This is a genomic window from Streptomyces sp. DT2A-34 (assembly GCF_030499515.1).
In the GTDB taxonomy this organism is placed as follows: domain Bacteria; phylum Actinomycetota; class Actinomycetes; order Streptomycetales; family Streptomycetaceae; genus Streptomyces.
The window spans coordinates 6,983,637-7,098,979 of the sequence record NZ_JASTWJ010000001.1 but is presented as its reverse complement, the minus strand read 5'-3'; the positions used below and the strand labels follow the sequence as shown (position 1 = coordinate 7,098,979).

Below are 115,343 nucleotides of genomic sequence, written 5' to 3'. Positions count from 1 at the left end.
GCTGAAGATCGCCGCGTCCCGCTACACCCCCGTCGACCCGGGCCTCATCCCCACCGGTGAGCCGGCCCCCGTCGCGGACACCCCCTTCGACTTCCGCCGCACCAAGCGCATCGGCGAGAACCTCCGCGAGGCGCACGAGCAGTTGCTGTACGCCAAGGGCATCGACCACAACTGGGTGCTCGACAAGGGCATCTCGCCGAAGCCCGAGTGGTGCGCGACCCTGAAGGACCCCTTCTCCGGCCGCACCCTGCGGATGGCGACCACCGAGCCCGGCCTGCAGTTCTACTCGGGCAACTTCCTCGACGGCACCCTGGTCGGCCCCTCCGGCCGCACATACCGGCAGGGCGACGCGCTGTGCCTGGAGACGCAGCACTTCCCGGACTCGCCGAACAAGCCGTCGTTCCCGTCGACGGTGCTGCGGCCGGGACAGACGTACCGGTCGACGACGATCCACTCGTTCAGCCGCTGACGTCTCATCGAGGGGTGTTCCGACGCCTGATCCGACGTCCGCTCTGACGGACCTTCACAGGTGGCACACAAGTTCTTACCGGTTTCTCAGTGGTTGAACAGCGTCACCCCAGCCTCCGTATGTAAGGGCGGCCCGTGCTCCCCCGCGCGGGCCACCCAAGACGACGGGCCCGGTCTTCCCCGCCGGGCCCGCCCTCATACGGAGGTTCCATGGCCGACAACGTCACCTCGCTGTTCCGCAGCACCGCGGCACACAGCCCGTCGATGGCGGCGTTGACGCGGGAGGGCGGCGACGGGGCCGGTCCGGTCGACTTCTGCATTCCCTGCAACCCGTACTTCCCGACGCCGGAGATGTTCCAGGACATGGGGGCGCGGCTGCGGGACATCATCACCTACTACCCGAGCAGCGCCGACACCATCACGGCCGAGCTGTGCAGCCTGCTTCAGCTCCCGCCGCAGTGCGTGGCGATGGGCAACGGCTCCACGGAGCTGATCACCTGGATCGACCACCTCCTGGTCCGTGAGTCCCTCGCCATCCCCGTCCCCACCTTCGGCCGCTGGACCGACCAGCCGATGGAGACCGGCAAGCGGGTCGACATGTTCCCGCTCCAGGAGTCCAGCGGATTCGCCCTGGACCTCGCGCAGTACGGCGAGTTCATCCGGGCCAGGGGGACGCGGGTGGCGGTGATCTGCAACCCGAACAACCCCGACGGCGGCTACCTCCACAAGCACGCGCTCGTGCAGTTCATGGACGCGATGGCCGACCTCGACCTGGTCATCATCGACAAGTCGTTCCTGGAGTTCGCCGACGCCGAGCAGGAGCCGTCGGCGGTCCAGGAGGCGATGCTGCGCCCGAACGTCATCGTGCTGCGCAGCCTCGGCAAGAACTTCGGTCTGCACGGCATCCGCTTCGGCTACCTGGTCGCCAACCCGGCGCTCGCGGGCATGGTCCGCTCGATGCTGCCGAAGTGGAACCTCAACGCCTTCGCCGAGCACGTGGTGTTCATGCTCAAGAACCACGGCGCCGAGTACGCGCAGAGCCTCCACCAGGTGCGCCGGGACCGTCTCGACATGGCGAGCCAGCTCTCCGCGCTGCCCGGTCTGACGGTGTACCCGTCCCAGGGCAACTTCCTCTTCGTGCGCCTCCCCGTCGGCGCGGAAGGCACCGTGGTCCGCGACCGGCTGCTCACCGAGCACCGGATCCTGGTCCGCGAGTGCGGCAACAAGATCGGTTCGTCAAGCCGCTTCCTGCGACTCGTGGTGCGCCCCCAGACGGACGTGCGTCGCCTGGTGTCCGGCCTGGAGCAGGTGCTCTACGGGTCCAGGAGGGGAGCCGCCGTACCCGAGCTGGGTACAGGGACCAACTACAGCTCGGGTACGGCGGCCGTGGACCGGTTGGTCGGCTCCACCAACGGTTCGGGTATGCAGGGGCTGGCCGCGCAGGCCATGAGTGCCGGGATGCCTGCGGCGGCTCAACCCGCCGGTATGCCGATGCCGATGCCGGCGCCGGCTCCGGTGGCTCCGGCCCCGGTGGCTCCGGCCCCCGCCCCGGCCCCCGCTCCCATGCCCGCCCCCTCGCCGATGCCGTTCCCGTCGCCTGTGGCGCCCGCTGCGGCTGCGGCTGCGATGCCTGGGCCCACCCCGCCGGGGGTGCCGGCTCGGGGTGGGCTTACGGCGGCGCAGGTGCGGGGGACGACCGGGCCGGGACTTACTCCGGCCGCGACGACCGGGTGGCCCAACAGTCAGAGTTGGCCCAATGCGGCGGGGATGGGGCAGGTCGGGTAGCGCCTTCTCGCCGTAGGGGTGCGGGTACTTGTGCGGCTGCCGGTCCGTTGTGGCTTGTCGCGCAGTTCCCCGCGCCCCTGAAGGTTGGCTGCACTACGCCGGAGTCAACCTCCACTGTTGGCAGTTGTTGCCCAGCCACGTCCACTGGCGTACATCCGTTCCGTCGGCCGTCCCGCAGTCCGCCACATCCGCCACCTTGCCCGTGGCCTGGTTGGCGATCTGGACGTAGCCGCTGTCCGTGGCGATGAAGCGGAAGCGCTGGCAGGTGTTGCTCAGCCAGGACCACTGGCGCAGGTCCGCGCCATCCGCGCTGGAGCAGTTCTCGGTGTCGAGGACCTTGCCGGTGGCGACGTTGACCAGGCGGTGGGTGTCGTCCCCGAGGTCCTCCAGGCGCCACTTCTGGTTGTTGCCGCCGCTGCACGCCCACTGCTGCACATTGGCGCCGTCGGCGGTCGAACTCCCCGCCACGTCAAGACACTTGCCACTGTTGCGGTTGCTGATGGTGTACGTCGTGGAGGCGCTGGACGGCTCCCCGGAGGGGCCGGTGAGGGACGCGCCGAGCCGCACCGGGGTTCCGAAGTTCGGGGTGCCGTCGGAGTTCCAGGTGAACTTCTGCGCCCGTGCCGTACGGCCGTTGTCGCAGCCGTCGCTCGCGCTGTCGTTGGCGTGGTAGACGATCCAGCTCTCGGTGCCGTCGGGGGAGGTGAAGAAGCCGTTGTGGCCGGGCCCGTACACGCCATTGGCGTCACTGCGCTGGAAGACGGGCGTGGACTTCTTGGTCCAGGAGGATGCCGAGAGCGGGTCGGAGCCCGTCAGGGTCAGCTGACCGAGCTTGTAGTCGGGCGTCCAGCAGCCGCTGGCCGAGTAGATGAGGAAGGTCCTCCCGCCGCGCTGGAGGATCTCCGGTCCCTCGTTGACCGTGCCGTTGCGCTCCCAGTCGTAGGTCGGCGTGGAGACGGTCGAGAAGCCGGTGGCGAGGGTGTACGGGTTCGACATGCGGGCCGCGACGATGTTCTGCGTGCCGCCGCCGTTCGCGCTGCCGAAGAGGTACAGCTGACCGTTGATGGTGGCCACGTTCGGGTCCAGCATCCAGGCCGAGTTGAGCTGGTTCCTGTAGGTGTACGGACCCATGGGGTCGGACCCGGCGCTCTCCAGCACATGGGTGCGCTGCGTCGGGATGTAGTCGGAGACGTTCTGCCCGGCGACGTAGTACATGTACCAGCGGCCGTTGATGAAGTGCATCTCGGGCGCCCAGATGTTGCAGCAGCGGTTCGCCGCGTCGCCCTTCCACACCTGCACGCTGGGCGCGGTGGCGAGGCCGGCGAGGGTGGCGGACTTGCGCATGGTGATGACGTCGGTCCAACTCGTCGTCACCATGTAGTAGTTGCCGTTGTGGTACGAGATCCAGGGGTCGGCGCCCTTCTGCGTCTTGACCGGGTTGGCGAAGGACGCCGCGCTCGCGGACGGCTGCCCGATCGAGAGTGCCAGCAGCAGCGCTGCCAGCAGGGTCAGTATGCGACGGGCCATCCGGTGCTCCAGTTCAGAAGGTTGATGCCCAGTTTGGGCGTGCCGTTGTCGTTGCCGTCGTAGTAGTGGTAGACGATCAGGTCGCCGTCGACGTCGTTCATGATCGACTGGCCGCCGGGGCCGATGACGCTGCCCTGCGACTCGAGGACGGGCGTCCCGCCGTTGTTCATCATCGAGACGCCGTTCTTGTCGACGTACGGCCCGGTGACGCTGGTGGACCGCCCGACCTTGACCTTGTAGGTGCTGCTGGTGCCGGCGCAGCAGGTGTCGTAGGAGGCGAAGAGGTAGTAGTAGCTGCCCCGCTTGACGATGTAGGGCGCTTCGACGGCCTTGGTGCCGGTGGGGCGGGAGGCGAGCGAGTAGCGGGTGGTGTTGCTCGACAGCTGCTTTCCGGTGGACGGGTTGATCTGGATCATCTTGATGCCGGTCCACCAACTGCCGAAGGACAGCCACCACTTGCCGTCGCTGTCGACGAAGAGGTTGGGGTCGATGGCGTTGTAGTCGCTGGAGGAGCCGGACGTGTAGACGATGCCCTGGTCCGTCCAGCTGCCCGGCCGGCCGGTGCTGGAGGTGGCGAGGCCGATGGCGGACGTGTTCGAGCCGAACTTCGAGACGGAGTAGTACATCAGGTACTTGCCGCCCTGGTACGAGATGTCCGGCGCCCAGGCCTCCGGCACGGAGGAGTACGTCGACCACCAGCCGGGACGGCTGCCGAAGGCGTCGCCGCCCGCGCTGAAGGCGGTGCGGTCGGACGACGCCTTGCTGGCGATGCCGCCGCCGGTGGCGTACAGCAGGTACTGGCCGGACGAGGTGCGGATCATCGTCGGGTCGTGCGTGACGACGGAGCCGGTGACCCGGCCGGGGTTGGGGTACGCCGACGCCGAGGACGGGACGAGGGCGAGCAGGGCGGCGGCGGGGAGGGCGAAGAGGGCGGCTCGGCGGGAGGTACCGGACGTACGGGACCTGCGGGAAGTGCGGGAAGTGCGGGAAGTGCGGGAGGTACGGGAGGTGCGGCTCACGTGGATCCTCCTTGCGGTGGGGGGAGTTCATATGGCGTTCGACATTTCGATCATCGATCGTCACTTCGGACGGGACCGTAGAATCGAATCACTTGCGCGTCAACGGTCCGCGCAGACACAGAAAGTCGCCAGCACCGCAGGGGTTGTTCAGAGATCAAGTATTGGGCATAGTCCGTTCACCATCGCGGAGATCTTGTGAACACCGCGCCACCTGGGATCCACAGGGAGAAACAGGCATGCCCAAGCTCAGACGCATAGTCGTGACCGCCCTCGCCGCGTCCGCCCTCACCGTCGCGACGGCCACCTCGGCCCAGGCGGCCACCATCGACGACTACACGAACACGGCCGACGTCTGCGGTTCCGTCGGCTTCAGCAGGTACGGCGACGTCTTCCGGTTCCTCGACGTCTGCACGGACGGCAGGGGCGTGCGGGTACAGGCCACAAACCCGACGACGGGAGTCCCGTCCACCAGCGACGCCAAGTGGCACCACGACTACACCGGCGGCTACACCGGCTACGACTGGAACAACGCCGGTGTCTACAACACGGACATCGACGAGGACGCCTGCTTCTACTTCCGGGCGGGCCTTGTCGACAACGGCGACTTCGTCGACGACTCGTACGGCAGCTGGCGCCAGGCCTGCGCCTCGAACTAGCCCGGCGAGCAGTGACCGACAAGTGACAGCCACCCCGGCAGGTCCACCTCCGCACGGACGGTCTTGCCGGGTGGCTCGCGGTCCAGCACCTCCCACCGGTCGGCCAGCGCCTCGACGAGGACGAGACCGCGGCCGTGTTCGTCGAGCGGGTGCGGAGGTTGTACGTCGCCGGGTTTCGGGGGGCGGGGTTCGGTACGGGTGTCACTGACCTCGACGCGGATGCTGCCCGTGGGGAGCGACAGACGCAGCTCGAAGTCGCGGCCGGGGACGCGGCCGTGGGTGACGGCATTGGCGGCCAGCTCGGCGACGATCACGGCGACGGCCTCGGAGGCCCTGCTGCCGTCCGGGACGCCCCAGGCGTGGAGTTGGGCCAGGGCGAGGTGCCGGGCCAGGCGGGCGCCGCGCGGGGTCGCGCTGAGGCGCTGGGTGAACACACGTACGGTAACCGGCGGTTGGGGGGTGTGGGGTGCGGGCATGGGCCCAATCTGGCGGGTGGGGCCGGTAGTTCACCAGGTGAGTGGCGCGTACGGTGCGGGAGCGTACGCGGTTACCGGCTGGACAGTACTCGTGACCACCCGTGACCATGGGCGCGGGAGGTGACCGACAGTGGTCGATGGTGCGGTGGGGACGGGTGCGGCTACGGGCGGCGAGCCGGAGTCTTCGGACAGTCTGCGGACGTTCGGGGCCGTGGTTCAGGCGTTGCGGGAGCATGCCGGGTTGAGCCGGGAGGAGTTCGGGGACCAGGTGGGGCTCTCCAAACACACGGTGGCTTCCATCGAGTTGGGGCGGCGGATGCCGGACCCGACGTTCGCGGAGCGGGCGGAGGCGGTGCTGGGGAATACGGGGGCCTTGCGGAAGGCGGCGCTGCATCTGGCTCGGCAGCCGGGGTTGGCGGCTTGGTTTCGGCGGTGGGCACAGCTGGAGGCCACGGCGATCACTCTGTACACGTACGAATGCCGCATGGCGCCTGGGCTGTTGCAGACCGAGCCGTACTCGCGGGCGATGGCCGTCGACCACGTGCCGCCGTTGGACGACACGCAGATCGAGGAGAGGTGGGCTGCCCGGGCAGATCGGCAGCGGCTACTGCGGGAGCGGCCGAACACCGCGTTCAGCTTCATCATCGAAGAGCACGTGTTCCTGCGGCGAACAGGCGGTGTGGAAGTGACTCGTGAGCTCATTGATCACGTGCTGGAACTCGCCGCGTTGCGCAACGTCGAGATCCAGGTCATGCCGCTGGTGCAGCAATCGCACTCAGGGCTGCAAGGCCCCCTCCAGCTGCTGGAGACGCCGGAGAACAAGTGGTACGCCTACATCGAAGGACAGGAGAGTGGCCAGCTAATCATCGACCCGAAAGTGGTCAGCGTGCTCCAGAGGCGGTATGCCAGGATGCGTTCACAGGCTCTCAGCATGGAGGACACCGTGAGCCTGTTACAGCGGATGCGAGGAGACCTATGAGCACGTCCGAACTGACCTGGTTCAAGAGCAATTACAGCAGCGCATCCGGGGATGACTGTGTCGAAGTTGCCCTCTCCTGGCGCAAGTCCAGCTACAGCAGCAGCGCTTCCGGCGACTGCGTCGAGGTCGCCACCTGCCCCCACACCATCCACGTCCGCGACTCCAAGGCCCCGGACGAACGCCAGTTGGCGCTTACGACGGAAGCCTGGGCGGCGTTTGTCCGCCACTGCGGGAAAGGCTAGAAAGAAATCGGGCCCCGGAATCAAATGATCCAGGGCCCGTCGCACACGTTTCGTCAGTGACCGGCAGCGTGCGCGTGCACGCCCAGCGCGACGCCCTCGGGCGAAACCGCCGCGAAGACATCGGCGCAGGCGACGGCGGACACGGTCTCGGAGAGACCGGCGACACCGCCGGAGAGGGTGCCCGCGAGACCGGCGGAGGCGGCGGCGCCCGCCTGACCACCAGCGATGTTGTCCAGGACGGCGTCGGCGATCTCGGCCGTTTCAACCTGAGAGGTGAAGCTCATAACCTGCGGTTCCCTTCGCGTGAACATGCTGCAAAATACGGCGGTGGCTACCCGATTCCCGGGCCGGAATCCATTCCCGACGCCTCCATCCGTGCGCAGGATCAAAGCACGCTGACGAGGAGACGGCCAGCCGCACCAGGGCGGTGCACGACGCATTCCGGCGGCGGGCTTCACCGCTATGACCGCAGGGTCACCGAATACGCCAACTTCTTCACGGGACCTGCCGCCTTACTGCGTACCTGACTGTTGCGACCCGGTTTCCAAGGCGGACACTTCGGCGACAAGACGGCACGGGCGACCGGGATGTGGTGGATGGCCAGGCCCGGCATGAACTTCTGGCGCGCTGGTGTGGACGTTTGTCGCAGGTTCGGGCCCAACGCCAGGGACGCTAGGCGTCGGCCGGCTCCCACAGCAGGATCGCGCGGTCGCGGCCGCCGGTGGCGAGCATGGTGCGCCCGTCGACATCCGGTACGACGCACACCGCGTTCAGCCAACTGTCGCTGTGGCCACTGAGAGGCTCGCCGATCGGCTGGAGGGTGCGCGGATTCCACAGACGTAGCAGTCCGTCATGGCCGATGGTGACCAGTCGGGCTCCGTCGGCACCGGGCAGCACACACATGCCCGTCACCCAGTTGTGGGCGTGAAGTGGCTCGGCAACGGGCTCGCAGGTGGTGGGGTCCCACAGCCACACGAGCCCGTCACGGCCGCCGCTGGCGAGGAGAGTGCGGCCGTCGGCGCCGGGCAGGGCACACAACGCCTGGACCCAGTTGAAGTCGAAATCGCTGGCGGGCTCCATGTTCGTCCCGACCTGCCGGCGCGTCAGCGGGTCGTACAGTTGCACGGTCGCTTTGCCGGAGACCACGGCGACGAGCGTGCGGCCGTCGACAGCGGGCACCGGGCATACGGTGGCGCGCTCGGTCGTTCCGACGCTCTCGAACGGCTCGTCCACGGGTTGCCCGGTGGCCGGGTCCCACAGTTGCAGCAACGTGCGGTAGCTGGATGTGGCGAGCAACGTGCGGCCGCCGGCATCGGGCACCACGCACATCACGGACGCGTCGTGCCAGCGGTTCCGGGCGGGGGTGCCGATCTGGTCGCCGGTGGCCGGGTCCCACCGCCGCAGACGACCGTCCTCGTGCACGCTGAACAACACGGTACGGTCGCCGACGTCCTCGACCGCACACACGGCCATGGTCCAGTTGCTCGCGCGACGGTAGCCGTCGTCGCGACGTCCGTCGGCACGAGGAATGTCGAGCCAGGCGTGCACGAGGTCGCCGGATGCCGGATCCCACAACCGGATCGAGGCGTCATGGGCGCCGCTGGCGATCAAGGTCCGACCGCCGACGGCGGGCACCGCGCACAGGGTCCTGACCCAGTCGCCGTGCCCGTCCGACCCCGTGCCGGGCGCGTCCTCGTCCGTCAGGTCCCACAGCCGTACCGACCCGTGGTCGCTGCGCCCGCTGTGCTCGACGCTCGCGAGCCGGGCACCGCCGTCGCCGGAAGGGATGACGCACAAGGACTCCACGTCCCCGATATGTCCCGTCAGTGGCGGCCCGACGGGTGCGCCGGTCGCCGGATCCCACACCCGGATCGTCCCGTTGCGGCCGCCCGCAGCGATCAGTGCGCGACCGTCGGCGCCGGGCACCTCGCACATCACGGTCACCTCGTCGTCCTGCCCGCTCAACGGCGTGCCGACCGGTTGCCCGGAAACCGGGTCACACAACACGATCTGCCCGTCACGGCCACCACTCGTGGCGAGCAGCGTGCGGCCGTCCACATCGGACACCACGCACATCGTCGCGACGTAGTCGGTTCGCAAGGTACCGACCGATTGTCCGGTGGCAGGATCCAGCAGCCGGACCTGTCCGAACTGGACAACGGCCAGAAGGGTGCTCTCACCGGCCCCGGGCACCGCGCACATGCGTCTGGGCAGCACGTCGTCCTGCGGCCATTCGCGGATCTGCCTCCAAGTGTCCGGGTCCCACAATCGCACCCCCTCCTTGTCCCCGGTGGCCAGCACCGTGCGACCGTCCACGTCAAGGAGCGCGCACACGGAGGTGACGGCCTCACCGTTGCCCGCCAGGTCCGCGACCTCTTCGCCCGTGATCGGGTCCCATACCGGCACCGAGCCGTCCTTGCGGCCTGCGACGAGCAGCGTGCGGCCGTCGGCGACGGGCAGGGCGCACAGGGCGTTGACCCAGCGTGAGGTGCGCTCGAACGGCGGGCGGTGGGCGTCCGCCGCGTCGTTCCTGCCGGTGAGGACGGCGAGCAGGTCACCGGAGTCCGGGTCCCACAGCGAAACCGACCCGAGGATGTGACCGGTCGCGAGCAGGGTCCGGCCGCCGACCGGCACGGCGCACGCGTAGTGCGGGGAGTCCGTGGTGACGACCCGGTGCGGGACACCGGATCACCACGCGGCGCGTAGCCGCCACGGCCATGACTGTCCGGCGGCGCAGGCCTCGGCCAACTCGGCGCTGCGGTTGCGGCGGGCGTGGACGTGCAGCCACCACCGCCGGCGCTCCTCGCTCGGTTCCCGTCGCCAGTCGTACAGCGCCAGCTCGTACGCGCCGAGCGCCCGGCGGCCGGTCACGGTGGTGAGATCCCGGCGGTGCCGCAGCAGCGCCGGTGGCTCGACCGTCAGCAAAAACCCTGGTTTCCCGACGAGTTCGTCCAGCCGCCCGCACGCGGACGCGTGCCGCGGAAGCCAGAACCGGCCGTAGCCGCCGACGTCCGACCAGTCGTCGTCGGAGGCCATCTGCGTGTCGACAAGGCGGCAGTGCGCCCTCTCCAGCGCCTCGTTCAACTCCTGGCGCAGGCCCGCGTCCAGTTCGTCGTCGGACCCGGTCTCGAAAAGATCCCGCAGGCTCTGGTGGCGGATCGAGTACCGGCCGCTTTCCCGGCTCAGGAAGGGCCGGAACGCCCGGTCCAGCCACCGGCGCGCGGGCCGCTGGTCGACTCCGGCGATGTGGGCGAGGACGTCCGGATCGGCGGGTGCCTGCGCGGCGGCCAGCGCCGCGAGCACCGGTTCGCCCACGCCGTCCCAGTCGGCGGTTTCCCGCCATCGGCCGATCTGTTCCTCGTAGTACCCGGCGAGCCCGTCGGGCAGCCGGCCGACCTCGTCCGGCGACCGGGTTCCCTGGGCGATCTCGTCGAGCACGTATCGCGCGTAGATCCACACCCCGCCGCAGCGTTCGGCCAGGGAGTCCACGAACCGGTCGGCCGGCACCCGGTGGGCGCGGAGGGCGTCGTACAGGCTGGTGCCGGTCTCACCGACCCGGATCCTCAGGTACGCCAGCAGGTCGCTGCGGTTCTCCGGACCGTCCACGTGGATCTCCAGGACGTCGGTCTGCGCCCGGAGGTTCGACAGGTTCACTCCGAACCTGCTGGTCGCCACGATGTGCACCCCGCGCGGCAGATGCTGGGGTCTCGGCAGCCCGAGCGGGATGCCCGTGTCGCTGCCGCGCGCCGGCGGTTCGGCCTCGTCGAGGCCGTCGACCAGCAGCACCAGCGGCGTCGTCGGCGCCACGCGGTCCCGCTCGGCCGCGGCCGCGTGCAGCACCTTCACCAACCAGTCCGGGCGCTCCGCGCCTTCGGGCAGCAGCCCGCCGGGGCACAGCCTGTCCTCCAGCTGCCACCGGTGCACGAGCTGGGCGGCGAGATTCTTGCGGGCGGTCTCCGGGTGGCCTCCGGCGGCGAAGGCGCTGAAGTGCTGCGGCCAGCTCCTGGTCCGCGCCAGATGGGCACTGAGACTGGTCTTGCCGATCCCCGCCTCGGACAGGACGAGCACATATCCCTTGTCCCGCTGCGAGATCGCGTCGTCGATCCGCTCGATGAGCCAGCCGCGACCGGTGAAGTGGCCCAGGTCGAGGTCGTTCAGCAACGGCGTCGGATCGACGATCGCGTCCGTCACCCGCGCGAACGCGCCCACCCCGATCGACACCGTCACCGGCGCGTTGATGTCCCGCCCGGCGGTCACCGCTCCCGCGCCCGCCACCGCGTCCGGGGGCAGCCCGACGACCTCCGTCGACACCCTGCCCTTGATGTCCCGGCCCGCGCCGACCGCGCCGGGGCCGAGCTCGCCCTTCACCGATCCTGGTCCCCGGCCGGCGGCGCGAAGTCCACCCTGGTGGTGACCTCGCCGTCGATGTCCCGGCCCGCCTCGACCGCGCCCGCTCCCCCGGCGGTGTCGGCGTCCGCCGGCAGGCCGGTGACCCTCGTGGACACCGAGTTCTTGATGTCCCGCTGGGCCCGCACGCCGCCCACACCGAGCAGTACCGGCTGCTGACGCAACGCCAGCCACCCGGCCAGCGCCGCCGACAGGATCACGGCCGCCCCGAACGCGACCCACCAGCCCCAACCGGCGTCCAGCTGCTCCATCAGCAGCGCGACCACCGCGCCGAGCACCACCGTTGCCGCGGCGCTCGCGGCGGCGATCATCCGTCTCATCGTCATTCGGCCTCCCCCGTACCGCGGCACACCCTGCACGACGAGGATATCGACAGCCTGGTGTGCTGCCCGTACGAGCGGCCCGCCGCTGTGATCAGTTCCTTCACGCCTCGTACGGGGATCAGCCCGGCGCCGGTACCTCGGACAAGCGATCTGACCGGCACGGAACTTGACGAGCCGACACTTTGCTTAACTGACAGCCATCAACAGGATCCCTTCCTACGGTGCCGTGCTCATGACAGACACTTCGAAGGCAACCCCCACCACGATCGGACGCCGCACCGTACTGATCGCCACCGGCGCCACGGCCGCCTCCCTGGCCGTCGCCGTCGCCGCGCCCGAAGCCCTCACAGCCGAGGCGGCCGACACGGCTCCCGTCGCCGCCGCGGCCGTCTGCACCCTCACCAAGGAGATGACCGAAGGCCCCTACTACCTCGACGGACAGCTCGTCCGCGCCGACATCAGCGAGGACAAGACAGGCTTCCCGCTGCAGCTGACCCTCACCGTCGTCGACGACGACACCTGTGCTCCCCTCGGCAACGCCCTCGTCGAGCTCTGGCACGCCGACGCCCTCGGCGAGTACTCCGGCTTCGTCGGCAACAACGGCCACGACGAGCCCGACAACGGCACCTTCCTGCGCGGCGGCACCCTCACCGACTCCAGCGGGGTCGCCAGGATCACCACCGTCTACCCGGGTTGGTACAGAGGCCGCTGCGTCCACATCCACGTCAAGGTGCACACGGACGTCACCCTCACCTCCGACGGCTCCTTCACGGGCGGCCAGGAGCTGCACACCGGGCAGCTCTTCTTCGACGAGGCGATCACGACGAGAGTCGCCGCGCTCTCGCCGTACTCGGCCAACACGGTCACCCGCACCACCCTCGCCCAGGACTCCATCTACGACGAGGGAGGCGCCGCGTCCGGCCTCCTGACCCTGACGGCCCTGGGCGGTTCGCCGTCGGCGGGATACACGGGGACGCTGACGCTGGGGGTCGAGAGCAGCTGACGTACCCCCAGCGTCAGTTCCCCGGGAGTGTCCGGGGTCCGCTCTAGGACTCCGGGCACTCCTTCCATGCCAGGTGGTACACCGTGCTGATGTCCCCGTCCGTCGAGTCCATCGTCATGAAGCTGACCTTGTCCGGCGAGGACGTGCCGGCGTTGACCCTCAGCTCGGTGTTGATGTTGAAGTTGCGCTGGACTCCACAGGGTGCCCAGACCAGTTGGGCCCAGTCGGTGCTGTCGGTGGCCTGCCAGTTGTCGTTGAGGGGGCCGCTGTAGGAGTGGTTGCGGAACTGGGTGTTCGGGGAGCCCTGGAAGTAGTACGAGGCTCTCTGGATGGCGCTCGCGCCGGGCTGGAGAGCGGCGAAGCCGCGGTAGTCGGCGCTGGCGATGGCGTAGGTGAAGCCCTGTGGGACGTGCACGACCAGGTTGAGCTGGCAGTTCTTGCGGAACGCCGTGGGGTCGGAGTTGCCGCCGGCCTGGGCGAGGTAGTCGCTGTAGGTGACGGTGAAGGCGGTGTTGTCCTCGGAGACGGCGACGGCGGTGGTGCCCTGGGGGCAGCCGGAGCCGTTCACCGTGGCGACCTTGATGACGATCTTGTCCGGCGGCGGGTCTTCGAACGCGGGGGCCGCCTGCGCGGGCAACGCCATGGTGAGCAGGGCGGTCAGCGCGCCTCCGCTCAGCAGGGATCTCAGGAGTCCACGTGCCATGGAGCTCTCCTCGGGGTTGGGGGGTGGCTACGCCCCCGACCCGTGCAGCCCTGTTGAAGCTTTGAAGAAACGGTGACGTTTCCGTGAAGGCCGGAGGCGTACGAATCGTAGGAGTCACACGTGCGGTCGACAGGGGCCAACTCCAGCCATTTACAGCGCAGTTGAGTCACGTGTCCCCAGGTCATTCACAGCCGCACATTAACCTTTTCCTCACCTCCGCCACCGCCGGCGTCCGCGTCCTCAACGCCGAGGCCGCCGAGGGCCCGTACTCCCTCGATGGCGCCCTCGTGCTCTGGCACTGCGACCACGTCCATATGCGGGTGCACACGGATGTGGCGCTCACCGACGACTCGTACACAGGCGGCGAGATCATTCACACCGGGCAGCTGTTCTTCACACCGGGCAGCTGTTCTTCGACCCGGACATCAACACGGAGATCCAGGCGACCTCGCCGTATTCCGGAAACACCACGCGGGAGACGCGGTTGGCGGACGACGGCAGCTACGACGAGGGCGGCGCGTGCTCCGGTCCGCTGACCCTGACCCGCGCTCGGCGACAGCGTCTCGGACGGCTGCAAGGCGACTTGACAGTAGGCGTCAGCACCGCCTGACAGCCGATCGGTCAGGTGCTGACGGGCTGCCGCTCCTCGGCGGACTCGATCCCGGGCGCCTTCCCCTCTTTCAGGTGGGCGCGGATCGAGTACGCCAGGGCGGCGGCCCACACCGCGTACAGGGCGACGTACACCGCCACGGCCGTCACCCCGGACACCGCGAGCCAGTCGCTGTTCAGCAGCGTGCGGACGTTGGTGACGAGGATGACGCCGCCCACCGCCGAGCCCAGCACCCGCGGCGGCAGGATGCGCACCAGCCAGGCGGCGATCGGTGCGGCGACCAGGCCGCCGAGGAGGAAGGCGGCGACCCAGACGAAGTCGATGCCCTGCGAGCCCAGCGAGAGCAGGAAGCCGAGGCTCGCGGCGACCGCGACCAGGAACTCGCTGGTGTCGATCGAGCCGATGACCTTGCGCGGCTCCATCCGCCCGGAGGCGAGCAGGGCGGGAGTCCCGACCGGCCCCCAGCCCCCGCCGCCCGTCGCGTCCAGGAACCCGGCGACCAGGCCGAGGGGGGTCAGGAAGCGGCGCCGCAAGGGCAGGCCCACCCTGCCCTTGGGCAGGCCGCGGAAGGTGAAGCGGGACATGACGTACACGCCGAGGCCCAGCAGGATGAGCGACATCAGCGGTGCCGCCACCTCGGTCGACAGCTTCGACAGGACGGTCGCACCGAGGAAGGAACCGATCGCGCCGGGCACGCCGATCTTCCCGACGACCTTCCAGTCGACGTTCCCGAAGCGCCAGTGCGAGGCGCCGGACATCAGCGTCGTACCGATCTCGGCGAGGTGGACCGTGGCCGAGGCGGCGGCCGGGTTGGTGCCCATGGCCAGCAGCAGAGTGGTCGACGTCACGCCGTAGGCCATGCCGAGGCTGCCGTCCACGAGTTGGGCCCCCAGGCCCGCGAGGGCGAGCACTATCAGCGTGCGCATGCGGCCGGTCCCGTCTTCCCTAGGTTTCCTACCGACTTGGTAGGGATGGACGGGACCAGACCATAGGGCATCAAACCGAGGACGAGCTGAGAGTGTCCAAGGAGTGGACGGGTGTCCGGGATGTGGACATCAGCTCAGGTCCGGACATCAGCTCAGCCGGATCACGTTCCAGGAGAGCGGTTCCAGTACGGCGGTGAGGCGGCCGTCCGTCAGCGCCGTGCCCTCGACCGCGTGCGGGGCGACCCGCTCGGGGTCGTCGAGGGTGTTGCGGGCGTCCGGGTCGGCGTCCGCGAGGGCGCTGTGCTCGACGACCTGCGTCAGGTCGAGGCCGTTCAGGGCGACTTCGAGCGGGAGGGCGTCGGTGCGGCTGCGGTTGACCGCGAAGACGGTGACGGTGCCGTCCTCGGCGCGCACGGCGGTGGCGTGCAGCAGGTCGGTCTCGCCGTACTTCTTCGTCTCGTACGTCGGTGAGTCCACGCGGACGTCCAGGACCTGGCCGCGGCCGTACCGGGAGGCCTGCGCGAAGGGGAAGAACGTCGTCTGCCGCCAGGCCGGGCCGCCCGGCTCGGTCATGATCGGGGCGATGACGTTGACCAGCTGGGCGAGGCAGGCGACGGTGACGCGGTCGGCGTGCCGCAGCAGCGCGATGAGGAGCGAGCCGAAGACGACGGCGTCGGTGACGCTGTAGTTGTCCTCCAGCAGGCGGGGCGCCTCCGGCCAGTCGTCCTGCTCGAACTCCTTGGCGCGCGCCTCCCACTCGGGCAGGTACCAGACGTTCCACTCGTCGAAGGAGAGGTTGATCTTCTTTTTCGACTTCAGCCTGGCGCCCACGTGGTCGGCGGTCGCGACGACGTTGTCGATGAAGGACTCCATGTCGACGGCGGAGGCGAGGAAGGAGTCGATGTCGCCGTTCTCGGGCCAGTAGTAGGCGTGCAGCGAGATGTAGTCGACGAGGTCGTACGTCTCCTTCAGGACCGTCGCCTCCCACTCGGCGAAGGTCGGCATGGACTGGCTGGAGGAACCGCAGGCGACGAGTTCGACGCGGGGGTCCATCTGGCGCATGGCCCGGGCCGTCTCGGCGGCGACGCGGCCGTATTCCTCGGCGGTCTTGTGGCCGGTCTGCCAGGGGCCGTCCATCTCGTTGCCGAGGCACCACAGCTTGATGCCGAAGGGGTCCTTGTCGCCGTGGGAGGCGCGGAGGTCGGAGAGGGCGGTGCCCTCGGCGTGGTTGGCGTACTCCTGGAGCTCCAGGGCTTCGGCGACGCCTCGGGTGCCGAGGTTGACGGCCATCATCGGCTCGGCCTGGGGGCCGACCTTGCGGAGGAAGTCGATGTACTCGGAGAGGCCGAAGCGGTTGGTCTCGGTGGAGTGCCAGGCCAGGTCGAGGCGGCGCGGGCGGTCCTCGGCGGGGCCGACCGAGTCCTCCCACTTGTAGCCGGAGACGAAGTTGCCGCCGGGGTAGCGGAGGGCGGTGACGCCGAGTTCGCGGACGAGGGCGAGGACGTCCTGGCGCAGGCCCTTGTCGTCGGCCGTGGGGTGGTCCGGTTCGAAGATGCCGGTGTAGACGCAGCGGCCGAGGTGTTCGACGAAGGAGCCGAAGAGGCGGGGGTTCACTTCGCCTACGGTGAAGGCGGGGTCGAGGGTGAAGCGGGCCGTGTTGTGCATGGTCGCCTTTCCAGAGGGGTGGTTCTTGTTTCGTTGGCGGCTGCGGGTGTGTGGGGGCTGGTCGCGCCCGCGCGGCGGAGCCGCATATTGGACACAGCCCCGCGCCTCTATAGGGCGATTGGCCAGCCGTTTCTTGTCCAGTGCAGTCTGTTCAAGCCCAGCTTGGGCGTGCCCTCGTCCTCTGCGTCGTAGTAGTGGTACGCCAGCCAGTCTCCGCCGCGAGCGCGGAACACCGACTGGCCTCCCGTGCCGATGTACTGGCCGTGGCCCTCCAATAGCAGGTCTCCCCCGCCCTCCAGCAGCGGCTTGCCCGTGCTGTCGGCGTACGGGCCGGTGACCGACGTCGAGCGGCCCACCCTGATCTTGTACGTCGAGTTCACGCCCGAGCAGCACTGGTCGTAGGAAGCGAACAGGTAGTAGTGGCGGCCGTGCTTGACGATGTAGGGGCCCTCCACCGCGTACGGCGCGTCCGGCCGCGTCGCCAGATGATGGACCGGCGCTCCCGCGACCGCCTTGCCGGTCCTCGGGTTCAGCTCGACCATCCGGATGCCGGTCCAGTACGAGCCGAACGACATCCACAGCTTTCCGTCCGCCTTGATCAGCGCGGGGTCGATGGCGTTCCACTCGTCCGTCCGCTCGGACGTGAAGACCTTGCCGTGGTCGGTCCAGGTGCCGGGGAGGCCGGACCGGGAGGTCGCCACGCCTATCGCGGAGTGGTTGGTGCCCCAACTCGACACCGCGTAGTACAGCCAGTACCTGCCCGCGCGGTACGAGATGTCCGGCGCCCAGGGGTCGCCCGTGTCGTTGTACTCGTACCACCAACTCGGCGGCTCGGCGAAGGCGTTGCCCGCGTCGTCCCAGTGCTTGAGGTCCTTCGAGAGGCGGGCTCCGATGATGCCGCCGGTCGAATAGGCCACGTAGCCGCCGGACTTGAGGTGAATGAGCGTGGGGTCGTGGATGATCTCCTGCCCGGTGATGGGCTGCGGATCTGGATAACTCTGCTCAGCCTGCGCGGTGTTGGGGAGGAAGGCCAAGAGGACCGCCGCCACCACGGCCGTCACCGCTCTGTGCACTCTCACTGTCCCGCCAATCCCGTGTGGGCGACGCCCGCCACGATCTGCCGCTGGAAGAAGACGAAGACAACGATCAGCGGCAGGCCCGCCATGAGGCCGCCGGCCATGAGCTGGGCCCACTGGATGCCGTAGGAGTTCATGACGGTCGCGATGCCGTTCGGCATGGTCATCAGGTCGGGGTTGTTGGTCACCATGTAGGGCCACAGGAAGTTGTTCCAGGAGGCGATGAAGGTAAAGATGCCGACCGCGGCGAGGGAGGGGCGGGCGAGCGGGACGACGATGGTGAAGAAGACCCGCCAGCGGCCGGCGCCGTCGATGAACGCGGCCTCCTCCAGTTCGCGCGGGATGCCCTGGAAGAACTTGTAGAGGATGTAGACCATCGCGGCGGGCGCGCACTGCGGCAGGATCATGCCCCAGTAGGTGTCGACCATCCCCATCTGCTGGACCGTGGTGAACAGGGGGACGCCGAGGACGGCCGGGGAGATCATCAGGCCCGACATGACGATGCCCATGAGCACGCCCTTGCCGCGGAACTCGGTGCGGGCGAAGCCGTATCCGGCGAGGGCGCTGACCGCCAGCACGACGGAGGTGACGCAGACCGACACCACCAGGGAGTTGACGAACCAGTTGGTGACGTTGCCGGTCTCCCACAGCGACTTCCACGCCTGGGTCGTCCAGACCTTCGGCATCCAGTGCGGCGGGATCGCGGCCGCCTCGGCCTCGGACTTGAACGAGGTGAGCAGGGCCGCGGCGATCGGCGTCACGAAGACGGCGGAGACGGCGACGCCGAGGATCGTGAGGATGATCTGGCTGGGCGTCCACGGCTTGCGGGACTTGGTGCGTACGGTGCGTACGGTGCGTACGGCCGTCTCGGCGGTGGTCATCGTCTCGGCGGTGGTCATCGGCCGCCCTCCTCACGGTTGCGCAGCAGCCACATCCGCGTCAGGGCGACGACTGCGATGATCACGAAGAAGATGATGGACATCGCTGAGGCGTAGCCCACGCGGTAGCTGGTGAAGCCCTGTTCGAGGGTGTACTGGACGAAGGAGCGGGTGCTGAGCTCCGGGCCCGGCGCGAAGTCCATCATCACGACGGCCTGGTCGAAGAGCTGGAGCGAGGCGAGGATCTGGAGCGCGATCATCAGGCCGGTGATGTTGCGCAGCATCGGCAGCGTGATGTGGACCATGCGGTGCCAGGCGTTCGCGCCGTCCAGTTTCGCGGCCTCGTAGAGGTGGTCGGGGATGCCCTGGAGTGCGGCGAGGTAGAGCAGGAAGCTGAAGCCGACCGTCCACCACAGGGTCATGATGACGATGGCGAGCATGGCGTACGACTTGTCGGTCAGCCAGGGCGTGTCGATCCCGAGGGTGTCGTTGAACAGGCCGATGCCCTGTTTGAACAGCCACTCCCACATGTTGCCCGCGACCGTCGACGGCAGCAGGAACGGCACGAAGAAGCACAGCCGCCACAGCCATTTGCCGCGTTCGATGTTGTGGGCGAGCATCGCGAGCAGGAAGGCCAGGACCGTGATGCACGGGACGACCAGCAGCGTGAAGTAGGCGCTGTGGCCGAGCGCGTCCCACATCGCCGAGTCGTTCAGGGCCTCGCGGTAGTTGTCGAGGCCGACGAAGCTCGCACCCTCGCCGGAGATGTTGGCGTCCGTGAAGCTGAGGTAGACGCCGCGCAGCAGCGGCCAGATGACGAACAGTACGAAGAGCAGCAGGAAGGGGGCGACGAACCAGCCTCCGTGCTGGAAGCCCTGCTTGCGGCGGAGGGTCGCGGTGGCGGTCGCGGTCCTGGCGCGTGCCGGTGCGACGACGGTCTGAGCGCTGGTCGTCATGCGACCGCACCTCCCTGCGCGGCGGTCCTGCCGTCCATGGGGTTCTTCGAGGCGAGGAGCTTGGTGAGCCGGCTCTTCATGCGGTTCGCCACGGCGGCCGGTTTGGCGGAGCCCATGGTCGAGGAGACGACGACCGGGCCGAGGTCCTGGGCGAGGACGCCGGTGGAACCCGCGAACCACACCTTCGGCTCGGTGGCCTGGTGGTCCATGGCGCTGACGTACTCGTTCTGCGGGGTGAGCTTCTTGTACGCGGCCGTGGAGAGCGTCGGCGTGTACGCGGGGATGTGGCCGCCGGCCGCCCACTGCAGGGCGTGCTTGACGACGTAGGCGGCGAGTTGGTGCGCGTCCTCGTTGGTGGCGCCGCCGCGGCCCGCCTGGTGGGGCAGGACGAAGGCATGCGACTCGGCGTGGGTGGCCTGCTTGCCGAAGACGGGCGGCAGCGGGGTCGCGCCGTAGTCCAGCTCGGCGCCGGAGAAGACCGGCACGGACCAGTTGCCCTCCCAGGTGAAGGGGGCGCCGTTGACGAACTGTTCGCCGGTGGGGGCGCCGGGGATGACGTACCCGTCGGTGACGTGCCTGCGGAGGAACTCCAGGACCTGGGTGGCCTTGTCGGTGTCGAAGAGGACCTCGGTGTTGGCGTCGTTGAACCACTGGCCGCCGAGCTGGGTGTAGAAGGCGACGAAGAACCACCACTGGAAGTTCTGGTCGTTGGTCCACAGACCGATCGTCTGGAGCCCTTTCTTCTGAGCGGCCTTGGCCTTCTTCAGGACGTCGAACCACTCATCGGTCGACGTGACCGGGATCATCCGGCCGTCGTCGCCGAGCAGGTCCGCTTTCTTCAGCACGTCCTTGCGGTAGAAGCAGAGCTGGACGTGGATGTCGAGAGGGAGGGCGTAGAGCTTGCCGTCGATGACGCCGCGCTGCCACAGCGCGGGGTTGTAGTCCTGCTCCCGTACGCCGTACTTGGCGAGCAGGTCGACGTCCCAGGGGTCCAGGAGGCGGCCCGGCGAGAAGCCGGTGACGCGGCCCATGTGCATGACGCCGAGGTCGGGGGCCCGGTTGCCGGCGGCCGCCATGGCGAGCTTGGTGTAGAAGGGGTTGCCCCACTGGAGGGTGGAGTCCTTCACGTCGATGCCGGGGTTCGCCTTACGGAAGGAGTCCAGCATCGCGATCATGTTGGCGCCGTCGCCGCCGCTGAAGAGGTTCCAGTAGCGCACCCGGGTGTCCGCGCTGGAGGCGAGAGCGTCGGCGCCTGTCCCGAGCGCCGCGAAGCCGAAGCTGCCCGCCACGGCCAAACCACCTGCCGCGGCCAGGAGTTGCCTGCGATTCAGGTCAGGTCGTCCCATTCCCCGCCCTAACTGTTCGAGATATCGGATCACGCCCGTAACTTCGAACGGGACCGTAGGCTGCAAGCGCTTTCCAGTCAATGGGTCGTGCACGAATTCGGAGCGGCGTCCGAGCGCGGAGCGGCCCCTCACGAAGCCGCCTACGGTCCGGCAACGCCTCTAAGGGGCGCGGGCCGTATCGATATGCGGCTCCGCCGCATGGGCGCGACCAGCCACAACGAACCCGCAGACGACAGACCACCGATCCCGGCACCCCCTGCGGAGCGGAGCGCTTCGTTCCCGGTTGAACAACGGTCGCCGGATCACATGACGCGGCCACTTCGGGTCGCATAGGCTCGAACGGCCCGCCGAGCGGCGGGGGAACAGGGGATGCGATGGACATCGCGGGCGCGCGCAAGAGGGCGGCCCGGGTCGCCTCGGCGCTACGGCTGCCGCTGCGGCGCTCTCCCGCCGCCTCCCGCATGCGCGACCTGGCCTCCGATCTGAGCGCCGCCGTGCGGGCCAGACCCCATCCCCCGGCCGACGTCCGCGAGTTGTGCCACGCGCTGTGCGCGGAGATGAGCACGCGGCGCGGCGGGCGGCCCGTCGAGCTGCGCTTCGAGCGGTTCCCGGACGAGATCGAAGTGACCGGACTGTGGGTGGAGTTCCAGGACTTCGACCTGGTCATCGTCGAGGAGCGGGCCGAGGCGATACAGCAACTGGTCATCCTCGGCCATGAGCTGTGGCACCTGCACGCCGGTCACGGCCACGACCACACGGCCGGTACGGCGGCCGCGCACGCCCTCGCCGAGCGGCCCGGGTGGCAGGACATCGCCCTCGCGGTGGCCGCCCGCGACGGCTCCCGGCAGCGGGACGAGGCCGAGGCCGACGAGTTCGGGCACCGACTGGCCGCCGTCTTCCGGCCGTTGCTGTCGGGGCGGGAGTCGGACGCGCCGCTCGGACCCGTGCAGCGTTCGCTGGGCTATCGCGGGAGCGAGGGGACGGCGGGTTACCGCGGGAGCGAAGGGACGGCGGGTTACCGCGGGAGCTCGGGGACGGCGCGGTGACCGGGCTCGCGGCGGACCCGTCCGATCTGCTCAGCGACATGTCCATCTCGTTCTGGATCCCGACCGTCGTCCTGACGGCCGCCCTGGCGATCAAGCTGCCCACCATCATTCGGCTCTGGCGGGACCCGCTGCTGCGCGCGGTCGGCGGCCTGCTGCTGTTCGCGTGCGCCGTGTTCGTCTTCGCCGCCCCGCGCACCATCGCCTGGACCAACCGCGTCACCGGCGTACCGAACATCTCGGCGCCCTGGGTGTACTCGCTGATCACCGCACTGTGCGCGTCCTGGCTGCTGCTGATCATCGCCTGGCGCAACGGCCTGGCCAACCGCTCGGCCGCGACGCGCCGCGCGACCCGTTGGGTCGTCTCCGTCTACGCCGGTGTGGTCATCGCCCTGTGGGTGCTCTTCGCCCTCGCGGACGCCCCCGTGGAACGGCTGCGGGACCTGGACACGTACTACGCCACGACGCCCTTCATGCGCGAGCAGATCCTGCTCTACCTGCTCGCGCACACCGTGGCCTGCGCGATCACGGCCCGGCTGATCTGGGACTGGATCCGCACCGACGGGCTCGACGCCTGGCTGCGCTGGGGCCTGAGGTTCCTGGGCGTCGGCTACGCGACGAACCTGCTCTTCGACGCGTCCAAGCTCACCGCCGTCGTCGCCCGGTGGACGGGCCACGACCTGGACTGGCTGAGCACCTATCTGGCGCCGTCGGCCGCCTGCGTCTCCGCCTCGCTGGTCGCGGTGGGCTTCATCATCCCGCACGCGGGCCAGTACCTGCACGAGCGCTGGCGCCTCTGGCAGCGCCACCGGCAGCTGCGTCCCCTCTCCGCGCTGATGCGGTCCGTCACCGGCGCACGCGAACCGGTCACCCTGCGCGGCACCGCGGAGCTGCGGCTGATCCGCCGCGAGACGTTCATCCGCGACGGGCTCCTGCAGGTGTCCCGGTACCTCGACGAGGACCTGCGCGGGAGGTCGTACGACGCGGCCCTCGCCCTCGGTTCGGAGCCCGCCCGCGCGGCGGCACTCGCCGCGGCCGTGACGATCCTGGACGCCGTCGACACCAGGCAGCGCTCACCGGAGGCCGACGCCGACGCCTCCCCGTCCGGCCCGGACACCGCGTATCTGCTGCGGGAGATCCAGGCCGTGTCCCGAGCCCTGCGTCATCCCGACGACATCGAGGCGGTACGCGCCCGAGCGGCCGCCCCGGCAGAGAGTGCCCCCGCATGAACGAACGCCCCGCCCCAGACGTCAGAACCGCCGTCGTCCTGGGGGGATCCCACACCGGCATGCTCGCGGCCGGCGCGCTCGCCGGGTTCGTCGACCGTGTGGTCGTCGTCGACCGGGACGCCCTGCCCGGTGGCCCGGAGCCTCGCAAGGGGCTGCCGCAGGCGCGCCACGCGCACATGCTGTGGTCGGGCGGGGTGCGGGCCGTGGAGGAGCTGCTGCCGGGAATCACCGAGACGCTCCGCGGGGCCGGCGCGCAGCGGCTGCCGGTCACCACGGACGTGGTCGCCCTGTCGGCGCGGGGCTGGTTCCGGCGCTGGCCCGAATCGCACCACGTGATCCTGGCCGGCCGGGACCTGCTGGACGCGACGATCCGCGCGCGGGTCCTCGCCGACGAGCGGATCGAGCTGGTCGAGCGGGCGGAGGCGGTCGGACTGACCGGCACGGACGCCGCCGTGACGGGCGTACGCATCCGGACCCACGACGGCGCCGAACGCACCCTCGACGCCTGCCTGGTCGTCGACGCGACGGGCCGTGGCTCCGGGGCGTCCCGGTGGCTCACGGCCCTCGGCCTCCCCGCCCCTGGGCGGCGTGAGGTCGACTCCGGCCTGGTGTACGCCAGTCGGCTCTATCTCGCCCCCGAGCACGCCCGGGACGGCTTCCCGGTCGTCAACGTGCAGCCCGACCCCCGCGACGGCGGGCCGGGCCGGGCGGGGTTCCTGCTGCCGATCGAGAACGGCCGGTGGATCGTCACCCTGTCCGGCACCCAGGGCGGCGAACCCACCGCCGCGGCCGAGGACTTCGTCCGGTTCGCCCGCGACGAGCTGCGGCACCCGCTGATCGGCGAGCTGCTCGGGAACGCCGAGCCGCTGTCCGACGTGTCGGTCACCCGTACCACCGTCAACCGCCGCTTCTTCTACGAGCGGATGCCGGTGTGGCCGGAGAACTTCGTCGTCCTCGGCGACGCGCTCGCCGCGTTCAACCCGGTCTACGGCCATGGTCTGGCGGTCGCCGCCCAATGCGCCCTGATCCTTCGGGAGGTGACACGGCGTCATGGATTGGCGGCGCCGGGCCTGTCACGCCGTGTCCAGAAGGCGGTGGCCCGGCCCGTCGGCGCCGCCTGGGATCTGGCCATCGGGCAGGACGTGTTCTACCCGGGCGCGACCGAGAACGGGCCCACGCTCAGGGAACGGCTCGTGGCCGCGTACGTCGACCGGCTGATGCACACCGCCACCGGGAGCGGACGGATCGCCCGGCGCGTGACGGATGTGACGTCGCTGGAGCGCGGCGCCCAGGTGCTGCTGACCCCGTCCGTGCTGCTGGCCGCCGCGGCCGGCCCGCTCAAGCCGGCGTTGAGCGGGCCGCCGCTCACGACGGAGGAGCGGAAGGCGGCCGGGCTGCGGTAGGCAGGCGCGGCGGGCTGGAGCTCGGCTCTTGAACGCCGGCTGGGCTCAGCCCTGGAATCCGCCGGGCCACCGGCTGGGGCTCAGCCCTGGAACGCCGGTTGCGCCAGCCCCTTCCCCGCCCCCGGCACGACGAACACCGACCCCGCCAGCGGAGGCGGTGACGCCAGTCCGACGCGGGCCGTCGTGATGTACAGGTCGGTCAGTTCGGGCCCGGCGAACGCGCACGCCGTCACCCGGGGCACCGGAAGCGGGATCACCCGGTCCAACTCGCCGTCCGGCGTGTAGCGGCGTACGGCCGAGCCCTCCCACAGGGCCACCCACACACACCCCTCGGCGTCGACGGTGAGCCCGTCGGGGAACCCGGCGCCGTCCTCGATCTCGACGAGGGGCCGCCGGTTGACGACGCTCCCGTCCACGTGGTCGAAGACGTCGACGCGCCGGGTCGGCGAGTCGATGTAGTACATGAGGCTGCCGTCCGGGCTCCAGCCGGTGCCGTTGCTCACGGCCACGTCGTCGAGGACCACCTCGACCGAACCGTCACCGGTGACCCGGGACAGGGTGCCGCCGTCCGGTGCCTCGTCGTAGCGCATGGTGCCCGCCCACAGGGAGCCGTCGGGGGCGACGGCGGCGTCGTTGGCACGGCGGCCGGGGACGGGCTCGTGGTGCAGCCAGCGGAAGGTGTCGTCCGGGTCCAGCAGTCCCACGCCGTCCCGGAGATTGAGGACGAGGCCGCCGCCGACGCGCGGCTTGACGGCGCCGATGTGCTGCGGGGTCGTACGGACCGAGCGCCGCCCGGAGACGGGGTCGTAGGTGTGGATCCGGGACCCCAGGATGTCGATCCAGATGAGCCGCCCGCTGCCCGGATCCCAGGTCGGCCCCTCACCGAGCTCGGCCTCCGCCTGAATGGCGACCTCGTACGCGCCGACACCACGCTCCGTCATGCCACGCTCCGGTGTCCGAGACGCTCCGACAGTTCGGCGGCCCCCTTGGCGGCGAGCTGCTCCAGCTCGACGCGCCGGTCGTCGCTCCAGCGGATCATGGGCACGGAGATGGAGAGGGCGGCGACGGCCTGCCCCGTACGGTCCCGCACGGGAGCGGCCACGCACGATACGTCCGGGTTGGACTCCCGCCGCTCGACGGCGATCCCCCGCTCCCGAATCTCCGTAAGGGCCTCGCGCAGGGCGACCGGGTCGGTGATGCTGTTCGGTGTCATGCCGACGAGCTCGGCCCCGTCCGGGACCCGGGCGGTGAGCTCGGGCTCGGGAAGGGAGGCCAGCAGCATCTTGCCGACCGACGTGCAGTGCGCGGGCAGCCGACGCCCGGCGGCGGACACCATCCGCACCGCGTGCGTGGAGTCCACCTTGGCGATGTAGATGACGTCGGTACCCTCGAGGATCGCCACGTGCACGGTCTCGTCACAGGTCTCGGCGACGGACCGGGCGACCTGCTGCCCCTCGGCCGCGAGGTCGAGCTGCTCGGCGTAGCGGCTGCCGAGCTGGTAGGGCCGTACCCCGAGGCGGTACCGTCCGGGCTGACCCGGAACCTGGACGATGTACGACCGGGCGGCGAGCGTGGTGACCAACTCGTGCACGGTGGTGCGCGGCAGCTGGAGCTTGCGCACGATGTCGGGGGCGGAGAGCGTGCCGTCCCCGTCGAGGAAGAGCTCGAGAATGTCGAGAGCTCGGGTCACGGCTGGTACGAGGCGTCCCACGTGCGGCCCCCTCCCTTGAGTGTCGGTGACTGTGTTCGAGATTTCAACAGTCGATCGGAATAACGAACACAGGCTACTCAAAGTCGCCTTGCCCGGGCAATGGGCAGGCGGGGACCAGCTCGAAAGCTCCGCAGGCGCGATCCACGGCCAGTACCGTTACCCGTGTGCGGCAGATCACAATCTGCCGCGAGGGGGAGGCACCTGGGGCCGTCGCATGCGCATGCCCTCAGGTGAGTGACATGGGGGGTTCCGTGCACGAAATGATCAAGGGCTCGAACGTGGCGCTGGCAGCCCTGAGCGAAGACGTCGGCTCGGCGATCGTCAGCCTGGGCTGGGGCAGCCCGACCGGTGAGGGCGACGCCGACGTGTCCGTCCTACTGCTGGACCCGAACGGAAAGGTCCGCAGCGACGCCGACTTCTACTTCTACAACAACCCGGTGGCCGCCGACGGCAGCGTGCAACTCCTGGGGAAGACGCCGACGCAGAACGGCAACGAGGACCGGATCAGCTTCGATCTGACAGCGGTGCCGCCGGATGTCGAGCGAATCGTCGTGGCCGCGAGCCGGTACGGCGAAGCCCGCTTCGGAGACCTGGAGGACCTGCAGGTGAGGCTGGCCGACGCGGCCGGTGAGAGCCTCCTGCGGTTCGCCATCGACGACGCCGCCGAGGTGAGCGCGATCATCTTCGGCGAGCTGTACCGGCGCGGGGAGGAGTGGAAGTTCCGTGCCGTCGGGCAGGGGTACGCATCCGGGCTGGCGGGGCTGGCGACGGACTTCGGCGTGGACATCGACGACGATGCGGCCGAGGTGGAAGCGCAGGCCGGGACTGAAGCGCTGGCCGAGGAGACCCGGGCTCCCGACGAGGCAGAAGCACGGTCCACGACTCGGGCGCCGGACGCGGCGGACAGCAGCGCTCAGCCGGAGCCGGCGGCACCGGCCACCGTGCCGGCGACGCTGGAGGCGGTCCCGGCTCCCCGCCGGCCCGTCGACGAAGCCGGGCCGCGCAAACCGGCTGCCCGGCCCCGCACCGCGAAGAAAAAGGTCCCGCTGCACAGCACGCCGCAGAAGTCCCTGGCGGAGAACGATTCCTGGAAGCCGGCCCGGCTCTTTCCCGTCTCGGCGCTCAAGAGCGACCGGGACCGGGAGATGCGCGCCACCTCGGTCCTGCTGTCGGTCATGGCCCAGGTGCCACGGTTCGGCAGGCGGCTCACCGCCGCGTTCGGGGCGCCGTCCGGCCGTATGGAGGCGTTCACCGAGGTGTCCCTGCCGCACGGCGACACACCCCGACGCCCCGACGGCGTGATCCGCGTCGAGCGGGCCGGCAAGTTGTGGACGGCACTCGTCGAGACCAAGACCAACGGCAACGCTCTCAAGGCCGACCAGGTGCAGGCCTACATGGACATCGCCGCCCGGCGCGGCTACGAGGCCGTGATCACGGTGTCGAACGACGTCGCGCTGGAAGGCAGTCCACTGGTCGACGTCAAGATCGACCGGCGGCGCAAGCACAAGGTGGCGCTCTGGCATCTGTCATGGGCCGAAGTGGCCCATCAGGCACAGCTGCTGATCCGGCACGAGGGAGTCGGCAACGCGGCACGCACCTGGCTGCTCCAGGAACTGCTGCACTATCTCCAGCACGAGAACTCCGGTTGCCACGGTTTCCAGAACATGGGCGCGGCGTGGGTGCCGGTACGCAACGGCATCAGCGACGAGACCCTGTGTCAGGGCGACCCGCGCGCCCTTGAGGTGGTCGAGAACTGGGAGCGTCTCATCCGCCAGGTGTGTCTCAGGCTCGGCGGCGAACTCGGGCAGAAGGTGCTGCCTGCTCAGCGCGCCAGACGTGGCACCGACCCCAGTGCCCGCCGGGTTCAGCTGGCCGACCGCCTGTGCCTGGAAGGAAGGCTCCAGGCGGAGCTTCGTGTCGAGAACGCCCCGGGCCTGCTCACGATCGGCGCCGATCTGCGCACCGGCAAGCTGCGCACCTCCGTCGAGATCCCCGCACCCGAGCAGGGCTACCCCCTGTCCTGGGCCAAGCGTCTGGTCCGCCGCCTCGCCGAAGCACCGGCCGACCTGCACGTCGAGACCCTGGTGGAGGGAGGGGCGGGCGGCCCCCGGGGCACGCTGGAGCGGCTGCGCCCCGAACCGGCGGACATGCTGCCCAAGGGCGGCGCCACCCGGATCACCGGCTTCCGCCTGTCCCTCTTCAAGGGCATGGGAAGCACGCGGGGCAACACCGAGTCCGGCTTCATCCGCAGCGTGGACGAAGCGGTCTACCGCTTCTACACGACCGTGGTGGTCCACCTCGACCCGCCCGCACCGCGACGGACCGCGCCGAAGGAGGCAGCCGTCACGTAGGAGCTGAGGGGGCTCTCAGGCCCCCTCACTCTGAGGCTTTCCCGTGCGGACGAACGTCACGTCGAAGTCCATCGTCCACTGTTCGCCGTCCCGTGCCTGCTCCCAGCGGCCCGCGATCGTGTTGCCGTCGGGGCTGACCGTGGCGGTGAGGCGCTGGTGGAAGGCGGGGGCAGTGCGCCACTGGCGCCAGGTGCGGTCGGTCATGCTGCCTCGGTAGACGCGGGCGACGCCGCGGCCGTCGGCGTAGAGGACGGTGAATTCCCCGGTGGTGTCGTCGTAGCCGGTCAGGGCGACGGTGGGGAAGGGGGCGTGCTGGGCCCACTCGCCGGGGAGGGACGTCTCCGGGGCGACGTCCGCGCGCTGGGCGAGGAAGGCGCCGCCCTCCAGCCAGGCGAACTCCGTCCGGACGGGGCCGACGCCGTGGCCGGCGGCCCACATGTCCCACTCGCCGACGAACACGTCCAGCTGCCGCAGGGCGGGGTGGGGGGTCGGTTGCCGCATCGGGGTCTCCTCTGTTTTGAAGCTCAGTGTCTTTGGGTCTCCGGCTCGGACGGAGCAGCCGGAGTGTCTCCGGGTACGCCGACGCACGTACATGGGGTTACTCCCCCTGTCAGACGTCCTCGCCGCTCGCGCCCGGCACGGTGATTTCCATGCCTTCCATGCCTTCCACGTCTCCCGCGTCCGCCATGTCCTCCACGTCCTCCGTCAAACTGAGCCGGGCCGCCCGCCGGGCCGCCCTCGTCGTCCATGTCGTCGCCGCCTCGAGCTGGCTCGGGCTCACGCTCGGGCTGCTCGCGCTCGCGGTCACCGCGGCCGCCACCGGGTCCGCGGTGACCGTGGAGGCGTCGGTGCGGGCCATGAAGCTGTTCGCCGACTGGCTCCTGCTGCCCGTCGCGTTCCTCACGCTGGTCAGCGGGCTGGTGCTGTCCCTGGGCATGCAGTGGGGGCTGGCCCGGCACCGGTGGGTCTACACCAAGTTCTGGCTGACCCTCGCCACGACCACCGCCACCGCCTTCGCCCTGCGTCCCGGCCTGAGCTCCACGGTCGACGCGGTCGCCGCGGGCGGCGCGCTGCCCGACGCCGGGGACCTCATGATGGGGCCGATCGTGTCGTTGTCCGCGTACGTCTTCATGACGGTGATCTCGGTCCTGAAGCCGTGGGGGCTGACGCGACGCGGCCGGCGTCTGCGCACCGCGTCCGCCCGCCTGCCGAGGGGCACCACCGAGCCCGCCCGCCGGACGACCTGACCGACACACACAAGTGCCGCACAGCGGGCAACCTCCACCACCCCGGCGGCGACCTGCAGGTGAAGTCCCGAAGTCCGTCCCCCACCAAGGGAGTTCACCATGCGCACCCGCCTCGCCCGGCTCGGCGCCGTACTCGCCGCGATCATCGCGCTGGTCGCCGCGCCCGCCGTCACCGCCTCCCCCGCCCAGGCCGCCGACCAGTGGAACCCGCCGGCCAACCTCGTCCAGCCCCTGGGCGAGGTCTGGAACCACGTCGAGTCGACCTACCCCGACCTCTACGGCTTCCGCAACTACGGCTGGGACCAGGTCATGGCCAACCGCGGCAGCGTCAACTACTGCGTCCGCTGGGAGTCCGACGCCCCCGTCAGCGCCGCCCTGCGCGACCAGATCCACGCCGCGCTGAAGAAGCAGTTCGGGAAGTGGATGGCCGCCATGGTCGAGAGCGACGGCACCGGGCACAACGCCTGGCCGTACACGAACGTGCCGGTCAATATCGTCGGTTGGGCCGTCAAGAACCGCTCCACCCTCCAGTGGAGCGACAACTCCGTCGACATCTACGCCGGGAATCTGGACGGCGGGGGCGCCCCGCAGTGTTCCCCCGACTGCGGCCGCTTCTTCCACCAGGACGGCAACTACTCCAAGTGCCCGGGCGGCGCCGCCCGCCACTACGACCAGTCGCTCTGGCTGACCAAGGGTTTCCAGGGCGGTGCCGGCGGCGACTGGGGGCAGCGGGTCGGCCAGGAGTACTTCACCTCCGCGCTCGGCCAGGAGAACATCCACATCTACCTGCACGAAGTCGGCCACACCTTCGGGCTCGACGACTTCTACGACTGGACGCCGACCGGCCAGTGCTGCTTCCTCATGAACGCCGGATCCGCCACACAGATCACCGAGTTCGACAAGTGGATGCTCCGGGACTTCTGGCGCCATCTGAAGAGCCGCTACGGCTACTGAGCAGAGCAGACTGAGCACAACAGGCCGAGCGCAACAACCCGAGCAGCGTCTATCGGCGCGTCTCCCCCAGCACCCCCTTCAACCGCTGCGCCCGCAACACCAGCTCCAACTCGAACCGCCGGTCCGGGTCGTCCATCTCGTCGCCCCACAACTCCCGGATCTGACGGAGGCGGTACCGGACCGTCTGGGGGTGGACGCCCAGGCGGGCCGCCACCTCCGGCGCCCCGCCCCTGGTCTCCAGCCACGCCAGTAACGTCTCCGCCAGCCGCCGGCCGTGCGTGGGCCCGCAGTGCTCCAACGGGGCCAGACACCGCAGGGCCAGGTCGTCGATCAGTTCCTCCGGCTGAAGGAGGACCAGGGCTTCCGTGTGCTCGGTGCAGTAGAGGACCTCGCCGGCCGGCAGCAGCCGCCGTTCCATGAGGCGTACGGCGGCCTCGGCCCAGCGCAGCGACTTCGCCGCGTCGGCCGGCGGGACCGGGGGGCCGATCGCGCCCGCCCAGCCGGTCAGGGCCCGGTGCAGCAGTTCGGGGCGGCCGGCGGCGTCCGGTTCGGGGACTACCATGCGCGGCTGCTCGTACTCCATGTCGAGCAGGACGCCCTGCCCCACCGCCGGGGCCACGGCCTCCCGCGCCGGGCGCAGCAGCACGCCCACGGCGACCTTCTCCGGCAGCGGCCAGCCGATCCTGGCCGCCCGCTCGGACAGGGCGTCCGCCGGATCGCCGCGGTGGTGTTCGGCCAACAGCAGCTCCATCAGGCGGCGTTGGAGGCGTAACCGCTCGCCGGCCTGGCGTGCCGCCGCCTCCGCGTAACCGCGCACCGACTGGTCGACGAGGCCGTCCAGGTACTCGTAGCCCGCGTCCACCAGCTCGTACATCGCGGGCGGCGGAATGTCGACGCGCTGGCCGATCTCGGCGAAACGACGCCAGGCCAGTCGTACGCCCATCCGGTAGATCGCCTGGAGCGAGTCCAGGGAGCGGCCGTGCAGGCCTTCGCCGCGGCCGAACTCCTGGAAGACGCCCGGCGGGACGGTCGGGCGGCCCTCCGAGGCCTCCAGGTGCTGGACGAAGACCTCGATCGCACGCCGGATGCCGACCATGGCCATCGGCTCGCCCGACTCGTCCAGGACGACCGGCAGATGCGGGTACTCGCGGCGGATCTCGCGCAGGATCTCCTCGGCGAGGGCCGGGGCCTCGGCCAAGGCCAGCTCCGCGAAACGGCGCACCTGTAAGCGGGGCACGTCGCGCCAGGCCGAGCGCGTGGTGCCGGCCGGGGAGGGCGTAGAGGCCGTAGAGCGGGTGGCTGCCACGGTCAACTCCCCTGGCCCGCCTGCTCGTATGTGATCAAGGGCGTGTTCGGCTGGTCGGGTGCCGCTTCCAGCAGCGCGACGACGCCGAGCGCGGCACCCACCGCGAGTACGGCGGCGAGCGCGACGGTCAGCGTGGCGGCGAGCAGTCTGGACATCGCAGGGTCAGCCTCTCTGCATCCGGAGGTCGTCCCCACCCCGGTGGTGCCAGCCTGATCCCGACCCCTGTCTGTCGGTTCAGTCTCGACAAGCCGGGTCGGCACGTCAAGACATTGACACTCCGTCAAGGGACGCCTACGGTTCCCGGCCCAAGAACGGCCAGGCAACGACCGTGCACCGACTGTGCACTGAGCGTGCATCGACCATGCGCCAATCCCCCAGGAGTGCCGGATGCGCCGTACAGCCTCACCTCTCTCGTTGATCCTGCTGGGCATCGGCACGTTTCTGCTGGTACTGGCGCCCATGCTGGCCTGGTACGTGGCCCCGCGTGCCGCCGTGAACCCCATCGACATCGACACCACCGCCGTCTACACCGGCACCGGCAGCGTCTTCGACACCGACAAGATCAAGACCGTGCCGGACCAGAAGATCACCGTCACCCAGCGGGTGCGCGGCAATGTGGCCGAAAGTGAGCGCAGCGGCAACGCAGTATGGGACGTGATCACCACCGTCGACACCGACAAGTCGCTGCCGGCCGCCGATCCGCACGACGCGCTGGACTTCACCCCGCACCGCTGGGTGATGGACCGGAGGACGACGAAACCGGTGCACTGCTGCAAGGAGACGCCGTACATCGAGGGCGAGGCCTATCTGAAGTTCCCGTTCGACGTGGAGAAGCGCTCCTACCAGTGGTGGGACAACACCGGCGGCACCGCGATCACCATGCGGTACGACGGCACCGAGAAGATCCAGGGGTACACGGGATACCGGTTCACCGGCACGGTCGCGCCCCGCAAGGTCGGCAGCCGGCTCGTCCCCGGCAGCCTCGTCGACGAGCCGAAGCGCCCGCAGGTGCTGGCCGAGGAGTGGTACTCCAACCACGGGTTCAAACTGGTCGTCGACCAGCGCACCGGCCGGGTGATCTACGCCCAGACCGGCCCGCGCCGCACCCTGCGGGCACCGGGCGGCGACAAGGACGCCGCGGTGCTGCTGGACAGCGAGAAGATCTCGTTCACCACGGCCACGCAGAAGGAGGCCGTGCGGCAGGCGAAGCGGGACAGCGGTCTGCTGCGCGTGGTGGGCGAGACGTTGCCGGTCGGGGCCGCTGGGGCGGGTTTCGTGATTGCGGTGGTGGGTGGCGTTTTGGTGGTATGGGGGCGTAGGCGTCCGGAATCACCGGCTACGGTCGAGATGCCCCAGCCCTCGCTCACAATGTGACGTGACGTCAGCTCTAATAAAGCCCGAAATTGTCACGCCGGTGAGTAGCCGTGGCGAACGGCTGGGCGAAAACTGTCCAACCCCACCCGGACACAGCCTGTCCACACCCCACGCACAACGACCCACAGCGACCTAGAACCCCCGAAATCCCCCCACGGGAACCCAAACCCTCCGGGAACCCGAACCCTCCCCCACCCCCACGCTGAGTTCCGCACCCTGAGACGAGTTGGAGCACCCATGCCCCAGCACGTGCCTTCCCCCCTGCGCGCCACCCTCCCCTGGGCGTCGCAGCAGCACCTTCCGGCGCTCCCCCCACATCCGCGCCGAATCGTTTTCCTCGCCCATCGTGACCTGGGCAACGAGGCCGCCGGCGGCTCCGAGCTGCTGGTCGACCGCCTCGCTGACGGGCTCACCCGGCTCGGCCACCAGGTCACCCTGCTGTGCGGGGGCCCGGCGGCGTACCGGGACTACCGGGTCGTGTCGGCCGGTGGTTCCTACGGCCACTACCTGCGCGCCAGATCCGCCTTCGCCCGTCAGGTCGGCGACTGCGATCTGCTGGTCGAGGTGTGCAACGGGATGCCGTACTTCGCCCCGCTCTGGCATCGCGGGCCGACGTTGTGCCTGGTCAACCATGTGCATACCGATCTGTGGAAGATGCGGTTCGGCGGGGCGTTGGCGCCTGCGGCTCGGCTCGGCCGAAGACTTGAGCACTGGGCGCTTACTGGTGCGCAGCATCGGAGCCTGATGGTCGCCGTTTCCCCGTCCACGGCGCAGGCGCTCCGCGGGATCGGCGTCGAGCGGGAGCGCATCCGTGTGGTGCACAACGGGGTCGAGGAACCGGGCCCGCTGGGTGACCGCTCGCCGGAGCCGCTGTTCGTGGCCGTAGGACGGCTCGTCGAGTACAAGCGGATCGACCTCTTGCTGCGATTGTGGGAGCGGGTGCGGCCCGTCACCGGCGGGCGCCTCGTCATCGTCGGGGACGGGCCCGAGCGGTCGCCCCTGGAACAACTCGCCGGACCCGGCGTCGAATTCGTCGGTCATGTGTCGGAGGCGGAGAAGCATCGGCTGCTGTGTGCGGCATGGCTGTTGCTTCATCCCTCGGCCGTGGAGGGGTGGGGCCTCGTCGTCACCGAGGCCGCGACTCGCGAGACGCCGACCATCGCCTTCGACGTGCCCGGGCTGCGGGATTCCGTCGTGGACGGGGAGACGGGTGTGCTTGCCGCCGGGGAGTCGTCGTTCGCGGCTGCCTGGTGCACGCTTGCGTTGTCCGGGCATCGGCGGGAGTTGATGGGGAAGGCTGCGCGGGATCGGGCGGCGCGCTATCGCTGGGATCGGACGGTTACGCAGTTCCGTGCCGTGGCCGCGGAGGCGGTGCGGCGCCGTGACGCCTAAACGCCGTGTTGGTGAGGCCGTCTCGCGAGTGGCGGTCCGTCGTGGCTGGTCGCGCCCACGCGGCGGTAGCCGCAAATCGATCACAGCCCCGCGCCCCTTAACGGCATCACCGCACCGGGGTTTCAAGGATCCGTCTCTTCGGCGTTCTCTCGCTCTCTTCCGGGCCTTCGTCCATGAGCAGGCCGATCCCGAACCTTGCTACTCCTTGCTTGCCCGCGACTCCGTCAATCAGGTCGAGGCCTACTACGGTCCCCTTGCCGGGCAGACGGTCGTGGACGTCGGCGGTGGCGGCGGGTACTTCACCGAGGAGTTCCGGCGGCGAGGTGCGCATGCCTACCTCTTCGAGCCGGACGTGGCGGAGCTCGGGGAGAAGCCTCCCGACGGGGCCGTCGTCGCCGACGGGTATCTCTTGCCCCTGCGGGACGGCGTCGCCGACGTCACCTTCTCCTCCAATGTGCTGGAGCATGTGGCCGATCCGCAGACGTTCCTCAGTGAGCTGGCGCGCGTGACCCGGCCCGGTGGGCTGATCTACGTGTCGTTCACCAACTGGCTGTCCCCTTGGGGCGGCCATGAGTGGGCGCCCTGGCACTACCTCGGCGCCGAGCGGGCCCGCGCCCGTTACCAGCGCCGTACCGGGCGGCCCGCCAAGCACACCCTCGGCGAGAACCTCTTCGCCGTGCACATCGGCGCCACCCTGCGGCAGGTCCGCGCCCGCGACGACGTGGAGATCGTCACGGCGCGCTCCCGCTACTGGCCGTTCCTCGCGGAGGGCGTCGTGAAGGTGCCCGGCCTGCGCGAGTTCGCCACCTGGAACCTCCTCCTCATCCTCAGGCGGTGTCCACCATGACGACGACCACGGTCCAGGCTCCTCCCCCGGCAGCCGTGCCCACCTCCGCGCCCGCCTCCGGTCCGCCGGAGGGGCCGCGGTCGCGGCGCTGGCTGCTGGGGTTCTGGGCCGTGGTGTTCGTGCTGTTGCTGGCGGTGCGGCCGGGGCGGCAGACGTTCGACACCAAGCTGGGTGTGACCGTCGATCCGGGCCGGTTCCTGTCCGACCTCGGGCAGTTGTGGTCCGACCAGGGCAGCTTCGGCGGGATCCAGAACCAGTACTCGGGCTATCTGTGGCCGATGCTGCCGTTCTACTGGCTGGCCGACGCCGTACGGCTGCCGGTGTGGCTGGCGGAGCGGTTGTGGCTGTCGCTGATCGTGTCGGTGGCCTTCTGGGGTGCGCTGCGGCTGGCCGAGCGGCTGGGGGTGGGCAGCGGGGCGTCGCGGCTCCTCGGTGCCGTGGTGTATGCGCTCTGGCCCGTCTTCACCATCGTGGTCGGGTCCACGTCCGCCGCCGCGCTGCCGGGTGCCGTTCTGCCGTGGGTGCTGCTTCCGCTGACCAATGAGCGGTATGCCGCGCGCGTCGCCGCCCTGCGGTCGGCGTTGATCATCCCCTTCATGGGCGGCGTCAATGCCGCCTCCACGCTGGCCTCGCTGCTGCCCGTCGGGCTGTATCTGCTCTCCCGCCCGCCCGGGCCACGGCAGCGGAAGCTGATCGCGTGGTGGGTGCCGGGTGTCGTCCTGGCGACCGCCTGGTGGGTGATCCCGCTTCTGCTGCTCGGCACGTACGGCGAGAACTTTCTTCCGTATGTGGAGAGTTCGCAGACCACCACCGAGACCATGTCGGCGGCGGAGGCGCTGCGCGGCGCCGGGAACTGGGTCGCCTATCTGCACTTCGGGGAGGCCTGGCTGCCGGCCGGGTGGACCGTCGCCGCGTCCGTCGTCGTGATCGTAGGCTCGGCGCTCGCGGCCGGGCTGGGGCTCGCCGGGCTGGCCCGGCGGGACATGCCGGAGCGGCGGTGGCTGGTGCTGACCGTGGTGACGGTCGCGCTGATCCTGCTCGCCGGGTACGGCGGGGCGTTCGGGGCCCCCTTCCACGGGGTCGTACAGGACTGGCTGGACGGCGGTCTTGTCCCCTTCCGGAACATCTACAAGTTCCAGACGGGGCTGGCCCTGGCGCTGGTGCTGGGGCTCGCCCATCTGGTGGGCGTGGCCGCCGAGGCGCGCGGGGCGCGGCCGGTGCGGGGGCGTCGGTCGGCGCCGCTGATCGCCGCCGTGCTGGTGCTGCCGGGGCTGATGTGGCCGTATCTCAACGGCTCGATCCTCAACCCCGGTTCCTTCAAGGAGATCCCCAAGTACTGGCAGGCCACGGCCGACTGGATGGAGAAGTACTCCCCCGACGCCCGCGCCCTCGTCGTCCCGGCCACCGCGCACGGCATCTACAGCTGGGGCTCCACCATCGACCAGCCCCTGGACGTCGTCGCCAACTCCCGCTGGGCACAGCGGGATTACGTCCCCTTCGGCACCCCCGGCAACCGGCGCGCCATGGACGCCGTCGAGCAGGCACTGACGACCGGCGGCGAAGTGCCGGGGCTGGCCGACTACTTGAGTCGGGCGGGGGTCTATTACGTCGTCGTCCGCAACGACCTCGACCCCGACCAGATCGGTCAGGTGCCGACGACGACGGTGAAGCGGACCCTGGAGCAGTCCGGGTACGAGCGCGTGACCGGCCTCGGGCCGGTCACGACCGGCGGGACGATCGCCCCGGGCACCCCGCTCCAGGTGGAGGGGCTGTATCCACGGCAGCGGGCGGTGGAGATCTACAAGCCGGTGAGCGAGGACGTGCCGCGCCCGCACCAGGCCGGGCTGCAGCCGGTCGCGGACACGGCCGTGGTGTCCGGCGGTCCGGAGGCACTGCTGCCGCTGGCGTCCCAACTGCGCGGCCGAGCGAGTGTGTTGACCGGCGACAACCATCCCGGGCTCGGCTCACCGCAGGTACAGGTGGTCGGCGACGGGCTGCGGCGCGCGGACACGCGGTTCGGGCTGATCAACGCCAACACGTCGTACACGTACACGCGCGAGGAGCGCAACGCGCCGGACGCCGCCCAGGACGCGGGCGAGAAACCGCACCAGATCCTGCCGACGAGCGGCCTCGACCACCAGACGGTGGCCGAGCTGCGCGGCGCACGCGCGGTGACCGCGTCCTCGTACGGCAGCTGGCTCTTCCATCTCCCGCAGTTCGATCCGGTGAACGCCTTCGACGGCAACCCGGACACGGCCTGGACCGAGGGCTCGGAGGGCTCGCCGGACGGGGAGTGGCTGCGGATCGCCTTCGCGGGCGGGTCGTACGACATGCCGACGTCGTTCAAGGTGACGCCGCTGCCGCAGGAGGGCGTGCGGGAGGCGCCGACGCGGGTGCGGGTGGAGACGGAGAAGGGGTCGGTGAGCTCCTTCCTCCGGCCGGACGGCTCGACGCAGTCGGTCAAGGCGCCTGCGGGCGCGACGAGTTGGATGAAGCTGACGATCACGGACTCGGTGTCGCGGCGGGGCGGGCTGACCGGGGCCGGCTTCTCCGAGATCGCCCTGCCGGACGTGCAGGTGACCCGGCTGCTGCGGCTGCCCACCGACGCCGAGGACTCCTCGGCCGCCGCCGAGATCGTCTCCCTGTCCCGTACGGCCGACCCGACCGGGCTGTCGCCGACGGGCACGGAGGCCGGCCTGCACCGGAGCTTCACCACGTCCACCGCGGGGACGTACGAGATGCGGGCGAGCGCGGTGCCGGTGCCGGGCGAGGAGTTGGACCGGCTGCTGTACGAGGTGGCGCCGGACCAGCAGAACCGGATCGTCGCGACCGCCGACTCCACGGCGCGACTGGGGACGGGCCTGTCCCCGCGCAACCTCACCGACGGCGACCTGACCACGGCGTGGATCGCGGGCGACCGGCCCACGATCCACTTGCGCTGGCCCGGAAAGCAGGCGGTGGGAGAGATCGTGCTCGCACCGGCAGGCGGCCTCACCACGCGTCCGACCGAGGTGCACATCAGCTCCCCGGACGGTGCGGTGATCGCCGGGGTCGACGAGAACGGCTGGGTCCGCTTCCCCCCATCACCACCGACCGCCTGGACATCACGATCACGCAGACCGCGCCGCTGACCCTCTACAACCCGATGGTGGACGAGGACCTGCAGCTGCCCGCGGGCCTGACGGAGGCCTACATCCCGGCCCTCGACCAGTACCGCACCCCACAGCCGCGAGAATCCCGGCCGTTCTCGCTGCCGTGCGGGAAGGGACCGGTGGTGTCGGTGGACGGGGACCTGTACGAGACGAGCGCGCGGGGGACCGTACGGGATCTGACGGAGCGGCGGCAGATCGACGTGACGCTCTGCCAGCGAGGGCGTGAGGAAGCCGAGTTGTCGCTGTCGGCCGGTGACCATCGGGTCGAGGCCGGGGACGGCGGACCCCTCACGCTCACCGACGTGACCCTGACCCGCGGCACGGTCTCCGAGGCCGCGACGGCAGGGCGTGAGCTGCGGATACGGGACTGGCTCGGCGACCGGCGCGCGGTGACGGTCGGCACGGGGGCGGCGAGCTACCTGACGATGTACGAGAACTTCAACGACGGCTGGCGCGCCACGCTGGACGGCAAGGAACTGTCGCCGGTACGGCTGGACGGCTGGCAGCAGGGCTGGCGGATTCCGGCGGGCGCCGGTGGCACGGTCGAGCTGTCGTACGAGCCGGCGGTGCTGTACGAGGGCGGGCTGATCGGCAGTGCGGTGGCGCTCGCGCTGCTGGCCGGGCTGGCGCTGTGGCGCCGGCGGGCGCCGAATCCCGACGAGCCGCAGGTCGCCCCGCCGCTGCCCGGGCTGTGGCTGGGCACGGTGGCCGTGACGGTGGTGGGCGTGTTCATCGCCGGGTGGTTCGCGCTGCTGGTGCCCGCGCTGGCGGTGGTGGCGTGGCGCCGGCATGCGCTGCTGGTGCCGATCGCGGTGGTGGCGCTCGCCGGGGCGGGGATCGCCGCGGCGGTGGGGGCCGGGGAGCCGGTGGGCGCGGAAGAGGGCGCCTTCGGTCCGGCGGCTCAACTGCTGGCGTTGGTCGGGTTGTTCGCGGGTGTGGTGAGTGTGCGGGAGTGGGAGCGGGAGGGGGCGGTCGGGGTGCCGGCTGTCGCCGGAGGCGGAGCTCCGACGGGTGCTGGAGGCGGTGTTCCGGCGGGTGCTGGAGGCGGTGCTACGGCGGGCGCCCCCGAAGCGCCGACGCGGCCGTTGCCGCAGCGTGAGCGGGGGCGCAGTCCGCTGGGGGCCGAGCCGCCCGGGCCGACGGGTCCCCGCACCGAGTCGGGGCCGACCGTCTCCGCACGCGGCCCCGGCGGGCCGGACCCGGATCCGCCGACCGCGCGCATCGGGTTCGGCAAGCCGAGGTTCCGGCCGAGCCGCCCCGACGACACTCCGGAGCCCGACGACACCCGGAAGGGCGAGGCCACATGACCGCACTGCAGCAGCCCGCACGTGCCGAGGGTCCACTGCGTCCGCCGGTACGCGTCCCGTTCCCGGTCGTGGACGAGGTCGCCCGGCACTGCCTCCAGGAGGAGGAGCCGGAGACGGTGCACATCGAGGTGCACCTTCCGGGGCGGCTGGACGCGGGGCGCCTGCGCGCGGCCTTCGCTCAGGCGCTGCGCCGGCATCCTCGCATCCTCGTGCGGGAGGCGCCGGGGCGGTGGTATCGGCGCCGGTACGAGTGGGAGCTGACGGCGGAGCCGGACGTGGAGGTGGTGAGCTTTCCGGCGCCGGGCCGGGACACGTTGCGGGATGCGCGGACGCGGGCGCTGACGGAGGCACCGCCGCTGTCCCTGTCGCCGCCGATACGGCTGGAGGTGGTGGAGGGGAGCGGGCCGGTCGAGGGGAGCGAGGCGACCGATGCCGTAGGTGTCCAGCCGCGCGGAGCCGACGGTCCGCCGCCACGCACGGCACAAGGGACCGTGCTCTTCCTCACGATCAACCACACCGCCCTCGACGGCCCGGCCTGTCTCCGCGTCCTCGCCACCGCCGCGGAGCTGTACGGCGGCCAGGACAACTCCCCCGCGGCCCCGCCCACCCGCACGACCGAACCCCAACCCCCCACCGAGGAACTCCCCTCCAACTGGTCCCACGCCGCGCGGGTAGCGCAAGGCACCCCCGAGCCCTCCCCCGGCAACGGCATGCTCGTCACCGAACTCCCCCTCCCCCACCGCCCCAAGGGCTCCCCCTACACGGTCAACGACCAGCTCATGGTCACCACCGCCCTGACCATCGCCCACTGGAACAGAGAACACGGCGCCCACCCCCGCCCCCTGCGCATCACCATGCCCGTGGACGACCGCCCCCGCGACACCACCATGCCCATCGGAAACGGCACCCGCCTGGTCGAAGTCCCCTTCACGCCTGAGGAGTTGGCGGCGCACGACCCCGACCACATGCCCGCCCTCCTGCACCGCACAGCCACCCGCACCCGCGCCCTCAAGTCCCTCCCCCGCCCCCAACTCGGCCACGGCGCCTCCCTCCTCACCGCCCCGTGGGCCCCCGTCGCCGTCCGCGCCGCCCTCACCCGCGGACTGCGCAGAGCCGCCGCGCCCTGGACCTCGACCACCCTCCTCAGCAACATCGGCCGTATCCCGTACCCCCTGGACTTCGGCGAGGAGGCCGGCCGCGCGCACGCCGTGTGGTTCTCGGCGCCGGCCCGGATGCCCCGCGGCCTCACCGTCACCACGGCCTCCACCGCGGGCCGCCTCCACCTCGCCCTGCGCTGGTCGCGCGCCCTGCTCAGCCACGGCGACGGCGCCCACCTCCGCGACCTCTTCGAGCACTACCTGCACACCACGGAGGTGACCCCGTGACGACCACCCCGGTGAAACCCCCCGACCTGCGCGACTTCTACGAGAACCCGGCCGTCCCCGTCGCCTCCGGCACCCCCCGCAGCCGCCGCCAGGCCCGCATGCTCGCCGAAGCCCTGGGACCGGCCACCGCCGACGGCCGTACCCGCACGATCCTCGACATCGGCTGCGGCGACGGCACCGCCGCGGCCACCGCCGCCCCCTTCCTCCCCGGCCACCGCATCGTCGGCATCGACTGGTCCCAGGACGCCCTGCGCCGGGCCCGCACCCGGGTCCCGTACGCCGTCCGCGGTGAACTCACCGGCGGCGGCCTGCCGTTCGGGTCCGGTTCCGCCGACGCCGTGCTGTTCAGCGAGGTGATCGAGCACCTCGTCGACCCGGACGCCGCCCTGGACGAGATCCGCCGCGTGCTGCGCCCCGGCGGCCACCTCATGCTCTCCACGCCGAACCTGGCCGCCTGGTACAACCGCGCCCTGCTGCTGGCCGGGGTGCAGCCGGTGTTCTCGGAGGTCAGCCTGCGGGCCATCCACGGCCGGCCGGGGCGGGAGGTCGTGGGGCATCTGCGGCTCTACACCGCCCGTGCGCTGCGGGAGTTCGTGGCCGCGTCCGGTTTCGAGGTCGTACGCCTCGCGGGCGCGCCCTTCCACGGCGTACCGCGTCCCCTCCGGCCCCTCGACCGGCTGGCCTGCGCGAGACCGTCGCTGGCGTCGATCCTGCTGCTGCACGCGCGAAGGACGTAAGGGGGGCTGGACCATGTGGTGGGGAGTGGCCGCGGCCCTGATGGCGAACACCCTGTACAGCCTCGGTTTCGTCCTGGAGAAACGGGCGCTCACCGCACTTCCGCAGGTGAGCATCCGGCAACCCGCCCGGCTGCTGCGGCTGGTGCTCGGCAGCCCGCTGTGGATCGGCGGCTCGCTCGCCCTCGCCGCCGGATTCGGGGCGCAGCTCGTCGTCTACCGCACCCTGCCGATCGCCGCCGCGCAGGGCATCTTCGTCTCCGGACTGGTGCTGCTCGTGCTGCTCTCGGCGCGGCTGCTGGGCGAGGAGACCAGCGGGCGGGAGCGGTACGCGATCGGCGCGATCCTCGCCGCGCTGCTGATGGTGGTGCTGTCCCTGCGCGAGGGCTCGGAGACCGTCAGCCAGGAGGCGCCGTATCCGCTGATCCTGCTGGTGTGCGTGCCGTCGCTGGCGGCGGGTGTGTGGCTGTACAACTCCGCCGAGCGCAGGGCCCGGCACCGGCACCGGCTGCCGACGACCGGCGTCGAGTACGGCGTGGCGGTGGGGCTGCTGTACGGGGTCAGTTCGCTCGCCATCAAGGGCGTGTCGAGCTACCTGACGGCGACCGGGATCGGCGGCGCGCTCCTTGACCTGCTGCGCTCCCCGTACCCGTATCTGCTCCTCTTCACCGGCACCTTCGGGCTGGTCATGTCGCAGGCCGCGCTGCAACGCTGCCGGGCCTCGCTGATCGTGCCGGTGTGCACGACGGTGACATGCCTGTACACGGCCGTGCTCGGCACCCTGTCGTTCGGCGAGGCGCTGCCCGAGGACCCGCTGCGGCTGGCGCTGCGGGTCGCGGGTACGGCGCTCGCGCTCGCCGTACTGCTGTCGATGCCGAGGCACGACCCGCCCGCACCACCACCGTCCCCTCAACCCCCCATCGGCGCGAAGGAGTTGACTCCACCATGAAACCCGACGACCCCCTGCTCCAGATCCTGGCGTGTCCCCTCGACAAGGGGCAGCTGCACCTCGTCGTACCGGACGGCCCCGCCGATACGGAAGAGGCGGAAGAGGCGGAAGAAGCGGCCGAGGCGCTGTACAACCCCCGTCTGCGCCGCCGCTACCCGATCGTCGACGGCATCCCGCAGCTGCTGCCGGCCTCCGGGGAGCAGGTCTCCGACGACGAGCACGAGGAACTCCTCAAACGGATGGCCCCATGACCCTGGCCGCGCACCTCGCCCCTCTGTTGCCCACCCGCCTGGTCGCCGCCGTCGCCCGGGCCGTGTACCCGCGCTTCGAGCCGGAGCTGGCCCGGCTGGCGGAGCTGTGTCCCGCCGAGTGCGGCACAGCCGTGGACGTCGGCGGGTGGTACGGCCCGTGGACGCGGCGGCTGTCGCGGCGGGCACGCCGGGTGGTGACCGTGGAACCGGTCCCGCATCTGGCGCGGCTCCTGGCGGCGACCGCTCCGCCCAACGTCCGGGTCGTGCAGGCCGCGGCGGCCGACCGCCCCGGCGCGGCCCGGCTCTGGCTGCCGCCGCACGACGCGGGCGACCGGGGGGTGTCCTCCCTGGTCCGCCGGAACATCCACGCCAAGGCACTGCCGGTCAGCTGTGTCACCCTCGACGAACTCGGTCTCAAGGACGTCGGGTTCGTCAAGGTCGACGTGGACGGCAGCGAGCTCGCGGTGCTGCGCGGCGCGACCGCCATCCTGGCGCGCGACCGGCCCGCCCTGTTCGTCGAGCTGGAGTCCCGCATCCAGCCGATCGCCCCGGTGGTGACGTATCTGTCGCTGCTCGGCTACGACGGCTGGGTCCTGCCCGGCCGCGACTGGGTGCCCCTGAGCCGCTTCCCGCTGGAGACCCACCAGGCGGAGACCTCGTACGTCGTCACCCAGGGCCTGCTGCGCCGGGTCCTGCCCTTCCGCGGCCCGCGGTACGTCAACTCGGTCCTCTTTCTCCCCGACGGCCGCCGCCCGATCGGCGACGATGGAGCGCATGCCCTCCGGAAAGCACGCCGCTAGCGGCGGAACGAACCCCGCCGGACCCTTCACCCCGCTCCACTTCCAGCTGGTGCTGCTGCGCCGCATGGCCGACCACAACCCGGACCTGGTGGAGGACGCCCGCCGGGAACTGGGCGTCTCCCTCGCCGACATGCGCGAGGCGAACAAGCGCTGGCAGGCGATGGTCCGCTCGCCCCGTTCCCGCGCCGCCGCCTCCCGCTACCGCTCGGTGTTCGGCAAGCCCGAGGCGGTGATCTCCCGCAAGGTCGGCGACCTGGAGTGCGAGGCCTGGCTGTGGCCGGTCCCGCTCTGGCCCGACCTGCGCTTCGAGGTGCTGCTCGCCCCGAACGGCGCGGTGTGGAACGAGTGGCTGGTCCGCGCCCCGGACGCCGAGAGCCCGCCCCTGCCCACCCTCGCCGACCTCACCCCCTGGTCCTGCACGGTCGACGAGGCCGCCCGCGCCTTCGCCCCCGCCCGCCCGCTGGAGGGCACGGCCCCGACGCGCTGGGGGCTGGCGTTCACCGCGCCGGACGGGGAGGGGGTGCGGCGGGAGGTGGTGGCCGAGTTCACGTGGGGGCTGTTGCAGCGGGTGGCGGTGGCCGTCGGTGGCTGAATCACGTGGCGCGACGGGCGTGTGCAATCGTTCGGCACATGAGTAGCGACTACGACCGCATCCGTACCGGCATCGAGTTGATGACCGCCTACGTGTCCGGGAACGACCTTCTGTCGGCGTACGTGGCGGAGCGGCGCCGCGAGGACCCGATGGCGGCCGAGGCACTGATGGACGGCAGCGCGGCCCTGTGCGCCCTGCTGCTGCGCAAGATCGCCCGGGAGACCGGGAAGACGGAGCACGAGATCCTGCAGGAGCTGGCCCGCGGCACCCACCGGCACGAGCAGCAGTCCGGCGACTGACCGGAGAAGCTACTACTGCTGCTGCTCCGCCGCCGCCAGGATCGCCTCCACCACCCGCGGCACCGACCCGGGGTGCAGCGACAGGAACAGGTTCGGTTCGACCAGCTCCAGTTCCATGACCCGCGGCTGGCCGTCCTCCCCGTCGACGAGGTCCACGCGCGCGTACAGCAGCTCGGGGGCCTCCGGTACGGCGGCCAGGGCGCGTTCGGCGACGGCGAGTTCGGCCGGGGTGGGGGTCCAGGGTTCGAGGCCGGGATGGGCGACCTTGCGCTCGTCGTAGGGCGTCCCGGGGGTGAGGACGGCGCCCTTGCGGCTGGCGTGCAGCAGGCGGCCGCCGTAGAACTGCAGGGCCCGCTCCCCGCTGACGTCGATGTTCTTGAGGTAGGGCTGCACCATCGCGGTGAACCCCTCCGCGTGCATGCGCGCGAGCTGGCGTACGGCGGTGTCGTGGTCGTCGGGTGCGTAACGGGCGGCGAACCGCGCACCCGCGCCGGAGGTGGGCTTGACGACGTATTCGTGATCGACGGGGAGCCCGTCGATGGCGTTGATGCCGTCGGTGCCGTCGGTGCCGTCCCCGGGCGCGATGTACCGGGTGGGCACGACCGGCACGCCCGCCTCGGCAAGCCGGCCGAGGTACCGCTTGTCGGCGTTCCACCGCACCACCTCGGCCGGGTTCGCGAGCCGGGTGGCCTTGCCGCACCGCTCCGCCCACGCCAGGAACTCCGCCGCCCGCCAGCTGTAGTCCCAGGTGGAACGGATCACGGCGAGGTCGTACCCGCCCCAGTCGGCCCGCTCGTCGTCCCACACCACGGACTCCGCCTCGGCCCCGGCCTCCCGCAGCGCCCGCACCAGCACGGGGAGGTCGCGGTCGACGGCGACCTCGGGGCCGGGACGGCAGGTGACGAGGGCTATGCGGGGCACGGCGGGCTCCTTCGGGCGGATCGGTCGGGCGGATCGGTCGGGGCGGGCGGATCGCAGGCTAACAACCTCCGCCGCAACCGAAACAGCCCGCTTGACCTTCACCTTCGGTGAAGCCACAGCATCGGTGACGGAACCGGACAGGTACGGGGGTGCGCATGCGGCCGGAAATGCTCACGATCGGCGTCTTCGCGAAGGCGTGCCGGCTGTCGCCGAAGGCACTGCGTCTCTACGACGAGCTGAACCTGCTGCGTCCGGCGCGCGTCGACCCCGACACGGGTTACCGCTACTACGCGCCCGCCCAGCTGGAGCAGGCACGTCTGGTCGCGTGGCTGCGCCGCTTGGGCATGCCGCTGGCGCGGATCCGTGAGGTGTGTGGGCTCGCGCCCGAGGAGGCGGCCGCGGAGATCCGCGCGTACTGGGCGCGGGTGGAGGCGGACACGGCGGTACGGCGGGACCTGGCCGAGTTCCTGATCGACCAGCTGACCACAGCGTCGAGGAACGACAGGAAGGACACCACCATGCTGGAACTCCACTACTCCGCCCACTCGGACCGAGGCCGGGTCCGCCCCGCCAACCAGGACACCGCCTACGCGGGCACCCGGCTGCTCGCGGTGGCCGACGGCTGCGGCCCCGAGGGCGCGGCGGCGAGCAGCGCGGCCGTGGAGGCGCTGCGCTTCCTGGACACGGCCGAGCTTCCGGCGGGCAACGTCCTCAACCTGCTGGAGGAGGCGGTGCAGGGCGCCACGGAGGCGGTCCGGGACGCGGCGGACGGTGCCGGCGAGGACACCGGCACGACACTGACGGCGCTGCTGTGGACGGGCTCGCGGCTGGCCCTGGTGCACATCGGCGACTCCCGTGCCTATCTGCTCCGCGACGGCGCCCTCTTCCGCATCACCGACGACCACACGGTGGTCCAGTCGCTGATCGACGAGGGCCGCCTGACCCCGGAGGAGGCCAAGACCCACCCCCAGCGCGCCCTGCTCCTCAAAGCCCTCTCCCCCACCACCCCCGCGACCCCGGACCTCCGCCTCCACGACGCCGCCCCCGGCGACCGCTACCTCCTCTGCTCCGACGGCCTCTCCGGCGTCGTCCCCGACACCCACATCCGCCACCTCCTCACCTCCGCCCCGGCCCCCGACACCGCCGTACACGCCCTGATCGCCGCGGCGAACGACGCCGGCGGCCCGGACAACGTCAGCTGCGTGGTGGCGGACGTGGTGGAACGGGGGGCCTGAGGAGCGACAGAGGCCGTGGGCCGTAGTACGCCTGAGCTTGCCGGAGGCTTCTAGGTGTCGGCGGGCGTCCTGGCCGCGAGAAGCAGTGCCAGCGGGCCACCCTGCAAAAGGAAGCGGCCCTCATCGACAGCCTTGAGGGCCGCTTCCATCGACCACCACATGAGCTTGAAGTCCGCTTCCCACGGCATGAGCTGCTGAGGGCCGCAGGTGAGCTGTGTGGCCTCGAAGAGGTGCACCCTGGCGGTGGAGTTGAGCGTCATGGCGTACGAGCCCAGGTGCCGCCAGGACTCGGCGGTGATGCCTGCCTCTTCGAGGAGTTCGCGGTGAGCGCATTGTTCCGGCGTCTCGCCGGGCTCCGCCTTGCCTCCGGGGAGGAACAGGTACTCGCCCCCATGGTGGGGGAAGTCTGCGCTCAGGATGGCGACCTGTCCGTGATCGTCACGGGCGACGATCACGGAAGCGTCAGGCTTCGAATCGCTGCCGTGGGCTTGAGTCATGCTCCGTGAGCGTAGCGGCGGGTTCCCTCAGCATGGCGGCGAACGGCACGTTCAGGACGGTCGGATGAGCGATCCTCCGGCCGTGGTAGCCGTCCTCACCGAAGGCGTCGCCGTGATCTGCGCACATGATGATCAGCCATCTCCTCTTGCGGGTGAGGCTGTCGATCAGGCGGCCCAGACGTTCGTCCGCGTAGGCGAGCGCGGCGGCCTGGGAGAGCCAGGAGTCGGTGCAATCGCCGGTGTAGTGGCCATGGGGGACGTGGGTGGCGGAGACGTTGACGAACAGGAACAGCGGCCGGTTGACGTAGTTGTCGGCGACAGCCAGCGCCTGGTCGACCTGGTGGCGTGTGGAGTCGGGCTCCGGGGAGCAGAACTCGGGGCGCCAGTGGTCCTCGTGAAACATGTCGGGCAGCACCGAGCCGAGTGGGGTCTCCCGCGAGAAGTACGTGACGCCGCCGACGCACACGGTGCGATAGCCGTGCTGCGCGAGGCCAGTGAGGAGATTCGATGCGTCGAAGACGAACGTGCCCGCATCGACGGTCTTGAAGGCGGGCGGGCGGCACTCCCACAGCCGCGGCGGCTGTACGGGCTGCGGGAGCTTGGGCAGGAAGCCCGAGAAGAAGGCGATGTGCCTCCTCGGGCCCGGCTTCTTTCCTCGTGGTTCCCCGCTGTTCCCCACTCGATCCGGTGTGCCTATGGTGCGGGCGGCTGTGGTGCGCGCACGACGCCCGGAAGCTTCTGATCCGTAGCACTGTAGAGATCGGTCATTGGAGGTCATACAGGCTGCCGTGAGGGCTATGAGGGCTGCTGTGGGGCGCTGCCGGCTGCTGAGGTTGCTGTACTTCTCTGCACTTCTCTGCTGTACCGCATCACAGATCCAATCGGGACTCCGTCTCACGGCTCCCCCGTCGCAACACGAAGTACGCCGGCCTGAACGGCAGGCTGCGCAGCATCGGCTCCATAATCCTGAAAAGCGCTTCGGCGTCCGGTCCGTAGGCGTACAGCACGGCCTCCCCTCCGCCGAACTCGTTCCCGTCGACCTCGCCGACTCTCGCGTTCTCGACGGCGACCTCCATGGCCCGCTCTGCATCGAAGATCGCTTCGCGCTCGGCAGGTGAGCCGTACTCGACGTCACTCGGGACTGTAAATCGTTCGGTGTAACTCCCGATCATGGAAGATGCACCGATGACCAGTGAGAACGTGGCCGAGCACGAGGTCGGCGAGTCGGCGGCGGCTGTGTCGGCGAAGGCCGTCGACGACCAGCTGATCGACGAGTTGGTGAGCCGGGCGCAGGCAGAGGGTCTGCAGCTGACCGGTGAGGGCGGGCTGCTCCAGCAGCTGACCAAGCGGCTGCTGGAGTCCGCCCTGGAGGGCGAGATCACCGACCACCTCGGCTATGACAAGCACGATCCGGCGGGCAAGGACGGCGGCAACTCCCGCAACGGCAAACGCTCCAAGACCGTGCTGACCGAGGTTGGGCCGGTGGAGATAGCCGTGCCCCGAGACCGGGACGGCTCGTTCGAGCCGAAGATCGTCAAGAAGCGGCAGAAGCGCCTGACCGGCGTCGACGAGATGGTGATCTCGCTTGCCGCGAAGGGCCTGACCACCGGCGAGGTCCAGGCCCACCTGGCCGAGGTCTACGGCGCCGAGGTCTCGCGGCAGACCATCTCCACCATCACCGACAAGGTCCTCGAGGGCATGGCCGAATGGCAAAGCCGCCCACTCGACGCCGTCTACCCGGTGGTCTTCATCGACGCCATCCACGTGAAGATCCGCGACGGCGCAGTCGCCAACCGGCCCATCTACGTGGCCCTGGCCGTGACCGTCGAGGGCCGGCGCGAGATTCTGGGCCTGTGGGCCGGCGACGGCGGGGAGGGTGCCAAGCACTGGCTGCACATCCTCACCGAGATCAAGAACCGCGGCGTCGCTGACGTGCTGATGCTCGTCTGCGACGGGCTCAAGGGACTGCCCGAGGCGGTGGAGACGGTCTGGCCCCGCACCATCGTGCAGACCTGCGTGGTCCACCTGCTGCGGAACTCCTTCCGCTATGCCGCCCGCCAGGACTGGGACAAGATCGCCAGGCTCCTCAAGCCCGTCTACACCGCGCCGACCGAGGAGGCCGCCCTGGACCGGTTCGCGGAGTTCGCCGACGCCTGGGGCAGGAAGTATCCGGCGATCGTCAAACTCTGGGAGAACGCGTGGGAGGAGTTCACTCCGTTCCTGCGCTTCGACACCGAGATCCGCCGCATCGTCTGCACCACGAACGCGATCGAGTCGGTCAACGCCCGCATCCGGCGGGCAGTCAAGGCCCGCGGACACTTCCCGAACGAGCAGGCCGCCTTGAAGTGCGTCTACATGGCCATCATGTCCCTCGATCCCACCGGCAAGGGCCAAGCCCGATGGACCATGCGCTGGAAGACCGCGTTGAACGCCTTCGACATCACCTTCGACGGCCGGCTCTCAGCGGCCCGCCACTAACCCAACCACCCCAGTTACACCGTTCGTTTGACAGACCCCTTCCCGGCCACCCTGTCGTGCTCCGCCTCCATCGGCGACACCGACAGGTGGCGAGGAAGCGTGCAGACCCCGAGCCGGCGAGCCGACCTGGGCGCCGTGAGGTCCATGTACTACCGGCGCCCCTCCGGGTTCGCCTTTCCTCACCTCGACAGGCAGGCAGAGCGGTTCGCCATCGCGCACGCCCGCTACGGGCTGGGCGGCATCCTCACCTCGCTGCCCGGCTGCCTGTACGTCAATCACCCCAACCGCATCGGTGACGCCGAGTACAAACCGGCCGGGCTCGCGGCCGCGGCGGCGGCCGGCTTCACCCTGCCGCCCACGCTGATCACCAATGTGCCTGACGACGCGCGGACGTTCATCGAGGATTACGGCCCGGCCATCTTCAAACCCATCTCGGTCCCGCTCTACCTGGTCGACGGCAAGGCCCAGACGGTTCCCGTAACTGAGGTGACCGCCGACGAGATCGACGACACCGTGGCCGGCACCATGCACCTGTTCCAGAAACGTGTGGAGAAGGTCGCGGACGTCCGGGTCACGGTCATCGGCGAGCAGGTCTTCGCGGTGCGGATCGACTCCGGTCTCCTCGACTGGCGTACCGACTACGGAACCCACACCTACACGCCCGTCACGACGCCGCCTGAGGTGGAGCGCGCCATGCGTGCCTACCTGAAGCACTTCGGGCTTGTCTTCGGGGCATTCGACTTCGCCTTGACCGACTCCGGCGAGTGGGTCTTCATCGAGTGCAATCCTTCGGGGCAGTGGGCATGGATGGAGCCACCGACCGGGCTGCCCATGACCGCGGCACTCGCCGATCTCCTGGAAGGAGGACTCCGTGGCCAGTGAGCCTGATGCCGAGACAATGGCAGCCGACCTCCGACGGCAGCTGGCCGCCGGACTGGAGAAGGACGGCTGGCTGCGGTCACCTCAGTGGCGGGCTGCCGTTGAGGCAGTGCCCCGCCACGTGTTCATTCCGCGCTTCTACCGCGAGAGCGACGGCCCCGGTGTCACCACCTGGGAGCCGGTCACCGAGGCGAACGTCGGCCAGGAAGAGTGGCTCCGGCTCGTCTACTCCGACGAGACATGGATGACCCAGTTCGACGGCCGGGACATCGACTGGGCCGATCCGAAGCCGATCAGCAACGCGGCCCCGACCTCATCGTCCACGCTGCCGAGCCTCGTGGTCCGGATGCTCGAAGACCTGGACGTGCGCGCAGGCATGAACGTGCTGGAGATCGGCACAGGAACCGGCTACTCGACGGCACTGATGTGCCACCGGCTCGGCAGCGAGGCCGTGACCTCGATCGAGACGGACGAAGGTGTGGCACGGCGAGCCCGCGAGGCTCTCGCGAGGTCCGGCTATACCCCTGACCTGGTGGTGGGGGACGGCCGCGTCGGCCACCTCGACGGAGCCCTCTACGACCGGCTGATCGCCACGTGCGGCTTCCGCAACATCCCCCCTGCCTGGCTGGAGCAAGTGCTGCCCGGCGGCGTCATCCTCGCCACCCTGCGCGGCTGGATGCGCCCCCTCGGCCTGGTCAAGCTCATCGTCACCGGCGACAGCGCGAGCGGCTGGTTCAGCGAGGACGAACCGAGCTTCATGATCGCCCGCCAGCAGGACGCGCCGGAGAGCCTCGGCATGGTGCCGGGCCCCGACGATGGCACGAAGCGGACAGCCACGTACGGGCCGGAAATCCTCACCACCTCGGGGCCCGGCTTCATGGCACAGCTCGCGGCGCCAGATGCCCGCTTCTTCTCCATGTCGGTCGACGCCGGGCCGGTGAGCACGTTCGTGCTGGACAGCGGCACTGATTCGTTCGCCGTCCTCACTCCCACGGACAACGGCTGGGAGGTCCGCCAGGGCGGCCCGCGCCGCCTCTGGGACGCGGTCGAGTCGGCGGTGGCCACCTGGGAGGAGTACGGCTCACCGAGCACTGCCGCGTTCGGGGTGACGGCATCCCATGAAGCGCAGGTGGTCTGGCTCGGGAACCCGGACGGCCCCCAATGGCCGCTTCCCACCTCGTGATCAACGCCGCCGACCGCGATGCTCCTGCGAAGGCCGTACGGCTGGGGGCATGACTGATCACCGCACCGCAGCCTCCGGCTCCTGCCGCGGCACCAGTTCCGGTTGGGCGGTCAGTTTTCCCCGTCCGGCTCCCAGTCCAGCAACCGCACCTTCGCGACCGTACGGACATGGCGGCGCATGGCCGCGGCCGCGCGGGACGGGTGGCCGGCGGCGATCGCGTCGAGGATGGCCTGGTGCTGGGCGAGGGAGCGGCCCGGGCGGTGGGGCTGGCGGAGGGACTCGGTGCGGCTCTCGGCGATCTGGCCGGCGATGGAGCGCATGAACTCGGCGAGGATGCTGCTGTGCGCGGCGGCGGTGACCGCGGCGTGGAAGAGGCGGTCGCCCTCCACTCCGTGGCCGTTGCCCTCGATCTCCTCGGCCATGTGCGCGAGGGCCGACCTCATCGCCGCGAGGTCCTCCTCCGTACGGCGCTCGGCGGCCAGTTCGGCGAGTTTCGTCTCCAGCGCCTCGCGGGCCTCCAGGACGTCGGGGAGGCGTCGGCGGCGCTCGACCATCCGCTCCACCGGCTCCACGTCGAGGCTGTCGCGCACGAGGTAGGTGCCGCCGCCGTGCCGCACCTCCACCAGGCCCTGCACCTCCAGGACCACGATCGCCTGCTTCACGGACGCCCGGCTGACCCCCAGCCGCTGGGCCAGGTCGCGCTCGGTCGGCAGCCGGTCCCCGGCGCCGAGGCCGCCCTCGGCGACGTACGCGCGCAGCCGGTCGAGCACCTGCTCGTAGAGGCGCTGCTTGGTCATGGGGCGCAGGGCGTCGGTCACGGGGTCCCCCTCTCGCCGGGAGCGTAACACCGGGCCGTTCGGTGGCCGAGTGGCCGAGTGGCTGAGCCAATTCTGCGCGACCCCTTGACGTCCCGTCCTCGCGAGCCCACGCTTTCCAGCCAGCGCCACCGGAATTGGCTCAGCCACTCGGCCACTCAGGGGCGTGTACCCGCAACCGCTCCGGGACCCAGAGACGGGAGCCCGTATGTCCCCCGAACTCATCTCGATCCTCGTCCTCGCCGTGGTGTTCGTCATCGCCACCACCCGCTCGATCAACATGGGCGCGCTCGCCTTCGCCGCCGCCTTCGCAGTCGGCACCCTGGTCGCCGACCTCGACGCGGACGGCATCTTCGCCGGCTTCCCCGGCGACCTGTTCGTCGTCCTCGTCGGCGTCACGTACCTCTTCGCCATCGCGCGGGCCAACGGCACCACCGACTGGCTGGTGCACGCCTCCATCCGGCTTGTCCGGGGGCGCGTGGCGCTGATCCCCTGGGTGATGTTCGCGCTCGCCGGCGCACTCACGGCGATCGGCGCGGTCAGTCCGGCCGCGGTCGCGATCGTCGCGCCGATCGCGCTGAGCTTCGCCGCCCGCTACGGGATCAGCCCGCTGCTGATGGGCGCGATGGTCGTGCACGGCGCGCAGGGCGGCGGCTTCTCGCCGATCAGCATCTACGGCTCGATCGTCAACGGCATCGTCGAGCGGGAGAAGCTGCCGGGCAACGAGGTCGCGCTCTTCCTGGCCTCCCTGATCGTCAACATCCTCATCGCGGCGGTCGTGTTCGTCCTCTTCGGCGGGCTGAAGCTGTGGGCGCAGGGGGCGGTGGACACCGCGGCGGACACGGCACCGGACGGACACAGCAAGGGCGCCACCGACGCCGACACGGACGCTCCGGGCGAGCCCCCCTCCGGCGGCGGGGGCACGGGCGAGGCCGCCACCACCGTCACCCGCCCCGCCCCCACCGCCACCCCGGTCGCCACCACCCCCCTCACCCCCGCCCGCACCGCCACCCTCCTCTCCCTGGTCGCCCTCGTCGTCGCCGTCCTCGCCTTCGACCTGGACGCCGGTCTGACCGCGATCACCCTCGCCGTCCTCCTGAGCACCGCGTGGCCGGAGGACAACCGGAAGGCGGTCGGCGAGATCGCCTGGCCGACGGTGCTGCTGATCTGCGGTGTGCTGACGTACGTCGGCGTCCTGGACGAGATGGGCACCATCACCTGGGCCGGCGAGGGCGTCGGCGGCATCGGCGTCCCGCTGCTGGCCGCCGTACTGCTCTGCTACATCGGCGCCATCGTCTCGGCGTTCGCCTCGTCCGTCGGGATCATGGGCGCGCTCATTCCGCTGGCCGTGCCGTTCCTGGCGCAGGGCGAGATCGGGGCCGTCGGGATGGTGGCGGCGCTGGCGGTGTCGGCGACGGTCGTGGACGTGAGCCCCTTCTCGACGAATGGTGCGCTGGTGCTGGCCGCGGCACCGGACGTGGACCGTGAGCGTTTCTTCCGGCAGCTGATGGTGTACGGAGCGATCGTGGTGGCGGTGGTGCCCGCGGTGGTGTGGCTGGTGATGGTCGTGCCGGGCTGGGGGTAGGCCGACAGACGACAGCAGCCGGTGTCCCTTGAACAGTTAAGGAGTACGAGCGTGTCCTCTCTCTTCCCCGCCCTGACAGGCAGCCAGCCCGACCGGCCCGCCCTGCGGTTCGGCGACCGCTCCCTGACGTACGGCGAGCTCGGCGCCGCCTCCGGTGCCCTCGCGGCGCGGATCGGCGGGGCGGGCAGAGTGGCCGTCTGGGCGACCCCGGCACTGGAGACGGCCGTGGCGGTGGTGGCGGCGCTGGAGGCCGGGGTCGCCGCCGTGCCGCTCAACCCCAAGTCCGGGGAGAAGGAGCTCGGGCACATCCTGTCCGACTGTGCGCCGTCGCTGGTGCTGGCCGCAGCGGGGGACGAACTCCCCGCCCCGTTGGGCGACTTGGTGCGCATCGACGTCGACGCGCACGCCACCGGCCCGCTCCCCGCCCCTTCGGTGTCCGCCCCTTCGGTGTCCGCCCCGTCGATGTCCGCCCCGTCGGTGTCCGGCGAGGACCCCGCCCTGATCGTCTACACCTCCGGCACCACCGGCCCGCCCAAGGGCGCCGTGATCCCGCGCCGGGCCGTCGCCCACACCCTGGACGCGCTCGCCGACGCCTGGCAGTGGACCGGCGAGGACGTCCTCGTCCACGGGCTGCCCCTGTTCCACGTCCACGGCCTGGTCCTCGGCATCCTCGGCCCGCTGCGCCGCGGCGGGTCCGTACGCCACCTGGGCAGGTTCAGCACGGAGGGAGTCACGCGCGAGCTGAACGACGGCGCGACCATGATGTTCGGTGTGCCGACGATGTACCACCGCATCGCCCAGGCGCTCCCCGAGGACCCGGCGCTGGCGCAGGCGCTGGGCAAGGCCCGCCTCCTGGTGTCCGGCTCGGCCGCGCTCCCCGTGCACGACCACGAGCGGATCACGGCCGCGACCGGGCAGCGGGTCGTCGAGCGGTACGGCATGACGGAGACGCTGATGAACACGAGTGTGCGGGCGGACGGCGAACCTCGCGCCGGCACCGTCGGCATCCCGCTGCCGGGCGTGGAGCTGCGGCTGGTGGAGGAGGACGGGACGCCGATCACGTCGTACGACGGCGAGACCGTGGGCGAGATCCAGGTGCGCGGCCCGAACCTGTTCACCGAGTACCTGAACCGTCCCGACGCGACGGCCGCGGCTTTCACGGAGGACGGCTGGTTCCGCACCGGCGACATGGCGGTGCGCGACGGCGACGGGTACGTCCGGATCGTCGGCCGCAAGGCCACCGACCTGATCAAGAGCGGGGGGTACAAGATCGGGGCGGGTGAGATCGAGAACGCGCTCCTCGAACACGCCGGGGTGCGGGAGGCCGCGGTCACCGGCGAACCGGACGCCGATCTCGGCGAGCGGATCGTGGCGTGGATCGTCCCGGCGGATCCCCAATCACCGCCGTCCGCCGAGGAGTTGGCGGACCACGTCGCCGCCCGCCTCGCCCCGCACAAGCGCCCGCGCAAGGTCCACTACCTCGACGGCCTCCCCCGCAACGACATGGGGAAGATCATGAAGCGGGCCCTGACCCATGACTGAGCGGCGCCTGTCGGCACGCGAGGTCGTCGCCCGGCTCGCCGACGACTCCACGTTCACCGAACTCCCCCACCCGGAACGGCAGTCCGGGCCGGACGGCCCGCTCGCCTGGCAGGGCTACGGCGCCTCACGCGCGCGTGCCGCCGAGCGCACCGGCGAGGAGGAGTCGGTCGTCTGCGGCACCGCGAGCGTGGCGGGCACGCGGGCCGTGCTGCTGGCGTTCGAGTTCGGCTTCCTGGGCGGCTCGCTCGGCGAACACACCGGGGATCGGCTGGAGGCGGCGTACGCGTACGCCCGCGCCCACCGCCTCCCGGTCGTCCCGCTGGTCGCCACGGGCGGCAGCCGGATGCAGGAGGGCATGGTGGCGCTGACCCAACTGCAGCGCGTGGCACGGCAGTCGGCGCTCACGCGGGAGGCGGGCCTGCCCCAGATCGCGGTCCTGCGCGACCCGACGACGGGCGGCGGCTGGGCCACCCTCGGCGCGGGCGCCGACGTCGTCCTCGCCCTGCCCGGGGCCCAGGTCGGCTTCGCGGGCTCGCGGGTCCGCCCGCCGGACGCGGATCCGGCGGCGTACACGGCCGAGGCGCAGGTCGCGGCGGGGGCGGCGGACGCGGTGGTCCGGCCGGAGGAGCTGCGGGAGGTGCTGGGGCGCTGGCTGCGGTTGCTGGCGGGACCGCCCGCCCAGGAGGCCGCGGTGCCCCGCGCCCTGGGTGCGCGCGAGCTGCCGGCCACGGGCTGGGACGCGGTCCGGCGCGCCCGCGCCCCGCGACGCCCGCGCGCCGAGGCCTACTTGGACGCCTGTTTCACCGACCGCGTCGCGATCGGCGGCGACCGCTGCGGTGGCGTCGACACCGAGGGCATGCTCTGCGGCTTCGGCGCGCACGAGGGCCGTACGGTCGCCTACGCCGCCCAGACCGGCACCGCGACCCGCCCGGCCGGCTACCGCACCGCCGCCCGTCTGATCCGCTTCGCGGACCGGCTCGGCGTCCCGGTGCTGACACTGGTGGACACGCCGGGCGCCGCCAATGACGCGGAGGCGGAACGGCAGGGGGTGGGCGCCGCGATCGCCGACGTGTTCGGGGCGGTGGCCGCGGCCCGCGTCCCGATCACCACGCTGCTGATCGGCGAGGGCGGCTCGGGCGGCGCGCTGGCCCTGTCGGCGCCGGGCAACACCTGGGCCACGCCGGACAGTTACTTCTCCGTCATCGCGCCCGAGTGGGCGGCGGCGATCCTGAAGCGGGGGCCGGAGGAGGTGGAGGCGACGGCGGACCAACTCCGCGTGCGGCCGCAGGACTTGGTGGAGTTGGGGGTGATCCGGGGAGTCGTCGAGGGGTAGGGAAGGGGCGGAGACCGGGACGCCCTCGACGCCCTCGGCGCCCAGCCGCCCCTGGGCCTCCCGTCATCGGCGACGCCGACTCCCCCAGGCCACCGAACGACGCCTCCGCACGGCCTCCAGCGACGTGACCGCCGGCCCCCTCCGGCCCTACCCCGAAGCCACCCGCCCCGGTGATCCGACACGCCGCCTGACTCCCCATCAGTAACAAAACCCCCCATTCAGCGGCACCCCACCCGGCCCCCTCCAAAAGGCGCCCCCCTCCCGGCCGCCCGCACGATGCGAGGGAGGCCGCCACACCCGCCGGCCCCGCGAACACGACCCACACACCTACGCGAGGCCCGCCACCCACCCGGCGGACCCATGGTCTGCGCTCTCGGGAGGACCCCCCATGACCGCCACTCCGGAGCAGCTGCGTCGCTGCCACTTCGCCGTCGACCTGGGGGCGGCCAGGACCCGCGTCTACGTCAAGGGCGCCGGACTCGTCGTCGACCAGCCCTCCGCCGCCGCCGTCAACACCCGTACCGGCGCCCTCATCGCGGTCGGTGAGTTCGCGGAGAAGATGACCGGCCGTACCCCGGACTACATCCGCGTCGTACGGCCCGTCTCCGGCGGCACCGTCGTCGACATCGAGATGGCGCAGCGCATGCTGCGGCAGCTCCTCGGTGACAAGATGCGCCGCACCCTGCGCCGCAAGCCGTTCCTGCGCGCCGCGGTCTGCACTCCGCACAACGCCGACCCGCTCGCCCAGCGCGCCGCCATCGAGACGCTCGTCGGGCTCGGCACGCGGCGCGTGGAGCTCGTGGACACGCTCATCGCCGCCGCCGTGGGCTGCGGGCTGCCCGTGGAGCAGCCCGAGGCCAGCATGATCATGGTGTGCGGGGCGGCCGCGACCGAGGTCGCCGTGCTCTCCCTCGGCAACATCGTCACCGCCGAACGCGTCCGGGTCGGCGGCGAGGCCGTCGACCACGCCATCGTGCAGCACCTGCGGCACGAGCACGAGCTCATGCTGCCCAGCCAGAGCGTGCGGCCCCTGCAGCTCGCCCTGTCCGGGAACGGGCTCACGCCCCACGGCCCGGCCTCCACCGAGATCCACGGCCGCGACGTCTGCACCGGCCTCGCCCGCAGCGTCAAGGTCGACACCGCCGCCGTACGGCACGCCATCCAGACCCCGCTCACCGTCGTCCTCGACAGCATCGGCAAGGTGCTGCGCGACTGCCCGCCCGATCTGGTCGCCGACCTCGCCGACCGCGGGATCATGATGGTCGGCGGCAGTGCGCTGCTGCCCGGGTTCGACCAGATGCTGCGCCAGGCCACGCACATGCCCGTGCACATCGCCGAGCGGCCCGACATCTGCGCCGTACAGGGCCTGGGCACCATGCTGGAGGGCAGGGTCGAGCCACTGGAACTGGACCCGGCCACCTGAGCCCGGTGTCAGTGTCAGTGTCAGTGTCAGTACGGCAGGATCCGCCCCGAGGGGGTGCGTCGGTCGATCTCGCCCCTGGTGTCGCGGGGAGCGGCGGGCCGGCGGGTGACACGCACACGGACGTGGGCCTGGGGGTTCATGGCGCCCTCCTCGTTCGATGGCTCGGGTCCGTTGCGTCCAGCCTTCTCTCCGCAACCTTGTGGCACATCGTGCCCACGGAGACTCTTGTCATGCCTCCGCGGCAGGAGCGGTTGGCAGGTGCCGCTCGCGCTGGACCCGGCCGGGGAACAGGCGCACGCTCATCAGTGGGGGGTTCTTTCCGACCCCGTACGGGAGTGATCTCGATGGAAGACAAGAACTGGACCGTCCGGATCCACATCACCGAGGACGGCGACGACACCCGCGCCGAGGCCGTGCTGACCACGCAGGACGCGTCCCAGGACACGCCCGAGGGGGGCACGTCGGCCGTCACCGGCCGCGGTGTCGCCCACCGCAATCCGATCGACCGGCCCATCGCCGAGATCGGCGACGAACTCGCCGCCAGCCGCGCCCTGGAGGACCTGGCCATCAGGCTGCACGACATCGCGTCCGACGACATCGTGGAGCTGGCCGGCCCGGCCGACCAGGGAGGCGGCGGCCGGGCGTGGGAGACGCCCTAGCCGCCCGGCCGGACGCCCTGACCGTCCAGCCAGCTGTACCGCCGCTCCGGCCGCCCCGCGTGTCCGTAGCGCAGCGACACCTCCGCCTGCCCGGTGACGCTGAAGTGCTCCAGGTACCGGCGGGCGCTGACCCGTGACACGCCGAGCCGGGCGGCGCACTCGGCGGCGGAGAGGCTGCCGTCGGCCGCCCGCAGCTCCCGTTCGATCAGCTCGGCGGTCTCCACGCTCATGCCCTTGGGCAGGGTGGCCGCCGTGGCGGCCGGCGCCGCGCCCCGCGCCAGCGCCCGGTCCACGTCGGACTGCCCGCTGACGACCGCCGCGTAGAGGTTGCTGCGCCGGGCCGCGTACTGCTCCAGCCGCGCCCTGAGATCCCCGGCGTCGAACGGCTTGAGCAGATAGTCGACGACGCCCTGCCGTACGGCGCCCCGCACCGCGTCCGACTCGCGCGCCGCGCTGATCACCATGACGTCGCAGTCGTGCCCGGCGGTCCGCAGCCGGGGGATGATCTCCAGGCCGAACATGTCGGGCAGGTAGAGGTCGAGCAGCACCAGGTCGGGTTGCAGTTCGGCGACGGCGGTGAGCGCCTGCTCCCCGCAGTTCGCCGTGCCGATCACCCGGAACCCGTCGACGTCATTGACGAACCCGCGGTGGATCCGCGCCACCATGAAGTCGTCCTCCACGATCAGGACGTCGATCATCGGACTCCCTCCGTCGCTAGGTCGGCCGGACGGCCGACGGACATCCGGGCGGTGAACATGGCGCCCGCCTGAGTGTTGGTCACCGACACCTCACCGCCCCGGCGTTTGCACACCAGCCGCGTGAGGGCCAGGCCGATCCCCCGGTCGCCGCCCTGGGCGGCCTTGGTGGTGAAGCCGTGCGAGAAGACCTCCTGCGCGAGCTCGGGCGCCACCCCCGGCCCCGAGTCGCGTACGACGATCTCCACGCTGGAGGCGTCCTGGCGCAGTTCGACCTCGACCCACGCCTCGTGGTCGCCGTCCCCCGCGGACGGTGACACCGATCGGGACCCGCTCGCGGCGGCGTCGACCGCGTTGTCCACGAGATTGCCGAGCACGGTCGCCACGTCCGCGGAGTCGGTCGGCTCCAGCCGGTCCAGGGCGGTCCGCTCGGAGATCTTCAGCCGCACCTTGCGCTCGGCGGCGAGCGCCGACTTCGCCATGAGCAGCGCGGCGACGGCCCGGTCGCGGACCCGGCTGGTGAGGTTCAGGTCGAGCGACTCACGGTGTTTGCGCAGGGCGCGGACGTACCGTACGACCTCGTCGTGCTCGCCGATCTGGATGAGCCCGGAGATCGTGTGCAGCTGGTTGGAGAACTCGTGGGCCTGGGCGCGCAGCAGCTCGGTGGTGCTGCGGAAGGACCCCAACTCCCGTTCCAGCTGGGCGAGTTCGGTGCGGTCGCGCAGGGTCGTCACCGAGCCGAGGCGGCGGCCGTCCTTGGTGACGTCCATCCGGTTCATCACCAGGACCCGGCCCCGGCGTACGACGACCTCGTCCCGCCGCGCCAGATCGCCGGGCTCCTCCTCGGGCCCACTCCCGGCCAGGACGTCGTACAGCCGCCCCTCGATCCCCAGGTCGGCCAGGCTCATTCCGACGCAGTTCTCCGGCAGGTCGAGCAGCCCCCGGCCGACCGCGTTCACGAGGGTGAGGCGCTGCTGCGGGTCGAGGGCCACCACGCCCTCGGCGATCCCGAACAGCATCGCCTCGCGGTGTTCGGCGAGCCCGGCGATCTCGCGCGGCTCCATGCCGAAGGTCTGCCGCTTGATCCGCCGGGCCAGCAGCCAGGAACCGGCCACCCCGAGGACGCTGGCGACGCCGAGGTAGACGAGCAGATAGGACGAGGCGCCGACCAGCCGCTGCCCGACCGACGGCGAGGCCCGCCCGATCATCACGGTGCCGAGGTGGTCCCCGGCCTTCAGGCGGCGGTCCTTGTCGTCCTCGGCCTGGAGCACCGGCGCCTGCGCCACCAGCTCGGTGACGCCGTCCACCGGCAGCTCGCCGGACCAGCCGCGGCCGTCGGCGACCTGCGGGCCGTCGGACGGCATCCGGGTGCCGACCAGCGTGGGGTTGGTCGAGGCGACGATCTCGCCGCCGGCGTCGGCGACCGTGGCGGAGGTGACGCCGGACCTGGTCAGCGTGGACTGGAGCAGCGGCGCGAGCATCTCGGCCGGGGCGGGCCGCACCAGCTGGGTGCGGACGAGGGGGTTGCCCGCCATCTCCTCGGCGAGCGCGGTCACCCGGCGCCCCTCGACCCGGTCGAAGGTCGCCTTCGACTGCGACAGCGAGACCGCGGCGACGGCGGCCAGCACGATCACGACAATGGCGAGCTGCCATACGAGCAGCTCACCGGCGAGCGTCTGGCTCCGTTTTTGCCGTGCCGTTATGACCACTATGAACTCAACCTTCAATGGTCACAGAACCGAGACGGGGTGTCTCAGGAATCGCACAATCATGGCGCCGGATCCGGCCGAGCGAAAGAGATGAGCCATGAGAACTCGACGAGCCGCACTTGTCGGCGCTCTTGCCGCGGTGTCGATGGTCGCGGTCAGCGCCTGTGGCGCCACCGCCGACAAGGAGGAGTCCGGGAGCGGAGGCGACGGCAAGCCCGTGACGGGCCTGCGCCTGATGGTCCCCAACACCCCGGGCAGCGGCTACGACCTCACCGCCCGCACCGTCTCCCAGGTCATGCAGGACACCAAGGTCGCCTCCGGCATCCAGGTGTTCAACCTGCCCGGCGCCAGCGGCACGGTGGGCCTGCAGCGCCTGGTGAACGAGAAGGGCAACGGCAAGATGGCCATGCAGATGGGCCTGGGCGTCGTCGGAGCCTCGTACACCTCCAAGTCCGAGGCGACCCTGACCGACACCACGCCGATCGCCAAGCTGATCGAGGAGGCCGGCGCGATCGTCGTGCCGAAGAACTCCCCGTACAAGTCGATGGACGACCTCGTCACCGCCTGGAAGAAGAACCCCAAGAAGTTCGCCGTGGGCGGCGGCTCGTCACCGGGCGGCCCGGACCACCTCCTCCCGATGCAGCTGGCGAAGGCCGTCGGCATCAAGCCGAAGGACGTCAACTACGTCTCGTACGACGGCGGCGGCGAGCTGCTCCCGGCCATCCTCGGCAACAAGCTCGCCTTCGGGGCGAGCGGCTTCGGTGAGTTCCTCGACCAGATCGAGGCCGGTCAGGTGCGCGTCCTCGCGGTGACCAGCGAGAAGCCGATCGACGCGCTCAAGGACGCCCCCACGCTCAAGGACCAGGACATCGATCTGGTCTTCACCAACTGGCGCGGCATCGTGGCCCCTCCCGGCATCACCGACGAGCAGAAGAAGACCTGGATCGACGCGCTGACCACGATGCACGACTCGGACGAGTGGAAGGCGCAGCTGGAGAAGAACGGCTGGGTCGACGCCTTCGCCACCGGTGACGAGTTCGGCACCTACCTGACCGAGCAGGACAAGGCGGTCGCCGACCTGCTGGCCGAGCTCGGGCTGGCATGAGCTCCCCGGTGAATCCCGTGACGGAAGAGACCGTGGCGGACTCCCGTCCGCCCCGGGAGGGCGGGGACCGCGCGCAGTACGGCATGTGCGTGTTCCTCGCCCTGCTGGGCACCGCGGTGATCGTGGACGCCCTCGGTATCCCGCACATCACCAGCGGCACCGACCCGGTCGGCCCGCGCGCGGTCCCGCTGATCCTGGGCGGCCTGCTCCTCCTGCTCGCCGTGCTGTACGCCGTCGACGTGGCCCGGGGCGGCCGCGGTGAGCCGGAGGCGGGCGAGGACGTCGACCTGTCGAGCGGCAGCGACTGGCGCACGGTGGCGCTGCTGATCGCGGTGTTCGTGGCGAACGCCCTGCTCATCGAGCGGCTCGGCTGGGTGATCAGCGGGGCCCTGCTCTTCTGGGGCACGGCGTTCGCCCTCGGCAACCGCCACTACATCCGCAACCTCCTGATCGCGGTGACGCTCTCCCTGACGACGTTCTACGCGTTCGCGATCGGCCTCGGGGTGAACCTCCCCGCCGGTGTCCTGCAAGGAATCCTGTGAGGCCTGGCCCGTGACGGACAACCTGAACAACCTGATGCAGGGCTTCGCGGACGTCATGGATCCGCTGAACCTGCTGCTCGCCCTGGTCGGCGTCGTCATCGGCACCGCGGTGGGCGTCCTGCCGGGCATCGGCCCGGCGATGACGGTGGCCCTGCTGCTGCCGGTGACGTACGGCATGGAGCCGGTGCAGGCGTTCATCATGTTCGCCGGCATCTTCTACGGCGGCATGTACGGCGGCTCGACCACCTCGATCCTCCTCAACACCCCCGGCGAGTCCTCGTCCGTGGTCACCGCCATCGAGGGCAACAAGATGGCGAAGGCGGGCCGGGCGGCCCAGGCCCTGGCCACGGCGGCGATCGGGTCCTTCGTGGCGGGCACGATCGGCACGCTGCTGCTGGTCCTGATCACGCCGTTCGTGGTCGACTTCGCGGTCAGCCTGGGCGCCCCCGACTACTTCGCGCTGATGCTGCTGGCGTTCATAGCCGTGACGTCGGTGCTGGGCTCGTCCCGCATCCGGGGCTTCATCTCGCTCCTGCTGGGCCTGACGATCGGCCTGGTCGGCATCGACTCGGTCTCCGGCCAGCAGCGACTCACCCTGGGCGTACCGCAGTTGGCCGACGGCATCGACGTCGTCGTGGTCGCGGTCGGCATCTTCGCGGTCGGCGAGGCGCTGTGGGTGGCCGCGCATCTGCGGCGCAAACCGGCCGAGGTGATCCCGGTGGGCCGCCCGTGGATGGGCAAGAAGGACTGGAAGCGGTCCTGGAAGCCCTGGCTGCGCGGCACGGCGTACGGCTTCCCGTTCGGCGCGCTGCCGGCCGGCGGCGCGGAGATCCCGACGTTCCTGTCGTACGCCACGGAGAAGCGGCTGACCAAGCACCCCGAGGAGTTCGGGAAGGGCGCGATCGAGGGCGTGGCGGGCCCGGAGGCCGCGAACAACGCGTCGGCGGCGGGCACGCTGGTCCCGATGCTGGCGATCGGCCTCCCCACGAACGCCACGGCGGCCGTGATGCTGGCGGCCTTCCAGTCGTACGGCATCCAGCCGGGGCCGTTGTTGTTCGAGCGCGAGGCGAGCCTGGTCTGGGTCCTGATCGCCAGCCTCTTCGTCGGCAACCTGCTGCTGTTGCTCCTGAACCTCCCGCTGGCCCCGGCGTGGGCGAAGCTGCTCCAGATACCGCGCCCGTACCTCTACGCGGGGATCCTGTTCTTCGCGTCGATGGGCGCCTACGCCGTCAACGCCCAGCCCCTGGACCTGTTCCTCCTGCTCACCCTGGGCCTCCTGGGCTTCGCCATGCGCCGCTTCGGACTGCCGGTGCTGCCGCTGATCGTCGGCGTGATCCTGGGTCCGCGCGCGGAGCTGCAGGGCCGGCGCTCCCTGCAGCTGTCCGGCGGCGAGCTGTCGGGGCTGGTGGGCGGGCCGGTGTCGTACCTGGTCTACGCGGCGATCGCGCTGGTCCTGGTGTGGCCGCTGATCGGCCGGTTCGTCGTACGTCCCCTGCGCGCGCGAAGCGCAGCATGAGAGATGCAGCCCGAGAGATCTGGAGATCGAGATGACCATCCTGGTCGGCTACGTCCCCTCCCCCGAGGGGGAGGCGGCCCTGCGCGCGGGGATCGACGAGGCCCGTCGGCGCGGCGAGAAACTGCTGGTGGTGAACACCACCCGGGGCGACGCCTATGTCGACCCCCACTTCGCCCAGGCGCCCGACCTCAGCCACGTACGCGAGGACCTCGCGGCGCTGGGCGTCGACTTCGACCTCCGTCAGGTCCTCGGCGCCCGTGACGCCGCCGAGGAGATCATCGACCTGGCGGAGAAGACGGGCGCGTCCCTGGTGGTGATCGGCCTGCGCCGGCGCAGCGCGGTCGGCAAGCTGATCATGGGCTCGGCGGCGCAGCAGATCCTGCTGGGGGTGGGCTGCCCGGTGCTGGCGGTGAAGGCGGGGTCCTGAGCGGGATGCGTGGGCCTGAGCGGGATGCGTCGGCCTGAGCGGGATGCGTCGGCCTGAGCGGGATGCGTCGGCCTGAGCTGCGGCAGGCGCGTGACGTGAAACATACGTGGTCTGCGACATAGGCGTTTCCGCCCGATTATGGCTAGCTGGATGTGCTTGCCTCGCGCACAGCGGCGCGTCATCGGACGCGCCGTCCCAGCCGTCCCAGCCGACCATCCGCCCGGGAGACCCATGCGCCTGCGCGTACCCTCCGTTCCGCGACGTCCCTCAGCTCCCCGTATCGCCTCCCTTCCGCCCCTCGCCCTGGCCGGGGGCGCGCTGACCGTCGGCATCGGCGGCCTGTACGTCGCCGGACTGCTGCTCGCGGGCGGGGACATAGACGCCGGCACGACGGTGCGCGGTGTCGACATCGGGGGCCTGAGCCGTGCGGAGGCCATCCGGAAGCTGGAGGACCGGCTGGACCCGGCCGGGTCACGCGAGCTGACCGTGACCGTCGGCGACCGCAAGGGCACGGTCGATCCGCGCCAGGTCGGAATCACCTTCGACTACGAGAAGACGGTCGACCACGCTGCGCGCACCCACGCCGCCGACCCGTTCACCGTGATCGGCGGCCTCTTCCGCTCGGGCGGCGCCGTCGAGCCGGTCGTACGCGTCGACGAGGACAAGGCCGACGCCGGGCTCGGAAAGCTGGCGAAGTCACTGGACCAGAAGGTCCGTGACGGCGCCGTCACGTTCGCCGCCGGCGAGGTCCGCCAGGTCGCCCCGCACAACGGCTACGCGCTGGACACGGACGCCGCCGTCGACCCCCTGCGCACCGCCTTCCTCAGCGGCAAGGCCGACTCCGTCACCGCCCTGCCCGCCCGCGAGACGAAACCGAAGGTCACGGCGGCGGAGGTGCGGCGGGCGGTGCGTGAGTTCGCGCAGCCTGCCATGGCGGCGCCGGTCAGACTCGCGGCGGCGGGCGAGCGGTTCACGATCGACCCGGACGTCCTCGGCGAGTACCTGACGATGCGGCCGGACAGCGCCGGCAGGCTGACCCCGAAGCTGGACGCCAAGGGCCTGCGCGCCGCCCCCGCGGTGGCCGAGCCCCTGTCCGACCTGCCTGCCGAGCCCCGGAACGCCACGCTGGACCTCGACGGCGACGAGGTCGTGGCGGCCGACGACGCCAGGTCCGGCGTCCAGGTCACCGACGAGGCGCTGGGCAAGGCCGTGCTGCCGCTGCTCACCAAGTCGGGCATCACCGCCCGCACCGGCGAGGTGGCCGCGCGGGTGACCGAGCCGCAGGTGACCGCGGAGAACGCCGCGCGGCTGGGCCTGACGGAGAAGATGTCCTCCTTCACGGTCAACTTCGAACCGGCCCCGTACCGCACGAAGAACATCGGCCGGGCCGCGGAACTGATCAACGGCTCCGTCGTCATGCCGAGCCAGACCTGGAGCTTCAACAAGCGGGTCGGTGAGCGCACCGAGGCCAACGGCTTCACCGAGGGCATCATGATCCTCAACGACGAGTTCACCAAGGCCCCCGGCGGCGGCGTCTCGGCCGTCGCCACGACCATGTTCAACGCGATGTTCTTCGCCGGGGTCAAGCCCCTGGAGTACGGCGCCCACTCCTTCTACATCGAGCGCTACCCGGAGGGCCGCGAGGCGACGGTCGCCTGGGGCAGCCTGGACCTGCGGTTCAGGAACGACTCCGGCAACGCCATCTACATCCAGGCCGAGGCCACCGACACCTCGGTGACCATCACTTTCCTCGGCACCCGGAAGTACGACGAGATCAAGTCGGTCACGGGGCCGCGCGAGAACGTGAAACAGCCGGAGAAGAAGGTGAGCACCGACGAGAAGTGCGTGCCGCAGACCCCGCTCGAAGGCTTCGACGTCAAGGTGGAGCGGGTCTTCTACGCCGACGGCCGGGAAGTGAAGCGGGAGCCGTTCCGCACCCACTACACGCCGCGTGACGAGATCGTCTGCGAGTGACGCGCTTCCCGCCCGTCAGACGGCCGGGCGCGCTTCCCTTGCCCGCGGCCGGTGGGCGAGCCGGCCCAGCAGCACGGCGTTGAACAGCCCGGCCAGGGCCGCACCGGCACAGAACAGCAACGGGCTCAGCCAGGCGAGCGAGGAGGCCCACTCCATGGGCGTCGTCACCAGCAGGGCGAGGATGCTGAACGGCGCCGTGGCCATGAGCGGCCAGATCCCGGCGAACCCCGGGTCCGGCGACAGGTATGCGGCCCACAGGAAGAACCCCGGCGACGCCGCGACCACGGCGAGGTACCCGCGCGCGAGCCAGTTGTCCACCGCGGGCGCCGGCAGATCCCGGGCCCTGCCCGTGCGGGGCCGCACGGAACCGGCCCCGTCCGGCACGGCGCCCGCGGACCTCGTGACGAGGGCACCGAGCACGGCGGCGTTCACGACAGCGCACACGAGCCATACGGCCCAGAAGCCGACGGCGAGCACCTCGACCGCCCCACCGCCCCTCGGTACCGGCACCGAAGGGAAGGATCACGGGCGCGAAGGAATGGGGCGCGGTGAGCATCATCGGGCTCTGGGCGAAGCCGCTGTCCGGGAAGAGGACCATGACCAGGACGCCGACGGCGACGACAGCCAGATAGCCCCGGGCGAGCCAGTTGCCCGTGGCGAGCGCGAGGAGCCGGCGCAGCCGCGGGAGGCGGCTCGGACGGGACGTGTTCGGCATCGGGTTTCCCTCGCGTCGGTCCGGATCGGTGACAGCTGTTCGGCCTCACGGGTCCAGGTGAGCATGCCCTCGGGGGTCATCTGGGGGCCGAAGTTGGGCAGGTTGATGCCGCATTTCACGTGGTCACCGGCCCGGGGAGGGTGAGCCCGAAGGGGGCGTGGCGGGCCGTGGCGACCGGGTTCGGTGCGGCGTGGAGTCGAGGCGCTGCGGACGGTCGCGGGGACGGCGTGGGAGTCGGTCCGTGTCCTGCTGGGCGGGACGTGAGGTGACGCCGGGTCTCACCGGGCCGGCCCCCTACCAAGACCTAGGCTGGCCCGCGTCTCCCGAACCGCGGAGACGGCACCCGCGGGAGGTGACCATGCGCGATCACCAGGACCGGCACGACCACGAGCTGGGCGAAGCGCAGCGCACGCACTGGCAGGAGACGTACACCGAGCACCCCGGAATGTACGGCGAGGAACCGTCCGCTGCGGCCCGGCACGCCAGGGACGTCTTCCGCGCGGCGGACGCCACCGACGTCCTGGAGCTGGGGGCCGGACACGGGCGGGATGCCCTGTACTTCGCTCGGAGCGGCTTCACCGTCCAGGCCGTCGACTTCAGCGCCACCGGACTGCGGCAGCTGCGCGAAGCCGCTCACTCAAGGGGGGTCGCCGAGCGGGTGACCACCACGGTTCACGACGTACGCGACCCGCTGCCGTTGCCCGCTGCCTCCGTCGACGCGGTCTTCGCGCACATGCTGCTGTGCATGGCGTTGTCCACCCAGGAGATCCACGCCGCAGTCGGCGAAGTCCGCCGCGTCCTGCGCCCCGGCGGCCGCTTCGTCTACACCGTCCGGCACACCGGCGACGCCCACTACGGCACGGGCATCGCCCACGGCGACGACATCTTCGAGCACGGCGGCTTCGCGGTGCGCTTCTTCGACCGCGCCCTCGTCGACGCCCTTGCCACAGGCTGGACCCTCGACGAGGTACACGCCTTCGAGGAGGGCGAACTGCCTCGCCGCCTGTGGCGCATCACCCAGAGCCTGCCCCGCCCCACCGCCCACTGATCAACAGCCGGGCAGCGCGGCATCCTTGCAGCCGCCCGATCAGCAGCCAGATCACCGAAGATCTCGCGCCGCCACACCACAGCGGCCGAGAACTCCGCGCGGCTGGGCCTGACGGCTACTCGATCCTGCTCGATCCAGGGTGGTGCAGCGTTCGCTGCACCACCCGACCGCACCCAGGTGGACACAAGCAGCCCTTCGAGGCCTGCCGTACGTGGCCATGAAGACAGCGACTCTCCCGACGCTGATCCCAAACCTTGCAGCACGCAGGCGAGGCGTGTCGCCATCCCCACACCGTGACACTACGTGACGACCGCGACACGCGCGCCACCGCGCAGCGCGAGCGTCCGCAGCGGGACTACTCCGTGCCGTCCGCCGGCAGGCGCTCCGGCAGCCCGAGCCGCGGGACCTGGTCGTCGTGGAACGTGACGATCTCGGTGATCGCCCCGCCGGTGATGCGCAGGACGTCGATCGTCAGCGGCAGGCACGCGCCCTCCTCGTAGGTGGTTCGGGCAGCGGTCGTGTGCCGAGCCGGGAAGTGCCGCTGACGCCCAGACGAGGCGTCCGGCCGCGCACCCTGGGGGAAGGTGGTCTTCAGCCCTCTCCGTGTTCGGCTCCGCCGCCGCAACGGCCGGATGTGATGTCGTCGATGACGTGGCGGAGGAATCCGGCCGCGGTGCCGCCGTCGCAGACGCGGTGGTCGAAGGTCAGTGACAGGTGGACGACCTTGCGGACCTCCACACGGCCGTCCACCGCCCAGGGGCGGTCGAGGAGGCGGCCGACGCCGAGCATCGCCGTCTGGGGGTGGTTGAGGATCGGGGTGGCGCCGTCGGCTCCGAGGACGCCGTAGTTGTTGAGGGTGAAGGTGCCGCCGGTGCGGTGTTCGGCGGGGAGCGCGCCACGCCGGGCGAGGCCGGTGAGCCGTCGCAGTTCGGCCGCGAGGGCGTCGAACGGCAGCCGGTCGGCATCCCGCAGCACGGGGACGACCAGCCCGTGATCCGTCTGTGCGGCGAAGCCGAGGTGTACCTGCGGCATGCGTACGATCTCCGCGCGGTCGGCGTCCACCCGGGCGTTCAGTGCGGGGAACGCGGCCAGGCCGCCGAGGCAGGCCCGGGCCAGCAGCGGCAGCACGCCCGTGTCCTGGACCGCCCGGGCGGCGAGCAGACCGGTGGCGTCGGCGTCCGCCCATATGGTGACGGCGGGTGTGTCGCGGTGAGCGCGGACGAACTTCTCGGCGGCGGCGTCCATGGGTATGCGGGTCCCCGGTTGGCGCGGTTCCGGCCGCCGGGGGGCCGTGCTCTCGCCCGTCCGCGGATGCGAACGGCGGGTCGCGGTGCGTACGAGGCCGGCCCCTGCCCCGGTCCCGTATCCCGTGAGGACCGCGCCCGAGCCCCCGGTGAGTTCCCCGGCCGAGCCGTTCTCCGACGGTGCCTGGGACACCGACAGCAGCGGTGCGCCGACCTTGACGATCTCGCCGGAGCCACAGTGCAGGGCCGTCACCGTCCCGGCGAAGGGACTCGGCAGGGTCACGACGGACTTGGCCGTCTCGACTTCGACGACGGTCTGGTCGTGCGTGACCACGTCACCTACCGCGACCTGCCAGTCCAGCACCTCCGCCTCCGTCAACCCCTCGCCCAGGTCCGGCAGATGGAAGGTCCCGACCTGGTCGGCCGCCACTCGCGCCTTCTCGTCGGTCACCGCGCGCGCGTCGGTGGCAGCCACCTCCCGTCGTACGCCCCGGCCCGGTCCGCCGGCGGGCAGCAGTCGGCGTAGTCCGTCGAGGACCCGGCCGACGCCCGGCAGATGGGCGCTCTCCAGCAGGGGCGGCGGATAGGGGATGTCGAGGCCCGTGACGCGCAGCACCGGTGCGTGCAACGCGTCGAAGCAGCGTTCCTGCACTCGTGCCGCGATCTCGGCGCCCACCCCGGCGAAGCCCTGCGCCTCGTGCACCACCAGGCAGCGGCCGGTGCGCCGTACCGACGCGGTGAGGGCGTGGTCGTCGAGCGGGACGAGGGTACGCAGGTCCAGCACCTCCACGTCCAAGCCCTCGTCCGCCGCCTCTCGCGCCGCCGCCAGGGCGACGGCGACGGACGGTCCGTAGGCGACCAGCGTGGCGTCGGCACCGGTGCGGCGCACCGCCGCCGTGCCGAACGGCTCGGCCCGGACGGGGAGTTCGACCTCCTCCCGCGTCCAGTAGTGCCGCTTGGGTTCCAGGAACACCACCGGGTCGGGGTCCTCGATCGCCTCCCGCAGCAGTGCGTACGCGTCCCCCACCGTCGCGGGTGTCACCACCTTCAGACCGGCCGTGTGCGCGTAGTACGCCTCGCTGGAGTCGCTGTGGTGCTCGACGCCGCCGATCCCGCCGCCGTAGGGGACGCGGATGACCATGGGCAGGGCGAGGGCGCCGCGGGTGCGGTTGCGCAACTTGGCCACGTGGGAGGCGATCTGCTCGAACGCCGGGTAGGCGAACGCGTCGAACTGCATCTCCACCACGGGCCGGAACCCGGCCATGGCCATGCCGACGGCCAGCCCGGCGATACCGGCCTCGCAGGCCGGCGTGTCGAAGCAGCGCCGGTCCCCGAACATGTCCGCGAGCCCGTCGGTGACCCGGAAAACGCCTCCGAGCCGACCGACGTCCTCGCCGAAGAGCACGACGCGTTCGTCCGCGTCGAGCGCGTCCCGCAGGGCGGAGTTCAGCGCCTGCGCCATCGTCGTCATCGCGGCCGGCATCTCAGTGTTCCTCCAACTCGGTCCGCAGGGCGGCACGTTGCGCGGTCAGCTGCGCGGGCGGAGCGCTGAACACGTGGTCGAACAGGGCGAGCGGGTCGAGAGCGGGGTCCTCGGCGAGCCGGGTGCGCAGGTCCGCCGCGTAGCCTTCCGCCTCGGCGGCCGCGGCCGCGATGCCGTCCTCGGTCAGCAGGTCACGGGCGCGCAGTGCGGACTCCAGCCGGGTGATCGGGTCCCGGCCGCGCCAGTGCTCGGCCTCCTCGGCCGGACGGTAGCGGGACGGGTCGTCGGCGCTGGTGTGCGGGGCCAGACGGTAGGTGTGTGCCTCGACCAGCCAGGGGCCACCGCCCTCGCGTGCGTCCTCGACAGCCGTGGTCAGGACGGCGAGTACGGCCGCGGCGTCGTTGCCGTCGACCTGTTCCGAGCGGACGCCGTAACCGATTCCCTTGTACGCCAGGCTCGGTGCCGCGCACTGCGCGGACAGCGGGACGGAGATGGCGTATCGGTTGTTCTGCACCAGGAACACCACCGGAGCCCGTAGCACGCCCGCCAGGTTGAGGGCTTCGTGGAAGTCGCCCTCGCTGGTCGCGCCGTCGCCCACGAGTGCGAGGGCGACCGTGTCGGCGCCCTTGAGCCGCTCGCCGTGGGCCAGTCCCGTGGCGTGGGCGGCGTGGGTCGCCAACGGGGTGCACTGCGGTGCCGTGCGGTGCCGTACCGGGTCGTAGCCGCAGTGCGCGTCACCGCGCAGCAGTGTCAGGGCCTCGACGGGGTCGATCCCGCGGCTGACCAGCGCGACGCAGTCGCGGTAGGTGGGGAACAGCCAGTCCGTGGCGCGCAGGGCGAGCGCCGCACCCACCTGACAGGCCTCCTGGCCGAGGCTGGAGGGATGGACGGCGAGCCTGCCCTGCCGGGCGAGCGCCGTCGCCTGCTCGTCGAAGCGGCGGCCGAGGACCATCTTCCGGTACGCCTCAAGCAGCGACTCGGGCGACGGCTCCGGGTATGTCCGCTCCTGCGGCCCATGAGTGGTGTCGAATTGCCGCGCATTTCCATTCGTAGACAGAAGGGAAACAGGAACCTGGGACGGGAGCCAAGGAGCGGGCTCTGTCCAATTCCCCGCAGTCGTATGCATCGGCGTATCGCCCATGTTTCCGCCAGCCTTTCATCATGGCCCGTGCACCTTGGATGCTCTCCGTGGCGAGCGCTTTCTCAACTGCTGGCCGAGGAAGGGGAGATGAACCGGAACTGAACAGTCCGCAGGTGGACTTCTTACGCAACGGCGTCACGGTAAGATATTGGTAAGCACACAGTAAGCGCTTCCCGCATATCAACTGCGCGCCATCAAGACGTAATTCATACGTCGCCTTCCCTTCTCGAAGATCCGGTTCCAATTGATCAGCGAATCGCGGCACTGCGGAAGGCAAGCGAAAATGTCCGGAGTACGTCCGGGAACACGTCACTACACCGTTGTCTGTTCCTCCTGCGGAACCCGATACGAGGACGACGGCCTCCTCCTGGACTGCTCCCGTCGGCACGAACCAGCGTTCCTGCACACCGAGTACGACAGCACCGGAACCCAAGCCGGGGAAAGCACCGGCCTGTTCCGGTACGCCCCGCTGCTGCCGGTGGTACGCACCTTCCCCGACGTCCCCGGTCCCGTCGTCCACCCCGCCGGGCGGCTCGGCCGCCGGATCGGGCTCGACAGGCTGTGGGTCGCCTTCAACGGCTACTGGCCGGAGCGCGGGGCGTACCTGCCGACCTGTACGTTCAAGGATCTTGAGGCCTACACCGTGCTCGGCAGGCTGCCCGCCGACCCGCCCGTCCTGGTGATTCCCTCGGCGGGCAACACCGCCGCGGCCTTCGCCTGGGCCGCCACCTGCCACCAGGTGCCCTGTCTGCTGGTCGTGCCCGCCCCGGCCCTGGAGCGGATGCGCTTCCCCGCCCCGCTCGACCCCTGCGTCCGCATCGTCGTCCTCGACGGCACCGCCACGTACAGCGACGCCATCGCCTGCGCCGACCTGATCTCCGCGCTGCCCGGCCACCACGCCGAGGGCGGTTCACGCAACGTCGGCCGCCGGGACGGCCTGGGCACCGTCATGCTGGCCGCCGCCGATGCCCTCGGACGGCTGCCGGAAACCTATGTGCAGGCCGTCGGCAGCGGCACCGGAGCGATCGGCTGCCATGAAGCGGCACGCCGGCTGGGCGCCGAGGGCGAGGCGCTGCCCCGTCTGCTGATGTGCCAGAACACGCCGTTCGCGCCGCTGTACGAGGCCTGGCGATGTAGCGGCGCGGCCCCCGCAGACCGCGAACACGAACCGCTGGCCCGTGAACTGACCAACCGGCGCCCGCCGTTCACCGTCCGCGGCGGGGTCCGCGACGTGCTCACCGAGAGCGGCGGCGACGTCCTGTGCACAGACAACGTTACCGCTCTGGACGCCATGGCCCTCTTCGAGGAGACCGAGGGCATCGACATCGAACCCGGCGCCGGCGTGGCCCTGGCCGCCCTGGCCGAGGCGGTACGGGACGGCCGTGTCCGCCGCGACGAACTCGTCCTCCTCAACATCACCGGCGGCGGCCGCGCCCGCCAGGCTCACGACCTGCCGCTGATACCCGCCGAACCCTGGCTGCGCGTGCCCTGGCCCGGCCGCGAGGAGGGACCGCGGGCCGTCGCCGAGCTCGTGGAACGGCAGTCGACCGGCCTCGCGACCGCCACGGAGGCCGCCCGATGACCGGCCACCACGCCCCGGAGCCGATGACCCGCCACCACGGCCCTGAGCCGATGACGAGCCCCCGGAGTCCGGACCCGATGACCGTCCCGCACGCCCTGGACGTATCCGCCGCCCAGCGCTCGATGTGGTTCGGACAGCGGCTCGATCCCGTCGGCCCCGCCTACAACGTGGGCGAATACGCCGAGATCCACGGCCCCGTCGATCCGGTCCTCTTCCGGGCGGCCGTCGAGCAGGTGGTGGCGGCCACCGAGACCCTCCGGGTCCGGTTCACGGCTGCCATGGACGAAGCCGCCACCGTCCGCCAGCTCGTCGAAACCGACCCCTCCTGGGACCTGCCCGTCGTCGACCTCACGGACGAACCCGAGCCCCGGCCGGCCGCCGAGGCCTGGATGGCCGCCGACTTCGCAACGCCCTTCGACCTCGAACGGTCCCCGCTCTTCCGGTACGCGCTGCTGAAGCTCGCGGACGACCACTGGATCTGGTACCAGCCGTACCACCACATCGCCGTCGACGGCTACAGCTGCTCCCTCATCGCGAGCCGGGTCGCCGACGCCTACACCGCCCTCGTCGCGGGCACGCCCCACACCCCGCCGCCGGCGCCCCTCGCCCCGCCGGTCGAGGAGGACGAGGCCTACCGCAGCGGTGAACGGCACGCGTCGGACCGGGAGTTCTGGACGACCGCGTTCGCCGACCGCCCCGAACCGGTGAGCCTGTCCGCCCGGCCGCCGCACGTCGCGGGGCACTTCCTCCGCCGCACCGGTCATCTCCCGCAGGCCGCAGGGGACTTGGTGCACGCCGCCGCCGCACAGGCCGGCACACGCTGGTCGCGCGTCGTGCTCGCGGCGACCGCCGCCTATCTGCACCGGCTCACCGGAGCCCGGGACATCGTCCTGGGTCTGGCCGTCACCGCCCGCGAGAGCGAGACCGAACTCACCACGCCCGGAATGGCGTCCAACGTGCTTCCGCTTCGGCTGTCCGTACGGCCCGACACGGCCGCCCACGACCTCGTACGCCGGGCGGCGTCCGCCACCCGCGACCTGCTGGCGCACCAACGGCACCGGGGCGAGGACCTGCGCCGCGAGCTGGACTGGCCGCACGGTGCGCGGCGGTTCTTCGGCCCCGTCGTCAACATCATGGCGTTCGGGCCGGAGCTGCGGTTCGCCGGGCACGCGACCACGCGCCACAACCTGTCCACGGGGCCCGTCGAGGACCTCGCCTTCAACGTGTACGACCGGGCGGACAGCCACGGCATCCGCATCGACCTGGACGCCGGCCCCGCCCACTACACGGATGCCGAACTCACCGCCCACCAGAGGCGTTTCGCCCGCTTCGTGGAGCGGTTCGCCGCGGCGGTCGTCGCGGGCACCCCGGTCGGAGGGATCGAGGTGACGCTGCCCGAGGAGCGGGGGAAGGCGCGGCTCGCCGGCGCGACCGCGCCCGGGGGAGGAACGACCGTACCCGAGCTGTTCGCGGCCCGCGTGGCGGCCACCCCGGACGCCACCGCGATCGTCCAGGGCGACCGCACCCTCACCTACGGTGAGTTGAACACCCGTGCCAACCGGCTCGCGCACCGGCTGATCGCCCTCGGCGTCCGGCCGGAGAACCGCGTCGCGGTCCTGATGGGCCGCTCCGACAGCCTTCTCTGCGCGCTGCTGGCCGTACTCAGGGCCGGCGGCGCCTACGTCGGCCTCGACCCGCGCGCACCGGCCGCCCGCACCCGGCACATCCTGGCCGGGACCGGCGCGCACGTCCTGCTCACCGACACCGCACCCACCGAGTCGTACGACGGCATGGTCGTGGTCCGTGTCGACGACCCGACGCTCGCCGCCGAACCGGGCGGGGACCCCGCCGTGCCACTGCACCCGGCCCAGCTCGCCTACGTCAGCCACACCTCCGGCTCCACCGGCGTCCCCAAGGGCGTCGCCGTCACCCACCTCGACGTCACCGCCCTGGCCGCCGACTCCGCGTTCGGCGACGGCGCGCACACGCGTGTGCTCGTGCACTCGCCGACCGCGTTCGACGCCTCCACCTACGAGATGTGGGTACCGCTGCTGAACGGCGGCACCGCCGTTCTCGCCGGGCCGGACGAGGACATGGACGCCGCCGCCGTCGCTCGCCTGACGGAGCGGCACGGGCTGACGGCGCTGTGGCTCACCGCGGGGCTGTTCCGCCTGGCCGCGGAGGAGGACCCGGGGTGCTTCGCGGGGCTTCGCCAGGTGTGGACCGGCGGTGAGGCCGTCCCCGCCGACGCCGTGCGCCGGGTCCTGGCAGCCTGCCCGGGACTGACGGTCACCGACGGCTACGGCCCGACCGAGACCACCACGTTCGCCGCCTGCCGCCCCTGCGCGGCGGATGCGCCGGTGCCCGACCCGCTGCCGATCGGCCGCCCGCTGGACGGCATGCGGGCGTACGTGCTCGACTCGGCCCTGCAGCCGCTTCCCCCGGGCACGATCGGGGAGTTGTACGTGGCCGGTCCCGGCGTGGCCCGCGGCTATCTGGGCCGACCGGGCGCGAGCGCCGAACGCTTCGTCGCCGACCCCTACGGCCCGCCCGGCGCCCGTATGTACCGCACCGGCGACCACGCGCGCGTGACGGCCGGCGGCGAGCTGGAGTTCCACGGCCGCGCCGACGGCCAGCTCAAGCTCCGCGGCTTCCGCATCGAACCCGGCGAGATCGAAACGGTGCTCGCCGCCCACCCGGAGGTCACCCAGGCGGTGGCCGCCCTCCGGGAGGACCGGCCCGGCGATCGGCGGCTGATCGCGTACGCGGTGTGCGCTGAGGGCACCACTCCGGCCCCGGACGTCCTGCGCGGCCATCTCGCCGCCCGGCTGCCCGACTTCATGGTCCCCTCCGCCGTCGTGGTCCTCGACCGGCTGCCGCTGACCCGCAACGGCAAGCTGGACCGGGCCGCGCTGCCCGCCGCGCCCGCCCCTGCCGCCCCGCAGCCGCACTCGGCCGCGCGCACCCCGCACGAACAGCTCCTGTGCACCCTCTTCGCCGACATGCTCGGGCTGGCGGACGTAGGCCCCAGCGACGGCTTCTTCGCGCTCGGCGGTCACTCGCTGCTCGCCCTGCGTCTGCTCGGCCGTATCCGCACCACCCTCGGCGTCGAACTGGCCCTGCGGGATGTCTTCCAGGCGCCCACCCCGGCCGCGCTGGCCCGGCTGCTGACAGGTCCCGGAAAAACAGGTGCCGGAAGAACCGTAAGGTCCGCCCCGCGGCCGACTCCGCGCACGGCACCTGACGAGGCGGCCCCGTTGTCGTCCGCCCAGCGGCGGCTGTGGTTCCTGCACCGTCTGGAGGGCCCGAGCGCGGCCTACAACATCCCCCTCGCCCTGCGGCTGACCGGCGCTCGTCTCGACCTGGACGCCCTGCGCGCGGCCCTCGCCGACCTCGTCACCCGGCACGAGATCCTGCGCACCGTCTACCCGGACGCCGACGGTCTCCCCTGCCAGCGGCCGCTGGAGCCCTTCACGCCGGACCTGCGTGTCGTCGACCAGGTGGCTGAGGCAGAACTCCCGGATCTGCTCGGGCAGTTGGCGGCGGAAGGGTTTCGGATCGAAGAGGAAGCCCCGTTCCGGGCGCACCTCCTCGTGCTCGGCCCCGAGGACCATGTGCTCCTCCTCGTACTGCACCACATCGCCGGCGACGGCTGGTCCCTGGACCCTCTTCTGCTCGACCTGGCGACCGCCTTCGGCGCACGCCTGGAGGGGCGGGAGCCGGGCTGGGCGCCGCTGCCCGTCCAGTACGCCGACTACTGCGTCTGGCAGCACGAGGTGCCCGGCGACGAGCAGGACCGCCGGCTCGGGCACTGGCGCGCGGTGCTCGCCGGGCTCCCCGACGAACTCCCGCTCCCCGCCGACCGTCCGCGCCCCGCACGCGCCACTCACCGGGGCGGCGACATCCCCGTCCGGCTGGACGCGGATCTGCACCGGCGGCTGCGCGCGCTGGCCGCCGAGACCGGCACGACGGTGTTCATGGTCGTGCAGGCAGGCCTCGCCGCCCTGCTCACCCGGCTGGGCGCGGGCACCGACATCCCGCTCGGCACGCCCGTCGCCGGTCGCGCGGACGAGGTCTTGGACGACCTGGTCGGCTGCTTCGTCAACACCCTCGTCCTGCGCACCGACACCTCGGGCGACCCCGGCTTCCGGGAACTGCTCGGCCGGGTCCGGGAGACGGATCTGGCGGCCTACGCCCACCAGGAGCTGCCGTTCGAGCACCTGGTGGAGGCGCTCAACCCGCCCCGCTCGCTCGCCCGGCACCCGCTCTTCCAGGTGATGCTCGCCTTCCGCCCCACGGCCGGACCCCGCCCCGGCCTGCCCGGACTGCACGCCCGCACGCTGCCCGTGGAGACCGGGGCCACCAAGGTCGACCTGACCTTCAACCTGGGCGAGCACCGCACCGCCGACGGCTCCCCCGACGGCATCGAGGGCATCCTCCAGTACAGCGCCGACCTCTTCGACCGGGGCACCGCCGAGGAACTCGCCGCCCGGCTGGAACGCCTGCTGCGGGCCGCCGTCCTCGAACCCGACCGCGCCATCGGCACTCTCGGCATCCTTTCGGACGCCGAACGCCGCCGTCTGCTGACCGAGTTCAACGACACGGCACGCGACGTGCCGGACACCACCTTTCCCCGGCTCTTCGCAGCGCGCGCCGCACAGGCACCGGACGCCGTCGCGGTCGAGGACGGCGCAACCACCCTGACGTATCGTCAACTCGACGCTCGGGCCGATCGGTTGGCCCGCGTGCTGGTCTCGCACGGTGCCGGACCGGGGCGGGTCGTCGCGTTCTCGCTGTCCCGGTCGGTCGACCTCGCGATCGCCGTGCTCGCCGTCCTCAAGGCAGGCGCCGCGTATCTGCCACTGGACCCCGAGCATCCGGCCGAACGCACCGCGTATCTGCTCGCCGACGCGGATCCCGTGTGCCTGATCGCCAGGGACCGGCTCGCACTCGGTGTCGACTGTCCCGTGGTGGATCCGGATGCGGCCCCGGACGACCCGGACACCCCCCTGCCCGAGGCCCGTCCCGCCGACCCCGCCTACCTGATCTACACCTCCGGCACCACCGGCCGCCCCAAGGGCGTCGTCGTCGAGCACCGCAACCTGACCACCTATGTGGCGCGTTGCGTCGAGGCCTACCCCAGCCTGCGCGGCACCTCGCTGCTGCACGCCACGATGTCCTTCGACGCGACCGTGACCACTTTGCACGGGGCGCTCGCCGCCGGCGGCCGGGTGCACATCGCCGGCTTCCACGACGCCGGCGCGGCGCCGGCGAACGGCGGCTACACCTTCCTCAAGGCGACGCCCAGTCACCTGCCGTTGCTGCCCGCCCTGCCCCACGACCTGTCGCCGGCCGAGGAGTTCATGCTCGGCGGCGAGGCCCTGGTCGGCGAGGCCCTGCGCGGCTGGCGCGCGGACCACCCAGGCGTACGCCTGATCAACCACTACGGTCCGACCGAGCTCACCGTCGGCTGCACCGACCACCGCATCGAACCCGGCGACGACCTGCCGGCCGGTCCGGTGCCCGTCGGACGCCCCATGTGGAACACCCGGGCGTATGTTCTCGACACCCGGCTCACGCCCGTACCGGTCGGTGTCGAAGGCGAGTTGTACGTCGCCGGCGACCACGTCGCGCGCGGCTACTGGAGGCGGCCGGGCCTGACCGCCGAGCGGTTCGTCGCCGACCCCTTCGATCCGTGCGGCGGGCGCATGTACCGGACTGGCGACCTGGCCGTGTGGCGGGCCGACGGCACTCTGGAACTGCGCGGGCGGGCCGACGGCCAGCTCAAGATCCGCGGCCTGCGGATCGAGCCCGGCGAGGTCGAGGGCGCGCTCACCTCCCATCCCGCTGTCGCCCAGGCCGCGGTGGTGGTGAGCGAGGACCGGGCCGGCGTACGGCGTCTGGTCGGATACGTCGTCTCAGCCCCCGACACCGACTGCCCCGCCCTGCTCGCGCACGCCGCCCGGCAGCTGCCCGCCCACATGGTCCCCGAGGCACTCGTGGCGCTCGACGCCCTGCCGATGACACCCAACGGCAAGCTGGACCGCGCCGCCCTGCCCGCACCGGCCACCGCCCACGAGACGACGGGCCGGGCTCCGCGCACCTCCCGGGAGCAGACCCTCAGGGACCTGTTCGCCGAGGTCCTCGGCGTCCCCGCCGGGGACGTCGGTGTCGACGACGGCTTCTTCGACCTGGGCGGCGACAGCATCACCTCCATCCACCTGGTGAGCCGCGCGCTCGCCGCGGGTCTGCGCCTGACCCCGCGTGACGTGTTCGAGCAGCGTACCGTCGCCGGTCTCGCCGCCACGGCGGCCGCTCGGCCGGCCACCGGTTCCGACCGGGAACAGGACGCGCCGACCGGCACCCTGCCCCTCACACCGGCCATGCGTCGGCTGCTCGAACGAGGCGGCCCGATCGGGGCGTTCAGCCAGTCCGTCCTGCTCCTCGCTCCGGCGGGCGCGGACGCGGAGCGACTGACGGCCGCGCTCCAGACCGTCCTCGACCATCACGACACGCTACGACTGCGCCTGGCGCCCGACGGACGGACGGCCGAGGTCCCGCCTCCCGGGACCGTCGACGCGGCCACGGTGCTGGAGCGCAGCACCGAAGCGGTGGACTTCGGTGAGGTGTCGCACAGGTCCGCGTCACGACTCAGCCCGGAGAAGGGCGAGTTGGTGCGCGCGGTGTGGCTCGACGCGGGCCCCCGCGGCCCCGGGCGACTTCTGTTGACGGTCCATCACCTCGCGGTGGACAGCGTGTCCTGGCGCATCCTGTGCTCCGACCTGGCCGCGGCCTGGCGCCAGGAGGAGCTGCCCGGGCGGGGCACCTCCTTCCGGCGCTGGGCCCGGCTGCTGGAGCGGGAGGCCCGCAGCCCGGCACGGGCGGCGGAACCGGAGCTATGGCGTGCGATGTTGGAGGCTCCGGCCCCTGGGCTGGGTGCGCGTCGCCCTGATCCGGGGCGAGACACCGTGGGCGAGATGCGGCACCTCACCCGGCAGCTCCCGGCCGAGACCACCACCGAGCTGCTGACCACCGTGCCCGCCGCCTTCCACGCCGGGCCCGAGGACGTCCTGATCGCCGCGCTGGCCGCCGCGTTCGTCCGGTGGCGGCGCTCCCGGGACGGTCATCCGGCCCTGCTCCTGGACATCGAGCGGCACGGGCGGGAGGAGATCGCCGAGGGCATCGACCTGACGCGGACGGTCGGCTGGTTCACCAGCGTCGTACCCGCACGGCTCGACCTCGCCGGCGTCGACCCCGCGGACCCGGCGCAGGTCCTCAAGACCGTCAAGGAACAGCTGCGGTCTGTCCCGGACCACGGCATCGGACACGGTCTGTTCCGACACCTCGACCCGGACAACGGGCCGCTCCTCGCGGCCCTCCCGGCGCCGGAGGTCGGCTTCAACTACCTGGGCCGGACGGTCCGTCCGGCCGACGGCGACTGGTCGCCCGCGCCGGAGGCGCTGCGCAACCTGGGAGCCGTCCACGATCCCGCCATGCCGGTGGCCCACGGTCTGGAGATCACCGCCGTGACCACCGAGGACGGCCGGCTGGACACCACCTGGTCCTGGGTCCCCGGCATCTGGTCCGAGCCCGATGTGCGCGCCCTCGCGGACCGCTGGCTGGAGGAGTTGGCCGCGCAGGCCGACGGCGGCACCGGCGGGGCGGGCGGGCACACCCCGTCCGATCTGCCCCTGGTGTCGCTGTCCCAAGCAGAGATCGACGAACTCGAAGCAGAGTTCGACAATGAGTGGAGGTAACCCACGGTGACTCGGTCCGGTTCCCCAATCGCCGACATCCTGCCCTTGTCGCCGTTGCAGGAAGGCCTGCTCTTCCACGCCCTGTACGACGACGAGCAGACCCCCGACCTCTACGCCACCCAGCAGATCCTGGAGCTCGCGGGCCCCGTGGACCCCGCCGCCGTCCGCGCCGCGGGACAGGCCCTGCTCGACCGGCACCCCAACCTGCGCGCCTGCTTCCGTCGCCGGGACACCGGGCGGCCGCTGCAGATCGTGCCCACGGACATCGAACTCCCCTGGTCCGAGGCCGACCTGTCCGCCCTCGGCGAGGACGAGCGCGACAAGGAGTGGGAGCGGCTGCTGGACGAGGAACGCGCCCGCCGCTTCGACCTCGCCAAGCCGCCGCTCCTGCGCTACCTGCTGGTCAGATGGTCCCCGGACCGCTACCGCCTGCTGGTCACCAACCACCACATCCTGCTGGACGGCTGGTCGAAGCAGCTGCTGGTGCGCGAGTTCACCGCCCTGTATGAGGGCGCGCACCCCACCGCGCTGCCGCCGGCGCCCGCCTACCGCGACTACCTCGCCTGGCTGGGCGGGCAGGACCGGGCCGCCGCCGAGAACGCCTGGCGCGACGCCCTCGCGGAGGCGGGCGAACCCACCCTGCTCGCCCCCGGCCGGTCCGGGACGGGCACCGTTGTGCCCCAAGAGCTGGTCGTCGAGCTCCCCGAGCGGTTGACCAGTGCCGCCGAGGCCACCGCCCGGTCCCTCGGGATCACTCTCAACACGCTCGTCCAGGGCGCCTGGGGTGTGCTGCTGGGCCGCCTGACCGGCCGCACCGACACCGTCTTCGGCCAGGCGGTGACCGTGCGCCCGCCCGAGCTGCCGAACATCGCGTCCCTGGTCGGCTTCTGCATCAACACCGTTCCCACCCGCGTCCGCTGGGACGAGGACGGCACTCTCGTCGACCTCCTCACCACGCTCCACCAGCGGCAGGCGGCCCTGCTGCCGCACCAGCACCTCGGGCTCGCCGACATCCGGCGCGCCGCGGGCAGCGGTGGCGAACTCTTCGACACCCTGCTGGCCTTCGAGAACCACCCGGCCGCGACCGGCCCCGGAGCGTCCCGGGTCACTGAGCTCACCGGCCGCGACGCCACCCACTACGCCCTCACCCTCGCCGTCCTGCCCGGCCGGCGGCTCGCCCTGCGCCTGTCCTACCGGCCCGACCTGTACGACGGGACGGGCGCCCGGCAGTTCCTGGACCGGTTCGCCGCCGTCCTGGAGGCCTTCGCGGCGAATCCGGCACGTCGCGTGCGTGAGGTCGAGATCCTGCTGCCGGGAGAGCGGGATCGGCTGCTGGGCGGGGCCGCCGGCACGGCCGCAGCGTCCTCGGCCACGCTGTCCGGACTGTTCGCGGACCAGGCTGCCCGCACCCCCGGCGCCACGGCCGTGGTGCACGAGGGCACCCGCCTCACGTACGCCGAACTGGACGCGCGGGCCAACCGCCTGGCGCACCTGCTGGCGGCACGCGGCGCGGGCCCGGAGCGGCTGGTGGCCCTCGCGCTGCCGCGTTCGCCGGAACTCGTGGTGGCCGTGCTGGCGGTCCTGAAGACCGGCGCCGCGTACCTGCCGATGGACCCGGAGTACCCGGCGGACCGGCTGGCGTTCATGCTGGCCGACGCAGATCCGGTGCTGCTGGTCACGACGGCGGACGTGGCGCCGGGCCTGCCCGCGTGCGAGGTCCCCGTGGTCACGCCGGACGAGTCGCGGGCGTATCCCGGGGCGGCACCCGCGGCGCCGTCCCTGACCGGCGACCACCTCGCCTACGTCATCTACACCTCGGGTTCCACCGGACGGCCGAAGGGCGTCGCGGTCCCGCACCGGAACGTCGTACGGCTCTTCTCGGCCACCCGGCGCTGGTTCGACTTCGGCCCGGACGACGTGTGGACGCTGTTCCACTCCTACGCGTTCGACTTCTCGGTGTGGGAGCTGTGGGGCGCGCTGCTGCACGGTGGCACGCTGGTCGTCGTCCCGTACGCGGTGAGCCGGGAACCGGAGGAGTTCCTGCGGCTGCTGGCGCGCGAGCGGGTCACCGTGCTGAACCAGACGCCCTCGGCGTTCGGCGAACTCCTGCGCGCGGACGCCGCCCTGCCGGACGTCGGGCGTGAACTGGCCCTGCGGTACGTGGTCTTCGGCGGTGAGGCGCTCGACTTCACGCGGGTCGCCGAGTGGTACACCCGGCACCCGCAGGACGCGCCCGTACTGGTCAACATGTACGGCATCACCGAGACGACGGTCCATGTCACGGGCCTGCCGCTGACCGAGGCCGCGGTACACGACCGTCCGCAGGCCAGTGGCATCGGACACGCCATCCCCGACCTGCGCGCCTACGTCCTGGACGCGGGCCTGCGGCTGGTGCCGCCGGGAGCGGCCGGCGAGTTGTACGTGGCGGGAGCGGGCCTGGCGCGCGGGTACCTGGGGCGTCCGGGGCTGACAGCCGGGCGCTTCGTCGCCGACCCGTTCGCCACCGGCCCCGGTGAACTCATGTACCGCACGGGCGACTTGGTAAGGCGGTCCACCGACGGGGAGCTGGAGTACCTGGGCCGGGCCGACGACCAGGTCAAGATCCGGGGCTTCCGCGTCGAACTCGGCGAGGTGGAGGCGGCGCTCGCCGGCCACCCCGACGTGGCGCAGGCGGTCGTCCTCGTACGGGACGGGCGGCTGGTCGGCTACACCGTCGGACGAGCCCTCGACGCGGACGCCGTGCGCCGCCACGCCGGGCGGACACTGCCGGACCACATGGTCCCCTCCACCGTGGTCGTCCTCGACCGGCTGCCACTGACCGCCAACGGCAAGCTGGACCGCGCCGCCCTGCCGGCGCCCTCCGTGCGGAGCGGGGAACGCGCCCCGCGCACCCCGCAGGAGGAGATCCTGTGCGGGCTCTTCGCCGACGTCCTCGGCCTGGATCCGCACCGGGTCGGCGCGGACGACGGCTTCTTCGACCTCGGCGGCGACTCCCTGCTCGCCATGCGGCTCACCGACCGCGTCAGGAGCACGCTGGGCACCGCACTGCCCGTACGGGCGGTGTTCGAGGCGGCGACTCCCGCCGGGCTGGCGTTGCGGATCGGCGAAAGCGAGGGCGGCGCCCGGCGCCTGGAACTCACGGTGCGAGAACGCGGGCACGCCCCGATTCCGCTGTCGTACGCCCAGCAGCGGCTGTGGTTCATGAGCCGCCTCGACGGCAGCAACACCTACACCGTTCCCTGGGCCCTGCGCCTCACCGGCCCCCTCGACCGTCCGGCGCTGGAGGCGGCGCTCGCCGACGTCGTGACCCGCCACGAACCGCTGCGCACCCTCCACCCCGACTTCCAGGGCACTCCGTACCAGCGGATCCTGGACGCGGAGGTGGGATGCCCGAGCCTCGTCGTCGTGCCGGTCACCGACGCCGAACTCCCCGCGCGGCTCACCGCCGCCGCCGGCCACCGCTTCGACCTGTCCGCGGAAACCCCGCTGCGCGCCACCCTGTTCACGCTCGACGACGACACGCACGTCCTGATGCTGCTCGCCCACCACATCGCCGTCGACGGCTGGTCCATGGCACCGCTGATGCGCGACCTGGAGACGGCGTACGCGGCCCGGACCGCGGGATGCGCCCCGCAGTGGCGGCCACTGCCCGTCCAGTACGCCGACTTCGCGCACTGGCAGCGCGAACTGTTCGGCGCGGCGGCAGGCGAGACGGGAAGTCTGCTGGAGCGTCAGACGGCCTTCTGGCGGGAGGCGCTGGCAGACGCCCCGGAGGAGCTGCCGCTCCCCACCGACCGCCCCAGGCCCGCCGAGCCCACCGGACACGGCGACCGCGCCCACCTCACCGTCGACGCGGAGCTGCACGCCGCGCTGGCCGACCTCGCCTCGGCCTCGCGGGTCACCCTGTTCATGGTGCTCCAGGCCGGGCTCGCCGCGACGCTGACCAGGCTCGGTTCGGGCACCGACATCACCATGGGCACGCCGGTCGCCGGACGTGCCGACAGCAGGCTGGACGACCTGGTCGGCTTCTTCGTCAACAGCCTCACCCTGCGCACCGACACCTCCGGCAACCCCACGTTCCGTGAACTCCTGCGCCGTGTCCGGGACTTCGACCTCGCCGCCTACGCCCACCAGGACATGCCGTTCGACCTCCTCGTGGACGCTCTCAGCCCGCGGCGCACCCTCGCCCGCCACCCACTGTTCCAGGTCATGCTGGCCTTCACCGGTCACGCCTCCGACGTCGCCCTGTCGCTGCCCGGCCTGGGCGTCGTGCGCGAGCCCGTCGAGACCGGCGCGGCCCGCTTCGACCTCTGCCTCTACCTGAGCGAGCGCCGCCACGGCGACGGCACCCCGGCGGGCATCGACGGCGTCGCCGAGTACAGCACCGACCTGTTCGACCCGGCCACGGCCCAGCTCCTCACCCGGCGGCTCGTCCACTTCCTGACCGCCGTCGGCGCCGACCCCGACCTGCGCGTCGAGGACGTGGACCTGCCGGGGGACGACGAGCTCCGGCGACCCGGCCGGTGGAACGCGGCCCGCGAAGAGATCCGCCCTGCTTCGCCCGCCGCTCCGCTCCGGGAACCGATACGCCGTAGCCCGGACGCCCCGGCGCCGACACCGACACCGGCCCCGGCCCCGGCGCCGACGCCGACGCCGACACCCGACGGAGCGCTCGACCGCCAGGCGCCGCCCGCGCCCACGGGAACACCTGAGGTCGCCGGCGGACAGGAACCGGCGACTCCGGCCGAGCGCGTCCTCGCCGGACTCTTCCGCGAGCTGCTCAAGCTGTCCGAAGTCCCGCTCGACGAGGACTTCTTCGCCCTCGGCGGCGACAGCATCGCCTCGATCCAACTGGTGAGCCGGGCAGCCGAGGCCGGAGTCGTCATCAGCGCCCGCGACGTCTTCAAGCACCAGACGGTGAAGGAGCTGGCCGCGGTGGCCCGTGGGCCGGTCGGCGGCAGTGTCGGGGCGGTCGGCGTCCATGACGCCGACGGCGTGGGCCCGGTCCCGCTCACACCCATCATGCGGTGGCTGCTCGAACGCGGCGGTCCGATCGGGCGGTTCAGCCAGTCCGTCCTGCTGACGGTCCCGGCGGGCGCCGGTCTGCCCCGGCTGGCCGACGCCCTCCAGGCGGTGCTCGACCATCACGACATGCTGCGTTCCCGGCTCACCCCGGCCCTGGAACTCGACGTCAGCCCGGCCGGCCGCGTCCGCGCCGCCGACCTGCTCGACCGCCGGGACGTCTCCGCGATGTCCGGCACGGACGACCTCCACGCGGCCGTGGCCGAGGAGTTCGACCGGGCTGTGGGACTGCTCGATCCGGCGGCCGGCGCGATGGTCCGGGCCGTCTGGTTCGACGCCGGACCGGATCGGGCCGGGCGGCTGCTGCTGACCGTCCACCACCTGGCCGTGGACGGCGTGTCCTGGCGCATCCTCGTACCCGATCTGAAGGCCGCCTGGGAGTCCGTTGCCGCCGGGCGCAGCCCCCGGCTTGCGCCCGTGGCAACGTCGTTCCGCCGCTGGTCGGTGGCGCTGGGCCAACAGGCACGTACGCCGTCGCGGGCCGCCGAGGCCGAGCTGTGGCGCCGTATCGCCGGTGCCCCGCACGCCGTACTGGGCCGGCGCCCGCTCGACCCCGACCGGGACACCGCCGCCACCACGCGCTCGCTGAAGCTCACGCTGCCGCCCGAGACCACGGGACCGCTGCTCACCGACGTCCCGGCCGCCTTGCACCTCGGTGTCCAGGACATCCTGCTCACCGGCCTCGCGCTGGCCGTCGCCGACCGGCACGGCTCCCCGCACGTCGTACTCGACGTCGAGGGGCACGGCCGTCAGGAGCCGGCGGCCGGGCTCGAACCGTCGGGCACGGTCGGCTGGTTCACCTCGCTCTACCCGGTCCACCTGGATCTGGCGGGCGTGGACGTGGGCGACGCCCTGGCGGCCGGACCCGCCGCCGACCTCGCCGCCACCCGGGTCGCGGAGCGGCTGCGCGAACTGCCCGACCACGGCGTGGGACACGGCCTCCTGCGTTACCTCAACCCGGACACGGCACCCGAGTTGGCCAAGGCACCGACACCGGCGATCGGCTTCAACTACCTCGGCCGGTTCAGCGCCCCCACCGCCACCGAGCTGTGGGCCTTCGCCCCCGAGACGTCGGCACTCGGCGCCGGCTGCGACCCCGGCCTCGCAGCCGCCCACGCCCTCGACATCAACGCGGTCGTCCACGACACGGCCGGCGGACCGCTGCTGGTGGCCGACTGGGCGTGGCCCGAGGGCGTGCTGGGCGAGCCGGAGGTGCGGGCGTTGGCCGAGTCCTGGTTCACGGCGCTGACCGCACTCGTGTCCCGGGCCGCCGGGGGCGGCGCCGGCCCGTCGGTCGCGGGTCTGTCCCGGGACGAGCTCGACGAGCTGACCGCTGGCCTCGACTAGGGCCTGTCCGGCCTCGACCAGCCGGCCCCGCCGAGAAGACCCAGCACCCCAGCAGAACCAGAACACAGCGAGACGAGACGACATGACGCAGCCCGGGCCGGCCGACGTACTCCCCCTGACCCCGCTCCAGGAGGGCCTGCTCTTCCACACTCTGTACGAGCACGAACGGGACGCCCCCGACGTGTACGTCGTTCAGCTGGTCTTCGAGCTCGAAGGCCCGGTGAACGCCGAGCGTCTGCGCGCCACCGCTCAGACACTGCTGGACCGTCACCCGAACCTGCGGGCGGCTTTCCGGCGGCGGCGCGGCGGCCAGCCGGTGCAGGTCGTCCCACGCCGGGCGACACTGCCGTGGGCGGAAACCGACCTGACCGGGCGAGCTGCCGACACCGAGAAGGCGTGGGCCGAACTGCTGGACGAGGACCGGGCCCTCGGGTTCGACCCGGCCACGCCTCCCGTCCTGCGCTGCACCCTGGTCCGCACCGGCGAGCGCCGCCACCGGCTCCTCGTCACCCATCACCACATCCTGCTCGACGGCTGGTCGGTCTCCGTGCTGCTGCGGGAACTGCTCACCCTGTACGCCGCCGACGGCGACCCGGCCGTGCTCGCGCCCGTCCCGCCGTACCGCACCTTCCTCACGTGGCTGGACCGCAGGGACCGTACCGCCGCCGAGGCCGCCTGGCGGGACGCGCTGGCCGACGTGACGGAACCGACCCGACTGGCCCCGGCCACCACGCAGGGCGCCACCGACCCGGCACAGGCGCGGACCGAGCTGTCGGCGGAGCTCGGAGCCGCCCTCACGGCATGCGCCCGGCGCCTCGGCGTGACCGTGAACACCCTCGTCCAGGGCGCCTGGGCGCTGCTGCTCGGCCGCCTGACCGGCCGCGACGACGTCGTCTTCGGCGCCACCGTCTCGGGCCGCCCGCCCGAACTGCCCGGTGTCGAGTCGATGGTCGGCCTGTTCATCAACACCATCCCGACGCGGGTCCGGCTGCGGCCCGAGGAGAGCCTGGGCGCCCTGCTCCGAGAGGTCCAGGACGGCTACGTCCGCCTCCTCGACCACCACCATCTCGGCCTGGCCGACATCCAGCGGGCCGTGGGCGTCCCGGAGCTCTTCGACAGCCTCGTGGTCTTCGAGAACTACCCGGTGGATCCACGTGCCACGGGCGCCGAGCGGGACACCGACAAAAACGCCGACGGGCGGGACACCGACGAAGACGGCGACGGGCGTGAAGGCGCCGGCGGCGGGCTCCGCGTCGTCGGCTCAAGCGGTCGCGACGCCACCCACTACCCCGTGACCCTCGTGGCCCTCCCCGGCTCCCGGCCCCGCTTCCGGCTGGCCTACCACCCGGGACTGTTCGACGCCGGCTGGGCCGACGCCACGCTCGCGCGGCTGGTGCGCATCCTCGAAGCGATGGCGGCCGACCCGGAACTCCCGCAGGGCCGCCTGGGGCTCCTGGCGCCCCCGGAACTCCCGCGGCGGACCCGGCTCACGCCGCCCGCGACCCGTACCCTCACCGACCTCTGGTCGGCCCAGGCCGCGGCCACCCCGGACGCCGACGCCGTACTGGACCGCGGCACCCGTCTCACGTACCGCGAACTGGACGCCCGGGCCGAGCGGTTGGCCGGTCGTCTCACCGCTCTCGGGGCGGGCCCCGAGCGGGTCGTCGGCATCGCTCTGCCCCGTACGGCGGAGCTGGTCGTCGCCGTCCTCGCCGTACTGAAGTCCGGTGCCGCCTATCTGCCGCTCGACCCCGCCTACCCGGCCGGCCGTCTCGCGTACATCGTCGCCGACGCCCGCCCGGTCGTCGTCCTCGCCACCGCCAAGACAGCGGGAGTGTTGCCGGAGGGCACACCCCTGCTCGATCCGGGCAGTGAGGTGACGGAGCGCCACCCTCACCTGCCCGCGCACTGCTCGGCACCGGACAACCTCGCCTACATCACCTACACATCCGGCTCCACGGGCCGCCCCAAGGGTGTTCTGGCCACACACCGCAACGCCGTCGAGTTCGTCGAGTGGACCCATGCGGAGTTCGGTCCCGAGCGGCTCGCCAAGGTGCTGTTCTCGACCTCGCTCAACTTCGACGTGTCGGTGTTCGAGATCTTCTCGCCGCTGCTGTGCGGCGGCCGAATCGAGATCGTGGAGAACCTCCTCGCCCTCACCGAGGGCACCCCCCGGGACGCCGGCCTGATCAGCGGCGTACCCACGGTCATGGCCACCGTGCTCGCCGAGCGCCCGGCCGTCTCACCGCACACGGTGGCCCTCGGCGGCGAACCGATCCCCGAACAGCTCCGCGCCGGCATCGAGGCCGCCTTCCCCGGGGCACGGCTCGTCAACTTCTACGGACCCACCGAGGCGACCATCTACGCCACCGCCTGGAAGTCCGACGCCGACCCCGACGACAAGGCCGGGCCGCCCATCGGCCGCCCCCTCGCCCGCAACGTCGTCCACCTCCTCGACCACGCGCTGCACCCCGTGCCCGACGGGGCCGTCGGCGAGGTGTACGTGGCGGGCGGCGGCCCGGCCCGCGGCTACCTCGGCAGGCCGGATCTGACGGCCGGGCGGTTCGTCGCCGACCCGTTCGGCGGACCGGGGGAACGCATGTACCGCACGGGCGACCTGGCGGTGCGTGGCTCCGACGGGCACCTGCGCTTCCTGGGCCGGGCCGACCATCAGGTGAAGCTCCGCGGCTTCCGGATCGAACTCGGCGAGATCGAAGCCGCACTCGCCGCGCATCCGGCCGTCGCCAAGGCGGCGGCCACGGTGCGGGAGGACCAGCACGGCGAGAAACGACTGGTCGCCTACGTCGTATGTCCACAAGCGGTGGCCGTGACCGCCGACGGCTTCCGCGACCACCTCGCCCGCACCCTCCCCGCCCACATGGTCCCCTCGGCGTTCGTCATGCTCGAAGCGCTCCCGCACACCGCCAGTGGCAAGCTGGACCGCAAGGCACTGCCCGCCCCCGACGCGCCGCTCACCGCGAAGACGGCTCCGCGTACCGGGCGGGAGGAGACCTTGCGCGCCATCTTCGCCGAGGTCCTCGGCCTCGCCCCGGATCGGGTCGGCGTCCACGACGGCTTCCTCGATCTCGGCGGCCACTCCCTGCTGGCTCCCCGCCTGACCTCGCGGATCAGCACCGAACTCGGCGTCGAACTGCCGCTGCGCGCCCTCTTCCAGACCCCGACCGTGGCGGCGCTGGCCCGACGTCTGGCCGAAGGCGACCGCCCGCGGACGCCCGACCGTCCCGCAGGCCCTTCCCATGAGTCGGGTACGGCCCCGGTGGGACCTCTGCTCGCGCTGCGCACCCGAGGCGACCTCGAACCTCTGTTCTGCCTTCCGCCGGCCTCGGGCCTGTCCTGGGGCTTCGCAGGGCTGGCCCGCCACCTCAGCCCCGGACGCCCGCTGTACGGCCTGCAGTCCCGCGGCCTGATCCCCGGTCAGGACCGGGCCGGCAGCCTGGCCGAGGTGGTCGCCGAGCACACCGCCCTCATCCGCGAGACACAGCCGCAGGGCCCGTATCACCTGCTCGGCTACTCCATGGGCGGCCTCGTCGCGTACGACATCGCCGTCGGCCTCCAGGCGGCCGGAGAGCAGGTCGCGCTCCTCGCACTGCTCGACTCCTTCCCCGGGGCCTGGATTCGACAGGGCCCCGCCCGGTCCGACCGCCCCGCGCTGCTGCGCAGCCTCCTCACCATCCTCGGCCGGCAGGTGCCCGAGGACGAGACGGAACCGCTGGCCGAGAGCCGGTTCGCGGAGCTGGTCCGCCGTGTACCCGACATGCCCGGCAGCCTCGACGACGCCGAACTGGCGGCCCTGGTCGACGTGACGGCGAACAACGGGCGTCTGCTGGGCGAGTTCGCCCCCCGGCCGTACCGCGGGGACCTGCTGTTCTTCACCGCCGCACAGGATCCGGACGCGGTCCCCGAACGGCACGGCTCCTGGCAGCCGTACGTCGAAGGCCGCATCGACAACCACGACATCCCCTGCACGCACGGAGAGATGACCCGGCCCACAGCACTGGACCTCATCGGCCCGGTGCTGGACAGCCGGCTCCGAAAGTAGTCCGAACGCACCGGACGCAACCGCCCCCACCGGAGGAACCGCGATGACCACCAACCCCTTCGACGACGACAGCATCGAGCACCTGGTCCTGGTGAACGACGAGGGCCAGCACTCCCTGTGGCCCGCCTTCGCCGAGATCCCGGCCGGCTGGACCGTCGTCCACGGCCGCGCGAGCCGCCAGTCCTGCGTGGACCACGTCGACGAGCACTGGACCGACATGCGCCCCAAGAGCCTGATCAGGGCCATGGGCGAGGAGCCATCGGCCCGGTGACCTCCCCAGCCACCCGAACGCCCCCTCGCAAGGAGAGACCGGCAGCCATGCCCACGGATGACCCCACCGACACGACCAACCCGACCGACACGACCAAGCTGGTGTGTCTTCCGTACGCCGGAGCGGGTGCCTCGTTCTACCGCCCCTGGGCCGCCCTGGCCGGTGAGGCGCTGGAGCTCGTGCCGCTCCAACTGCCCGGCCGTGAAAGGCTGATCGACGAGCAGCCCTACCGGGACGTGCACAAGGCCGTCGACGGACTCCTGCCCCGGCTGCGGGAACAGCTCGGCGACGGCGACCACAGAGCAGCTCTCTTCGGGCACAGCCTCGGTGCCGTGCTCGCCTACGAACTGGCACACCGCCTGGTCGCCGAGCCCGGCATCGAGCTCGTCCACCTGTTCGTCAGCGGGTCACCGCATCCTGGCCGGAGTCGTGAACAACGGGCCACCGGCCTGTCCGACGACGACTTCCTCGCCCGTGTCGGCGAGTTCGCGGGCTACCGCCATCCCGCGTTCGACGACCCGGAGATGCGCGAGATGCTCCTGCCCACCCTGCGCGCGGACGTCGAGATGCACGAGACCTACGTACCGAGCACTCCCCTTCCGCTGGACGCGCCCCTCACGGTCATCCGGGGCGAGGACGACACCCTGGTCGGCCACGACGACGCCGCGTCCTGGAACAAGGTGTCCGGCCGCGACTTCGAGCACGTCGAGATCCCCGGCGGCCACATGTATCTGACCGAGTCCACACCCGCGCTGGTCGACCTGATCGTCTCGAAGGTGCTCCAGCCGCCCCCCTCGCCCCTCTTCCCCCACACCTCCTCTTAAGCCCTCTCCATTTAAGCCCTCTCCATCCCTTTACGACTCCCAGGGAGTACCCGATGCGTCTGCACGGCAAGTCGGTCCTCATCACCGGCGCCGCCCGCGGACTCGGCAGAGCCGCCGCGGTCGCCTGCGCAGCCGAGGGCGCCGACCTCACCCTGCTGGACATCTGCGCCGACCTGCCGGGCGTGCCCTACCCGCTGGGCACTGTGGGGCAGTTGGAGCACACCGCCGCACTGTGCCGGGACGCCGGCGCGGCCGTCCTCACCGCGGAGGCCGACATCCGCGACACCCGAGGCATACGGGAGGCGGTGGCCCGCGCCGAGGACAGGTTCGGCCGGATCGACGTCGCCGTCAACAACGCGGGCATCGCGGCGCCCTCGGGCAAACCCGTGCACGAGATCGAAGAGGACGAGTGGTCCCTGATGATCGACGTGGATCTCTCGGGGGCCTGGCGGGTGATGCGCGCGGTCGGCGGGGCGATGAGCGCCCGGCGCGGCGGCAGCATCGTCAACGTCGCCTCCACCGCGGGGCTCGTCGGTTACCGGCATTTCGCCGGCTATGTCGCCGCCAAGCACGCCGTCGTCGGTCTCACCAAAGCCGCCGCGCTCGACTTCGCGCCGACGAAGGTGCGCGTGAACGCGGTCTGCCCGGGATCCGTGCGCGACGACGCGTGGGCCGAAGGCAGGATGCTCGCCGAGATCGCCAGGGCGCTGGACGTGCCCGTCCACGAGCACGAGAAGACCTTCGCCGAGGCACAGCCCATGAACGCGCTGATCGAACCCGAGGACGTCGCCGCCGCGATCGTCTTCCTGGCCTCGGACGAGTCCCGGCAGATCACCGGGTCGGTCCTGACCGTGGACGGCGGGTTCAGCGTCCGTTGAGCACCCTCCCCGGACGACGAGAACGACCAGAACGACCAGAACGACCAGAACGACAAGGAGTACGGCCCGTGTCCGCGTTGCTGTCCGATCCCCTCCCCCACACGCCCCAGTGCCACGCGCTGCGCGTCCGGTCAGGCCACTTTCCGGACCCCGCGGGCCGACCGGGTCTGTGGATCGAGGATGTCTCCGTGGCGGCGACGGACCCGCTCGCGCAGCGCCGACGCGCCACGGAACTCGCCCGCCCGAGCCGCGGTCCGCGCACCGTCCTCCTGCGCTACACCGACGGCCTGTCCGACCTGATCGTCGTCGCCCCGCGCGGGCGCTGGGACCGTACGGCCCTCGGCCGGCTGGCAGCCGGGAAGTCCGTGGCACCGACCTACGCCCAGCCGGCCCCCGAGACATCCCCGACCGCACCGGCGCCCGCCTGGGGACTCGGCGGCGACGGCCCCAGCGCGTCCCACGCCATCACCCTGGACCAGGGAGGCGACGAGGCGAGCTGGCTCACGGCACTCGCCGTCACCCTGCGCCGCTACGACCCGGACACCTCGCCGGTCATCGGCACCGACCGTGGCAGCTTCACCGTCGAACCGGCCGCCACGCTGGGCGAGTCGAAGCCCTCCCGTGCGACGGGCCCCGCACTCACGGGTCTGCTCTTCGATGCCGCCGCACAGGCCGCCGACGGCTCTGACCACTCGGACGGCACCGCCCTCCCCGAGGAGGGCGAGACCGAGACCGAGTACGTGCCCTGCCTCGCGCCCCCGTTCCCGCTCACCGTCTCCGTCCTGCGGGACTCGGGCGGTCTGCGACTGCGCTGCGACCACCTGAGCAGTCACTTCTCCGCGGAGATCGCGGCCCAGTTCGTACGGCACCTCGTGCACGTACATCAGCAGGTACTTCAACGCCCACAGACTCCGCCGGACGACGTAGAACTCCTCGACGAGGCGGAGCGCGCCCGCACAGCGGCGCTCGGCCGCCCGCCCCGTTCCCTGACCACCAGGCCGGTGAGCGTGCCCGGGGCGCTCGCCGGGATCGTGGCGGCGACGCCGGACCGCATCGCCGTGACCGACGGCGACACGGGCCTGACCTACCGCGAACTCGACGAGCAGGCCGCCCGGTCGGCATCCGGCCTGCGAGCACGCGGAGTCGGCGCCGGCGATCGGGTGGGAGTGTGCCTGGAGCGCTCCGCCGAACTCGTCGTCACCCTCCTCGCAGTGCTGAAGGCCGGCGCGACCTACGTGCCCGTCGACCCCGCCCACCCGGCGGACCGGCTCGCCCACACGGCACGGGACGCGGGTCTGGGCGTGGTGATCACCCGGCTCCCGGAGTTCCCGGCCGTGGCGGACTGCGTGCGGGTGACCCCGGACGAGCTGATGGACGAGCCGGAAGGCGGGTGGCCGCCGGAGCAGAACGCGAGCCCTCCGCCCCCCGCACCCGATGACGCCGCCTACGTCATCTACACCTCCGGCTCCACCGGCCGGCCCAAGGGAGTCGTCGTACCCCACCGCAACGTGATCGCCCTGGTCGACGCGACCCGCGACGAGTACGGGCTCTCAGAGGGCGGTTCAGAAGCGGACGTGTGGACCTGGTTCCACTCCAGTGCCTTCGACTTCTCGGTGTGGGAGATCTGGGGCTGTCTGCTGACCGGCGGGCGGCTGGTCGTGGTGCCGTACTTCGTCTCCCGTGAACCGGACCGCTTCCGTGACCTGCTCGTCGCCGAGAAGGTCACCGTGCTCAGCCTGACCCCGTCGGCCTTCGCCCAGCTCCTGGACGTCGACCACGCCGACGTCTCCGTCCGGCTCGTCCTCTTCGGCGGTGAGCCGCTGGACACGCGGATGCTGCTGCCCTGGTTCGACCGGCACCCCGAGAGGTCCTGCCGGGTGGTGAACATGTTCGGTATCACCGAGACCACCGTCCACGTCACCGAGCAGACCCTCACCCGGAAACTGGCGCTCGCCGCCACCCGCTCCGTCGGGCGCGCCCTGCCCGGCTGGCACCTTTACGTGGTGGACCCGGCCGGACGGCTGCTGCCGCCGGGGGTGGCGGGCGAGATATGCGTCGGCGGTGCCGGTGTGGCGCTCGGCTACCTGGGTCAGGAGGAGCTGACCGGCCGACGGTTCGTACCGGACCCGTTCACCGGCGGCACGATGTACCGCAGCGGCGACCTCGGACGCCTGCGCCCCGACGGGCGGCTCGACCACCTCGGGCGGATCGACAGCCAGGTGAAGATCCGCGGTTTCCGGATCGAGCTCGACGAGATCCGCTCCGTTCTGCTGGAGGACCCCGGCGTGCGCACCGCGGCGGTCCTGGTGCGCCGCGACGACCCGGCGGACGCCGCCACGGCCAGGATCGACGCCTACGTGGTCCTGTCGTCCGGGGGCGACCCCGCCGGGATCCGCGAGCGGGCCGCCGGCATCCTGCCCGACTACATGCTCCCTGCCACCGTCACGACGCTGGACGCCCTCCCGCTGACGCCCAACGGCAAACTCGACGCGGCGAAACTCCCCGCCCCGGCCGTCCTGCGCTCATCACCGCGGGACACGGCCCCGGCCGCTGCCGACGCCGACGGCCGCACCGCAATGCTGACGGAGATGACGGAGATCTGGAGCGACGTGTTGGGCGTGCCCGTGGCCCCGGACGACGACTTCTTCGAGCTCGGCGGCAACTCCCTGTTCGCCGTCCGAATCGGCGCCGCCCTGCGCGCCCGTGGCCTGCCGTCCCTGCGGCTGCGGGAGCTGTACCGGCACCCGACCGTCCGGGGAACGGTGGCGGCTCTCAGAACCATGGACGAGCACCTCCGGAAGTGACCGGGAGATCAGAACTGAGGATGTTCGCGGTGGAGCGGCCGGTGCGGGAACTGCGGCCGGTCTACCTTCCGGCGGATCCGGTCTCGCGGACGGCGCATCAGCCCGGCGAGCCGGCCCAGTGCGAGCTGTGGTTCCCGCCGGTGGACATCGCGCTGGGCTTCGGGCAGACCGGGCGCCCGCCGGTGCTGTGATGGTGGCTGGCTGTTCCCGGGTGATCACCGCGCGGATGCTGCCGTCGAGGCAGGCCGCCGATCTCGTGAGCGGGCACTGGGACCTGCTGTCCGGCTGGAATGCGGACCTCGCTGTGGATCGGCCGGGACCACGACATCCGCTACATCCGCCTGGACACCTGCGACCACTCCGTCCACCCGGGCTCATCTGGACGGCCGCCTGGTCGCCGAGCATGCGCGCTGCTGGGCCCGCCACCGAACACTGACCGACTCGGACCACGCCGATGCCGCCCCAGCGATGCCGGCGTCAGTACCGCCGGAGTGGGGCCGTCGCCGTCGGCGGTGGAGGTCGCGAGGCCGGATCTGCCGGCCTACGACCCCATCTGGACATGGCCGCCGAACTGGCCTTCCTCAGCTGTGCGTTGAAGGCACCGGCGGCCACCGATTCCAGGCAACCACCTCGCACGAAACATCCCGCCCAGCCACGTTTCCACAGCTCAGAACGTTTCTGCATAGATGACCACTGGTGGGGCGGGTGGGACTCGAACCCACGGCCGACGGATTATGAGTCCGCTGCTCTAACCGGCTGAGCTACCGCCCCATAGCGGCGTGTCGCGTACATGTGTGCGCGCCGTCTGCCGCAGCATAGCCGCTCATACGATCTCCTGCTTCGTGTGGTCGACTTCGCCTGCCCTCAAGGACTCCGCCGCGACCTGCACGGTTCCCGGGAATCGAGGCCGGACATGAAACCGGATATGAAAAAGGACCCCAACGGGGTCCTCGTTCAGCATGCTCCCCCGACTGGACTCGAACCAGTAACCTGCCGGTTAACAGCCGGCTGCTCTGCCAATTGAGCTACGGAGGACCGAGCTCCCCCGACTGGACTCGAACCAGTAACCTGCCGGTTAACAGCCGGCTGCTCTGCCAATTGAGCTACGGAGGAATGCCTCGTTGCATCGAACGTACCTACCTGGGTATTCGCCAGGGGGCGTGCGCTCGCTGCGACACATACATTAGCGCAAGCAGGGGGGTGCTCCGCCAATCGGTTCCCCTCGGCGTCGACGCCGCACCAGGGACCTACGGAAGGGAAGGGTGGCCGCCATGCGCTACCGGCTCACGTTCGTCATCGGAGTCGCCGTCGGTTACGTGCTCGGCACGCGCGCCGGACGCGAGCGCTACGAGCAGCTGAAGAAGACCGCGCGCCAGGTCGCGCAGAACCCCGCGGTCCGCAACACCGCCGAGACGGCGGCACAGCAGAGCCGCGTCTTCGCGGGCAAGGCGTACCACACGGTGACCGACAAGGTCGGCGACCGAGTCCCCGAGTCGGTCGCCCAACGAGTCCGCTCCCTGCGTGAGCGCAGCGCTCACAACGGCGGCGCGGAGGACGACTGGGGCACGAGCAACACGTAGGAGTACGTCTTGGGCGCACGGCGCGGCAGTAGCTCCCGGGCGCCGGGGACCGCACGCCGCCAAGGGGCGCGGGGCTGTATCGATGTGCGGCTCCGCCGCGTGGGCGCGACCAGCCCCCCACAACCCGCACCGAGACACAACCCGCACCCCCACGGCGCCCACGGCCCCAGCCAGCGCCGCGCTACGGCACAATTTGGGCCATGGGGATAGTCGCCGGGCTGGACAGTGCGCCCGATTTCACTCGCATCGTCGTCTGTGACACGGACACGGGCGCCGTGCTCAGGCAGGGGTACGCCCCGCATCCGGTGGAGTCGCCGGACGGCGGTGGCGCGCGTCCCTCCGACGTCGATCCGCAGGCCTGGCTGCTGTCCCTCGGGGAGGCGGCCGGCGGCGGGCTCCTCGAAGGTGTGCAGGCCATCGGCGTGTCGGCGCAGCAGAACGCGGTGGTCCCGCTCGACGCGCAGGGCAACACCGTGCGCCCCGCGATGGTCGGCGGCGACAAGCGGGCGCAGGTCGCGGCGGCCGATCTGATCGACGCGCTGGGCGGACGCGAGGCGTGGGCGCAGGCGGTGGGGTGTGTGCCGCAGGCCGCGCAGCCGGTGACCAAGTTGCGCTGGCTCGCCAAGACCGAGCCCGAGCACGCCGTACGCGCCGCCGTCCTCATGCAGGCGCACGACTGGCTGGTGTGGCAGCTTCTCGGGCGGCCCGTGAGAAGGACCACAGACCGGGGCGGCGCCTCCGGCACCGGCTACTGGTCGGCGGCCACCGCCGCCTACCGTTCCGACCTCGTCGAGCTGGCGCTCGGCCACCAGGCCATGCTCCCCGAGGTGATCGGGCCGGCGGACGCGGCCGGTACGACCCCGGAGGGCCTGCTCATCTCCGCGGGGACCGGCGAGACCATGGCCGCCGCCTTCGGGCTCGGCATCGGGCTGGGCGACGCCGTCGTGTCGCTCGGCGCGTCCGGGTCCGTGATGGCCGTCCACCCCGAGGCCCTCGTCGACAGCTCCGGGATGATCACCTCCCTGGCCGACGCCACCGGCATGCACCTCCCGGTCGTCACCACCCTCAACGCCGTACGCACTCTGCGCGGCGCCGCCGAACTCCTCGGTGCGCCCGATCTGGAGAGCCTGTCCGACCTGGCGATGAAGTCGACGCCGGGGGCTCATGGGCTCGTGCTGCTGCCCTATCTGGAAGGTGAGCGGACGCCGAGTCTGCCGCACACCGCGGGCACGCTGGCCGGGCTGCGGCGGGAGTCGATGAAGCCGGAGCATCTGGCGCGGGCCGCGTTCGAGGGGATGCTGTGCGGGCTCGCGGACGCGCTCGACGTGCTGCGCGGCCGGGGCGTCGAGGTGCGGCGGATCTTCCTGCTGGGGGCGGCCGCCGAGCTGCCCGCCGTGCAGGCCGCGGCGCCCATGCTCTTCGGCGCGCAGGTGGTCGTACCGCAGCCCGCGGACTACGCGGCGATCGGCGCCGCCCGGCAGGCCGCGTGGGCGCTCGGTGTGTCGCAGGGCTCGCTCGATCCGCGCACCCCGCCGGTCTGGCAGGGCGCGGCCGCGCAGGTCCTGGAGCCCGGCGAGGAGCTGGCGGTGGGGCAGGCGGTGCGGCAGCAGTTCGTGTCGGTGCGGGAGCAGACGCATCCCGGGGCGTTCCGGTCGTAGTGGTCCCGCGTTCCGGTCGTAGCGGAATGCAAGAGACCGGTAGGAGTCGCACCCGGAAGGCCGTACGGAGCCGCGCTGACGGCTTAATCAGTTGAGGTAACGCCACCGGAGTGTCCGACGATAGGGGCCAAGGGCAACCAGTCGCCCCGTCGTCGACTCCGAGAGAAGCAGCGTGCTCATACGACTTCTGCGGACCTACCTCAGTCCCTACCGAAAACCCATCGCCTGGCTGGTGCTGCTGCAGTTCCTGCAGACCTGCGCCACCCTCTACCTGCCCACGCTGAACGCGGACATCATCGACACGGGCGTCGTCAACGGCGACACCGGCTACATCCTGTCCTACGGCGCCCTGATGATCGGCGTCTCGCTGGCGCAGGTCGTGTGCAACATCGGTGCCGTGTACTACGGCGCGCGGACCGCGGCGGCGCTCGGGCGGGACGTACGGGCGGCCGTGTTCGACCGGGTGCAGTCGTTCTCGGCGCGTGAGGTCGGCCATTTCGGCGCGCCCTCGCTGATCACCCGTACGACCAATGACGTCCAGCAGGTGCAGATGCTGGCGCTGATGACGTTCACGCTGATGGTGTCGGCGCCGATCATGTGCGTGGGCGGCATCGTGCTGGCCCTCGGTCTGGATGTGCCGCTGTCCGGGGTGCTGGTCGCGGTCGTGCCGGTGCTCGGCATCAGTGTGACCTTGATCGTGCGGCGGCTGCGGCCGCTGTTCCGGACCATGCAGGAGCGCCTCGACACGGTGAACCGGGTGCTGCGCGAGCAGATCACCGGCAACCGGGTGATCCGTGCCTTCGTGCGCGACGAGTACGAGCAGCAGCGCTTCCGGAAGGCCAATGTCGAGCTCACCGAGATGGCGACGGGCACCGGCAACCTGCTCGCGCTGATGTTCCCGATCGTCATGACGGTGGTGAACCTGTCGTCCATCGCGGTGGTCTGGTTCGGGGCCCATCGCATCGACAGCGGCGGGATGCAGATCGGTGACCTGACCGCGTTCCTCGCCTATCTCATGCAGATCGTGATGTCCGTGATGATGGCCACCTTCATGTTCATGATGGTGCCGCGCGCGGAGGTGTGCGCCGAGCGCATCCAGGAGGTCCTGGGCACGGAGTCGAGTGTCGTGCCGCCGATGGCGCCGGTGCGGGAGCTGCGCCGCCATGGCCATCTGGAGATCCGGGGCGCCGGGTTCCGCTACCCGGGTGCCGAGGAGCCGGTGCTGAAGGCGATCGACCTGGTCGCGCTGCCGGGTGAGACGACGGCCGTGATCGGGTCGACCGGCAGCGGGAAGTCGACCCTGCTGGGGCTCGTCCCGCGGCTGTTCGACGCGACCGACGGGCGGGTGCTGGTGGACGGGGAGGATGTGGCGAACGTCGATCCGCAGCTGCTGGCGAAGACCGTGAGCCTCGTACCGCAGCGGCCGTACCTGTTCGCCGGGACGGTGGCGACCAACCTCCGCTACGGCAACCCGGACGCGACGGACGAGGAGCTGTGGCACGCGCTGGAGGTGGCGCAGGCCAAGGAGTTCGTGGAGCGGCTCGACGGCGGGCTCGACGCGCCCATCGCGCAGGGCGGCACGAACGTGTCGGGCGGTCAGCGGCAGCGCCTCGCCATCGCGCGGACGCTCGTCCAGCGCCCGGAGATCTACCTCTTCGACGACTCCTTCTCCGCCCTCGACTACGCGACGGACGCGGCACTGCGGGCGGCGCTCGCCCGCGAGACCTCCGAGGCGACCGTCGTCATCGTCGCCCAGCGCGTGGCGACGATCCGGGACGCCGACCGGATCGTCGTGCTCGACGAGGGGCGGGTCGTCGGCACGGGCCGGCACCACGAGCTGATGGCGGACAACGAGACATACCGGGAGATCGTGCTCTCCCAGCTGACGGAAGCGGAGGCTGCCTGATGGCCGGGCCGATGGGGCGGATGATGGCCGGCGGGGGCCCCGATCAGCACTCGCTGGACTTCAAGGTGTCGGGCAGGCGGCTGGTCGCCCAGTTCCAGCCCGAGCGGCTCACCATCTACGCGCTGCTGTTCTGCGTGGTGGTGAGTGTGGGGCTGTCGGTCGCCGGGCCGAAGATCCTCGGCGAGGCCACCGACCTGGTCTTCGCGGGCATCGTCGGGCGGCAGTTCGAGGCCGGGATGACCAAGGAGCAGGTTCTCGCGTCCATGCGGGAGCGCGGCGACAGCGAGATCGCCGACATGCTCCGCAGCACCGACTTCACGCCGGGCGAGGGCATCGACTTCGGCGCGGTGGGCAGCGTGCTGCTGTTCGCGCTCGCCGTGTTCGTCGTCGCCGGTCTGCTGATGGCGGTGGCGACGCGGCTGGTGAACCGGGCCGTGAACCGCACCATGTACCGGATGCGCGAGGACGTCCAGGCGAAGCTGTCGCGGCTGCCGCTGTCGTACTTCGACAAGCGGCAGCGCGGTGAGGTGCTGTCGCGGGCGACCAACGACATCGACAACATCGGGCAGACGCTGCAGCAGTCGATGGGCCAGCTCATCAACTCCGTGCTCACCATCATCGGTGTGCTGGCGATGATGTTCTGGGTGTCGTGGCTGCTGGCGCTGGTCGCGCTGGTGACCGTGCCGTTGTCGTTCATGGTCGCCACGCGCGTCGGCAAGCGGTCGCAGCCGCACTTCGTGCAGCAGTGGCGGTCGACCGGCAAGCTCAACGCGCACGTCGAGGAGATGTACACCGGGCACACGCTGGTGAAGGTGTTCGGGCGGCAGGAGCAGTCGGCCAAGCAGTTCGCCGAGCAGAACGAGGCGCTGTACGAGGCCGGGTTCAAGGCGCAGTTCAACAGCGGGATCATGCAGCCGCTGATGCTGTTCGTGTCGAACATCAACTATGTGCTCGTCGCGGTCGTCGGCGGTCTGCGGGTCGCGTCGGGCTCGCTGTCGATCGGTGACGTGCAGGCCTTCATCCAGTACTCGCGGCAGTTCTCGATGCCGCTGACGCAGGTCGCCTCGATGGCGAACCTCGTGCAGTCGGGTGTCGCGTCCGCCGAGCGGGTCTTCGAGCTCCTGGACGCGGAGGAGCAGGAGGCCGATCCCGTGCCGGGGGTGCGGCCGGAGGAGCTGCGGGGGCGGGTGGCGCTGGAGGGCGTGTCCTTCCGGTACGACCCCGAGAAGCCGCTGATCGAGGACCTGTCGCTGACGGTGGAACCCGGGCACACGGTCGCGATCGTCGGTCCGACGGGGGCCGGCAAGACGACGCTGGTGAACCTGCTGATGCGGTTCTACGACGTCTCGTCCGGACGCATCACCCTCGACGGGGTCGACATCGCGCGGATGTCCCGGGACGAACTGCGGGCCGGGATCGGGATGGTGCTGCAGGACACCTGGCTGTTCGGCGGCACGATCGCGGAGAACATCGCGTACGGGGCGTCCAGGGACGTGAACCGGGGGGAGATCGAGGAGGCGGCGCGGGCCGCTCACGCCGACCGGTTCATCCGTACGCTGCCCGACGGGTACGACACGGTGATCGACGACGAGGGCAGCGGGGTGAGCGCCGGTGAGAAGCAGCTCATCACCATCGCTCGGGCGTTCCTGTCCGACCCGGTGATCCTGGTGCTGGACGAGGCGACCTCGTCGGTCGACACCCGTACCGAGGTGCTGATCCAGAAGGCCATGGCCAAGCTGGCGCACGGGCGTACGTCGTTCGTCATCGCGCACCGTCTGTCGACGATCCGGGACGCGGACACGATCCTCGTCATGGAGAACGGGTCGATCGTGGAACAGGGCGCGCACGGGGAACTGTTGGCGGCCGACGGGGCTTATGCGCGGTTGTACAAGGCGCAGTTCGCGCAGGCGGTGGCCGAGGTCGACTGACGTCGTGACCCGGCGCCGGGCTGAGGCCGGGTGGGTGCACTCGCCCGCGTTGGCGGGGTGCCGCTGCGCCCACCCGTGCCGCCCCAGCGGCACGACTGCCCGCAGCTGCGGCGGGCGTACGGAGCCGACTGCTCGGGTGGGCGCCGCCCCAGGGGCACGGCTGCCCGAAGAGCTACGGCGCCATGCGACTGACGGCGGCTGGACCCACCTAGGGGCGCGGGGAACTGCGCGACCAGCCCCCACCGGACCGCGGACGGCATCAGTCCAGATAGCCCCTCAGCTGATCCGCAAATGCATGGTCCCTCAGTTTGTTCAGGGTCTTCGACTCGATCTGGCGGATGCGTTCCCTGGTCACGCCGAAGATGCGGCCTATCTCCTCCAACGTGCGGGGGCGGCCGTCCGCCAGGCCGTACCTCAGTTGTACGACCTTCCGCTCCCGCTCCCCCAGCGTCGACAGGACCGCCTCCAGGTGCTCCCTGAGCAGCAGGAACGCCGCCGACTCGACCGGGGACGTCGCGTCGCCGTCCTCGATGAGGTCGCCGAGCGCCACGTCGTCCTCCTCGCCCACGGGGGCGTGCAGGGACACCGGTTCCTGGGCCAGGCGCAGGACCTCGCTGACGCGCTCGGGCAGGAGGTCGAGGTGGGCGGCCACCTCTTCCGGCGTCGGTTCGTAGCCGCGTTCCTGCAGCATGCGGCGCTGGACCCGGACAACCCGGTTGATCAACTCGACGACGTGGACCGGGACGCGGATGGTGCGGGCCTGGTCGGCGAGGGCGCGGGACATGGCCTGGCGGATCCACCAGGTGGCGTACGTCGAGAACTTGTAGCCACGGGCGTAGTCGAACTTCTCCACGGCCCGGATCAGGCCGAGGTTCCCCTCCTGGACGAGGTCCAGCATGGTCAGGCCGCGGCCGACGTACCTCTTCGCCACGGACACGACGAGCCGCAGGTTGGCCTCGATCAGCCGCCGCTTGGCCATCCGGCCCATGACGACCAGGCGGTCCAGGTCGAGGGCGAGCCGGCTCTCCAGATCGGGGGTGCTGCTCAGCTTCTCCTCGGCGAACAGGCCGGCCTCCACGCGGCGGGCCAGTTCGACCTCCTCGGCCGCGGTGAGGAGGGGGATACGGCCGATCTCCCGCAGGTACTGGCGGAACAGGTCGGAGGAGGGACCGCTGTTGTCGGCGCGGGCCCGGGCCGGCAACGGCGCTTCGACCGGCTCGGCGGCGTCGGCGGCCTCGGCGCCGTCCAGGGCCTCCGCGGGCGGTTCAGCGGGCTCGGGCGAGGCCTCCGGCTCCGTCTCGGGGTGGTGCGCGACACGGCTCTGCGGCGGCACCGCGACGAGAACGTCGGCCTCCGCATCCGGCTCGGTGCTGTCAGCGCCGGTCGCGGTACTGGCGTCGGTCTGGACGAGGGTCTGGGTCTGCACGGGGGCGACCTCCAGGGTGATCGCTGCCGAGGCGTACGGCAGCGCTGCTTCGAGGGCGGAGTCGGCGGCCTCGCCGCTGTCCGTCCCGTACGCGATGAGCGGAACCGCGGGGGTGTGGGACCCGTGGGGAACGGGTCGGCCGCGCTCCGAGGACTCAGGCACCGGAACCCAGTGTGGAGTACGACACATCGCCGCCACGAGGGGCGTGCGGTGACTTTTTGAGTCCGGTGCGTGACCGAGCGGTTACCCAGTCGTACGCGAATCGCGCGAATCGCTCAGAGCGCCGCCGCGCCCTGCCCCCGCAATGCCTGGTCGTACTGCTGCAACACCCACAGTTCGTTCTGGACGGCGGCCAGTTGGGCCGGGTCGCCGCCCGCGCCCAGGCGGGCCAGTTGGCTCTGGATGTCGCGGACGCGGCGTTCCACGGCGCGGCGGCGGACCGTCACGAGTTGTTCGCCGGCGTAGTTCTCGTCGACCGTCCTGCGCATGATCGCCTCGACCGCCAGCTCCGTGACCATCGCGCGGACCTGGTCGTCGGGGGCCGCCTCGCGGACGCGGACCAGATACTCCTGCGCGTCCTGGATGCCGTACTCGGCGCCGCCCGCGTCCATGATCGCCTGGCGTACGGCGGCGTACGGCGCGGCGGTGAACTCGTCGACGCCGTACGCGTCGAACGCCGGGGAGACCAACTCGGGGCGCTGGAGGGCGAGTTTGAGGAGTTCGCGTTCGGTGGCGTAGACGGGGTTGCGCAGGGTCAGGGCCGGGCCGGAGGCGCGGGGGCCGGGGGCGGCGTCGTACTGCTGTTGCGGGTTGCGGGAGCCCGGGCCGGACGCGGGCGCCTGTCCTCTGCCGCCCCGCTCCCGCGCCCAACGCGCCAGCTGTGCCACCCGCTTCACCACGAACTGGGTGTCGAGGATGCCGAGCATGCCCGCGAGCTGGACGGCCACCTCGTGCTGGGCGCCGCTGTTCTTGATGCGGGCGACGATGGGCGCCGCCTCGTCCAGCGCGGCGGCGCGGCCGGCCGGGGTGTCGAGGTCGTAGCGCAGGACGATCTGGCGCAGCGCGAACTCGAAGAGCGGCGTACGCGGTTCGGCCAGCTCGGCGACCGCCTCGTCGCCCTTCGCCAGGCGCAGTTCGCAGGGGTCCATGCCGTCCGGCGCGATCGCGATGTACGTCTCGGCGGCGAACTTCTGGTCGTCCTCGAAGGCGCGCAGGGCCGCCTTCTGGCCTGCCGCGTCGCCGTCGAAGGTGAAGATGACGCGGGCCGAGCCGTTGTCCATCAGCAGTCGGCGCAGGATCCGGATGTGCTCGCCGCCGAAGGCCGTACCGCAGGTCGCGATGGCCGTGGTGACGCCGGCGAGGTGGCAGGCCATGACGTCCGTGTAGCCCTCGACGACGACGGCCCGGCTGGACTTGGCGATGTGCTGCTTCGCGAGGTCGATGCCGTACAGGACCTGGGACTTCTTGTAGATCGCCGTGTCTGGGGTGTTGAGGTACTTGGGCCCGTTGTCGGCCTCGTACAGCTTGCGCGCGCCGAAGCCGACCACGTCGCCGCCGATGTCGCGGATCGGCCACATCAGACGGCCCCGGAAGCGGTCGATGGGGCCGCGGCGGCCCTCCTGCGCGAGCCCGGAGAGGAGGAGCTCCTTGTCGGCGAAGCCCTTGCCGCGGAGGTAGCGGGTGAGGTGGTCCCAGCCCTGGGGGCTGTAGCCGACGCCGAAGTGGACCGCGGCGGCCTGGTCGAAGCCGCGCTCGGCGAGGAAGATACGGCCGGTGTCGGCCTCGGGGCTGGTGGCGAGCTGCTCGGCGTACCACTCGGCGGCGATCTTGTGGGCCTCGACCAGGCGGATGCGCTCGCCGCGCTGGTGGGAGGGGTTGTACCCGCCCTCCTCGTAGCGCAGGGTGATGCCGGCCTGGGCGGCGAGGCGCTCGACCGCCTCGGAGAAGGAGAGGTGGTCGACCTTCATCACGAACGTGATGGTGTCGCCGCCCTCCTGGCAGCCGAAGCAGTGGAAGAGCCCCTTGCTCGGGCTGACCTGGAAGGACGGCGACTTCTCGTCATGGAAGGGGCACAGCCCCTTGAGGTTCCCGCCGCCCGCGCCGCGCAGCTGGAGGTACTCGGACACCACGGCGTCGATCGGGACCGCGTCCCGTACCGCCTTCACGTCCTCGTCGTTGATCCGTCCTGCCACGCGTGAATTCTACGGGGGCGGACTGACACATCTGGCGCGAGCTCTACGCCCTGGGGGCGGGGCTGTATCGATATGCGGCTCCGCCGCGTGGGCGCGACCAGCCACAGCCAACCCGCACCCGCGAGACGACGAAACCCAGCAGACGACTAGGCGATCAGCCCCTCAAGCGCGACATGGGGATCCGCCAAAGCATCCGTGTCGACCCGCGCCCTGGAACGAATCAGCCGCTGGATCGGCTCTGTGACGTCCCACACGTTCACGTTCATCCCGGCCAGCACCCGGCCGTCCCTGACCCAGAACGCGATGAACTCCCGCTTCCCCGCGTCCCCCCGGATCACCACTTCGTCGTACGACCCCGGCGGCGCCCAGCCGGAGTACTCCATCCCCAAGTCGTACTGGTCGGAGAAGAAGTACGGCAGACGGTCGTAGGTGACGTCCTGCCCGAGCATCGCCCGCGCCGCCGCCGGGCCGCCGTTCAGTGCGTTGGCCCAGTGCTCCACCCGCAGCCGGGTGCCGAACAGGGTGTGCGGGAAGGAGGCCACGTCCCCGGCCGCGTAGATGTCGGGGTCGGAGGTGCGCAGCTGTTCGTTCACCACCACGCCGCCACCGTTCGTACGGTCGGCGATCTGCAGCCCGGCCGCCTCCGCGAGAGCGACCCGCGGGGCCGCTCCGATCGCCGCCAGGACGTCGTGCGCGGGGTGCTCCTCGCCGTCGTCCGTACGGGCGGCCAGCACCATGCCGTCCTGGCCGACGATCTCCGTCAGCCGCCTGCCGAAGTGGAAGCGCACCCCGTGCTCGCGGTGCAGCTCGGCGAAGAGTCCGCCGATCTCGGGGCCCAGGACGCCGTGCAGGGGAGTCGGATCCGGCCCGACGACCGTGACCTCCGCGCCGTACTCGCGGGCCGCCGCCGCGACCTCCAGGCCGATCCAGCCGGTGCCGGCGATCACGATGTGGCCGTTGTCGCGGCCGAGCGAGGCCAGGACCCCCTTGAGGCGCTCGGCGTGCGCGAGGCGGCGCAGGTGGTGGACGCCGGCCAGGTCCGTGCCCGGGATGTCCAGGCGGCGCGGCTCGGCGCCGGTGGCCAGCAGGAGCTTGTCGTAGTGGACGACCGTGCCGTCCTCGCCGAACCGCACCGTCTTCGCCGTACGGTCGATCGCGTCGACGGTCTGGCCCGGGTGCAGCTCGATGTCGTTGCGCGCGTACCAGGCGGGCTCGTGCACGAAGACGCTGTCGCGCTCCTCCTTGCCGAGGAGGTAGCCCTTGGAGAGGGGCGGGCGCTCGTACGGGTGGTCGCGCTCGTCGCAGATCAGTATCACCCGCCCGGTGAAGCCCTCCGCCCGGAGCGTCTCGGCCGCCTTCGCGCCGGCGAGTCCGCCTCCGACGATGACGAATGTCTGATCCGCGTCGACCACTTGATGCCTCCTCGTAAGGGTGCCGCCACACGAGCGTCCCGCACGCAGCGTGATGCGGGAAGAGGGGGTGACCCGATCAGGCCACGCAGGGTCACTTTCGAGTGCCCGTTCGTCCCGTGTGTCCCACCCGTCGCGGGTGGGTGATCGCACCCCGGAGGAGCCCGGCGGAGCAGAGGAGGCGGGCGGCGCCTGCCTCCTCCGGGACAGGCGCTCCCCCACCGCGCCAAGGGTGCCTCGATGGCCGGGAGTTGTCGGGACATTCGCTCAGAACGCGATGAGAAGAGTCCGTTCCGCGGGGCCCGCCCGTTCCGTGGCTATGGGGGAGGAGTTCAGCAAACGCTTGCAGACGCATCGGGGACGCATGCTGCGCATCGACTTCACCGCGGAGGACCTGAACCGATTCCGGGTCGCCGGCCAACCGGACCCGCTGTGGGAGACCGTGCTGAGCCTGATGCGGCTGCAGGACCGCAGCGCCGCGCTGGTCTTCGATCCCTGGCGGCGCGAGGTGCGCGCCGGGCTCCCCGGGCCGGGCTGACCTCGATGGCGGCCGCGCTGATGCCGGTCGCGCGCCGCGCCTCGTACTTTCCGGACTTCCTGACCCCCGGGCAGGGCGTCGCGGATCTGGACGCGGGCATCGACCTGGTGCTCGGCAGGCCGAAGCGGCGGCTCACGCGCGAGCTGTCGATGCTGTCCCCGCAGGCCCTTCCGCCGGGGATAAGGCGGCTGGGCGAGGGCGATCAAGGTGGGCTGATCATGTTCCGCAGCCGCGAGCGCTGGAACTGCTCGGGGAGGCGCTGCGCCGCCATTACGCGGTGGCGGTGGAGCCGTATCTCCCGGCGATCCGCGCGGCGGTGGCGGCGGACCGCTCGATCCGGGCGGAGGCGGCGCTGAGCGCGGGCCCTCAGGGCCCGATCTCCAGCTACGACACGGTCGTCGGCCGGGAGGAGGAGGCGCTGGTCGCCGACTACCCCTTCGACCGGGGGCTACGGCTGGAGGGGCGCCCGCTGACGATCGTCCCGGCCTTCTCTTCGTCCGCACCCCGGTGACGCTCGCCGACCCGGACCTCGCCCCCGTCCTGGTCCATCCGCTGAACCCGGCACCCGGCTGGCCGGCCCGCTCCCGGCGGGCGGCCACCGAGCAGCTGCCGGTGGCCCAGCTCATCGGCCCGACCCGGGCCGTGGTCCTGGACGCCCTGGCACATCCGCGCACCACGAACGAGCTCGCCGAACTCCTCCAGCTCACCCCGCCGACGGCCAGCCGGCATGCGACGGTGCTGCGGGAGGCCGGGCTGGTGTAGTCACGGCGGCAGGGGAACCGGGTGTTCCATCTGCGGACCCGGCTCGGCAACGCGCTGATGGACGGTGCGCTTCAGCCCACGGTGCTCTTTGGCCCACGGTGCTCTTTGGCCCACGGTGCTCTTTCACCGACAGTGCTCTGTGACCCACGGTGCTCCTCAGGCCCGTTGTGTGAGCCGCCCGTGCAGGGCGCGTGCCGACGCGTCCGTCAGGGAGGCGATCTGGTCGACGATCACGCGTTTGCGGGCACGGTCGTCGGCCGCCGTGTCGAACAGGGCCCGGAACTGCGGGTCCAGCCCGTCGGGTGCGCGGGCGGTGAGCGCCTCGGCCAGTTCGGCGACCACGATCCGCTGGTCGGCACGGAGCCGCTCCTGCTCGGCGCGCTGCATGACGTACCGGTCGGCGACGGCCTTGAGGACCGCGCACTCCAGGCGGGTCCCGTGCGGTACGACGAGTTCGGCGCCGTAGCGGGTGAGCCGGCCGCTGCCGAACGCCGCGCGCGTGGCGCTCTCGGCAGCCAGGCAGAACCGGCCGATCAGCTGGCTCGTGGCGTCCTTGAGGCGGGCCTGGGCGACGGCCGAGCCGTCGTAGCCGTGCGGCCACCAGGGTTCTTCCTGGAGGCGGTCGAGGGCGGCGGACAGTTCCGCCGGGTCGGTGTCGTGCGGGACGTACCGGCCGATGGCGACCGCGAAGACCGCCTGGCGTTCCGGCTCGGCGTGCAGGCAGTTGGGGTCGATGTGGCCGGCGTGCAGGCCGTCCTCGACGTCGTGCACCGAGTACGCCACGTCGTCGGACCAGTCCATGACCTGGGCCTCGAAGGTGGTGCGGGTGCCGGGGGCGTCCTTGCGGACCCAGTCGAAGACGGGGCGGTCGTCGTCGTAGACACCGAACTTCGGGGAGGTCGGGGCGGCGGGGTGGGCGCCGCGGGACCAAGGGTACTTGGTGGCGGCGTCGAGGGTGGCCCGGGTGAGGTTGAGGCCTACCGAGCCCTCCGGGGTGAAGCGCTTGGGTTCGATGCGGGTGAGGAGTCTCAGGGACTGGGCGTTGCCCTCGAAGCCGCCGCAGTCCTCGGCGAATTCGTTGAGCGCGACTTCGCCGTTGTGGCCGAAGGGGGGGTGGCCGAGGTCGTGGGAGAGGCAGGCGGCTTCTACCAGGTCGGGGTCGCAGCCGAGGGCTGCGCCGAGTTCTCGGCCGACTTGGGCGCACTCCAGGGAGTGGGTGAGGCGGGTGCGGGGGCTCGGGTCCCAGGCGTTGCTGTGGGTCCCTGGGGTGACTACCTGGGTCTTGCCGGCGAGCCTTCTGAGGGCAGCGGAGTGCAGTACGCGGGCGCGATCACGTTGGAAGGCCGTGCGGCCTGGGCGTTTGTCGGGTTCGGGGGCCCAGCGTTCTACTGCCGACTCGTCGTAGTACATGGTCCGACAGTACGGGCAGACACTGACAAACGGAGGGCTGCGTCGGGCCTACTCATCTGCCGGGTGCTGAGGTGGCGCGTGTGCGGGTCGTTCGTGGCTGGTCGCGCCCACGCGGCGGAGCCGCATCTCGATACAGCCCCGCGCCCCTGAATCCAGGGCGTGCCCGTTGCCCGGCGTTCTAAGCCGACGCCAGTTCCGGTGCCGCCGTCACCGGCGTCGCCGCCATCTGGTCGTAGCGGTGGAGGAGCAGCTTCGCCATCGCGGGGTGGGTGCCCAGCGGTGCCGAGGCGATCCACGGGGCCGCCTGTGCGCACTCCGTCGCGAAGCGGCCGGGGGCTGTGAAGTAGGAGGCGATCGCCACCCTTGTGCGGCCCCGGGCGGCCAGGGCGCGGATGGCGTCCGGGACCGTCGGGGCGGCCGTTGTCGCGTAGGCCGGGACCACCGGGACACCCAGGCGGTCGGCCAGGAGCTGAGCCGTGCGGTTGGTGTCGACCTTGGACTCGGGGTCGCGGGAGCCTGCCGCCGCCAGGACCACCGCGCTCCTGCGGCGCACGGCGTCGTCCGTCCGGGTGCGCCAGCCGGCCTCGACCAGGCGGGCGTACAGGGCCTCCACCAGCAGGGGGTGCGGGCCGAGTGCGCCGGCCACGCGTGCGCGTACCTCCGAGTCGGCGGCCATCTCGGGGATGTCCCGTTTGATGTGGTAGCCGCGGCTGAGGAGGAGCGGGACGAGGATCGCCTCGCGGTCGCCGAGGGCGGCGAGGGTGTCCGGGAGCAGGGGCTCGTTCAGCTCGATGTGGCCGAGGCGGACCGGCAGGCCGGGGCGCAGCTCGCGGACCTTGTCGAGGAGCGCGCGTACGGTGCTCAGGGCGCGCGGGTCGCGGCTGCCGTGGGCCACGACGACGAGCGCGGGCGGGGCGGGGCGCCGCCTGCCGTCGAGCGAGACGAGGCTGAGCTGGCTGGTGAGCTGGCTGCTGATCCGGTTCATGATGTGCGCCGTACTGTCGAGGTGGGCCCCCGGGCCGGGGAGGGTCGTGGACTCGTCGTGAAGCGGGTTCGACGCCGTCATGAACCGATGGTGGCGGCGGGACGTTGCCTCCCCGTTGCGCGTGAATAACGGGTTTTTACACCGGGTTCACGGCGGGGTGCCAGGGCGCTGTGAGGTGGCGTGACCTGCGTATTCGAGGGCGAAGTGAACCTGGTCACGTCGGCGGCGGTGAACCGCGGAGGGTGACAGGACGTCCCTGACTGTCGAGAACAGGCGGTCGGACGACCGGGGAGGGACCACCAGATGCGCAGACCGAGGCTGCCCCGACCACGACTGCCGCGGACCCGTGCGGGGCGGCGGCGGCTGGTGCGGGCCGTGATGGCCGGGTGCGTGCTGGCGCTGCTTCCGGCCACCTGGATGCATGTCGTGACCGGGGACCGGCTGCGCACGACGGCCGACGTGCCGCGTACCGACGTCGCCGTCGTCTTCGGTGCCGGTCTGTGGGAGGGCGAGCCGTCGCCGTACCTCGCGCACCGGCTCGACGCGGCGGCCGAGCTGTACCGCGCGGGCCGTATCGAGGTCGTCCTCGTCACCGGCGACAACAGCCGCGAGGACTACGACGAGCCCGACGCCATGCGCACGTATCTGACCAGGCACGGCGTGCCCGACACACGCATCGTCAGCGACTACGCCGGCTTCGACACCTGGGACTCCTGTGTCCGCGCCAAGAAGATCTTCGGCGTCGACGAGGCGGTGCTGATCAGCCAGGGCTTCCACATCCGGCGGGCGGTCGCGCTGTGCCAGGAGGCGGGGGTGGCGTCGTACGGCGTCGGGGTCGACGCCAAGCACGACGTGACCTGGTACTACGGCGGCACCCGGGAGATCTTCGCGGCGGGCAAGGCGGCCCTGGACGCCGTCTTCGAGCCGGACCCCCGCTACCTCGGGCGGAAGGAACCCGGGGTGGCCCAGGCGCTCGCCACGAGGCGGTAGGGGTCGTTCATCTTTGTACGGCTGTGTTGTACGGCTGTACGGCCGTGTTGTACGGCCGTGCGGCGAAGCCTCAATAAGGGTGAGCGATCGCGGTCTTCCGGTCGCGAGCACGGCGGGCGCGCTTGGAGGTCGACTTTGCGGACGCCCCTGCGGGACTCGTTGAGTGCCCGGGAGATGGCCTCGATCACCGTAGAACCCTCCGCGAACACCCCCAGCCCCTCGGGCCGCGCGGCGGGCACTCCGGCGCGGGCGGCCAGGGGCGGCCCCCAGGCCGGAGCTGCGCGAAGATCCTGGTGCACCCGGAGCAAAAGTGTCAAGGATTGTGAACGATCGCGGCGTCCGGTGGGCCGGCACCGTACGATCTCTGCCTGCCCCGCTGGCCCAGTCATGGAGAGCCCAGGTGAACGACGACGCCGACGAGCCGGCAACCGCCG

General features: G+C 71.4%; 88 protein-coding genes, 3 tRNA genes and 4 pseudogenes (2 of these 95 cut by a window edge). 57 read left to right on the top strand and 38 right to left on the bottom strand.

Going from position 1 to position 115,343, the window contains the following annotated elements; genetic code table 11:
- A pseudogene (locus QQM39_RS31865) lies at nucleotides 1-469 on the top strand (aldose epimerase family protein); its annotated part reaches 581 nt to the left of the window's first position; the annotation flags it as partial.
- 209 nt (nucleotides 470-678) lie between these two features.
- A complete protein-coding gene (locus QQM39_RS31860; protein ID WP_302000993.1) occupies nucleotides 679-2,253 on the top strand; it encodes a histidinol-phosphate transaminase in 1,575 nt (524 codons plus the stop codon).
- Between the two features lie 93 nt (nucleotides 2,254-2,346).
- Here the strand turns inward: QQM39_RS31860 and QQM39_RS31855 are convergent, their stop codons facing one another.
- Together QQM39_RS31855 and QQM39_RS31850 are read right to left on the bottom strand one after the other, a co-directional pair.
- Entirely contained in the window at nucleotides 2,347-3,780 is a 1,434-nt protein-coding gene (locus QQM39_RS31855; RefSeq protein ID WP_302000992.1) for a family 43 glycosylhydrolase, read from the bottom strand.
- Entirely contained in the window at nucleotides 3,762-4,685 is a 924-nt protein-coding gene (locus QQM39_RS31850; RefSeq protein ID WP_302003799.1) for an arabinan endo-1,5-alpha-L-arabinosidase, read from the bottom strand. Before QQM39_RS31850 ends, QQM39_RS31855 begins: the two co-directional genes overlap by 19 nt.
- Before the next feature lie 350 nt (nucleotides 4,686-5,035).
- Between QQM39_RS31850 and QQM39_RS31845 the strand changes: the two genes are divergently transcribed.
- Nucleotides 5,036-5,455: a hypothetical protein gene (locus QQM39_RS31845; RefSeq protein ID WP_302000991.1), complete on the top strand. Its 420-nt coding sequence runs from the start codon at nucleotides 5,036-5,038 to the stop codon at nucleotides 5,453-5,455.
- Here the strand turns inward: QQM39_RS31845 and QQM39_RS31840 are convergent.
- Complete coding sequence (locus QQM39_RS31840; protein WP_302000990.1) at nucleotides 5,452-5,931, bottom strand: ATP-binding protein; 480 nt, start codon at nucleotides 5,929-5,931, stop codon at nucleotides 5,452-5,454. The two genes, QQM39_RS31845 and QQM39_RS31840, sit on opposite strands and share 4 nt — an antisense overlap.
- Before the next feature lie 130 nt (nucleotides 5,932-6,061).
- On the opposite strand from QQM39_RS31840, the gene QQM39_RS31835 reads away from it, so the two are divergent.
- Nucleotides 6,062-6,910 (top strand): helix-turn-helix transcriptional regulator, encoded by an 849-nt coding sequence (locus QQM39_RS31835; RefSeq protein WP_302000989.1) that lies wholly within the window; start codon nucleotides 6,062-6,064, stop codon nucleotides 6,908-6,910.
- Nucleotides 6,907-7,152, top strand: a complete 246-nt coding sequence (locus QQM39_RS31830) for a DUF397 domain-containing protein (protein ID WP_302000988.1) — start codon at nucleotides 6,907-6,909, stop codon at nucleotides 7,150-7,152. Before QQM39_RS31835 ends, QQM39_RS31830 begins: the two co-directional genes overlap by 4 nt.
- A gap of 53 nt (nucleotides 7,153-7,205) precedes the next feature.
- Here the strand turns inward: QQM39_RS31830 and QQM39_RS31825 are convergent, their stop codons facing one another.
- The 4 genes from QQM39_RS31825 to QQM39_RS31810 form a co-directional block, all read right to left on the bottom strand.
- Entirely contained in the window at nucleotides 7,206-7,436 is a 231-nt protein-coding gene (locus QQM39_RS31825) for a hypothetical protein (RefSeq protein ID WP_302000987.1), read from the bottom strand.
- Nucleotides 7,437-7,824: 388 nt separating this feature from the next.
- Nucleotides 7,825-9,786, bottom strand: a complete 1,962-nt coding sequence (locus QQM39_RS31820; RefSeq protein WP_302000986.1) for a WD40 repeat domain-containing protein — start codon at nucleotides 9,784-9,786, stop codon at nucleotides 7,825-7,827.
- A gap of 54 nt (nucleotides 9,787-9,840) precedes the next feature.
- On the bottom strand, nucleotides 9,841-11,520 hold the full coding sequence (locus QQM39_RS31815) for an ATP-binding protein (RefSeq protein WP_302000985.1): 1,680 nt from the start codon (nucleotides 11,518-11,520) through the stop codon (nucleotides 9,841-9,843).
- Nucleotides 11,517-11,885 (bottom strand): hypothetical protein, encoded by a 369-nt coding sequence (locus tag QQM39_RS31810; protein ID WP_302000983.1) that lies wholly within the window; start codon nucleotides 11,883-11,885, stop codon nucleotides 11,517-11,519. Before QQM39_RS31810 ends, QQM39_RS31815 begins: the two co-directional genes overlap by 4 nt.
- Before the next feature lie 229 nt (nucleotides 11,886-12,114).
- Between QQM39_RS31810 and QQM39_RS31805 the strand changes: the two genes are divergently transcribed.
- Nucleotides 12,115-12,885 carry an intradiol ring-cleavage dioxygenase gene (locus QQM39_RS31805; protein ID WP_302000982.1) on the top strand — a complete coding sequence of 257 codons (771 nt, stop codon included), beginning with the start codon at nucleotides 12,115-12,117 and terminating at the stop codon, nucleotides 12,883-12,885.
- 43 nt (nucleotides 12,886-12,928) lie between these two features.
- On the opposite strand, the gene QQM39_RS31800 is transcribed toward QQM39_RS31805, so the two are convergent.
- The 7 genes from QQM39_RS31800 to QQM39_RS31770 form a co-directional block, all read right to left on the bottom strand.
- The gene (locus tag QQM39_RS31800) at nucleotides 12,929-13,588 is read right to left on the bottom strand and encodes a DUF4360 domain-containing protein (RefSeq protein ID WP_302000981.1); all 660 of its coding nucleotides are present in this window, start codon (nucleotides 13,586-13,588) and stop codon (nucleotides 12,929-12,931) included.
- 621 nt (nucleotides 13,589-14,209) lie between these two features.
- Complete coding sequence (locus tag QQM39_RS31795; protein WP_302000980.1) at nucleotides 14,210-15,124, bottom strand: sulfite exporter TauE/SafE family protein; 915 nt, start codon at nucleotides 15,122-15,124, stop codon at nucleotides 14,210-14,212.
- A gap of 147 nt (nucleotides 15,125-15,271) precedes the next feature.
- A complete protein-coding gene (locus QQM39_RS31790) occupies nucleotides 15,272-16,789 on the bottom strand; it encodes an alpha-N-arabinofuranosidase (protein WP_302000979.1) in 1,518 nt (505 codons plus the stop codon).
- A gap of 107 nt (nucleotides 16,790-16,896) precedes the next feature.
- Nucleotides 16,897-17,868, bottom strand: coding sequence for an arabinan endo-1,5-alpha-L-arabinosidase (locus QQM39_RS31785; RefSeq protein WP_302000978.1), 972 nt, complete (start codon nucleotides 17,866-17,868; stop codon nucleotides 16,897-16,899).
- The gene (locus QQM39_RS31780) at nucleotides 17,865-18,746 is read right to left on the bottom strand and encodes a carbohydrate ABC transporter permease (RefSeq protein WP_302003798.1); all 882 of its coding nucleotides are present in this window, start codon (nucleotides 18,744-18,746) and stop codon (nucleotides 17,865-17,867) included. The genes QQM39_RS31785 and QQM39_RS31780 overlap by 4 nt, the downstream gene beginning before the upstream one ends.
- Before the next feature lie 14 nt (nucleotides 18,747-18,760).
- Nucleotides 18,761-19,699 carry a carbohydrate ABC transporter permease gene (locus tag QQM39_RS31775; protein WP_302000977.1) on the bottom strand — a complete coding sequence of 313 codons (939 nt, stop codon included), beginning with the start codon at nucleotides 19,697-19,699 and terminating at the stop codon, nucleotides 18,761-18,763.
- Nucleotides 19,696-21,045 (bottom strand): extracellular solute-binding protein, encoded by a 1,350-nt coding sequence (locus QQM39_RS31770; protein WP_302000976.1) that lies wholly within the window; start codon nucleotides 21,043-21,045, stop codon nucleotides 19,696-19,698. Before QQM39_RS31770 ends, QQM39_RS31775 begins: the two co-directional genes overlap by 4 nt.
- Before the next feature lie 374 nt (nucleotides 21,046-21,419).
- Here QQM39_RS31770 and QQM39_RS31765 point away from each other — a divergent pair, with 374 nt between their 5' ends.
- Genes QQM39_RS31765 through QQM39_RS31755 form a run of 3 tightly spaced genes read left to right on the top strand, consistent with a single transcriptional unit; the run spans nucleotide 21,420 to nucleotide 24,720 of the window.
- The gene (locus QQM39_RS31765; RefSeq protein ID WP_302000975.1) at nucleotides 21,420-22,091 is read left to right on the top strand and encodes a toxin-antitoxin system, toxin component family protein; all 672 of its coding nucleotides are present in this window, start codon (nucleotides 21,420-21,422) and stop codon (nucleotides 22,089-22,091) included.
- 38 nt (nucleotides 22,092-22,129) lie between these two features.
- The gene (locus QQM39_RS31760) at nucleotides 22,130-23,317 is read left to right on the top strand and encodes an MAB_1171c family putative transporter (RefSeq protein WP_302003797.1); all 1,188 of its coding nucleotides are present in this window, start codon (nucleotides 22,130-22,132) and stop codon (nucleotides 23,315-23,317) included.
- Nucleotides 23,314-24,720 (top strand): NAD(P)/FAD-dependent oxidoreductase, encoded by a 1,407-nt coding sequence (locus QQM39_RS31755; RefSeq protein ID WP_302000974.1) that lies wholly within the window; start codon nucleotides 23,314-23,316, stop codon nucleotides 24,718-24,720. The genes QQM39_RS31760 and QQM39_RS31755 overlap by 4 nt, the downstream gene beginning before the upstream one ends.
- An 80-nt stretch (nucleotides 24,721-24,800) precedes the next feature.
- Here QQM39_RS31755 and QQM39_RS31750 read toward each other — a convergent pair whose 3' ends face one another.
- Nucleotides 24,801-25,661 carry an SMP-30/gluconolactonase/LRE family protein gene (locus tag QQM39_RS31750; RefSeq protein WP_302000973.1) on the bottom strand — a complete coding sequence of 287 codons (861 nt, stop codon included), beginning with the start codon at nucleotides 25,659-25,661 and terminating at the stop codon, nucleotides 24,801-24,803.
- Complete coding sequence (locus tag QQM39_RS31745) at nucleotides 25,658-26,431, bottom strand: IclR family transcriptional regulator (protein WP_302000971.1); 774 nt, start codon at nucleotides 26,429-26,431, stop codon at nucleotides 25,658-25,660. Before QQM39_RS31745 ends, QQM39_RS31750 begins: the two co-directional genes overlap by 4 nt.
- A 260-nt stretch (nucleotides 26,432-26,691) precedes the next feature.
- Between QQM39_RS31745 and QQM39_RS31740 the strand changes: the two genes are divergently transcribed.
- Nucleotides 26,692-28,782, top strand: coding sequence for a TerD family protein (locus QQM39_RS31740; protein WP_302003796.1), 2,091 nt, complete (start codon nucleotides 26,692-26,694; stop codon nucleotides 28,780-28,782).
- A gap of 15 nt (nucleotides 28,783-28,797) precedes the next feature.
- Here the strand turns inward: QQM39_RS31740 and QQM39_RS31735 are convergent, their stop codons facing one another.
- Nucleotides 28,798-29,283: a hypothetical protein gene (locus QQM39_RS31735; protein WP_302000970.1), complete on the bottom strand. Its 486-nt coding sequence runs from the start codon at nucleotides 29,281-29,283 to the stop codon at nucleotides 28,798-28,800.
- A gap of 158 nt (nucleotides 29,284-29,441) precedes the next feature.
- Between QQM39_RS31735 and QQM39_RS31730 the strand changes: the two genes are divergently transcribed.
- Both QQM39_RS31730 and QQM39_RS31725 read left to right on the top strand, forming a co-directional pair.
- On the top strand, nucleotides 29,442-30,029 hold the full coding sequence (locus QQM39_RS31730; RefSeq protein WP_302000969.1) for a DUF2269 domain-containing protein: 588 nt from the start codon (nucleotides 29,442-29,444) through the stop codon (nucleotides 30,027-30,029).
- A 99-nt stretch (nucleotides 30,030-30,128) separates the two neighbouring features.
- A complete protein-coding gene (locus QQM39_RS31725; RefSeq protein WP_302000968.1) occupies nucleotides 30,129-30,983 on the top strand; it encodes a hypothetical protein in 855 nt (284 codons plus the stop codon).
- 49 nt (nucleotides 30,984-31,032) lie between these two features.
- On the opposite strand, the gene QQM39_RS31720 is transcribed toward QQM39_RS31725, so the two are convergent.
- Both QQM39_RS31720 and QQM39_RS31715 read right to left on the bottom strand, forming a co-directional pair.
- Nucleotides 31,033-32,289, bottom strand: coding sequence for a CdaR family transcriptional regulator (locus QQM39_RS31720; RefSeq protein ID WP_302000967.1), 1,257 nt, complete (start codon nucleotides 32,287-32,289; stop codon nucleotides 31,033-31,035).
- Between the two features lie 2 nt (nucleotides 32,290-32,291).
- A complete protein-coding gene (locus tag QQM39_RS31715; protein ID WP_302000966.1) occupies nucleotides 32,292-32,444 on the bottom strand; it encodes a hypothetical protein in 153 nt (50 codons plus the stop codon).
- A gap of 232 nt (nucleotides 32,445-32,676) precedes the next feature.
- On the opposite strand from QQM39_RS31715, the gene QQM39_RS31710 reads away from it, so the two are divergent.
- From QQM39_RS31710 to QQM39_RS31660, 11 genes and pseudogenes are all read left to right on the top strand, one after another.
- Nucleotides 32,677-33,663 (top strand): DUF3068 domain-containing protein, encoded by a 987-nt coding sequence (locus tag QQM39_RS31710; RefSeq protein WP_302000965.1) that lies wholly within the window; start codon nucleotides 32,677-32,679, stop codon nucleotides 33,661-33,663.
- A 237-nt stretch (nucleotides 33,664-33,900) separates the two neighbouring features.
- Entirely contained in the window at nucleotides 33,901-35,055 is a 1,155-nt protein-coding gene (locus tag QQM39_RS31705) for a glycosyltransferase family 4 protein (protein ID WP_302000964.1), read from the top strand.
- A gap of 79 nt (nucleotides 35,056-35,134) precedes the next feature.
- A complete protein-coding gene (locus QQM39_RS31700) occupies nucleotides 35,135-35,902 on the top strand; it encodes a class I SAM-dependent methyltransferase (protein WP_302003794.1) in 768 nt (255 codons plus the stop codon).
- Nucleotides 35,899-40,361, top strand: a pseudogene (locus QQM39_RS31695) (alpha-(1->3)-arabinofuranosyltransferase family protein). Before QQM39_RS31700 ends, QQM39_RS31695 begins: the two are co-directional and overlap by 4 nt.
- A complete protein-coding gene (locus QQM39_RS31690) occupies nucleotides 40,358-41,746 on the top strand; it encodes a condensation protein (protein ID WP_302000963.1) in 1,389 nt (462 codons plus the stop codon). Before QQM39_RS31695 ends, QQM39_RS31690 begins: the two are co-directional and overlap by 4 nt.
- The gene (locus QQM39_RS31685; RefSeq protein ID WP_302000962.1) at nucleotides 41,743-42,483 is read left to right on the top strand and encodes a bifunctional 2-polyprenyl-6-hydroxyphenol methylase/3-demethylubiquinol 3-O-methyltransferase UbiG; all 741 of its coding nucleotides are present in this window, start codon (nucleotides 41,743-41,745) and stop codon (nucleotides 42,481-42,483) included. The genes QQM39_RS31690 and QQM39_RS31685 overlap by 4 nt, the downstream gene beginning before the upstream one ends.
- 25 nt (nucleotides 42,484-42,508) lie before the next feature.
- Nucleotides 42,509-43,429 (top strand): hypothetical protein, encoded by a 921-nt coding sequence (locus QQM39_RS31680; protein ID WP_302003793.1) that lies wholly within the window; start codon nucleotides 42,509-42,511, stop codon nucleotides 43,427-43,429.
- A complete protein-coding gene (locus QQM39_RS31675; RefSeq protein WP_302000961.1) occupies nucleotides 43,426-43,680 on the top strand; it encodes a Trm112 family protein in 255 nt (84 codons plus the stop codon). Before QQM39_RS31680 ends, QQM39_RS31675 begins: the two co-directional genes overlap by 4 nt.
- The gene (locus tag QQM39_RS31670) at nucleotides 43,677-44,480 is read left to right on the top strand and encodes an FkbM family methyltransferase (protein ID WP_302000960.1); all 804 of its coding nucleotides are present in this window, start codon (nucleotides 43,677-43,679) and stop codon (nucleotides 44,478-44,480) included. The genes QQM39_RS31675 and QQM39_RS31670 overlap by 4 nt, the downstream gene beginning before the upstream one ends.
- The gene (locus QQM39_RS31665; protein WP_302000959.1) at nucleotides 44,455-45,072 is read left to right on the top strand and encodes a hypothetical protein; all 618 of its coding nucleotides are present in this window, start codon (nucleotides 44,455-44,457) and stop codon (nucleotides 45,070-45,072) included. Before QQM39_RS31670 ends, QQM39_RS31665 begins: the two co-directional genes overlap by 26 nt.
- Before the next feature lie 38 nt (nucleotides 45,073-45,110).
- Nucleotides 45,111-45,371 carry a hypothetical protein gene (locus QQM39_RS31660; protein ID WP_302000958.1) on the top strand — a complete coding sequence of 87 codons (261 nt, stop codon included), beginning with the start codon at nucleotides 45,111-45,113 and terminating at the stop codon, nucleotides 45,369-45,371.
- A gap of 12 nt (nucleotides 45,372-45,383) precedes the next feature.
- Here QQM39_RS31660 and QQM39_RS31655 read toward each other — a convergent pair whose 3' ends face one another.
- Nucleotides 45,384-46,292 (bottom strand): RimK family alpha-L-glutamate ligase, encoded by a 909-nt coding sequence (locus QQM39_RS31655; RefSeq protein WP_302000957.1) that lies wholly within the window; start codon nucleotides 46,290-46,292, stop codon nucleotides 45,384-45,386.
- A gap of 155 nt (nucleotides 46,293-46,447) precedes the next feature.
- Between QQM39_RS31655 and QQM39_RS31650 the strand changes: the two genes are divergently transcribed.
- Nucleotides 46,448-47,527, top strand: a complete 1,080-nt coding sequence (locus QQM39_RS31650) for a MerR family transcriptional regulator (protein WP_302000956.1) — start codon at nucleotides 46,448-46,450, stop codon at nucleotides 47,525-47,527.
- A 50-nt stretch (nucleotides 47,528-47,577) separates the two neighbouring features.
- Here QQM39_RS31650 and QQM39_RS31645 read toward each other — a convergent pair whose 3' ends face one another.
- From QQM39_RS31645 to QQM39_RS31635, 3 genes are all read right to left on the bottom strand, one after another.
- Nucleotides 47,578-48,024 (bottom strand): NUDIX hydrolase, encoded by a 447-nt coding sequence (locus QQM39_RS31645; protein ID WP_302000955.1) that lies wholly within the window; start codon nucleotides 48,022-48,024, stop codon nucleotides 47,578-47,580.
- Nucleotides 47,990-48,703, bottom strand: coding sequence for an STM4013/SEN3800 family hydrolase (locus QQM39_RS31640; protein WP_302000954.1), 714 nt, complete (start codon nucleotides 48,701-48,703; stop codon nucleotides 47,990-47,992). The genes QQM39_RS31645 and QQM39_RS31640 overlap by 35 nt, the downstream gene beginning before the upstream one ends.
- 190 nt (nucleotides 48,704-48,893) lie before the next feature.
- Nucleotides 48,894-49,196 (bottom strand): hypothetical protein, encoded by a 303-nt coding sequence (locus QQM39_RS31635; RefSeq protein ID WP_302000953.1) that lies wholly within the window; start codon nucleotides 49,194-49,196, stop codon nucleotides 48,894-48,896.
- Nucleotides 49,197-49,209: 13 nt separating this feature from the next.
- Between QQM39_RS31635 and QQM39_RS31630 the strand changes: the two genes are divergently transcribed.
- Genes QQM39_RS31630 through tgmC form a run of 3 tightly spaced genes read left to right on the top strand, consistent with a single transcriptional unit; the run spans nucleotide 49,210 to nucleotide 52,564 of the window.
- The gene (locus tag QQM39_RS31630) at nucleotides 49,210-50,502 is read left to right on the top strand and encodes an IS256 family transposase (RefSeq protein ID WP_301994513.1); all 1,293 of its coding nucleotides are present in this window, start codon (nucleotides 49,210-49,212) and stop codon (nucleotides 50,500-50,502) included.
- A 27-nt stretch (nucleotides 50,503-50,529) separates the two neighbouring features.
- Nucleotides 50,530-51,384 (top strand): ATP-grasp ribosomal peptide maturase, encoded by an 855-nt coding sequence (tgmB, locus tag QQM39_RS31625; RefSeq protein ID WP_302000952.1) that lies wholly within the window; start codon nucleotides 50,530-50,532, stop codon nucleotides 51,382-51,384.
- Nucleotides 51,374-52,564: an ATP-grasp peptide maturase system methyltransferase gene (gene tgmC, locus QQM39_RS31620; protein WP_302000951.1), complete on the top strand. Its 1,191-nt coding sequence runs from the start codon at nucleotides 51,374-51,376 to the stop codon at nucleotides 52,562-52,564. Before tgmB ends, tgmC begins: the two co-directional genes overlap by 11 nt.
- Nucleotides 52,565-52,674: 110 nt before the next feature.
- Here tgmC and QQM39_RS31615 read toward each other — a convergent pair whose 3' ends face one another.
- Nucleotides 52,675-53,382, bottom strand: coding sequence for a FadR/GntR family transcriptional regulator (locus QQM39_RS31615; RefSeq protein WP_302000950.1), 708 nt, complete (start codon nucleotides 53,380-53,382; stop codon nucleotides 52,675-52,677).
- Nucleotides 53,383-53,587: 205 nt separating this feature from the next.
- On the opposite strand from QQM39_RS31615, the gene QQM39_RS31610 reads away from it, so the two are divergent.
- The 5 genes from QQM39_RS31610 (at nucleotide 53,588) to QQM39_RS31590 (ending at nucleotide 59,921) form a co-directional block, all read left to right on the top strand.
- A complete protein-coding gene (locus QQM39_RS31610; RefSeq protein ID WP_302000949.1) occupies nucleotides 53,588-54,964 on the top strand; it encodes an SLC13 family permease in 1,377 nt (458 codons plus the stop codon).
- Nucleotides 54,965-55,015: 51 nt separating this feature from the next.
- Nucleotides 55,016-56,506, top strand: coding sequence for an acyl-CoA synthetase (locus QQM39_RS31605; RefSeq protein ID WP_302000948.1), 1,491 nt, complete (start codon nucleotides 55,016-55,018; stop codon nucleotides 56,504-56,506).
- Complete coding sequence (locus QQM39_RS31600; RefSeq protein WP_302000947.1) at nucleotides 56,499-57,839, top strand: carboxyl transferase domain-containing protein; 1,341 nt, start codon at nucleotides 56,499-56,501, stop codon at nucleotides 57,837-57,839. Before QQM39_RS31605 ends, QQM39_RS31600 begins: the two co-directional genes overlap by 8 nt.
- Nucleotides 57,840-58,227: 388 nt before the next feature.
- A complete protein-coding gene (locus QQM39_RS31595; RefSeq protein ID WP_302000946.1) occupies nucleotides 58,228-59,262 on the top strand; it encodes a rod shape-determining protein in 1,035 nt (344 codons plus the stop codon).
- A gap of 344 nt (nucleotides 59,263-59,606) precedes the next feature.
- Nucleotides 59,607-59,921, top strand: a complete 315-nt coding sequence (locus tag QQM39_RS31590) for a dsRBD fold-containing protein (protein ID WP_302000945.1) — start codon at nucleotides 59,607-59,609, stop codon at nucleotides 59,919-59,921.
- On the opposite strand, the gene QQM39_RS31585 is transcribed toward QQM39_RS31590, so the two are convergent.
- Both QQM39_RS31585 and QQM39_RS31580 read right to left on the bottom strand, forming a co-directional pair.
- On the bottom strand, nucleotides 59,918-60,619 hold the full coding sequence (locus QQM39_RS31585) for a response regulator (RefSeq protein WP_302000944.1): 702 nt from the start codon (nucleotides 60,617-60,619) through the stop codon (nucleotides 59,918-59,920). The two genes, QQM39_RS31590 and QQM39_RS31585, sit on opposite strands and share 4 nt — an antisense overlap.
- Entirely contained in the window at nucleotides 60,616-62,325 is a 1,710-nt protein-coding gene (locus QQM39_RS31580; protein ID WP_302000943.1) for an ATP-binding protein, read from the bottom strand. Before QQM39_RS31580 ends, QQM39_RS31585 begins: the two co-directional genes overlap by 4 nt.
- A gap of 97 nt (nucleotides 62,326-62,422) precedes the next feature.
- Between QQM39_RS31580 and QQM39_RS31575 the strand changes: the two genes are divergently transcribed.
- From QQM39_RS31575 to QQM39_RS31555, 5 genes are all read left to right on the top strand, one after another.
- Nucleotides 62,423-63,430, top strand: coding sequence for a tripartite tricarboxylate transporter substrate binding protein (locus QQM39_RS31575; RefSeq protein ID WP_302000942.1), 1,008 nt, complete (start codon nucleotides 62,423-62,425; stop codon nucleotides 63,428-63,430).
- 17 nt (nucleotides 63,431-63,447) lie between these two features.
- Nucleotides 63,448-63,972 (top strand): tripartite tricarboxylate transporter TctB family protein, encoded by a 525-nt coding sequence (locus QQM39_RS31570; protein WP_302000941.1) that lies wholly within the window; start codon nucleotides 63,448-63,450, stop codon nucleotides 63,970-63,972.
- Between the two features lie 34 nt (nucleotides 63,973-64,006).
- Nucleotides 64,007-65,488 (top strand): tripartite tricarboxylate transporter permease, encoded by a 1,482-nt coding sequence (locus QQM39_RS31565; protein ID WP_302003792.1) that lies wholly within the window; start codon nucleotides 64,007-64,009, stop codon nucleotides 65,486-65,488.
- A 31-nt stretch (nucleotides 65,489-65,519) separates the two neighbouring features.
- Nucleotides 65,520-65,915, top strand: coding sequence for a universal stress protein (locus tag QQM39_RS31560; RefSeq protein WP_302000940.1), 396 nt, complete (start codon nucleotides 65,520-65,522; stop codon nucleotides 65,913-65,915).
- 231 nt (nucleotides 65,916-66,146) lie between these two features.
- Nucleotides 66,147-67,889, top strand: a complete 1,743-nt coding sequence (locus tag QQM39_RS31555) for a VanW family protein (protein WP_302000939.1) — start codon at nucleotides 66,147-66,149, stop codon at nucleotides 67,887-67,889.
- 15 nt (nucleotides 67,890-67,904) lie between these two features.
- On the opposite strand, the gene QQM39_RS31550 is transcribed toward QQM39_RS31555, so the two are convergent.
- Nucleotides 67,905-68,399: an SCO4225 family membrane protein gene (locus QQM39_RS31550; protein ID WP_302000938.1), complete on the bottom strand. Its 495-nt coding sequence runs from the start codon at nucleotides 68,397-68,399 to the stop codon at nucleotides 67,905-67,907.
- Between the two features lie 563 nt (nucleotides 68,400-68,962).
- Between QQM39_RS31550 and QQM39_RS31545 the strand changes: the two genes are divergently transcribed.
- Both QQM39_RS31545 and QQM39_RS31540 read left to right on the top strand, forming a co-directional pair.
- The gene (locus QQM39_RS31545) at nucleotides 68,963-69,652 is read left to right on the top strand and encodes a class I SAM-dependent methyltransferase (protein ID WP_302000937.1); all 690 of its coding nucleotides are present in this window, start codon (nucleotides 68,963-68,965) and stop codon (nucleotides 69,650-69,652) included.
- A gap of 293 nt (nucleotides 69,653-69,945) precedes the next feature.
- Complete coding sequence (locus tag QQM39_RS31540) at nucleotides 69,946-70,152, top strand: hypothetical protein (protein ID WP_302000936.1); 207 nt, start codon at nucleotides 69,946-69,948, stop codon at nucleotides 70,150-70,152.
- A gap of 91 nt (nucleotides 70,153-70,243) precedes the next feature.
- Here the strand turns inward: QQM39_RS31540 and QQM39_RS31535 are convergent.
- The 3 genes and pseudogenes from QQM39_RS31535 to QQM39_RS31525 form a co-directional block, all read right to left on the bottom strand.
- Nucleotides 70,244-71,293: pseudogene (locus tag QQM39_RS31535) on the bottom strand (dihydrolipoamide acetyltransferase family protein); the annotation flags it as partial.
- A gap of 117 nt (nucleotides 71,294-71,410) precedes the next feature.
- Nucleotides 71,411-72,367, bottom strand: a pseudogene (locus QQM39_RS31530) (alpha-ketoacid dehydrogenase subunit beta); the annotation flags it as partial.
- 13 nt (nucleotides 72,368-72,380) lie between these two features.
- Nucleotides 72,381-73,505, bottom strand: coding sequence for a thiamine pyrophosphate-dependent dehydrogenase E1 component subunit alpha (locus tag QQM39_RS31525; RefSeq protein ID WP_302000935.1), 1,125 nt, complete (start codon nucleotides 73,503-73,505; stop codon nucleotides 72,381-72,383).
- A 298-nt stretch (nucleotides 73,506-73,803) separates the two neighbouring features.
- Here QQM39_RS31525 and QQM39_RS31520 point away from each other — a divergent pair, with 298 nt between their 5' ends.
- From QQM39_RS31520 to QQM39_RS31480, 9 genes are all read left to right on the top strand, one after another.
- Nucleotides 73,804-75,102, top strand: coding sequence for a cysteate synthase (locus tag QQM39_RS31520; protein WP_302000934.1), 1,299 nt, complete (start codon nucleotides 73,804-73,806; stop codon nucleotides 75,100-75,102).
- A complete protein-coding gene (locus QQM39_RS31515) occupies nucleotides 75,099-82,859 on the top strand; it encodes a non-ribosomal peptide synthetase (RefSeq protein WP_302000933.1) in 7,761 nt (2,586 codons plus the stop codon). The genes QQM39_RS31520 and QQM39_RS31515 overlap by 4 nt, the downstream gene beginning before the upstream one ends.
- A 6-nt stretch (nucleotides 82,860-82,865) precedes the next feature.
- On the top strand, nucleotides 82,866-89,288 hold the full coding sequence (locus tag QQM39_RS31510) for a non-ribosomal peptide synthetase (protein WP_302000932.1): 6,423 nt from the start codon (nucleotides 82,866-82,868) through the stop codon (nucleotides 89,286-89,288).
- 82 nt (nucleotides 89,289-89,370) lie between these two features.
- The gene (locus tag QQM39_RS31505) at nucleotides 89,371-93,348 is read left to right on the top strand and encodes an amino acid adenylation domain-containing protein (protein ID WP_302000931.1); all 3,978 of its coding nucleotides are present in this window, start codon (nucleotides 89,371-89,373) and stop codon (nucleotides 93,346-93,348) included.
- A gap of 43 nt (nucleotides 93,349-93,391) precedes the next feature.
- The gene (locus QQM39_RS31500) at nucleotides 93,392-93,619 is read left to right on the top strand and encodes an MbtH family protein (protein WP_302000930.1); all 228 of its coding nucleotides are present in this window, start codon (nucleotides 93,392-93,394) and stop codon (nucleotides 93,617-93,619) included.
- Nucleotides 93,620-93,666: 47 nt separating this feature from the next.
- On the top strand, nucleotides 93,667-94,443 hold the full coding sequence (locus QQM39_RS31495; protein ID WP_302000929.1) for a thioesterase II family protein: 777 nt from the start codon (nucleotides 93,667-93,669) through the stop codon (nucleotides 94,441-94,443).
- A 53-nt stretch (nucleotides 94,444-94,496) separates the two neighbouring features.
- Nucleotides 94,497-95,321: an SDR family oxidoreductase gene (locus QQM39_RS31490; protein ID WP_302000928.1), complete on the top strand. Its 825-nt coding sequence runs from the start codon at nucleotides 94,497-94,499 to the stop codon at nucleotides 95,319-95,321.
- Nucleotides 95,322-95,389: 68 nt separating this feature from the next.
- Entirely contained in the window at nucleotides 95,390-98,125 is a 2,736-nt protein-coding gene (locus tag QQM39_RS31485; RefSeq protein ID WP_302000927.1) for an amino acid adenylation domain-containing protein, read from the top strand.
- Complete coding sequence (locus QQM39_RS31480) at nucleotides 98,122-98,316, top strand: hypothetical protein (RefSeq protein ID WP_302000926.1); 195 nt, start codon at nucleotides 98,122-98,124, stop codon at nucleotides 98,314-98,316. Before QQM39_RS31485 ends, QQM39_RS31480 begins: the two co-directional genes overlap by 4 nt.
- A gap of 503 nt (nucleotides 98,317-98,819) precedes the next feature.
- Here the strand turns inward: QQM39_RS31480 and QQM39_RS31475 are convergent.
- The 3 genes from QQM39_RS31475 to QQM39_RS31465 form a co-directional block, all read right to left on the bottom strand.
- A tRNA-Ile gene (locus tag QQM39_RS31475) sits at nucleotides 98,820-98,896 on the bottom strand.
- Between the two features lie 191 nt (nucleotides 98,897-99,087).
- Nucleotides 99,088-99,160: transfer RNA gene (locus QQM39_RS31470), tRNA-Asn, on the bottom strand.
- Between the two features lie 5 nt (nucleotides 99,161-99,165).
- Nucleotides 99,166-99,238: transfer RNA gene (locus QQM39_RS31465), tRNA-Asn, on the bottom strand.
- 158 nt (nucleotides 99,239-99,396) lie between these two features.
- Here QQM39_RS31465 and QQM39_RS31460 point away from each other — a divergent pair.
- The 4 genes from QQM39_RS31460 to QQM39_RS31445 all read left to right on the top strand — a co-directional run bounded on the left by QQM39_RS31460 (nucleotide 99,397) and on the right by QQM39_RS31445 (nucleotide 105,197).
- Nucleotides 99,397-99,705, top strand: coding sequence for a YtxH domain-containing protein (locus tag QQM39_RS31460; protein ID WP_302000925.1), 309 nt, complete (start codon nucleotides 99,397-99,399; stop codon nucleotides 99,703-99,705).
- A gap of 200 nt (nucleotides 99,706-99,905) precedes the next feature.
- On the top strand, nucleotides 99,906-101,363 hold the full coding sequence (locus QQM39_RS31455; protein ID WP_302000924.1) for an FGGY-family carbohydrate kinase: 1,458 nt from the start codon (nucleotides 99,906-99,908) through the stop codon (nucleotides 101,361-101,363).
- Between the two features lie 172 nt (nucleotides 101,364-101,535).
- Entirely contained in the window at nucleotides 101,536-103,269 is a 1,734-nt protein-coding gene (locus tag QQM39_RS31450; protein WP_302000923.1) for an ABC transporter ATP-binding protein, read from the top strand.
- Nucleotides 103,269-105,197 carry an ABC transporter ATP-binding protein gene (locus QQM39_RS31445; protein WP_302000922.1) on the top strand — a complete coding sequence of 643 codons (1,929 nt, stop codon included), beginning with the start codon at nucleotides 103,269-103,271 and terminating at the stop codon, nucleotides 105,195-105,197. Before QQM39_RS31450 ends, QQM39_RS31445 begins: the two co-directional genes overlap by 1 nt.
- A gap of 259 nt (nucleotides 105,198-105,456) precedes the next feature.
- Here QQM39_RS31445 and QQM39_RS31440 read toward each other — a convergent pair whose 3' ends face one another.
- The 3 genes from QQM39_RS31440 to QQM39_RS31430 form a co-directional block, all read right to left on the bottom strand.
- The gene (locus QQM39_RS31440) at nucleotides 105,457-106,785 is read right to left on the bottom strand and encodes an RNA polymerase sigma factor (protein ID WP_302000921.1); all 1,329 of its coding nucleotides are present in this window, start codon (nucleotides 106,783-106,785) and stop codon (nucleotides 105,457-105,459) included.
- A 113-nt stretch (nucleotides 106,786-106,898) separates the two neighbouring features.
- Complete coding sequence (gene dnaG / locus QQM39_RS31435; protein ID WP_302000920.1) at nucleotides 106,899-108,815, bottom strand: DNA primase; 1,917 nt, start codon at nucleotides 108,813-108,815, stop codon at nucleotides 106,899-106,901.
- Between the two features lie 146 nt (nucleotides 108,816-108,961).
- Nucleotides 108,962-110,227 (bottom strand): NAD(P)/FAD-dependent oxidoreductase, encoded by a 1,266-nt coding sequence (locus tag QQM39_RS31430; protein WP_302000919.1) that lies wholly within the window; start codon nucleotides 110,225-110,227, stop codon nucleotides 108,962-108,964.
- Nucleotides 110,228-110,567: 340 nt separating this feature from the next.
- Between QQM39_RS31430 and QQM39_RS31425 the strand changes: the two genes are divergently transcribed.
- The 3 genes from QQM39_RS31425 (at nucleotide 110,568) to QQM39_RS31415 (ending at nucleotide 111,524) form a co-directional block, all read left to right on the top strand.
- Nucleotides 110,568-110,762, top strand: a complete 195-nt coding sequence (locus QQM39_RS31425; protein ID WP_302000918.1) for a hypothetical protein — start codon at nucleotides 110,568-110,570, stop codon at nucleotides 110,760-110,762.
- Between the two features lie 283 nt (nucleotides 110,763-111,045).
- Nucleotides 111,046-111,273, top strand: coding sequence for a hypothetical protein (locus QQM39_RS31420; protein WP_302000917.1), 228 nt, complete (start codon nucleotides 111,046-111,048; stop codon nucleotides 111,271-111,273).
- Entirely contained in the window at nucleotides 111,270-111,524 is a 255-nt protein-coding gene (locus QQM39_RS31415) for a winged helix-turn-helix domain-containing protein (protein ID WP_302000916.1), read from the top strand. The genes QQM39_RS31420 and QQM39_RS31415 overlap by 4 nt, the downstream gene beginning before the upstream one ends.
- Nucleotides 111,525-111,680: 156 nt before the next feature.
- Here QQM39_RS31415 and QQM39_RS31410 read toward each other — a convergent pair whose 3' ends face one another.
- A complete protein-coding gene (locus tag QQM39_RS31410; protein ID WP_302000915.1) occupies nucleotides 111,681-112,934 on the bottom strand; it encodes a deoxyguanosinetriphosphate triphosphohydrolase in 1,254 nt (417 codons plus the stop codon).
- Nucleotides 112,935-113,112: 178 nt separating this feature from the next.
- Nucleotides 113,113-114,000 carry a sirohydrochlorin chelatase gene (locus QQM39_RS31405; RefSeq protein ID WP_302000914.1) on the bottom strand — a complete coding sequence of 296 codons (888 nt, stop codon included), beginning with the start codon at nucleotides 113,998-114,000 and terminating at the stop codon, nucleotides 113,113-113,115.
- A 222-nt stretch (nucleotides 114,001-114,222) separates the two neighbouring features.
- Here QQM39_RS31405 and QQM39_RS31400 point away from each other — a divergent pair, with 222 nt between their 5' ends.
- Together QQM39_RS31400 and QQM39_RS31395 are read left to right on the top strand one after the other, a co-directional pair.
- Nucleotides 114,223-114,909, top strand: coding sequence for a vancomycin high temperature exclusion protein (locus QQM39_RS31400; protein ID WP_302000913.1), 687 nt, complete (start codon nucleotides 114,223-114,225; stop codon nucleotides 114,907-114,909).
- Nucleotides 114,910-115,309: 400 nt separating this feature from the next.
- A protein-coding gene (locus tag QQM39_RS31395) for a hypothetical protein (RefSeq protein WP_302000912.1) crosses the window boundary here: on the top strand, nucleotides 115,310-115,343 show its beginning. The gene runs 701 nt beyond the window's last position; only the first 34 of its 735 coding nucleotides appear in the window; it begins with the start codon at nucleotides 115,310-115,312; the stop codon falls past the right edge of the window.

Bases quoted from the DNA above. Each gene is read 5' to 3' on its own strand.
- QQM39_RS31590 (WP_302000945.1), top strand. From the start codon at position 59,607: ATGGAAGACAAGAACTGGACCGTCCGGATCCACATCACCGAGGACGGC.
- QQM39_RS31770 (WP_302000976.1), bottom strand. From the start codon at position 21,045: ATGGGACGACCTGACCTGAATCGCAGGCAACTCCTGGCCGCGGCAGGT.
- QQM39_RS31805 (WP_302000982.1), top strand. From the start codon at position 12,115: ATGACAGACACTTCGAAGGCAACCCCCACCACGATCGGACGCCGCACC.
- QQM39_RS31525 (WP_302000935.1), bottom strand. From the start codon at position 73,505: ATGCATACGACTGCGGGGAATTGGACAGAGCCCGCTCCTTGGCTCCCG.
- QQM39_RS31555 (WP_302000939.1), top strand. From the start codon at position 66,147: ATGCGCCTGCGCGTACCCTCCGTTCCGCGACGTCCCTCAGCTCCCCGT.
- QQM39_RS31670 (WP_302000960.1), top strand. From the start codon at position 43,677: ATGACCCTGGCCGCGCACCTCGCCCCTCTGTTGCCCACCCGCCTGGTC.
- QQM39_RS31840 (WP_302000990.1), bottom strand. From the start codon at position 5,931: ATGCCCGCACCCCACACCCCCCAACCGCCGGTTACCGTACGTGTGTTC.
- QQM39_RS31585 (WP_302000944.1), bottom strand. From the start codon at position 60,619: ATGATCGACGTCCTGATCGTGGAGGACGACTTCATGGTGGCGCGGATC.
- QQM39_RS31830 (WP_302000988.1), top strand. From the start codon at position 6,907: ATGAGCACGTCCGAACTGACCTGGTTCAAGAGCAATTACAGCAGCGCA.
- QQM39_RS31515 (WP_302000933.1), top strand. From the start codon at position 75,099: ATGACCGGCCACCACGCCCCGGAGCCGATGACCCGCCACCACGGCCCT.
- QQM39_RS31610 (WP_302000949.1), top strand. From the start codon at position 53,588: ATGTCCCCCGAACTCATCTCGATCCTCGTCCTCGCCGTGGTGTTCGTC.
- QQM39_RS31520 (WP_302000934.1), top strand. From the start codon at position 73,804: ATGTCCGGAGTACGTCCGGGAACACGTCACTACACCGTTGTCTGTTCC.
- QQM39_RS31500 (WP_302000930.1), top strand. From the start codon at position 93,392: ATGACCACCAACCCCTTCGACGACGACAGCATCGAGCACCTGGTCCTG.
- QQM39_RS31715 (WP_302000966.1), bottom strand. From the start codon at position 32,444: ATGTCCAGACTGCTCGCCGCCACGCTGACCGTCGCGCTCGCCGCCGTA.
- QQM39_RS31855 (WP_302000992.1), bottom strand. From the start codon at position 3,780: ATGGCCCGTCGCATACTGACCCTGCTGGCAGCGCTGCTGCTGGCACTC.
- QQM39_RS31455 (WP_302000924.1), top strand. From the start codon at position 99,906: ATGGGGATAGTCGCCGGGCTGGACAGTGCGCCCGATTTCACTCGCATC.
- QQM39_RS31825 (WP_302000987.1), bottom strand. From the start codon at position 7,436: ATGAGCTTCACCTCTCAGGTTGAAACGGCCGAGATCGCCGACGCCGTC.
- QQM39_RS31400 (WP_302000913.1), top strand. From the start codon at position 114,223: ATGCGCAGACCGAGGCTGCCCCGACCACGACTGCCGCGGACCCGTGCG.
- QQM39_RS31690 (WP_302000963.1), top strand. From the start codon at position 40,358: ATGACCGCACTGCAGCAGCCCGCACGTGCCGAGGGTCCACTGCGTCCG.
- QQM39_RS31675 (WP_302000961.1), top strand. From the start codon at position 43,426: ATGAAACCCGACGACCCCCTGCTCCAGATCCTGGCGTGTCCCCTCGAC.
- QQM39_RS31545 (WP_302000937.1), top strand. From the start codon at position 68,963: ATGCGCGATCACCAGGACCGGCACGACCACGAGCTGGGCGAAGCGCAG.
- QQM39_RS31630 (WP_301994513.1), top strand. From the start codon at position 49,210: ATGACCAGTGAGAACGTGGCCGAGCACGAGGTCGGCGAGTCGGCGGCG.
- QQM39_RS31860 (WP_302000993.1), top strand. From the start codon at position 679: ATGGCCGACAACGTCACCTCGCTGTTCCGCAGCACCGCGGCACACAGC.
- QQM39_RS31735 (WP_302000970.1), bottom strand. From the start codon at position 29,283: ATGCGGCAACCGACCCCCCACCCCGCCCTGCGGCAGCTGGACGTGTTC.
- QQM39_RS31495 (WP_302000929.1), top strand. From the start codon at position 93,667: ATGCCCACGGATGACCCCACCGACACGACCAACCCGACCGACACGACC.
- QQM39_RS31765 (WP_302000975.1), top strand. From the start codon at position 21,420: ATGGACATCGCGGGCGCGCGCAAGAGGGCGGCCCGGGTCGCCTCGGCG.
- QQM39_RS31595 (WP_302000946.1), top strand. From the start codon at position 58,228: ATGACCGCCACTCCGGAGCAGCTGCGTCGCTGCCACTTCGCCGTCGAC.
- QQM39_RS31845 (WP_302000991.1), top strand. From the start codon at position 5,036: ATGCCCAAGCTCAGACGCATAGTCGTGACCGCCCTCGCCGCGTCCGCC.
- QQM39_RS31490 (WP_302000928.1), top strand. From the start codon at position 94,497: ATGCGTCTGCACGGCAAGTCGGTCCTCATCACCGGCGCCGCCCGCGGA.
- QQM39_RS31575 (WP_302000942.1), top strand. From the start codon at position 62,423: ATGAGAACTCGACGAGCCGCACTTGTCGGCGCTCTTGCCGCGGTGTCG.
- QQM39_RS31710 (WP_302000965.1), top strand. From the start codon at position 32,677: ATGCGCCGTACAGCCTCACCTCTCTCGTTGATCCTGCTGGGCATCGGC.
- QQM39_RS31460 (WP_302000925.1), top strand. From the start codon at position 99,397: ATGCGCTACCGGCTCACGTTCGTCATCGGAGTCGCCGTCGGTTACGTG.
- QQM39_RS31725 (WP_302000968.1), top strand. From the start codon at position 30,129: ATGCGCACCCGCCTCGCCCGGCTCGGCGCCGTACTCGCCGCGATCATC.
- QQM39_RS31755 (WP_302000974.1), top strand. From the start codon at position 23,314: ATGAACGAACGCCCCGCCCCAGACGTCAGAACCGCCGTCGTCCTGGGG.
- QQM39_RS31780 (WP_302003798.1), bottom strand. From the start codon at position 18,746: ATGACCACCGCCGAGACGGCCGTACGCACCGTACGCACCGTACGCACC.
- QQM39_RS31750 (WP_302000973.1), bottom strand. From the start codon at position 25,661: ATGACGGAGCGTGGTGTCGGCGCGTACGAGGTCGCCATTCAGGCGGAG.
- QQM39_RS31600 (WP_302000947.1), top strand. From the start codon at position 56,499: ATGACTGAGCGGCGCCTGTCGGCACGCGAGGTCGTCGCCCGGCTCGCC.
- QQM39_RS31560 (WP_302000940.1), top strand. From the start codon at position 65,520: ATGACCATCCTGGTCGGCTACGTCCCCTCCCCCGAGGGGGAGGCGGCC.
- QQM39_RS31740 (WP_302003796.1), top strand. From the start codon at position 26,692: ATGATCAAGGGCTCGAACGTGGCGCTGGCAGCCCTGAGCGAAGACGTC.
- QQM39_RS31645 (WP_302000955.1), bottom strand. From the start codon at position 48,024: ATGACTCAAGCCCACGGCAGCGATTCGAAGCCTGACGCTTCCGTGATC.
- QQM39_RS31505 (WP_302000931.1), top strand. From the start codon at position 89,371: ATGACGCAGCCCGGGCCGGCCGACGTACTCCCCCTGACCCCGCTCCAG.
- QQM39_RS31810 (WP_302000983.1), bottom strand. From the start codon at position 11,885: ATGACGATGAGACGGATGATCGCCGCCGCGAGCGCCGCGGCAACGGTG.
- QQM39_RS31760 (WP_302003797.1), top strand. From the start codon at position 22,130: ATGTCCATCTCGTTCTGGATCCCGACCGTCGTCCTGACGGCCGCCCTG.
- QQM39_RS31795 (WP_302000980.1), bottom strand. From the start codon at position 15,124: ATGCGCACGCTGATAGTGCTCGCCCTCGCGGGCCTGGGGGCCCAACTC.
- QQM39_RS31565 (WP_302003792.1), top strand. From the start codon at position 64,007: ATGCAGGGCTTCGCGGACGTCATGGATCCGCTGAACCTGCTGCTCGCC.
- QQM39_RS31775 (WP_302000977.1), bottom strand. From the start codon at position 19,699: ATGACGACCAGCGCTCAGACCGTCGTCGCACCGGCACGCGCCAGGACC.
- QQM39_RS31705 (WP_302000964.1), top strand. From the start codon at position 33,901: ATGCCCCAGCACGTGCCTTCCCCCCTGCGCGCCACCCTCCCCTGGGCG.
- QQM39_RS31660 (WP_302000958.1), top strand. From the start codon at position 45,111: ATGAGTAGCGACTACGACCGCATCCGTACCGGCATCGAGTTGATGACC.
- QQM39_RS31445 (WP_302000922.1), top strand. From the start codon at position 103,269: ATGGCCGGGCCGATGGGGCGGATGATGGCCGGCGGGGGCCCCGATCAG.
- QQM39_RS31730 (WP_302000969.1), top strand. From the start codon at position 29,442: ATGCCTTCCACGTCTCCCGCGTCCGCCATGTCCTCCACGTCCTCCGTC.
- QQM39_RS31650 (WP_302000956.1), top strand. From the start codon at position 46,448: ATGCGGCCGGAAATGCTCACGATCGGCGTCTTCGCGAAGGCGTGCCGG.
- QQM39_RS31790 (WP_302000979.1), bottom strand. From the start codon at position 16,789: ATGCACAACACGGCCCGCTTCACCCTCGACCCCGCCTTCACCGTAGGC.
- QQM39_RS31635 (WP_302000953.1), bottom strand. From the start codon at position 49,196: ATGATCGGGAGTTACACCGAACGATTTACAGTCCCGAGTGACGTCGAG.
- QQM39_RS31405 (WP_302000914.1), bottom strand. From the start codon at position 114,000: ATGACGGCGTCGAACCCGCTTCACGACGAGTCCACGACCCTCCCCGGC.
- QQM39_RS31410 (WP_302000915.1), bottom strand. From the start codon at position 112,934: ATGTACTACGACGAGTCGGCAGTAGAACGCTGGGCCCCCGAACCCGAC.
- QQM39_RS31800 (WP_302000981.1), bottom strand. From the start codon at position 13,588: ATGGCACGTGGACTCCTGAGATCCCTGCTGAGCGGAGGCGCGCTGACC.
- QQM39_RS31665 (WP_302000959.1), top strand. From the start codon at position 44,455: ATGCCCTCCGGAAAGCACGCCGCTAGCGGCGGAACGAACCCCGCCGGA.